Origin of the sequence: Pseudonocardia kongjuensis (genome assembly GCF_039526905.1) — a bacterium.
GTDB lineage: Bacteria > Actinomycetota > Actinomycetes > Mycobacteriales > Pseudonocardiaceae > Pseudonocardia > Pseudonocardia kongjuensis.
The window spans coordinates 15,712-128,598 of the sequence record NZ_BAAAJK010000030.1 but is presented as its reverse complement, the minus strand read 5'-3'; the positions used below and the strand labels follow the sequence as shown (position 1 = coordinate 128,598).

Annotated in this window: 101 protein-coding genes and 3 pseudogenes; 62 read left to right on the top strand and 42 right to left on the bottom strand. The window is 74.6% G+C overall.

What is annotated here, in order from left to right; all coding sequences use genetic code 11:
- Positions 1 to 829: MmpS family transport accessory protein (locus ABD160_RS23165; RefSeq protein ID WP_344025933.1), on the top strand; the 829-nt coding region annotated here is incomplete at its 5' end.
- Between the two features lie 22 nt (positions 830 to 851).
- Here the strand turns inward: ABD160_RS23165 and ABD160_RS23160 are convergent.
- Both ABD160_RS23160 and ABD160_RS23155 read right to left on the bottom strand, forming a co-directional pair.
- Positions 852 to 3,932, bottom strand: a complete 3,081-nt coding sequence (locus ABD160_RS23160) for a DUF3427 domain-containing protein (RefSeq protein ID WP_344025931.1) — start codon at positions 3,930 to 3,932, stop codon at positions 852 to 854.
- Positions 3,933 to 4,116: 184 nt separating this feature from the next.
- Entirely contained in the window at positions 4,117 to 4,893 is a 777-nt protein-coding gene (locus tag ABD160_RS23155; RefSeq protein ID WP_344025929.1) for an IclR family transcriptional regulator domain-containing protein, read from the bottom strand.
- A gap of 150 nt (positions 4,894 to 5,043) precedes the next feature.
- Between ABD160_RS23155 and ABD160_RS23150 the strand changes: the two genes are divergently transcribed.
- The 7 genes from ABD160_RS23150 (at position 5,044) to pcaD (ending at position 10,892) form a co-directional block, all read left to right on the top strand.
- Positions 5,044 to 5,601: a flavin reductase family protein gene (locus ABD160_RS23150; protein ID WP_344025927.1), complete on the top strand. Its 558-nt coding sequence runs from the start codon at positions 5,044 to 5,046 to the stop codon at positions 5,599 to 5,601.
- Positions 5,602 to 5,655: 54 nt separating this feature from the next.
- Positions 5,656 to 7,239 (top strand): 4-hydroxyphenylacetate 3-hydroxylase family protein, encoded by a 1,584-nt coding sequence (locus tag ABD160_RS23145; protein WP_344025925.1) that lies wholly within the window; start codon positions 5,656 to 5,658, stop codon positions 7,237 to 7,239.
- Positions 7,240 to 7,258: 19 nt separating this feature from the next.
- A complete protein-coding gene (gene catA, locus ABD160_RS23140) occupies positions 7,259 to 8,113 on the top strand; it encodes a catechol 1,2-dioxygenase (RefSeq protein WP_344025923.1) in 855 nt (284 codons plus the stop codon).
- Between the two features lie 85 nt (positions 8,114 to 8,198).
- A complete protein-coding gene (locus ABD160_RS23135; RefSeq protein ID WP_344025921.1) occupies positions 8,199 to 9,320 on the top strand; it encodes a muconate/chloromuconate family cycloisomerase in 1,122 nt (373 codons plus the stop codon).
- A gap of 2 nt (positions 9,321 to 9,322) precedes the next feature.
- Complete coding sequence (catC, locus tag ABD160_RS23130) at positions 9,323 to 9,610, top strand: muconolactone Delta-isomerase (protein WP_344025919.1); 288 nt, start codon at positions 9,323 to 9,325, stop codon at positions 9,608 to 9,610.
- Positions 9,607 to 10,104 (top strand): nuclear transport factor 2 family protein, encoded by a 498-nt coding sequence (locus ABD160_RS23125; protein ID WP_344025917.1) that lies wholly within the window; start codon positions 9,607 to 9,609, stop codon positions 10,102 to 10,104. The genes catC and ABD160_RS23125 overlap by 4 nt, the downstream gene beginning before the upstream one ends.
- Positions 10,101 to 10,892 (top strand): 3-oxoadipate enol-lactonase, encoded by a 792-nt coding sequence (pcaD, locus tag ABD160_RS23120; protein ID WP_344025915.1) that lies wholly within the window; start codon positions 10,101 to 10,103, stop codon positions 10,890 to 10,892. The genes ABD160_RS23125 and pcaD overlap by 4 nt, the downstream gene beginning before the upstream one ends.
- 126 nt (positions 10,893 to 11,018) lie before the next feature.
- Here pcaD and ABD160_RS23115 read toward each other — a convergent pair whose 3' ends face one another.
- On the bottom strand, positions 11,019 to 11,981 hold the full coding sequence (locus ABD160_RS23115) for a phosphotransferase family protein (protein WP_344025913.1): 963 nt from the start codon (positions 11,979 to 11,981) through the stop codon (positions 11,019 to 11,021).
- Positions 11,978 to 13,387 carry a helix-turn-helix domain-containing protein gene (locus ABD160_RS23110; protein WP_344025911.1) on the bottom strand — a complete coding sequence of 470 codons (1,410 nt, stop codon included), beginning with the start codon at positions 13,385 to 13,387 and terminating at the stop codon, positions 11,978 to 11,980. Before ABD160_RS23110 ends, ABD160_RS23115 begins: the two co-directional genes overlap by 4 nt.
- Positions 13,388 to 13,653: 266 nt before the next feature.
- Between ABD160_RS23110 and ABD160_RS23105 the strand changes: the two genes are divergently transcribed.
- From ABD160_RS23105 to ABD160_RS23090, 4 genes and pseudogenes are all read left to right on the top strand, one after another.
- On the top strand, positions 13,654 to 13,827 hold the full coding sequence (locus tag ABD160_RS23105; protein WP_344025909.1) for a hypothetical protein: 174 nt from the start codon (positions 13,654 to 13,656) through the stop codon (positions 13,825 to 13,827).
- Positions 13,824 to 14,570, top strand: coding sequence for a hypothetical protein (locus ABD160_RS23100; protein WP_344025907.1), 747 nt, complete (start codon positions 13,824 to 13,826; stop codon positions 14,568 to 14,570). The genes ABD160_RS23105 and ABD160_RS23100 overlap by 4 nt, the downstream gene beginning before the upstream one ends.
- Positions 14,571 to 14,652: 82 nt before the next feature.
- Positions 14,653 to 14,832, top strand: a pseudogene (locus tag ABD160_RS23095) (MmpS family transport accessory protein); the annotation flags it as partial.
- A gap of 273 nt (positions 14,833 to 15,105) precedes the next feature.
- On the top strand, positions 15,106 to 16,323 hold the full coding sequence (locus tag ABD160_RS23090) for a hypothetical protein (RefSeq protein WP_344025905.1): 1,218 nt from the start codon (positions 15,106 to 15,108) through the stop codon (positions 16,321 to 16,323).
- A gap of 60 nt (positions 16,324 to 16,383) precedes the next feature.
- Here the strand turns inward: ABD160_RS23090 and ABD160_RS23085 are convergent, their stop codons facing one another.
- On the bottom strand, positions 16,384 to 18,039 hold the full coding sequence (locus tag ABD160_RS23085) for a class I adenylate-forming enzyme family protein (protein WP_344025903.1): 1,656 nt from the start codon (positions 18,037 to 18,039) through the stop codon (positions 16,384 to 16,386).
- Between the two features lie 83 nt (positions 18,040 to 18,122).
- Here ABD160_RS23085 and ABD160_RS23080 point away from each other — a divergent pair, with 83 nt between their 5' ends.
- The 7 genes from ABD160_RS23080 to ABD160_RS23050 all read left to right on the top strand — a co-directional run bounded on the left by ABD160_RS23080 (position 18,123) and on the right by ABD160_RS23050 (position 24,702).
- Positions 18,123 to 19,007 carry a TetR-type transcription factor C-terminal domain-containing protein gene (locus ABD160_RS23080; protein WP_344025901.1) on the top strand — a complete coding sequence of 295 codons (885 nt, stop codon included), beginning with the start codon at positions 18,123 to 18,125 and terminating at the stop codon, positions 19,005 to 19,007.
- A gap of 175 nt (positions 19,008 to 19,182) precedes the next feature.
- Positions 19,183 to 20,148, top strand: coding sequence for a cyclase family protein (locus ABD160_RS23075; RefSeq protein WP_344025899.1), 966 nt, complete (start codon positions 19,183 to 19,185; stop codon positions 20,146 to 20,148).
- A 10-nt stretch (positions 20,149 to 20,158) separates the two neighbouring features.
- Positions 20,159 to 21,811 carry a class I adenylate-forming enzyme family protein gene (locus ABD160_RS23070; RefSeq protein WP_344025897.1) on the top strand — a complete coding sequence of 551 codons (1,653 nt, stop codon included), beginning with the start codon at positions 20,159 to 20,161 and terminating at the stop codon, positions 21,809 to 21,811.
- Between the two features lie 103 nt (positions 21,812 to 21,914).
- Positions 21,915 to 22,583 carry a SanA/YdcF family protein gene (locus tag ABD160_RS23065; RefSeq protein ID WP_344025895.1) on the top strand — a complete coding sequence of 223 codons (669 nt, stop codon included), beginning with the start codon at positions 21,915 to 21,917 and terminating at the stop codon, positions 22,581 to 22,583.
- Positions 22,584 to 22,647: 64 nt separating this feature from the next.
- On the top strand, positions 22,648 to 23,130 hold the full coding sequence (locus ABD160_RS23060; RefSeq protein ID WP_344025892.1) for a hypothetical protein: 483 nt from the start codon (positions 22,648 to 22,650) through the stop codon (positions 23,128 to 23,130).
- A complete protein-coding gene (locus tag ABD160_RS23055) occupies positions 23,130 to 24,389 on the top strand; it encodes a glutaminase (protein WP_344025890.1) in 1,260 nt (419 codons plus the stop codon). Before ABD160_RS23060 ends, ABD160_RS23055 begins: the two co-directional genes overlap by 1 nt.
- A gap of 7 nt (positions 24,390 to 24,396) precedes the next feature.
- Positions 24,397 to 24,702, top strand: coding sequence for a hypothetical protein (locus ABD160_RS23050; RefSeq protein WP_344025887.1), 306 nt, complete (start codon positions 24,397 to 24,399; stop codon positions 24,700 to 24,702).
- Positions 24,703 to 24,854: 152 nt separating this feature from the next.
- On the opposite strand, the gene ABD160_RS23045 is transcribed toward ABD160_RS23050, so the two are convergent.
- The gene (locus ABD160_RS23045) at positions 24,855 to 25,448 is read right to left on the bottom strand and encodes a TetR/AcrR family transcriptional regulator (protein WP_344025885.1); all 594 of its coding nucleotides are present in this window, start codon (positions 25,446 to 25,448) and stop codon (positions 24,855 to 24,857) included.
- A gap of 151 nt (positions 25,449 to 25,599) precedes the next feature.
- Here ABD160_RS23045 and ABD160_RS23040 point away from each other — a divergent pair, with 151 nt between their 5' ends.
- Positions 25,600 to 26,208, top strand: a complete 609-nt coding sequence (locus ABD160_RS23040; protein WP_344025883.1) for an NADPH-dependent F420 reductase — start codon at positions 25,600 to 25,602, stop codon at positions 26,206 to 26,208.
- A 49-nt stretch (positions 26,209 to 26,257) separates the two neighbouring features.
- Here the strand turns inward: ABD160_RS23040 and ABD160_RS23035 are convergent, their stop codons facing one another.
- The 4 genes from ABD160_RS23035 to ABD160_RS23020 are packed head-to-tail and all read right to left on the bottom strand — an operon-like array spanning position 26,258 to position 31,393.
- Positions 26,258 to 26,467 carry a formate dehydrogenase subunit delta gene (locus ABD160_RS23035; protein ID WP_344025881.1) on the bottom strand — a complete coding sequence of 70 codons (210 nt, stop codon included), beginning with the start codon at positions 26,465 to 26,467 and terminating at the stop codon, positions 26,258 to 26,260.
- Between the two features lie 2 nt (positions 26,468 to 26,469).
- Positions 26,470 to 29,289 carry a formate dehydrogenase subunit alpha gene (gene fdhF / locus ABD160_RS23030; RefSeq protein ID WP_344025879.1) on the bottom strand — a complete coding sequence of 940 codons (2,820 nt, stop codon included), beginning with the start codon at positions 29,287 to 29,289 and terminating at the stop codon, positions 26,470 to 26,472.
- Positions 29,290 to 29,291: 2 nt separating this feature from the next.
- Complete coding sequence (locus ABD160_RS23025; RefSeq protein ID WP_344025877.1) at positions 29,292 to 30,917, bottom strand: formate dehydrogenase beta subunit; 1,626 nt, start codon at positions 30,915 to 30,917, stop codon at positions 29,292 to 29,294.
- Positions 30,914 to 31,393: an NADH-quinone oxidoreductase subunit NuoE family protein gene (locus ABD160_RS23020; protein WP_344025875.1), complete on the bottom strand. Its 480-nt coding sequence runs from the start codon at positions 31,391 to 31,393 to the stop codon at positions 30,914 to 30,916. Before ABD160_RS23020 ends, ABD160_RS23025 begins: the two co-directional genes overlap by 4 nt.
- A gap of 128 nt (positions 31,394 to 31,521) precedes the next feature.
- Here ABD160_RS23020 and ABD160_RS23015 point away from each other — a divergent pair, with 128 nt between their 5' ends.
- Positions 31,522 to 32,499, top strand: coding sequence for a LysR family transcriptional regulator (locus tag ABD160_RS23015; protein ID WP_344025873.1), 978 nt, complete (start codon positions 31,522 to 31,524; stop codon positions 32,497 to 32,499).
- Positions 32,500 to 32,678: 179 nt separating this feature from the next.
- On the opposite strand, the gene ABD160_RS23010 is transcribed toward ABD160_RS23015, so the two are convergent.
- Together ABD160_RS23010 and ABD160_RS23005 are read right to left on the bottom strand one after the other, a co-directional pair.
- The gene (locus ABD160_RS23010; RefSeq protein ID WP_344025871.1) at positions 32,679 to 33,944 is read right to left on the bottom strand and encodes a DUF418 domain-containing protein; all 1,266 of its coding nucleotides are present in this window, start codon (positions 33,942 to 33,944) and stop codon (positions 32,679 to 32,681) included.
- A complete protein-coding gene (locus ABD160_RS23005; RefSeq protein ID WP_344025869.1) occupies positions 33,941 to 34,588 on the bottom strand; it encodes a TetR/AcrR family transcriptional regulator in 648 nt (215 codons plus the stop codon). The genes ABD160_RS23010 and ABD160_RS23005 overlap by 4 nt, the downstream gene beginning before the upstream one ends.
- A gap of 78 nt (positions 34,589 to 34,666) precedes the next feature.
- Here ABD160_RS23005 and ABD160_RS23000 point away from each other — a divergent pair, with 78 nt between their 5' ends.
- Positions 34,667 to 35,122 carry a GNAT family N-acetyltransferase gene (locus ABD160_RS23000; RefSeq protein ID WP_344025867.1) on the top strand — a complete coding sequence of 152 codons (456 nt, stop codon included), beginning with the start codon at positions 34,667 to 34,669 and terminating at the stop codon, positions 35,120 to 35,122.
- 190 nt (positions 35,123 to 35,312) lie between these two features.
- Here ABD160_RS23000 and ABD160_RS22995 read toward each other — a convergent pair whose 3' ends face one another.
- From ABD160_RS22995 to ABD160_RS22985, 3 genes are all read right to left on the bottom strand, one after another.
- Positions 35,313 to 36,278, bottom strand: a complete 966-nt coding sequence (locus ABD160_RS22995) for an SAM-dependent methyltransferase (RefSeq protein WP_344025865.1) — start codon at positions 36,276 to 36,278, stop codon at positions 35,313 to 35,315.
- Positions 36,279 to 36,513: 235 nt separating this feature from the next.
- Positions 36,514 to 39,099 carry a CDP-alcohol phosphatidyltransferase family protein gene (locus ABD160_RS22990; RefSeq protein WP_344025863.1) on the bottom strand — a complete coding sequence of 862 codons (2,586 nt, stop codon included), beginning with the start codon at positions 39,097 to 39,099 and terminating at the stop codon, positions 36,514 to 36,516.
- A gap of 29 nt (positions 39,100 to 39,128) precedes the next feature.
- A complete protein-coding gene (locus ABD160_RS22985; RefSeq protein WP_344025861.1) occupies positions 39,129 to 39,881 on the bottom strand; it encodes an FkbM family methyltransferase in 753 nt (250 codons plus the stop codon).
- Between the two features lie 221 nt (positions 39,882 to 40,102).
- On the opposite strand from ABD160_RS22985, the gene ABD160_RS22980 reads away from it, so the two are divergent.
- The 11 genes from ABD160_RS22980 to ABD160_RS22930 all read left to right on the top strand — a co-directional run bounded on the left by ABD160_RS22980 (position 40,103) and on the right by ABD160_RS22930 (position 54,769).
- Positions 40,103 to 41,410, top strand: a complete 1,308-nt coding sequence (locus ABD160_RS22980; protein ID WP_344025859.1) for an acyl-CoA dehydrogenase family protein — start codon at positions 40,103 to 40,105, stop codon at positions 41,408 to 41,410.
- 119 nt (positions 41,411 to 41,529) lie between these two features.
- On the top strand, positions 41,530 to 41,979 hold the full coding sequence (locus ABD160_RS22975) for an RrF2 family transcriptional regulator (protein ID WP_344025857.1): 450 nt from the start codon (positions 41,530 to 41,532) through the stop codon (positions 41,977 to 41,979).
- A gap of 66 nt (positions 41,980 to 42,045) precedes the next feature.
- Positions 42,046 to 43,350, top strand: a complete 1,305-nt coding sequence (locus ABD160_RS22970) for an acyl-CoA dehydrogenase family protein (RefSeq protein WP_344025854.1) — start codon at positions 42,046 to 42,048, stop codon at positions 43,348 to 43,350.
- A 259-nt stretch (positions 43,351 to 43,609) separates the two neighbouring features.
- Positions 43,610 to 44,461, top strand: coding sequence for an NADPH-dependent oxidoreductase (locus ABD160_RS22965; protein ID WP_344025852.1), 852 nt, complete (start codon positions 43,610 to 43,612; stop codon positions 44,459 to 44,461).
- A complete protein-coding gene (locus ABD160_RS22960; RefSeq protein ID WP_344025850.1) occupies positions 44,458 to 46,839 on the top strand; it encodes a molybdopterin-dependent oxidoreductase in 2,382 nt (793 codons plus the stop codon). Before ABD160_RS22965 ends, ABD160_RS22960 begins: the two co-directional genes overlap by 4 nt.
- A 317-nt stretch (positions 46,840 to 47,156) precedes the next feature.
- A complete protein-coding gene (locus ABD160_RS22955) occupies positions 47,157 to 48,287 on the top strand; it encodes an LLM class flavin-dependent oxidoreductase (RefSeq protein ID WP_344025848.1) in 1,131 nt (376 codons plus the stop codon).
- A 70-nt stretch (positions 48,288 to 48,357) separates the two neighbouring features.
- On the top strand, positions 48,358 to 49,980 hold the full coding sequence (locus tag ABD160_RS22950) for an ABC transporter substrate-binding protein (RefSeq protein WP_344025846.1): 1,623 nt from the start codon (positions 48,358 to 48,360) through the stop codon (positions 49,978 to 49,980).
- 5 nt (positions 49,981 to 49,985) lie between these two features.
- The gene (locus tag ABD160_RS22945) at positions 49,986 to 50,936 is read left to right on the top strand and encodes an ABC transporter permease (protein WP_344025844.1); all 951 of its coding nucleotides are present in this window, start codon (positions 49,986 to 49,988) and stop codon (positions 50,934 to 50,936) included.
- Between the two features lie 25 nt (positions 50,937 to 50,961).
- Entirely contained in the window at positions 50,962 to 51,906 is a 945-nt protein-coding gene (locus tag ABD160_RS22940; protein ID WP_344025842.1) for an ABC transporter permease, read from the top strand.
- On the top strand, positions 51,903 to 53,570 hold the full coding sequence (locus ABD160_RS22935; RefSeq protein ID WP_344025840.1) for a dipeptide ABC transporter ATP-binding protein: 1,668 nt from the start codon (positions 51,903 to 51,905) through the stop codon (positions 53,568 to 53,570). The genes ABD160_RS22940 and ABD160_RS22935 overlap by 4 nt, the downstream gene beginning before the upstream one ends.
- Positions 53,567 to 54,769 carry an acyl-CoA dehydrogenase family protein gene (locus tag ABD160_RS22930; protein WP_344025838.1) on the top strand — a complete coding sequence of 401 codons (1,203 nt, stop codon included), beginning with the start codon at positions 53,567 to 53,569 and terminating at the stop codon, positions 54,767 to 54,769. The genes ABD160_RS22935 and ABD160_RS22930 overlap by 4 nt, the downstream gene beginning before the upstream one ends.
- Here the strand turns inward: ABD160_RS22930 and ABD160_RS22925 are convergent.
- Positions 54,714 to 55,457: a helix-turn-helix domain-containing protein gene (locus ABD160_RS22925; protein ID WP_344025836.1), complete on the bottom strand. Its 744-nt coding sequence runs from the start codon at positions 55,455 to 55,457 to the stop codon at positions 54,714 to 54,716. The genes ABD160_RS22930 and ABD160_RS22925 overlap by 56 nt on opposite strands.
- A 281-nt stretch (positions 55,458 to 55,738) precedes the next feature.
- Here ABD160_RS22925 and ABD160_RS22920 point away from each other — a divergent pair, with 281 nt between their 5' ends.
- Positions 55,739 to 55,981 (top strand): MDR/zinc-dependent alcohol dehydrogenase-like family protein, encoded by a 243-nt coding sequence (locus ABD160_RS22920; RefSeq protein WP_344025834.1) that lies wholly within the window; start codon positions 55,739 to 55,741, stop codon positions 55,979 to 55,981.
- A 32-nt stretch (positions 55,982 to 56,013) separates the two neighbouring features.
- On the opposite strand, the gene ABD160_RS22915 is transcribed toward ABD160_RS22920, so the two are convergent.
- The 6 genes and pseudogenes from ABD160_RS22915 to ABD160_RS33375 form a co-directional block, all read right to left on the bottom strand.
- Positions 56,014 to 57,348 carry an LLM class flavin-dependent oxidoreductase gene (locus ABD160_RS22915; RefSeq protein WP_344025832.1) on the bottom strand — a complete coding sequence of 445 codons (1,335 nt, stop codon included), beginning with the start codon at positions 57,346 to 57,348 and terminating at the stop codon, positions 56,014 to 56,016.
- Between the two features lie 23 nt (positions 57,349 to 57,371).
- On the bottom strand, positions 57,372 to 58,964 hold the full coding sequence (locus ABD160_RS22910; protein ID WP_344025830.1) for an ABC transporter substrate-binding protein: 1,593 nt from the start codon (positions 58,962 to 58,964) through the stop codon (positions 57,372 to 57,374).
- Complete coding sequence (locus ABD160_RS22905; protein WP_344025828.1) at positions 58,961 to 60,667, bottom strand: dipeptide ABC transporter ATP-binding protein; 1,707 nt, start codon at positions 60,665 to 60,667, stop codon at positions 58,961 to 58,963. The genes ABD160_RS22910 and ABD160_RS22905 overlap by 4 nt, the downstream gene beginning before the upstream one ends.
- The gene (locus ABD160_RS22900; RefSeq protein ID WP_344025826.1) at positions 60,664 to 61,521 is read right to left on the bottom strand and encodes an ABC transporter permease; all 858 of its coding nucleotides are present in this window, start codon (positions 61,519 to 61,521) and stop codon (positions 60,664 to 60,666) included. Before ABD160_RS22900 ends, ABD160_RS22905 begins: the two co-directional genes overlap by 4 nt.
- On the bottom strand, positions 61,518 to 62,123 hold the full coding sequence (locus ABD160_RS22895) for an ABC transporter permease (protein ID WP_344025824.1): 606 nt from the start codon (positions 62,121 to 62,123) through the stop codon (positions 61,518 to 61,520). Before ABD160_RS22895 ends, ABD160_RS22900 begins: the two co-directional genes overlap by 4 nt.
- Positions 62,124 to 62,265: 142 nt before the next feature.
- Positions 62,266 to 62,523 (bottom strand): annotated as a pseudogene (locus ABD160_RS33375) (hypothetical protein); the annotation flags it as partial.
- A 950-nt stretch (positions 62,524 to 63,473) separates the two neighbouring features.
- Between ABD160_RS33375 and ABD160_RS22885 the strand changes: the two are divergent.
- The 6 genes from ABD160_RS22885 (at position 63,474) to ABD160_RS22860 (ending at position 68,622) form a co-directional block, all read left to right on the top strand.
- Positions 63,474 to 64,481, top strand: coding sequence for a ketopantoate reductase family protein (locus ABD160_RS22885; RefSeq protein WP_344025819.1), 1,008 nt, complete (start codon positions 63,474 to 63,476; stop codon positions 64,479 to 64,481).
- Positions 64,482 to 64,622: 141 nt separating this feature from the next.
- A complete protein-coding gene (locus ABD160_RS22880) occupies positions 64,623 to 65,381 on the top strand; it encodes a class II aldolase/adducin family protein (protein ID WP_344025817.1) in 759 nt (252 codons plus the stop codon).
- A 155-nt stretch (positions 65,382 to 65,536) separates the two neighbouring features.
- Complete coding sequence (locus tag ABD160_RS22875) at positions 65,537 to 66,445, top strand: HemK2/MTQ2 family protein methyltransferase (RefSeq protein WP_344025815.1); 909 nt, start codon at positions 65,537 to 65,539, stop codon at positions 66,443 to 66,445.
- A 10-nt stretch (positions 66,446 to 66,455) separates the two neighbouring features.
- Positions 66,456 to 66,638, top strand: a complete 183-nt coding sequence (locus ABD160_RS22870; protein WP_425563652.1) for a CDGSH iron-sulfur domain-containing protein — start codon at positions 66,456 to 66,458, stop codon at positions 66,636 to 66,638.
- Positions 66,635 to 67,663, top strand: a complete 1,029-nt coding sequence (locus ABD160_RS22865; RefSeq protein ID WP_344025811.1) for an iron-containing redox enzyme family protein — start codon at positions 66,635 to 66,637, stop codon at positions 67,661 to 67,663. The genes ABD160_RS22870 and ABD160_RS22865 overlap by 4 nt, the downstream gene beginning before the upstream one ends.
- Positions 67,660 to 68,622: an L-histidine N(alpha)-methyltransferase gene (locus tag ABD160_RS22860; RefSeq protein WP_344025809.1), complete on the top strand. Its 963-nt coding sequence runs from the start codon at positions 67,660 to 67,662 to the stop codon at positions 68,620 to 68,622. The genes ABD160_RS22865 and ABD160_RS22860 overlap by 4 nt, the downstream gene beginning before the upstream one ends.
- A gap of 15 nt (positions 68,623 to 68,637) precedes the next feature.
- On the opposite strand, the gene ABD160_RS22855 is transcribed toward ABD160_RS22860, so the two are convergent.
- The gene (locus ABD160_RS22855) at positions 68,638 to 69,588 is read right to left on the bottom strand and encodes an ANTAR domain-containing protein (protein WP_344025807.1); all 951 of its coding nucleotides are present in this window, start codon (positions 69,586 to 69,588) and stop codon (positions 68,638 to 68,640) included.
- 225 nt (positions 69,589 to 69,813) lie between these two features.
- On the opposite strand from ABD160_RS22855, the gene ABD160_RS22850 reads away from it, so the two are divergent.
- From ABD160_RS22850 to ABD160_RS22820, 7 genes are all read left to right on the top strand, one after another.
- Positions 69,814 to 70,200 carry a bifunctional 3-phenylpropionate/cinnamic acid dioxygenase ferredoxin subunit gene (locus tag ABD160_RS22850; RefSeq protein ID WP_344025935.1) on the top strand — a complete coding sequence of 129 codons (387 nt, stop codon included), beginning with the start codon at positions 69,814 to 69,816 and terminating at the stop codon, positions 70,198 to 70,200.
- Between the two features lie 20 nt (positions 70,201 to 70,220).
- Positions 70,221 to 71,387, top strand: a complete 1,167-nt coding sequence (locus tag ABD160_RS22845) for an NAD(P)/FAD-dependent oxidoreductase (protein WP_425563651.1) — start codon at positions 70,221 to 70,223, stop codon at positions 71,385 to 71,387.
- Positions 71,388 to 71,470: 83 nt separating this feature from the next.
- A complete protein-coding gene (locus ABD160_RS22840; RefSeq protein WP_344025802.1) occupies positions 71,471 to 72,700 on the top strand; it encodes a sarcosine oxidase subunit beta family protein in 1,230 nt (409 codons plus the stop codon).
- 29 nt (positions 72,701 to 72,729) lie between these two features.
- Positions 72,730 to 73,020: a sarcosine oxidase subunit delta gene (locus ABD160_RS22835; protein WP_344025800.1), complete on the top strand. Its 291-nt coding sequence runs from the start codon at positions 72,730 to 72,732 to the stop codon at positions 73,018 to 73,020.
- Positions 73,017 to 75,848: a 2Fe-2S iron-sulfur cluster-binding protein gene (locus ABD160_RS22830; protein WP_344025798.1), complete on the top strand. Its 2,832-nt coding sequence runs from the start codon at positions 73,017 to 73,019 to the stop codon at positions 75,846 to 75,848. The genes ABD160_RS22835 and ABD160_RS22830 overlap by 4 nt, the downstream gene beginning before the upstream one ends.
- On the top strand, positions 75,838 to 76,404 hold the full coding sequence (locus tag ABD160_RS22825; protein WP_344025796.1) for a sarcosine oxidase subunit gamma: 567 nt from the start codon (positions 75,838 to 75,840) through the stop codon (positions 76,402 to 76,404). The genes ABD160_RS22830 and ABD160_RS22825 overlap by 11 nt, the downstream gene beginning before the upstream one ends.
- Positions 76,401 to 78,863 (top strand): GcvT family protein, encoded by a 2,463-nt coding sequence (locus ABD160_RS22820; RefSeq protein ID WP_344025794.1) that lies wholly within the window; start codon positions 76,401 to 76,403, stop codon positions 78,861 to 78,863. Before ABD160_RS22825 ends, ABD160_RS22820 begins: the two co-directional genes overlap by 4 nt.
- Before the next feature lie 57 nt (positions 78,864 to 78,920).
- Here ABD160_RS22820 and ABD160_RS22815 read toward each other — a convergent pair whose 3' ends face one another.
- A complete protein-coding gene (locus ABD160_RS22815; RefSeq protein WP_425563650.1) occupies positions 78,921 to 79,622 on the bottom strand; it encodes a GntR family transcriptional regulator in 702 nt (233 codons plus the stop codon).
- Positions 79,623 to 79,661: 39 nt separating this feature from the next.
- Between ABD160_RS22815 and purU the strand changes: the two genes are divergently transcribed.
- Positions 79,662 to 80,510, top strand: coding sequence for a formyltetrahydrofolate deformylase (gene purU / locus ABD160_RS22810; RefSeq protein WP_344025790.1), 849 nt, complete (start codon positions 79,662 to 79,664; stop codon positions 80,508 to 80,510).
- A 47-nt stretch (positions 80,511 to 80,557) separates the two neighbouring features.
- On the opposite strand, the gene ABD160_RS22805 is transcribed toward purU, so the two are convergent.
- The 8 genes from ABD160_RS22805 to ABD160_RS22770 all read right to left on the bottom strand — a co-directional run bounded on the left by ABD160_RS22805 (position 80,558) and on the right by ABD160_RS22770 (position 89,321).
- Positions 80,558 to 81,706: an aromatic ring-hydroxylating oxygenase subunit alpha gene (locus ABD160_RS22805; protein ID WP_344025788.1), complete on the bottom strand. Its 1,149-nt coding sequence runs from the start codon at positions 81,704 to 81,706 to the stop codon at positions 80,558 to 80,560.
- Positions 81,707 to 81,886: 180 nt separating this feature from the next.
- On the bottom strand, positions 81,887 to 82,546 hold the full coding sequence (locus ABD160_RS22800; RefSeq protein WP_344025786.1) for an HAD family hydrolase: 660 nt from the start codon (positions 82,544 to 82,546) through the stop codon (positions 81,887 to 81,889).
- 43 nt (positions 82,547 to 82,589) lie between these two features.
- On the bottom strand, positions 82,590 to 83,324 hold the full coding sequence (locus tag ABD160_RS22795) for an ANTAR domain-containing protein (RefSeq protein ID WP_344025784.1): 735 nt from the start codon (positions 83,322 to 83,324) through the stop codon (positions 82,590 to 82,592).
- A gap of 286 nt (positions 83,325 to 83,610) precedes the next feature.
- Entirely contained in the window at positions 83,611 to 84,792 is a 1,182-nt protein-coding gene (locus ABD160_RS22790) for an NAD(P)/FAD-dependent oxidoreductase (protein ID WP_344025782.1), read from the bottom strand.
- Entirely contained in the window at positions 84,789 to 85,535 is a 747-nt protein-coding gene (locus tag ABD160_RS22785) for a glycosyltransferase family 2 protein (RefSeq protein ID WP_344025780.1), read from the bottom strand. The genes ABD160_RS22790 and ABD160_RS22785 overlap by 4 nt, the downstream gene beginning before the upstream one ends.
- Positions 85,532 to 86,818: a PIG-L family deacetylase gene (locus tag ABD160_RS22780; RefSeq protein ID WP_344025778.1), complete on the bottom strand. Its 1,287-nt coding sequence runs from the start codon at positions 86,816 to 86,818 to the stop codon at positions 85,532 to 85,534. The genes ABD160_RS22785 and ABD160_RS22780 overlap by 4 nt, the downstream gene beginning before the upstream one ends.
- On the bottom strand, positions 86,818 to 87,885 hold the full coding sequence (locus tag ABD160_RS22775) for an acyl-CoA dehydrogenase family protein (RefSeq protein WP_344025776.1): 1,068 nt from the start codon (positions 87,883 to 87,885) through the stop codon (positions 86,818 to 86,820). The genes ABD160_RS22780 and ABD160_RS22775 overlap by 1 nt, the downstream gene beginning before the upstream one ends.
- Before the next feature lie 20 nt (positions 87,886 to 87,905).
- Positions 87,906 to 89,321, bottom strand: a complete 1,416-nt coding sequence (locus ABD160_RS22770; RefSeq protein ID WP_344025774.1) for a cytochrome P450 — start codon at positions 89,319 to 89,321, stop codon at positions 87,906 to 87,908.
- A 111-nt stretch (positions 89,322 to 89,432) separates the two neighbouring features.
- Between ABD160_RS22770 and ABD160_RS22765 the strand changes: the two genes are divergently transcribed.
- The 3 genes from ABD160_RS22765 to ABD160_RS22755 all read left to right on the top strand — a co-directional run bounded on the left by ABD160_RS22765 (position 89,433) and on the right by ABD160_RS22755 (position 91,101).
- A complete protein-coding gene (locus ABD160_RS22765) occupies positions 89,433 to 90,149 on the top strand; it encodes a TetR/AcrR family transcriptional regulator (protein WP_344025772.1) in 717 nt (238 codons plus the stop codon).
- Positions 90,150 to 90,223: 74 nt separating this feature from the next.
- Positions 90,224 to 90,856, top strand: a complete 633-nt coding sequence (locus ABD160_RS22760) for a VOC family protein (RefSeq protein WP_344025770.1) — start codon at positions 90,224 to 90,226, stop codon at positions 90,854 to 90,856.
- Positions 90,853 to 91,101 carry a hypothetical protein gene (locus tag ABD160_RS22755; protein ID WP_344025768.1) on the top strand — a complete coding sequence of 83 codons (249 nt, stop codon included), beginning with the start codon at positions 90,853 to 90,855 and terminating at the stop codon, positions 91,099 to 91,101. Before ABD160_RS22760 ends, ABD160_RS22755 begins: the two co-directional genes overlap by 4 nt.
- A gap of 71 nt (positions 91,102 to 91,172) precedes the next feature.
- On the opposite strand, the gene ABD160_RS22750 is transcribed toward ABD160_RS22755, so the two are convergent.
- Together ABD160_RS22750 and ABD160_RS22745 are read right to left on the bottom strand one after the other, a co-directional pair.
- Positions 91,173 to 91,862: a DUF899 domain-containing protein gene (locus ABD160_RS22750; RefSeq protein ID WP_344025766.1), complete on the bottom strand. Its 690-nt coding sequence runs from the start codon at positions 91,860 to 91,862 to the stop codon at positions 91,173 to 91,175.
- A gap of 100 nt (positions 91,863 to 91,962) precedes the next feature.
- Positions 91,963 to 92,601, bottom strand: coding sequence for a hypothetical protein (locus ABD160_RS22745; protein WP_344025764.1), 639 nt, complete (start codon positions 92,599 to 92,601; stop codon positions 91,963 to 91,965).
- Positions 92,602 to 92,708: 107 nt separating this feature from the next.
- Here ABD160_RS22745 and ABD160_RS22740 point away from each other — a divergent pair, with 107 nt between their 5' ends.
- On the top strand, positions 92,709 to 93,935 hold the full coding sequence (locus tag ABD160_RS22740; protein ID WP_344025762.1) for a sensor histidine kinase: 1,227 nt from the start codon (positions 92,709 to 92,711) through the stop codon (positions 93,933 to 93,935).
- Positions 93,875 to 94,525: a LuxR C-terminal-related transcriptional regulator gene (locus tag ABD160_RS22735; RefSeq protein ID WP_344025760.1), complete on the top strand. Its 651-nt coding sequence runs from the start codon at positions 93,875 to 93,877 to the stop codon at positions 94,523 to 94,525. Before ABD160_RS22740 ends, ABD160_RS22735 begins: the two co-directional genes overlap by 61 nt.
- A gap of 10 nt (positions 94,526 to 94,535) precedes the next feature.
- Here the strand turns inward: ABD160_RS22735 and ABD160_RS22730 are convergent, their stop codons facing one another.
- Positions 94,536 to 94,928: a winged helix-turn-helix transcriptional regulator gene (locus tag ABD160_RS22730; protein WP_344025758.1), complete on the bottom strand. Its 393-nt coding sequence runs from the start codon at positions 94,926 to 94,928 to the stop codon at positions 94,536 to 94,538.
- A 125-nt stretch (positions 94,929 to 95,053) separates the two neighbouring features.
- Between ABD160_RS22730 and ABD160_RS22725 the strand changes: the two are divergent.
- A pseudogene (locus ABD160_RS22725) lies at positions 95,054 to 95,940 on the top strand (oxidoreductase).
- A gap of 19 nt (positions 95,941 to 95,959) precedes the next feature.
- Here ABD160_RS22725 and ABD160_RS22720 read toward each other — a convergent pair.
- Both ABD160_RS22720 and ABD160_RS22715 read right to left on the bottom strand, forming a co-directional pair.
- Positions 95,960 to 97,510, bottom strand: a complete 1,551-nt coding sequence (locus tag ABD160_RS22720) for a class I adenylate-forming enzyme family protein (protein ID WP_344025756.1) — start codon at positions 97,508 to 97,510, stop codon at positions 95,960 to 95,962.
- A 37-nt stretch (positions 97,511 to 97,547) separates the two neighbouring features.
- Positions 97,548 to 98,198 carry a nitroreductase family protein gene (locus ABD160_RS22715; protein WP_344025754.1) on the bottom strand — a complete coding sequence of 217 codons (651 nt, stop codon included), beginning with the start codon at positions 98,196 to 98,198 and terminating at the stop codon, positions 97,548 to 97,550.
- A gap of 164 nt (positions 98,199 to 98,362) precedes the next feature.
- Between ABD160_RS22715 and ABD160_RS22710 the strand changes: the two genes are divergently transcribed.
- The 4 genes from ABD160_RS22710 to ABD160_RS22695 all read left to right on the top strand — a co-directional run bounded on the left by ABD160_RS22710 (position 98,363) and on the right by ABD160_RS22695 (position 102,173).
- Positions 98,363 to 100,258 carry a flavin-containing monooxygenase gene (locus tag ABD160_RS22710; RefSeq protein WP_344025752.1) on the top strand — a complete coding sequence of 632 codons (1,896 nt, stop codon included), beginning with the start codon at positions 98,363 to 98,365 and terminating at the stop codon, positions 100,256 to 100,258.
- Positions 100,259 to 100,305: 47 nt separating this feature from the next.
- Positions 100,306 to 100,902: a TetR/AcrR family transcriptional regulator gene (locus ABD160_RS22705; RefSeq protein WP_344025750.1), complete on the top strand. Its 597-nt coding sequence runs from the start codon at positions 100,306 to 100,308 to the stop codon at positions 100,900 to 100,902.
- A 78-nt stretch (positions 100,903 to 100,980) separates the two neighbouring features.
- Positions 100,981 to 101,589 (top strand): ClpP family protease, encoded by a 609-nt coding sequence (locus ABD160_RS22700; RefSeq protein ID WP_344025748.1) that lies wholly within the window; start codon positions 100,981 to 100,983, stop codon positions 101,587 to 101,589.
- Complete coding sequence (locus tag ABD160_RS22695; protein WP_344025746.1) at positions 101,586 to 102,173, top strand: ClpP family protease; 588 nt, start codon at positions 101,586 to 101,588, stop codon at positions 102,171 to 102,173. The genes ABD160_RS22700 and ABD160_RS22695 overlap by 4 nt, the downstream gene beginning before the upstream one ends.
- A gap of 9 nt (positions 102,174 to 102,182) precedes the next feature.
- Here the strand turns inward: ABD160_RS22695 and ABD160_RS22690 are convergent, their stop codons facing one another.
- Positions 102,183 to 102,467: a helix-turn-helix domain-containing protein gene (locus tag ABD160_RS22690; protein ID WP_344025743.1), complete on the bottom strand. Its 285-nt coding sequence runs from the start codon at positions 102,465 to 102,467 to the stop codon at positions 102,183 to 102,185.
- A gap of 82 nt (positions 102,468 to 102,549) precedes the next feature.
- Positions 102,550 to 104,331, bottom strand: a complete 1,782-nt coding sequence (locus ABD160_RS22685; RefSeq protein ID WP_344025741.1) for a PucR family transcriptional regulator — start codon at positions 104,329 to 104,331, stop codon at positions 102,550 to 102,552.
- A 111-nt stretch (positions 104,332 to 104,442) separates the two neighbouring features.
- Here ABD160_RS22685 and ABD160_RS22680 point away from each other — a divergent pair, with 111 nt between their 5' ends.
- Positions 104,443 to 105,870: an aldehyde dehydrogenase family protein gene (locus ABD160_RS22680; RefSeq protein WP_344025738.1), complete on the top strand. Its 1,428-nt coding sequence runs from the start codon at positions 104,443 to 104,445 to the stop codon at positions 105,868 to 105,870.
- 15 nt (positions 105,871 to 105,885) lie between these two features.
- The gene (locus tag ABD160_RS22675; protein ID WP_344025736.1) at positions 105,886 to 106,338 is read left to right on the top strand and encodes a GlcG/HbpS family heme-binding protein; all 453 of its coding nucleotides are present in this window, start codon (positions 105,886 to 105,888) and stop codon (positions 106,336 to 106,338) included.
- A 251-nt stretch (positions 106,339 to 106,589) separates the two neighbouring features.
- On the opposite strand, the gene ABD160_RS22670 is transcribed toward ABD160_RS22675, so the two are convergent.
- Genes ABD160_RS22670 through ABD160_RS22660 form a run of 3 tightly spaced genes read right to left on the bottom strand, consistent with a single transcriptional unit; the run spans position 106,590 to position 110,027 of the window.
- Positions 106,590 to 107,981, bottom strand: coding sequence for an MFS transporter (locus tag ABD160_RS22670; protein ID WP_344025734.1), 1,392 nt, complete (start codon positions 107,979 to 107,981; stop codon positions 106,590 to 106,592).
- On the bottom strand, positions 107,978 to 108,406 hold the full coding sequence (locus tag ABD160_RS22665) for a RidA family protein (protein WP_344025732.1): 429 nt from the start codon (positions 108,404 to 108,406) through the stop codon (positions 107,978 to 107,980). The genes ABD160_RS22670 and ABD160_RS22665 overlap by 4 nt, the downstream gene beginning before the upstream one ends.
- A complete protein-coding gene (locus tag ABD160_RS22660; protein ID WP_344025730.1) occupies positions 108,399 to 110,027 on the bottom strand; it encodes a gamma-glutamyltransferase family protein in 1,629 nt (542 codons plus the stop codon). The genes ABD160_RS22665 and ABD160_RS22660 overlap by 8 nt, the downstream gene beginning before the upstream one ends.
- Before the next feature lie 213 nt (positions 110,028 to 110,240).
- Between ABD160_RS22660 and ABD160_RS22655 the strand changes: the two genes are divergently transcribed.
- Positions 110,241 to 111,890 carry a hypothetical protein gene (locus tag ABD160_RS22655; protein ID WP_344025728.1) on the top strand — a complete coding sequence of 550 codons (1,650 nt, stop codon included), beginning with the start codon at positions 110,241 to 110,243 and terminating at the stop codon, positions 111,888 to 111,890.
- A 258-nt stretch (positions 111,891 to 112,148) separates the two neighbouring features.
- The coding region (locus tag ABD160_RS22650; protein ID WP_344025726.1) for an iron-containing redox enzyme family protein at positions 112,149 to 112,887 on the top strand (739 nt) is incomplete at its 3' end.

Below are 112,887 nucleotides of genomic sequence, written 5' to 3'. Positions count from 1 at the left end.
TGCCGGCGCCGCCGCTGCCGGCGCCGCCGCTGCCGGCGCCGCCGCTGCCGGCGCCGCCGCTGCCGGCGCCGCCGCTGCCGGCGCCGCCGCTGCCGGCGCCGCCGCTGCCGGCGCCGCCGCTGCCGGCACCGCCGCCACCACCCGTACTACCGCCGGCACCGACGCCGCCACCCGTACCACCGCCGGCACCGCCGCCGCCGACCTCGCTGAGGCCGCCGACGCCGTCGACACGAGGGTCCATGCCTCCGTGCGCGCCCGGACCGCGGCATCCGACGGCACCGGAGGAGAACCGCCGACCCGCGGCACCCGGCGCCGGCCGGCCCGGGACGGCGGCGATGACGACGCCCCGGCGGGCCGCCGGCGATGGCCCTGGTTGGCTGCCGCCGCAGCGGTCGCGGCCGCGGTACCGATCGGGTTCGCCGTCCTCGGCGGCTCGGACGACGAGCCCCGGACCGCGCCGACCGAGGAGACGGTCGCGTCCGGGACACCGAGCGGCGACCAGGAAACCGGCGGCGGGGATCCCGGCGTCGAACCGGCCGTCGACGCCGTCACCGAACCCGCGGCGACCGAGGTGACCTTCGAGGTGAACGGATCGGGATCGGCGGTCACGATCACCGTCGGCCGGGGGACGGCGGTCTCCCAGGTCTCCGGCGCGGAGCTGCCCTGGGAGCGGACCTTGCCCGCCGAGCCAGAATCCACCGACTACTCGGTGAGCGCTGCCGGCGGGTCCGGTGAGATCTCCTGCCGGATCCTCGTCGATGGTGCGGTCATCTCCGAGGAGTCGGCGGAGGGTGATTTCTCGGCGGTGTCGTGCAGCGGGAACCGCTGACGGCGGAGTGTGCGGATCCGGCTCACGACGCGACGACGCTCGCTGCCCGGAACGTCTCGCCGGGCATTGCCCGGTGCAGCCGCCAGGTGATCGCGATCGGCTTGCTGCCCTGGTGGGACACGTACTCGCAGGCGCCGAGGCAGAGGAACGGCGCACCCTCGCCGATGTCGTCGGAGGGTGCGTCGCGGACGAAGAGGACGACGTGGCTGCCCTGTGCGCGGTGCCCGAGGTAGCGGCGCCCGGTCCCGCTCTGTGGTGACGTCGCGTTCTGCGACTCCCAGTGGAACAGCTCCGGGGTCACGGCGAAGTCCCGGTACATGGTGGTGGGGGAGAAGTCGCGCTCGCTCTTGTGCAGGTTGACCAGCAGCGCGTCCACCCGGGGTTCGTCCGCCCACACGACGCCGCTCGCGTGACCGGCCGCCTTGCGGCGCATCGAGGCCCAGTCCAGCCCGGCCAGGATCTCCTCGCGCCGGTAGTGGGCGTGGCTGCGCAGCGGGACGTGCTGCAGACCCTCGCCGAGCGGGCGCGGCAGGTGCCGTGCCCGGTCGAGGGTGTACGACGTCAGCTCGCCGATCTCCGCGCACACCGCCGGATGCCGGCGCAGGTGGTCGAGTCCGTCCTGGTAGTCGTCGAACCCGCCGCGGTCGGGCCACAGCTGGAAGAACAACATCCTGGCCAGCCGTCGGTCCCGGTCGGTCAGCTCGGCGTAGGCGGGTCCGTCCGGGTCGGCGATCCGGGCGTAGACCTCGGCCCGCTCCGGATCGTCGACGTGGGTGAGGGTCGCGAGCCGGCGCAGCAGGGTGGTCTCGTCCGGACCGGGGGCCGGGACGGTGAACCCGGCGTCGCGGCGCAGCGCGGCCCACGAACCCTTGCCGCGGTACACGTCGGAGAGCTCGCCGCCGGACTCGCGCAGGTAGCGGCCCAGCGCGGTCTCGCCGTGCGCGCGGACGTCGGCGACCAGCGCGCGCCGGGGGAGCCGGACCCGACTGCGGACGTTGTCGAGCACGATCTCGCGGGCGACCGCGTCGAGCACCATCGCCGAACCGGACGGCAGGAACGGGAAGCCCTCCTCGACGTCCCGCACGACGCCGGACCGGCTGCTCCCGGTCAGCGCCCGGTAGCGGAGGTCGAAACGGAACTCGCGGCGGTGCTGGCCGATGAAGTCGAGCACGGTCAGCACGGCCTTGCCCGGGGCCCGGCGCAGACCGCGGCCGAGCTGCTGCAGGAACACGGTCGCGCTCTGGGTGGGGCGCAGCAGCAGGACCGTGTCGACGCTCGGGACGTCGAGGCCCTCGTTGAACACGTCGACGGCGAACAGGCAGCTGAGCTCCCCGTCCCGCAGCCGGCGGAGCGCGCTGTCCCGGTCGTCCGCGGCGGTCCGCCCGGTGACGGCCGCGCTGGGGATCCCGGCCGCGGTGAACACCCGGGCCATGTACTCGGCGTGCGCGACCGAGACGCAGAACCCGAGCGCGCGCATCGCGGTCACGTCGGCGACCTTCGCCCGGGTCTCCCGGATGATCTTGGCGGCCCGGGCGTCGTTGCCGGTGTAGATGCCGTCCAGCGACGTCACGTCGTAGCTGCCGCGCTTCCACTCGACGCCGCGCAGGTCGACGTCGTCGGCGATACCGAAGTAGTGGAACGGCACCAGCAGGTCGGCGGCCAGCGCGTCCCACAGGCGCAGTTCGGCGGCGCTGCGGCCGTCGAAGAAGCGGTCCCGGACGTCGACGCCGTCGGACCGCTCCGGGGTCGCGGTGAGGCCGAGCAGCTCCGCGGGACGCAGGTGGTCGAGCAGCGCCCGGTAGGTCCGTGCCTGGGCGTGGTGGAACTCGTCGATGACGACGACGTCGAACCGGTCCGGCGGGATGTTGTGCACGCCGTACGCGGCCAGCGACTGGATGCTCGCGAACACGTGGTTCCAGCGCTGCGGCCGGGCCCCGCCGACGAACACCTCGCCGAACGCGCCGTCGGCCAGCACCGCCCGGTAGGTGCGCCGGGACTGCTCCAGGATCTCGGTGCGGTGCGCGACGAACAGCAGCCGGGGATGCCGCTCGCGCAGCCGCCGGTAGTCCAGCGCGGCGACGACGGTCTTGCCGGTCCCGGTCGCCGCGACGACGAGATTGCGGTGCCGGTCGTGCACCGTCCGCTCGGCGTCGAGCGCCTCGAGGATCTGCTCCTGGTGCGGATAGGGCCGCACCTCCAGGCCGGTCAGCGGGGTGCTGTCGGTGCGGTCCCGGCCCAGCGCGTCGGCGAGCCGGTGGGAGTCGGCGGGGATCGCCGGGTCGTAGGAGACGAAGTCCGCCGCGGACCAGTAGCTGTCGAACGTGGACGTGAACTTGCGGATCAGGTCCGGTGTGGCGACCGAGGACAACCGCACGTTCCACTCCAGGCCGTCGACCAGCGCCGACCGGGACAGGTTCGAGCTGCCGACGAACGCGGTGTCGAAACCGGTGTCCCGGCGGAACAGCCACGCCTTGGCGTGCAGCCGGGTGGTCGCGCTCGCGTAGCTGATCTTGAGCTGGGCGCCGTGCCGGCGGACGAGCTCGTCGACCGCGCGCTGCTCGGTCGCGCCCATGTACGTCGTCGTGATGACCCGGAACGGGACGCCCCGCTCGTGCAGCAGATCGAGCTCGCGCTCCAGCAGCCGGATGCCGTGCCAGCGGATGAACGCGCACAGCAGATCCACCCGGTCGACGCTGGACAGCTCCGACTGCAGTGCGGTGTGCAGCGTCGGCTCCCCGGCGGCGTTGGTGAACAACGCGGCCTCGGACAGCGGGGTGATCGGGGCCCGGACCTCCCAGTGCCCGACCGCCACCTCCCTGGTGAGCGCGATCAGCTGCTCGAGGTCCTCGTGGACGGTGTCCTCCGGCGCCCGTTCGGCGAGCTCGACCAGGCGGTTGACCAGCGCGACGCGCTGCTCCGGGGACCGGTCGGCGAGCGCCCGCTCGACCGCCGCGGCGACGTGCCGGGCCAGCACGCGGGGTTGCTCGGCGCTCCCGACCGGCGCCCAGCGGGGGTCGAGACCGGACCCGGAGGCATCGAGCGCCGCGTCCAGAGCCGTGGTGCGCAGGCTCTCGTGGGCTCCGGCGCGCAGGGGTTCGGTCACGGTCGTCCCGTCGGTCGTCGTTCACGATCACCGACCAGGATGCCGCCCGGGACCGACAATTCGGGCCTGCCGCAGCGCGTCGCCGGCGGGCCGGCGTGTCGTGGGGGCCGTACGAGAGCGACGGGCTGCGGGATCATCGGACGAAATGTGCGCCCGATCCCAGGACCATCGGCGAGGCGGGGGATCAGGCACCCAGCTCGGCGCTGATCTCCTTCGCGATCCGCGTCAGCACCGGCACGACATGTCGTTCGACGTGCTCCGGGCTCGTGCGGCCGGTCGAGCTGGACGACGACAGCGCTGCGACGACCTGGCCGGTGTGGTCCCGGATCGGCGCGGACACCGCGATGAGCCCGCGCTCGCGTTCCTCGGAGACGAGTGACCAGCCCTGCTCGCGCACCCGAGCGAGCTCCGCGCGGAACCGGCCGTGGTCGGTGATCGTGTGCGGGGTCAGCGGCGCCAGGCCCGGCTCGACGAGGTAGCGCTCGACGAAGTCGGACGGTGCTGCCGCGAGCAGCACCCGGCCCATGGAGGTCGCGTGTGCCGGTACCCGGGTCCCGGCGGTCGCGCTCACGTTCAGGACCCGCTTCGCGGGCACCCGGGCCAGGTAGACCACCTCGTCACCGTCCAGTGCGGACAGCGAGGCCGATTCCTGGGTCTCCTCGACCAGGCGGCTCATGTGTCGTTCGGACACCGCCACCACCGTGCTCGACGTGACGTAGTGCTGGCCGATGGTCAGCACCCGGGGCGTGAGCCGCCAGTGGCTGCCGGTCGTCGGCTCCACGTAACCGAGGTGCCGCAGGGTCAGCAGGATCCGGCGCACGGCCGGCCGGGACAGCCCGGTCGCGTGCGCGATCTCCATCAGGCTCGGAGTCCGGTGCTCGTCGTCGAAGGCCAGCAACACGGCGAAACCGCGTTCGATGCTCTGGATCCGGTCCCTGGGCCCGGCGTCGGCGTCGTCCACCTGCGCATCCTCCCGCATCGGCGCCTCGCCTCGATGTGCGGCACGGCGGGCGCCCGCGTCGAGGGTTGACGGATCGCCCGGAACCCGGCACCCTGCTCGACGTACGCACAGCGTGCAACATGCACGCAGAGCGTACATGGAGGTGAGTCAATGTCGATCGATCCTGCCGAGCTGCGCCGGTGCCTGGGACACTTCACCACCGGAGTCACGATCATCAGCTGTCACGCCCCCGACGGTGCCGCGCACGGGGCGACGGTCAACGCGTTCACGGCGGTGTCCCTCGATCCACCGCTGGTACTGGTGTCCCTGGACCGTCGCTCCCGGCTGTGCGGGGTGATCGAGTCGCGGCCGTTCACGGTCAACGTCCTCGAGTCCGCGCAGAAGGAACTCGCGCTGCATTTCGCCGGCCGCCCGAACCAGGAGGTTCGCTGGGCCGCGGACAGCGACTGCGGTGCGCCGCGGCTCGCCGGGACCCTCGCGCACATCTCCTGCACGCCGTGGCGGGCCTACGACGGCGGCGACCACGTCCTCTACCTGGGCGAGGTCCAGCAGTTCCACATCCATGGAGGACAGCCGCTGCTGTTCCACTCCGGGCAGTTCCATCACCTGGGTGGTGACCACAACCCGTTGCTCTGGGACGACTCGGCCGACGGGCCGGACGGGGGAGTCTCGTTCCTCGCGGCCCGGCCCACGGCGGGCCGGTCCTGATCGCCCACCCGGCCCGACCGTTCATCCACCTTCACTCAGACGACGGAGTCGACGATGACCCTGCAGCAGGACCACACCGCGGTACCGACCGGCACGAACGGCAGGAACGGCGCGGTCACCCGGCCGCTGACCGGTGACGAGTACATCGAGAGCCTGCGCGACGGCCGCGAGATCTACCTCCACGGCGAGAAGGTCGACGACGTCACCACCCACCCCGCGTTCCGCAACGCGGTCCGGATGACGGCCCGCCTCTACGACTCGTTGCACGATCCGGACAAGCGGGACGTGCTCACGGTCCCGACCGACACCGGCAGCGGCGGCGTCACACATCCCTACTTCCGGGCGCCGCGTTCGATCGAGGACATGCGGAAGGACCAGGCGGCGATCGCCGAGTGGGCCCGGATGACCTACGGCTTCATGGGGCGCAGCCCCGACTACAAGGCTGCGTTCCTCGGCACCCTCGGTGCCAACCCCGACTTCTGGGCACCGCACTCGGACAACGCCCAGCGTTGGTACCGCGAGTCCCAGGAGAAGGTCCTCTACTGGAACCACGCGATCGTCAACCCGCCGGTGGACCGGCACCGCGACCCGGACGACGTCTCCGACGTGTTCATGCACGTCGAGGAGGAGACCGACAACGGCCTGATCGTCTCCGGTGCCAAGGTCGTGGCCACCGGGTCGGCGATCACCCACTTCAACTTCCTGGCCCACTACGGCCTGCCGATCAAGAAGCGGGAGTACGCCCTGGTCTGCACCGTCCCGATGGGCGCGCCCGGCATGAAGCTGATCTGCCGCTCGTCGTACTCGCACACGGCAGCGGTGACGGGGAGCCCGTTCGATCACCCGCTGTCGAGCCGGCTGGACGAGAACGACACGATCTTCGTCCTCGACCGGGTCCTCATCCCGTGGGAGAACGTCTTCGTCTACGGCGACACGGAGAAGGCGTCGAGCTTCGTCCCCGCATCGGGCTTCCTGCACCGCTTCACCTTCCAGGGCGTCACCCGGCTGGCGGTGAAGCTCGACTTCATCGCGGGTCTGTTGATGAAGGGTCTCGAGGCCACCGGCACCCAGGACTTCCGCGGCATCCAGACCCGGGTCGGCGAGGTCATCGCCTGGCGCAACCTGTTCTGGGGCCTCTCGGACGGGATGATCGGCAACCCCGAGGAGTGGATCGACGGGACCCTGCTGCCCAGGCACGAGTACGGGATGGCCTACCGCTGGTTCATGACCGTCGGCTACCCGCGGGTCCGCGAGATCATCATGCAGGACCTGGGGTCCTCGCTGATCTACCTGCCCAGCCACGCCGCCGACTTCGCCTCCGCCCAGGTGCGGCCCTACCTGGACAAGTACGTGCGAGGCTCGAACGGCTACGACGCCGTCGACCGGGTCAAGCTGATGAAGCTGATCTGGGACTCGATCGGCTCGGAGTTCGGTGGCCGCCACGAGCTCTACGAACGCAACTACGCCGGCAACCACGAGGGCGTCCGCGCCGAGATGCTGATGGACGCCCAGATGTCCGGCGCAGCGGACGCGATGAAGGGCTTCGCCGACCAGTGTCTGGCCGAGTACGACCTCCAGGGCTGGACCGTCCCGGACCTGATCGGCAACGACGACGTGTCGATCTTCAGTCACCGCTGACAGCGGAGAGGAACCCACCATGACCACCACACAGTCCTCACCCACCGCCGCCGGCTCCGGCAGCTCGGCCACCGAGGCGTTCCGGGCCGGACGGGCCGCGACGCCCGGTGCGCCTGCGGTCCCGCCCGAGCGGGTCTCCGCTGTCGTGTCGTCCCTGCTCGCGGGGATCCACCGGACGATCCGCACGGAGTCGGTGACCTACGACGAGTTCCAGGCAGCCAAGCAGTACCTGATCGACGTCGGGGAGGGCGGCGAGTGGCCGCTGCTGCTCGACGTCTTCGTCGAGCACGTCGTCGAGGAGGTGGCCGCCGCCGACCAGGACGGGACCAAGGGTTCCATCCTCGGCCCGTACTACCTGCCCGGCCAGGCCCGGTCGACCTCACCGGCGACGCTCCCGCAGCGCGCGGACGAGCAGGGCACCAAGCTGGTGTTCAGCGGGCAGGTCCGCGGCACCGATGGCGAACCGCTACCGGGCGCCGAGATCGACATCTGGCAGGCCGACGACCAGGGCTACTACTCCGGCTTCGCCCCGCACCTGCCCGACGGGAACCTGCGCGGTGTCGTCGTGGCCGACGGACAGGGCCGTTTCGAGATCCACACCGTCGAGCCGGCGCCGTACCAGATCCCGACCGACGGCCCCACCGGCACGCTGATCGAAGCCGCGGGCTGGCACCCCTGGCGGCCCGCGCACCTGCACCTGCTCGTCCGCGCTCCCGGGTACCGGACCGTCACCACCCAGCTCTACTTCCGCGGCGGCGAGTGGCTCGACAGCGACGTCGCCTCGGCGACCAAGCCCGAGCTGGTCCTCGACCCGGTCGACGCCGGCGACGGGACCTGCACCGTCGAGTACGACTTCACGCTGGAACCGGCGTGACGGACCGGTACCGGGGACGGTCGACGTCCGGTCCCGGTACCGGCCCGGCTGCCGTGCCCGCCGTCGGTCAGAACGGAGAAGGTCCATGAGCGACATGCGGATCGACCAGGTCGAGACCGTGATCGTCGACATCCCGTTGCGTCGTGCCCATCGGTTCGCCCGGGCCGGCATGAACGCCCAGCCGGTGCTCTACGTGTTCGTCCGGACCGCCGGCGGCGTGACGGGCGTGGGGGAGGGCGTCGTCCCGGGCGGCCCGTGGTGGGGCGGTGAGTCCGTCGAGACCATGCAGCTGATCGTCGAGCGCTACCTCGGCCCGGTCCTGCTCGGTCGCGGGGTCGACGAGATCCCGATGATCCTGCGTGACATCGCGGACGTCGTGGCGGCGAACCTGTTCGCGAAGACGGCCGTCGAGGTGGCCCTGCACGACGCCTGGGCCCGGCACCTCGGCGTCCCGGTACACGTGCTGCTCGGTGGTGCCGCCCGCACCGCGGTGCCCGTCACCTGGGCGCTGGGGACCGAACCCGCTGACGCAGTCGTCGAGGAGGCCCTGGTCAAGCTCGACTCCGGGTTGCACAGCTCGTTCAAGCTCAAGATGGGCAAGCAGGACCCCGCCGACGACGTCACCCGGATCGTGAAGGTCGCCGAGAAGCTGGCCGGGGTGGCCGGCGTCCGGGTGGACATCAACGCCCGGTGGGATCGGCTGACCGCGCTGTCCCACCTGCCCGGACTGGCCGCGGCCGGCGTCGAGATGGTCGAGCAACCGCTCCCCGGCCACGACGTCGAGGGGATGGCGGCCGTCGCCGCCGCCCTGCCGATCCCGGTCATGGCCGACGAGAGCCTGCGCACCCCGGCCGACGCGATCCGGCTGGCGACGGCCGGTGCAGCCGGCATCTTCGCGGTCAAGACCACCAAGTCCGGCGGACTGCGGGCCGGGCGTGCGATCGCCGAGGTCGCGGCCGCGGCCGGGATCCCCTGCTACGCGGCGACCTCGATCGAGAGTCCGGTCGGTACGGCGGCGTCGCTGCACGCCGCCTGTGCGAGCCCCGCCACGCCCTGGGGAAGTGAGCTGTTCGGCCCGCTGCTGATGGCCGAGGAGATGCTCGTCGAACCCCTCGTCTACGACGCGGACGGACTGCACCTGCCCGACGGCCCCGGACTCGGTGTCGAGCTCGATCCCGCCCGGGTCCGCGCGTTCCGGAGGAAGTGACCATGCTGTTCCACGTCCGGATGGATGTCGCCATCCCGCACGACCTCGATCCCGAACTGCGTACCGAGATCGTCACGAAGGAGAAGGCCCGTGCGCTGGAGCTGCAGCGCTCCGGGGTGTGGCCGCACCTGTGGCGGGTGGTCGGTGAGTACTCGAACATCAGCATCTTCGACGTCGGGTCGGGCGACGAGCTGCACGACCTGCTGTCGTCGCTGCCGCTGTTCCCGTACATGACGATCAAGGTCACCCCGCTGGCCACCCATCCCTCCGACCTGCAGGTGCAGCGGTGACCGCGGCGGAGCTGGAGCAGCGGGTCGTCCGGTTGGAGGCGCTCGAGGCGATCCGGGATCTGGACGCCCGGTACTGCCGGGCTCTCGACGACGGTGACTGGGCGACCCTGGTCTCGCTGTTCACCGTCGACGGTGAGTTCGTCGGGCTGTCCCGCGCCCAGGGCCATGATCGGCTCCGCGCCTTCTTCGCGGGGCTCGCCGACTCCGGACTCACCGCGTTCTGGCACCACGTGACCAACCTCGAGATCGAACTCGAGGGTCCGGACGTCGCCCGGGCGCGGTCGTTCCTCTGGCAACCGTGCGTTCAGGACGGCGTTCCGCACATCGCGGCCGGTCGCTACACCGACCGGCTTCGCCGTGACGGCGGCGTCTGGCGATACCTGAGCAAGCAGGTCTCGTTCGACTACTTCGTCCCGCTCACCGACGGCTGGGACCACGGCCGGTTCACCGTCGCCGCGGCCGCCGCCACCTACCCGGGGAGACAGTTCGCATGACCACCGGCATCGCGCTGCACCACCGGATCGACGGCCCGTACGACGCGCCCGTGCTGGTGCTCGGCCCGTCGCTGGGCACCGACCTGCACCTGTTCGACGCCCAGGTCGCGGCGTTCGTCGACCGGTTCCGGATCGTCCGCTACGACCTGCCCGGCCACGGCGGGAGCGCCGCCCCGGACGGCCCGCGCACGATGGCCGATCTCGCGGACGCCGTCGTCGCGCTGCTGGACCGGCTCGGCATCGAGCGCGCTCACCATGTCGGTGTGTCCATCGGCGGTGCGATCGCACTGCAACTCGCCCTCGACCACCCCGGCCGGGCAACGGGCCTCACCGTGATCGCGTCGGCGGCCCGTTTCGCCGATCCGGACAGCTGGCCGCAGCGGGCCGCCACGGTCCGGAAGGAGGGGACCGGGGCCATGCTCGGCAGCCGCCCCGGTACCTGGTTCGTGCACTCGTTCGCCGGCACCGACGAGGCGGAACGGCTGCTGGGAATGCTGCGCGCGACCGGTGACGAGGGCTACGCCGCCTGCTGCGAGGCCATCGCCGGCTTCGATGTGCGAGGGCGGCTCCCCGAGATCGGCGTCCCCGTTCTCGCCGTCGCCGGAGCCGAGGACCCGGCGACTCCGCCGGAGATGGTCCGGGTGATCGCCGACGGCGTCCGGGACGGGCGTTTCGAGATCGTCGACGGCGCCGCGCACCTGCTCAACGTGGAGAAACCCGAGCAGTTCAACGCCCTGCTCGGCGCGCAGCTCGCGGCGTCCGGGGGTGTGTCAGGGAGGGTGAACTGACCCGACTCCTGCTCGGTCGACCGCGACCGACCCGGCATGGGGTGTGCGGTCGGGCCGGCTTCGGGATGCGGGGGCCGGGTGCCTCTCGCGCTGCGCGGTGAGCGGGGTGGCCGCCGGTCCGTCCCGTCAGGCGGTTCGCGCCCTGTCGACCAGCTGTCCGGCAAGGGCGAGCCGCGCGAGAGTTCCCGGGTCCCGGTCGGCCCACGGGAGCCCGCGCTCGTCCTTCCGGATCTCACGGACGCCCGCCTCGAAGAACATCTCGATCCCGAGCAGGCGCCTGGCCAGCGGCCGGTCCAGGCCCGGCTCACCCTCCAGCCAGCGTTCGAGGGCCCGGACCGCCATCTCCGGGCCACCGACCCTGGCGCACCAGCGGGCCGCGTCGAACTCGGCGGGCCCGGTGTAGCCGCAGGTGTCGAGGAACGCCAGGCGGCCCCGGTCGTCGCAAAGCAGGTTGGCCGGGGCGAGATCACCGTGCACGAAGGTGGGGGTGCCCTGCGCCATCCACTCCCGGGCGAGCTCCGGGACGTCCGGCCGGACCTGGTAACCGTGTGCGCGCGCGGAATCGAGGACGGTGCGCAGGTGGCTCTCGATCCCTTCGTAGAGGCCCCGGTACTCACCCACCCCGGGATCGTGCACCCGATGTGCGCGGCGCATGATTCGGGCCAACCGTTCGGTGAGCGACGGTCCGCGCTGCGCCGTCGGGGGGGTGCCGCCGACCAGCGGCATGACGAGCCAGCTCACCGGGTCCTCACCGGACTCGAGCACGTCGGTCGCTGCGGTGACACCGCGGCGCGCCCAGAGCCGCTGGACGGCGGCCTCGTTCGGGCGTCGGTGCCCGTACACCTTCAGCACCACCGGCCGGTCGGCCGGATCGCAGAAGACCAACAGGACCTGGGGTTTGCCGGTGCCCGGGTTCAGCGTGCGGACGAACCGGCGCAGGCCGAGCTGCCGGCAGAGTGGCCCGACGTGCGCGACGGCCGTCCGGATCCGCTCGCTGTCGTGCCGGTAGCCGCCGACGCCCCGCACCCGCTCGTCGACCTGGGTCACCTGTTCGCGGAGCAGCCGGCCGAGGTACCCGGGCACCGTCACCTGGCGGGCCTCCCGGCCGCGAGTGCGGCCCATATCCGTTCTGCGGCCGCCTCCTGGAAGGGCCACCGGTCGATCTCGGGCTGGCGGCGACCGCGGTCGACCAGCACGTCCGCCGGCATCTCGATCGCCGCCACGTGTGCGAACTCCTCCACGGCACATCCGGGCCGCGCGGTCGCGATGGCCCGGTCGTTGCGGACGCGGTAGTCAGCGGAGACGCCCGGCACGACCGCGTCCATCCGGTTCCCCCACACCCGGCTCCCGTACTCGACGAGGGTGTCGTTGGCACGGGCGTACACCACGGCCGTCCGACGCCTCGGCCGCCCGTTGCGGCCGGCGTCGGTGTCCGCCGCGCGCCGGATCAGTGAGTCGACCGTGGACCGGCTCCCGTGTGCGATCACCCGGTACCGGCCGTGGTCGCTCGACAGGTAGGCGTCGGCGATGTCCAGGCAGTGCTGGTCGTGCGCCGCCTGGTTGTCGGGGGCGCGCCCGAATGCGCGTTGCGCATCGAAGCTGGTCCCGACGTAGCCCCATCCCGCACGGTCCGCCAGATAGGCGCCGATGTGGCTGGCACCGGCGCCGTGGTCGCCGACGACCACGACCGTCTCCACTCCGCCGGGCAGCGGGGCCGGTGCCCGCGGCGGGCGGGAGGCCATCAGTTTCGGAACCCAGAACCAGGCGTCGGCGTCCGGCCAGAGCCGTTCGAGCGTCGCCAGGTTGTCGGGGCTGTCCTCGAGCAGCGCCGGGCCGAGCCGGATCGCGACCGCGAACGCGGCACGCAGTTCCCGCTCCAGTTCGTCGTCCGGCAGGCGCCCGGTACGGCGGTCGCCGGACGGGCGGTCAGCAACGGCCACGCCGACGTAGTCACGGTCACGGGTGTGTCCCGCAATCGGGGTGGGCAGCAGGGAGGAGTGGACGTGGGCACGGTAGCCACCCAGCTCGAGTGCGCGTTCCACCAGCAGCGCGGCGCCGCTGCGCGGAGCGAGCGCGGAGTCGTTCAGGAGTTCCACGGCATCCCGGGCGGCGGTGCCGGTGTCGGTCGCGGCCGCGCGCTCGGCAGCGACCCAGTTGTGCAGGCGGAACAGCTCGATCGCGTCGAGGTCGAGGATCTCGGCGATGGTGTTGAGTCGTTCCGGCGTCACCCCGATCGCACCACTGAACATCGCGCGGACCGTTCGCTCCTTGATGCCCAGTCGGTCGGCGAGACCCGCCTGGGTCAGTCCCCGCGCCTTCATGGCCTCCGTCACGACCGCGGTCCATCTGGCTGTGCCGTTCGGGGACTCCTGCTCTTCGACTCGCACGAGGCAAGTGTGCAGATCGTCCGACCGGCAGTCAAACTGCCGAACTCTGCGCCGGTCGATTGCTGAGGACTGGATCTTCTGCCTCGCTTCGTGCGAGCTATCCGGCATTAGTAATGCCGGATCCGTCCTTGCAGCGGGGTCATTCGTGGGCGAAACTTCTCTCGAACGGCAGTACGAGCACCGAGAAGACGGATACCGAGCCGGACGTCGATCCGGCCCGGTACGGCATGACGCACGCCGGTCGTCCCGGTATGACGGCGCACCGCTCCGCGGCAGGGAAAGGCGGGACCAGCCATGGCCACGAGGACAGGTACTACTCGGTCCGACCTCGACCGACCGAGCACTGCTCGGTCCGTACGCCCGGACGGTGTGTGATGAAGGTTCTCGCCGACTTCTCGACGCTGTTCCGGATCGCGGTGACCTGCTTGCTCCTGGGATTCGTCGCCGGCGCGGTCGTGGCGTGCAGCCTCGCCGCCGGTGCTGGCGGCGAGCCCTCGGGCACGGTCACCTCTGCAGGTGTGAACCCCGGGAAAGAGGCCGCGCCGTGACCGGTGGGGACTGGGCGACCCTGGTCGTCGGCGTCGCCGCACTGCTCGTCGCGCTCGCGGCCGTTCCATCGGATGCCCCGAACCGCCGGCGCCTCGTCGTGATGGCGTCGTGCCTGGTCGTGGTGGCGGTGGCCGTCGGCGTCGTCACCAACCAGGCGGCGTGGCCCGCCCGGCTGTCAGGTGTCGGGGAGGACGTGCCGGTGACCGCGGAACCAGCGGGTTCCGGGGAGCAGGACGGGGTCCGGGCCGGTCGGAAGGGCGGTGATGCCGGTACCTCCTCCGACCTCGGGACGGTCGCCGTCGCAACCCGGAACGGCGCCGGCGCCCGGTTGCACTTCGGCACGCTCGGCGCGCTGGTCTCCGGGCTGGCCGGGGAGGTGGTGTTCCGGGTCGATCCGGAACGGCTCGCGCGTGAGGCCGAGCGGTGTGCGGAGACCGTCGTGTTCTCCGGGGCGGCGGGGCAGCACGTGGTGGTGTACGCAGAGGGGCTGGGAACAGGATGGGGTGCGCTCGAGCACCCGCCCGGCACGACGCCGCAGGGCGCGGAGGACGTCGTCCACCAGCAGATCGTCACCCCGCCGGCCGACGCCGTCGCCGGGGAGAAGTGGTCGGCCGGGGCGTCGCTCGTCGCCGACGGCAGCACCGTCGACACGGCTGCGGGGACCGTGATCACGCTGGTCGATGCAGCGAACGGGCGCACGACCTGGGACGTCGCGGGTGAGCGGGTGTCCTGCGCGCGATGAGCGGTGCCGTGGGGCGCCGAGGCGGCGGCCGGCCCCGCTCCATCCGCTGTCGTGAGGCGCTCCACCGGTCTCCCAGGTCTCCGGCGCGGAGCTGCCCTGGGAGCGGACCTTGCCCGCCGAGCCAGGACCCACCGACTACTCGGTGAGCGCTGCCGGCGGGTCCGGTGAGATCTCCTGCCGGATCCTCGTCGATGGTGCGGTCATCTCCGAGGAGTCGGCGGAGGGTGATTTCTCGGCGGTGTCGTGCAGCGGGAACCGCTGACGCCCGGCGGCAACGGTGCACCGGGTCGCGGCCACGTCACTCGCGAGGCCGGCTCCGCACCGCTCGAGGCGATGCCCCCGGCCGCCTGCGTCGCTGCTTCCGCTGCCGATGCGATTCCCGGTCGGAAACCCGGTATCCCTGAGCGGGTGCCGGTCGTTTCACCAGGAACGCATCGCACACGGCAAGCGTGACCCGGGGCGGATCGGCAGGGGCGTGGCGCCCGCTGCACGGCCCGGCGCACGAACCGACATCAGTACGAGGAGACGATCGCCCGTGCCCGACATCGATGAGACGAGTGGGACACTCGTCGCCGCCGAGCACCCGTCCGGGACGCTGTTGATCGGCGACGAGTCCGCGGTGGCCGAGTTCGTGGCGCGCTGGGCGACCGAGAGCGGCGGCACGGTCCGCCCGGCCCAGCTGTCCGGATCGGACCGCGCATCGGCCATCGCCCACGCGGCGGCCGTCGGCGCCGGCGGTGCCACGACCGTTCAGTTCGTGAGCGCGCTCCGTGGCGTTCCGTCCGGTGGCTCCGCGACGCTCCGGCTGTGGATCACCAACAGCTCGGGACGGATCGTGTCGAACAAGGCCGTCGGCCCGGCGCCCGTCGTGCTCGGCGTGATCGCGCTGACCATGGCGGCACAGGCCGCCGACGAGCGGATCGGCGAGGCCGTCGAGCGTGTCGAGGGCAAGACCGACGAGCTGCTCCGGCTCGCCGGCGCCGAGCGGGCCGGGGACATCGTCGGCCACCACCGCCTGCTCCGGCGACGTGTCGATCGGCTGGACGACGGCGGTCGACTCGGTGACGTGGACTGGTCGACGGTCGCCCATCTCGGACCGGAACTCGAGGTCGGCGTCGAACGCCTCCGGGAGCATGCCCTCCGGCTGGCCCGCGAGCTGCCCGCGGACGTGACGGCGCCGGAGCGTGCCCGTCGGCTGGAACAGGTCGTCCGGCAGGGCAGGCTGGGGGAGTCGCTCCGGCTTCTCGTCGTCGCCGAGCAGTCGCTCTACCTGTGGCAGCGCCTGCGTATCGCCCGGATCGAGAGCGTGGAGCCGGACGGCCTCGAGGCCGCTGTCGCGGATGCACATGCTGTTCTCGCCGAGCATCTGGAGGCCGACGGTGCGCTGGTCGCCGAGCTCCGCACCGCGCTCGACGTCTACGGTGTCCTGAAGGTCTCCGAGTTCCACCGGGCGTTCAGCGGCCGGAAGCTCAAGTCGGCGGTGGAGATGCTCCGGCGCGATCTCGACTACTTCGTGACGGCCCGCGGGGTGCAGGTGGAGGGATGGGTCCCGCTGGTCTCGCCGACCGTCCGCGATGCCCTGCGCCACGTACGTGATGTCGCCGCCGGTTCCGGACGCTCGATCCGGGAGCTCGGTGGCACGATCGTGGACAGCGGTCTCGCGGGTGTCAGTCGTGCCGGTGGTGCCGTCCAGGCGAAGGCGGACAGGTGGCGCGCGGCCGAGCCCGTCGACCGGCCGGAGGACCGACCCTGATCGCGTCGCCCGCTCGGCACCCGATCACCGGACGGCAGGTCTCCCACCGCGCCGGCCGGCTCACCGCCCGCGCAGCGCGCGGCGCATCAGCTTGCCGGTGGCCGTCCGCGGCAGGGCCGTCACGATCTCGACCTCCCGCGGGTACTTGTAGGCGGCCATCTGCCGCCGGCAGTACTCGATCAGCTCGACCTCGGTCGCGCCGGTGCCCGGCTGCAGGGCCACGTAGGCGCGGGTGGACTGGCCCCGGTAGTCGTCGGCGATGGCGACGACGGCGGCCTCGCGGACCGCCGGATGCTGGGTGAGCACCTGCTCGACCTCGTGCGGCCACACCTTGTAGCCGGCGGCGTTGATCAGGTCGGTGCTGCGGTCGACGACGTAGAACCAGCCGTCGGGATCCATCAGGCCGACGTCGCCGGTCCGCATCCCGGCCGCGGTGAACACCTCGGCGGTCTCGGCGGGCCGCCGCCAGTAGCCGGGCGCGATCTGCGGCCCGGACGTCATCAGCTCGCCGATCTCGCCCACCGGCACCGGCCGCCCCTCGTCCAGCACGGTCACCGCGGTGTCGAAGACCGGCAGCCCGACCGACAGGACCCCGGTGTCCGGGTGGACCGGGGCGCGGAGCCCGGGCGGGACCATGTGCGTCGGCGACGACGACTCGGTCTGCCCGTAGACGTTGTGCAGGTAGCCGCCGAGCTCGGCCTCGATCCGGTCGGCGACCTCGGGCGGGAGCGGGGACCCGCCGCACAGGCGCAGGCGCAGCGAGGCGAGATCGGCGGGGCCGGTCCCCGGCTCGTCGGCGAGGGCGATGTAGGCGGTCACCGCGGCGACCGTGAAGGCCGGCCGGTGCGCGCGGACGGCGTCGAGCACGACGCCCGGGTGGAAGCGGTGGGTCAGCACCAGCGGCGAGCGGAGCACGAACGCCAGGAGCACCGCGCCGACCAGGCCGGTGACGTGGAACAGCGGCGCCGTCGCCAGGATCGGCTCGCCGGGGCGCAGGCCGGTCCAGTCCCGGTAGGTCTGCGCGTTGTGGGCGAGCGAGCCGTGGGTCAGCATGGCGGCCTTCGGGGCGCCGGTCGTGCCGGACGACGGGGCGAGCACCGCGACCTCGTCCGGCCGCGGCGGGACGAGGGCCGGCGGGGATCCGGCGTACGAGGCGACCAGCGCGCCGAGATCGAGGGTGTCACCGGGGCGGCGCGCGACGGCGCCGTCGAACAGCCGGCCGTCCGGCTGCGGCTGACCGTCCAGCGGGGAGGCGGTGATCACCGTGTGCACGGTGTTCCCGGGGCGGGCCAGCACGGCGCGGATCACCTCCTCGTAGAGGTCGTCGAGCGCCAGCAGCGCGGTCGGCGCGTAGTCCGCCACGGCGAACTCCAGCTCGCGCTGCTTGCTCATCGGGCTGACCAGCGCGGCCACCCCGCCGGCCTTCCACGCGCCGAGGAGCCCGATCACGAACGCCGGGTCGTTCTGCAGGCACAGCGCGAGGCGGTCGCCGGGGGCGAACCCGCGGGCGACGAGCAGCGCGGCCACGGCGTCGGAGGCGTGATCGAGCTCGGACCAGCTGAGGGTGGTGCCGAAGTAGCGGATCGCCGCGGCGCCTGGCGCGGCCCGCACCGCGGCGGCGAACGCGGCCGCCGGCGAGTCGTGCTCGCGGCGCAGCGTCCGCGCCAGCCCCGGCGGGTACCTGGCCAGCCAGGGACGCCGCTCGTAGACGCTCACCGTCCACGACCGGAGGGCGGATCGACCGGGCCGGGTCGCACGGCCCGCAGTGTACGACGGGGACCACCCGTATGCTGTTCAGCATGCCTGAACCGTCGGCGGGGGGCGGCTCGGTCCGAGCCGCCCGCCGGCGTGCCGGGATCACGCTCCGCCGGCTGGCCGCCGAGCTGGGCGTCAGCGTCGGGACCATGAGCGCGATCGAGAACGACAAGGTCGGGCTCACGATCGAACGCCTGCAGCAGATCGCCCGCTGCCTGGACGTGCCCGCGGCGCGGCTGCTCGAGGCACCGCCCCCCGACGACGGGACCGGCCGCGCCGCGCCACCGGAGACACCGGGCGCCGGGCAGTGGCGGGTCTTCGCCCCGCTCGAGCTCGATCCGGTGCTCAGCTCGGCGGTCGAGGTCCTCAACGAGACCGGGTACCACGGCGCCACCATGCGGGTGATCGCCACCGGCGCCGACATCAGCGTCCCCGGGCTGTACCACCACTACCCGAGCAAGCAGCGGCTGCTGGTGGCGCTGCTCGAGATCGCCCTGCAGGACCTCGAGTGGCGGGTCGCCGCCGCCGGCCGGGAGACCGCGGATCCGGCCGGGCGGTTCGCCGCCATGGTGGAGGCGCTCGCGCTGTTCCACTCCGAGCGCGCCGAGCTCGCCTCGCTCGTGCTGTCGGAGCTGCGCAGCGTCGAGGAGCCGAACCGCGAGCGGCTGGTGGCCCTGCAGCGCCGGGTGCCGGACCTGCTGGAGCAGGCGGCCTCGGTCGCGGTCCGGCTCGGCCGGTTCACCGCGGCCGACGTGCGGACCACGACCAGGGCGATCACGACGATGTGCCTGGCGCTGCCGTACTGGTTCCCGGGGTCCCCGGAGGCCGCGGCGACCGGGCCGGCCGAGCTCGCCCGCCGCTACGCCTCGCTCGCGCTGGACATGATGCGGCACGTCCCGCCGACCCCCTCCGAAGTTCAGTTAAGCTGAACCGGTCGTCCCGACCGGTTGCCGCGCAGGGCGCACCCTCCGGGCCCGTCCGGGCCATTCTGCCGCTGGTCGGGTGTCACTCTTGACGCCGCCTGCCGTGCTCTGCATGATCCTGAACATCCACCGACCGAGCGTTCTGGTTCTCGGTGATCACTTCAGCGTAGAAGGAGACGGTATGTCCGACGTGCCCACGATGCGGGAACTCCTCGGCGACGACGCCCTCAGCAACTGGGGCCGGTGGGGTCCCGACGACGAGGTGGGCGCCCTGAACTACCTCGACGCCGAACAGGTCCTGCGCGGGGTGCGGTACGTCCGGTCCGGCGAGGTCTTCCCGCTGCAGGCGCCGATGGGGCACCCGCACGGCGATCCGGTCTTCCCCGGCCGGGAGAGCATCAACCGCACCAACGTGCTCGACGAGTCGTCGTGGGACGAGGGCAAGGAGGGCGCCCCGGCGTTCCCCGGCGGCCTGCACTACGCCGACGACAAGGCGGAGATCTTCCTGCAGGGCTCCACGCAGTACGACGCGCTGGGGCACGTCTGGTACGACGGCAAGATCTGGAACGGCTACGACGCGCGCGACACCGTCGACGGCATGAAGAAGGCGTCCGTGCAGGCCATCGCCGAGCGCGGGGTGGCGGGCCGCGGGGTGCTGATCGACATGGCGCGCCACCGCGGCAAGCCGTGGCTCGACAAGGGCGAGACCTTCGACCACACCGATCTCGAGGCGGCCGCGAAGGCCCAGGGCGTGGAGATCGGGCAGCGCGACGTCCTGCTGATCCGCACCGGTTTCCTGGCCTACTTCTACTCGGTCCCGGCGGAGGAGTTCTACGCCGACTTCGTCGAGCCGGGCCTGACCTACTCGCGCGAGCTCGTCGAGTGGTTCCACCGCCGGGAGATCCCGAACCTGGTCACCGACACCATCGCCAACGAGGTCACCAAGGACCCGGTGTCGGGCGTGATGCTGCCGCTGCACTGCGCCCTGATGCGCAACCTCGGCATCGTGCTCACCGAGATCGTCCTGCTGGACAAGCTCGCCGAGGCCTGCGCGGCCGACGGCCGGTGGGACTTCCTCTACACCGCGGCCCCGCTGAACGTCGTCGAGGGCACCGGCGCCCCGGTCAATCCCGTCGTGATCCGGTGAGCCCGATCCGATGAGCGTGTACGACGACAAGCCCTGGCTGGCCCGGTACGACCCGGGCCAGCCGGCCGCGATCGAACCGGAGTACGACAACGCGCTGGAGATGTTCCGGGCGACCGCGGCCCGGACACCGGGCACCGACGCGATCCGCTACTTCGACGGCCGGATCACCTTCGCCGAGCTCGACCGGCTCACCGACTCCTTCGCGGCCGCACTGGCCGCGGAGGGGTTCGCCCCCGGCGAGCGGCTGGCCATCTTCGCGCAGAACGTCCCGCAGTTCGTCATCGCCCAGATCGGGACCTGGAAGGCCGGCGGCATCGCCGTGTCGATCAACCCGATGAACCGCGAACGCGAGCTCACCGAGCTGCTCACCGACTCCGGGGCGACCGTGCTGGTGGCGCTGCAGTCGCTGTACCGCGACGTGGCGGCCGCGGTGGTCGGCGGCACCGCGGTGCGCACCGTGATCACCACCTCGGAGCTGGAGTACCGGTCCGGCGACGAGCCCGCGGTGCTGGCCGGTGTACAGCGCATCGAGTGCCCGGGCACCCTCGACCTCGCCGGGCTGCTCGACCGCTACGCCGGCAGCGCGCCGCCCCGGGTCGAGCTCGGGCCGGACGACATCGCCTTCCTGACCTACACCTCGGGGACGACCGGCCCGCCGAAGGGCGCGATGACGACCCACCGCAACGTGGTGTTCAACGCCCGCACCTACCGGGACTGGATCGGCATCGGCCCGGACGACGTGGTGCTCGGCGTCGCCCCGCTGTTCCACATCACCGGGCTGGTCGGGCACATCGCGATCTCGCTGCTGACCGGGGCGCCGCTGGTGCTGATGTACCGGCTGGACCCGGCTCTGGCCGTCGACACCATCGCGGCGGAGCGGGCGACGTTCACCGTCGGCTCGATCACCGTCTTCATCGCACTGATGAACGTGCCGGACGTCGACCCGGCCAAGCTGGCGTCGTTCACCAAGATCTACTCGGGTGGCGCGCCGATCCCGCCGAGCACCGTGGAGGCCTTCCGGGCCACGTTCGGCCACTACATCCACAACATCTACGGGCTGACCGAGACGACGTCCCCCTCGCACGGGGTGCCCTTCCACGCCGAGGCCCCGGTCGATCCGGCGTCCGGGGCGCTGTCGGTGGGCGTGCCCACCTACAACACGATGGTCCGGGTCGTCGACGAGGACGGCCGGGAGCTGCCGGCCGGCGAGATCGGCGAGCTGGTCACCGAGGGGCCCCAGGTCGTCGCCGGCTACTGGAACAAGCCGGACGAGACCGCGACCGCGCTGCCCGGGGGCGTGCTGCACACCGGCGACGTCGGGTACATGGACGCCGACGGCTGGTTCTACATCGTCGACCGCAAGAAGGACCAGATCAACGCGGGCGGCTACAAGATCTGGCCGCGCGAGGTCGAGGACGTCCTCTACGAGCACCCCGGGGTGCGGGAGGCCGCCGTCGTCGGGGTGCCGGACGAGTACCGCGGGGAGACGGTCAAGGCGTTCGTCTCGCTGCGGGGCGGCGCCACGGTCACGCCCGAGGAGCTCGTCGCCTTCACCCGGGAGCGGATGGCCGCCTACAAGTACCCGCGGCAGGTGGAGATCCTCGACGAGATCCCGAAGACGGTCAGCGGGAAGGTCCTGCGCCGCGAGCTGCGGATCCGGTAGGCGCCGGCGCAGCACCCGCGCAGCGCGCGGCGGGGCGGCGGCCGGTCCCGCTAGCATCGGGGAACGTGACGATGCAGCGGCCGGCCCCGCTCCACCCTCCGTCGTGAGCCGATCCGTCCGGCGCCCGCGGTCCCGCACACCGCTCGCCGTCGGCGCCGCCGTCCTGCTCGGGGCGCTGGCCGTCGCGCTGGCGAACCTGGTCGTCCTCGGGCGCACCGCCGACGACGTGCTCCGCGACCCGGCGCAGCTGCGCCCGGCCCAGGTGGTGATCGTGCCCGGATCGCTGGTGGAGGACGACGGCACCCTCGGCACCATCGTGGGGGAGCGGGTCGGCGCGGCGGTCGAGCTGTACCGCAGCGGCACGGTGGACGCGCTGCTGATGTCCGGCGACAACAGCCGGATCTCCTACGACGAGCCGGGTGCGATGCGCGACGCCGCGCTCGCGCTCGGGGTGCCGCCGGAGGACGTCTTCACCGACTACGCGGGCTTCAGCACCTGGCAGACGATGCGCCGCGCGCACGAGATCTTCGGGGTCGGGACGGCCGTCGTGGTCACCCAGGAGCTGTACGCGCCGCGGGCGGTCGATCTCGCGCACGCCGCGGGCCTCGACGCCCAGGGCCTCGTGGTGGGCGACGGCGGCCGGGCCGGGCGCGAGGTGGCGGCCCGGGTCCGGGGCCTGGTGGAGACCGTCGTCCGGCCCGGGGTGACCGGCGGGCCGCCGATCCCGATCGACGGTGACGGGCGTGCCTCGTGGGCGCCGCCGCGTTCCTGAGCCGGGCGCGGGGGACGGCGCGCCCGCTGGTGCTCCGGCCGGCGCCGGTGGTTCGATACCGGACGTGCTGCGCGCCGAGAAGACCAGTCCGTGGCGCAGCGCCTATGCGTTCACCGTGGACGGCACGCCGGTCACCACGTTCAGCTCGCACTGGTGGCGATCCGGCGGCCGGATGACGGTCGACGGGCGCGAGTACCGGATCGGGACGCGGGCCTTCCGCAGCACCTACACCCTGACCGACGAGACCGGCGGCGCGGCCGGGCCGGGCGCGGTGGTCGCCACGGCCGAGCGGGTCGCCCGCAAGCGCTGGACGGTCACCGCCGACGGCCGGTCCTACGAGTTCCGGCGGGCCTCGATCTGGCGCTCCGAGCAGCTGCTCGTCGAGGGCGGGCGGACCCTCGGCTCGGTCCGCAGGCTGAGCTGGTGGCGCGGCGGCGCCGAGGCCGAGCTGCCCGGCCTGAGCCTGCCGGTGCAGCTGTTCGTGGTCGCCGTCGTGCTGTCCCTGTGGGAGCAGCAGAGCGCGGCCGCCGGATCGGGCGGCAGCTGATGCGCACGCCCGTCCCCGACTACCTGGCCGAGGTCCTCGACGGCGTCGCGGGCGACCGCTCCGGCGCGGTCGCCGACTACATCCCGGACCTGGCGCAGGCCGATCCGGAGGTGCTCGGCGTCGCCGTCACGACGGTCGCCGGGCGCACCTACGCGGCCGGCGACGCCGACGTCGAGTTCTCCATCCAGTCGATCTCCAAGCCGTTCGCCTACGCCGCCGCGCTCGCCGACCGCGGCACCGAGGTGGTGGACGCGACGGTCGGCGTCGAACCGTCCGGCGAGGCGTTCGACGAGCTGTCGCTGGAGGGCGGGACGCACCGCCCGAAGAACCCGATGATCAACGCCGGGGCGATCGCCGTGCACCACCTGCTGGTGGGGCCGGACGCCACCGGCGCCGCCCGCGTCGAGCGGATCCTGGACTTCTTCTCCGAGCTGGCCGGGCGGCGGCTGTCCGTCGACGAGTCGGTGTACCGGTCCGAGATGGACACCGCCGACCGCAACCTCGCGATCGCGCACATGCTGCGCAACTACCGGGTGCTCGGCGAGCCGGCCGCCGAGGTCGTCGACGGCTACACCCGCCAGTGCGCGGTGAACGTGACCGTCCGCGACCTGGCGGTGATGGGCGCGACGCTGGCCAACGCCGGCGTCCATCCGGTCACCGGACGACGGGTGGTGCCCGCCGACGTGGCCCGTCGCACGCTGTCGGTGATGGCCGGCTCGGGCATGTACGACGGCGCCGGGGACTGGCTGGTCCGGGTCGGCATCCCGGCCAAGAGCGGCGTCGCCGGCGGTCTGATCGGCGCGCTGCCCGGCCAGCTCGGGCTCGCCACCGTGTCCCCGCGGCTGGACGGGCACGGCAACAGCGTGCGCGGCGTCGCGATCTGCGAGCGGCTCTCCCGCGACATGGGCATGCACCTGATGCAGGCCGAGCCGTACGGCTCGACCGTGCTGCGCGGGATCCGGCCGGACGGCGACACGACGGTCGTCGCGCTGCAGGGCGTCGTGCAGTTCTCCGGGGCGGAGGCGGTGCTGCACCGGCTCGCCGAGATGCCGGTCGACGACTCCGAGATCGTGCTCGACCTGTCCCGGGTCGACCGGTTCTCCGACGTCGGGCGGCGGATGACGCTGGAGGGCCTGCGCCGGCTCGCGCTGGACGGGCACACCGTCGCCGTCGTCGACCCGGACGGCGTCCTCCCGGATCCGGACCTCGGCGACGGGACCCGGCCGCAGGTCCGGTCCCGGCCGGCCGGCGGCGGCTGATCCCGCGATGCGGGTCGTCGATCACGAGCCGCACCACTGGTTCCTGCTCGACGACGACGGCCGGCTGCTGCTCGACGTGCACTGCAACCACGGCCCGGTCGGCTACTCGGTGCTGCTGGCGCTGGACGGGACCGAGATCCGCGGCCTGCGCGGGCAGGGGCGCGAGTACCTGCACCGGCTCGCCGACGCGGTGCAGGACAGCGCGCCGATCGCCCGCGGCAGCCGGTCGCCGTACCGGGAGCGCGACCTGTCGGCGACGCACGGACGCCGGGTGAGCGACGCGGTCGCCGCGTGGCGGACCGGCTCCGGCTGACCGCCCACCTGCTCGGCGACCTCCCGCCGTCTGCCGCGGGCCCGAGTCGGTGCTGTCCGGGCCGGTGCTGTCCGGGTCGCTGCTGTCCGAGCCGGTGCCGGCGCGGATCGCCGGCCGGGGCCGGTCCGCCCGCGCCGGTGCACCCGTCGCGGCTACGGCGCGGCGGGCAGCAGCCGCGCCAGGGCGGATCGGGCCGTCGCGCCGAGTGTGCCGGGATCCATCCCGGTCCGCCCGAGCGCGACGATGCCGAGCTGGGTGGCGAGGACCGTGCCGGCGACCGTCCCGGCGTCGACGCCGGGATCGAGGTCGCCCTCGCGCTGCGCCCGCTCGAGCGCGGCGGCGAGCACGGCGGTGACCCCCTCGTAGGTGCGGCGGGCCTCGGCCGCCACGTCGGGGGTGCTGACGGCGAGCTCGGCGTTGGTGTTGGCGAGCAGGCAGCCCCGGCGTGCGGCCGCGCCGGTCGGGTCGCCGGCCGGGCCGAGCACGAACTCGCGCACGACGTCGATCCCGCGCTCCGCGGAGGCCAGGCGCTCGCGCAGCATCCGCAGGTTCGCGTCGTCGTAGTCGCGCAGCACCCGCAGGAACAGGCTGCGCTTGTCGCCGAACGCCCCGTACAGGCTGCCCTTGCCCAGCCCGCTCACCCGCAGCAGGTCGTCCATCGACGTCGCCGCGTAGCCCTTGTCCCAGAACTCGTCGCGGATGGCCAGGACGACCCGGTCCTCGTCGAACTCGCGGGGCCGGGGCACGCCGCCACGATACGAGTTCTGGACCGCACGGACCACCAGATGTGGGGTGTGCGGCACGACCCTTGCCGGATATGGACCGATCGGTCAATATCGATGGCGGCCGCCCGGAGCGAGGTGCTCCCGGTCCGGACCGTCGTGGGGAGAGATCACCGTGAACATCGGAATCATCGGCGCCGGCCAGGTCGCCACCACCGTCGCCGGACACGTGCTGCCGCGCGGGCACCGGGTCGTGCTCAGCAGCTCGCGCGACCCGGAGTCGCTGGCCCCGCTGGTCGCCGGGCTCGGACCGGGCGCCGCGGCGGGCACCCCGCAGCAGGCCGCCGAGCAGGACATCGTCGTGCTGGCGGTGGACTGGCCCAACGTGCAGAAGGCGCTGTCGGCGATCCCGAGCTGGGCCGATCGCGTGCTCGTCGACGCCACCAACCGCTTCACCGGCACCGCGCCGCTCGCGCTGGGCGACATCTCCGGGCGCACCTCCAGCGAGATCGTCGCCGATCTCGCGCCCGGGGCCAGGGTGGTCAAGGCGTTCAACTCGGCGCCGATGGCCTGGCTCGCCGATCCGCCCGCCGGGAAGGCCCGCACCGTGCTGTTCGTCTCCGGCGACCACGCCGGGCCGAAGGCCGTGGTCGCCGGACTGATCGAGGAGATCGGCTTCGCGGCCGTCGATCTCGGGACGCTGGCCGTCGGCGGGCGGCTCCAGCAGGTCGGCGGTCCGCTGGCCGGGATCCGGCTGCAGCTCACCGACCGGTTCACGCTGTGACGGGCCGGGCGGAACGACCGGCGCGACAGCGTCGGGCGCCGGACGTCGGTCACCGCAGCTCCGCGACGACCCCCGCCACCAGCGGGTCCAGGTCCGCGCCCCGGTCCGCCTCCTCGACCAGGTTGGCGATCATCGCCGGCGCCCAGAACTTGCGCAGGTGACCGGCGATCGTCCCGACCGCCTCGTCGTGCGGGCGGCCGGCGAACTGGCGGGCGATCTCGTGCGCCATCCGCAGTTCCGGGGTGGTGGTGCCGGACATCGTCAGTCACCCGCCACGGCGACGGCGGCGGTGTGCCCGGCGTCCTCGGTCCCGGCCTCGGCCGCCACCCGCAGCGCCACCTGCACCGCGGTGACCTTGTACTCCGGGCAGTTCGTCGCCCAGTCGGAGTTCTCCGTGGTCACCACGTTCGCCCCGGAGACCGGATGGTGGAACGTCGTGTAGACGACGCCGACCGGCATCCGGTCCGACAGCCGGGCGCGCAGCCGCGTCGAACCGACCCGGGAGCTGATCTCGACGAACTCGCCGCCGGAGATCCCGCGGTCCTCCGCGTCGTGCGGGTGGATCTCCAGCACGTCCTCGGCGTGCCAGGACGAGTTCGCGGTGCGCCGGGTCTGGGCGCCCACGTTGTACTGGCTGAGGATCCGGCCGGTGGTCAGGATCAGCGGGTAGCGCCGGGTGCTGCGCTCCAGCGTCGGCACGTAGGTGGTGGGCATGAGCTTGCCCTTGCCGCGGGCGAAGCCGTCGACGTGCATGATCGGCGTGCCCAGCGGGGCGGCGTCGTTGCACGGCCACTGCACCGAGCCGACCTCGTCGAGGTGCCGGTGGCTGACCCCGGCGAACGTCGGGGTGGTCGCGGCGATCTCGTCCATGATGTCCGACGAGCTCGCCCAGCCCATGTCGAAGCCCATCAGGCCGGCGATCTCGCTGACCACCTGCCACTCGTGCTTGCCGGTGCGCGGCGCCGTCGTCGGCCGCACCCGGTTGATCCGCCGCTCGGCGTTGGTGAAGGTGCCGTCCTTCTCCAGGAAGGACGTCCCGGGCAGGAAGACGTGCGCGAACCGGGCCGTCTCGTTGAGGAACAGGTCCTGCACGACCAGGCAGTCCAGCGCGGTGAGCGCCTCCTCCACGTGCCGGGTGTTCGGGTCGGACTGGGCGATGTCCTCGCCCTGCACGAACAGCCCGCGGAAGGTGCCGCGCACGGCGGCGTCGAACATGTTCGGGATCCGCAGCCCGGGGTGCGGGTCCAGGGTGGTGCCCCACAGCTGCTCGTAGATGTCGCGCACCGACTCGGTGCCGATGTGCCGGTAGCCGGGCAGCTCGTGCGGGAACGAGCCCATGTCGCAGGAGCCCTGCACGTTGTTCTGGCCGCGCAGCGGGTTCACCCCGACGCCCTCGCGGCCGATGTTGCCGGTCAGCATCGCCAGGTTGGCCATGCCCATCACCATCGTCGAGCCCTGCGAGTGCTCGGTGACGCCGAGGCCGTAGTAGATCGCGCCGTTGCCGCCGGTGGCGAACAGCCGGGCCGCCGCCCGGACCTCCTCGGCGGGGACGCCGATCACCTCCTCCAGGATCTCCGGCGAGTTCTCCGGCGAGGAGATGAACTCAAGGTACTCGTCGAGGCCCTCGCAGCGGGCGTCGAGGAACTCCCGGTCCGTCAGGTCCTCGGTCACCACCACGTGCGCCATCGCGTTGACCAGCGCCACGTTGGTGCCCGGCTGCAGCTGCAGGTGGTGCGCGGCCTCGATGTGCGGCGAGCGGACCAGGTCGATCCGGCGCGGATCGGCGACGATCAGCTGCGCGCCGGCCCGCAGCCTGCGCTTCATCCGGGACGCGAACACCGGGTGCGCGTCGGTCGGGTTGGCGCCGATCACCAGCAGCACGTCGCTGTGCTCGACCGAGGCGAACGTCTGGGTGCCGGCCGAGGTGCCGAAGGTCTGGTTCAGGCCGTAGCCGGTGGGGGAGTGGCAGACCCGGGCGCAGGTGTCGACGTTGTTGTTGCCGAACGCCCCGCGGACCATCTTCTGGACCGCGTAGACCTCCTCGTTCGTCGTCCGGGACGAGGTGATCCCGCCGATCGCGCCCTGGCCGACCTCGTCGCGGATCGCGGAGAACCGGCGGGCAACCTCGCCGAGCGCGGTGTCCCAGTCGACGACCCGCCACTCGTCGTCGATCGAGTCGCGGATCATCGGCGACAGCTGCCGGTCCGGATGGTCGGCGTAGCCGAACGCGAACCGCCCCTTGACGCAGCTGTGCCCCTCGTTGGCGCCGCCGTCCTTGTACGGCACCATCCGGACCAGCTGGTCGCCGCGCAGCTCGGCCTTGAACGAGCAGCCGACGCCGCAGTAGGCGCAGGTGGTGAGCACCGTCCGGTTCGGCATGCCGAGATCGACGACCGACTTCTCCTGCAGCGTCGACGTCGGGCAGGCCTGCACGCAGGCACCGCAGGAGACGCACTCCGAGGACAGGAAGTCCGGTGCGCCGCCGGGCACGATCCGGCTGTCGAAGCCGCGGCCCTCCATGGTGAGCGCCAGGGTCCCCTGCACCTCGTCGCAGGCGCGGACGCAGCGCGAGCAGGCGATGCACTTGCTGGGGTCGTAGTCGAAGTACGGGTTCGACGTGTCCTTGCCCTCGTCGAGGTGGTTCGCGCCCTCGTAGCCGTAGCGGACGTCGCGCAGCCCGACCACACCCGCCATGTCCTGCAGCTCGCAGTCGCCGTTGGCCGGGCAGGTCAGGCAGTCCAGCGGATGGTCGGAGATGTAGAGCTCCATCACGCCGCGGCGCAGCTCGGCCAGCTCCGGGGTCTGGGTGGACACCGTCATGCCGTCCGCGCACGGGGTGGTGCAGCTGGCCGGGGTGCCCTTGCCGCCCTCGATGTCGACCAGGCACAGCCGGCAGGAGCCGAACGGTTCGAGCGAGTCGGTCGCGCACAGCTTCGGGATGGTGATGCCGGCCTCGGCGGCCGCGCGCATCACCGAGGTGCCCGCCGGGACCTCGACGGTGTGGCCGTCGATCTCGACGGTGACCGTGGTGTCCGAGGTGCGGGCCGGGGTGCCGTGGTCGGTCTCCTTGAGCAGGGCCATCGCTACTCCTCCGTGCCCATCAGTGCCGCGTTGCGGGCGGCGGTGTCGGCGGCGAACTTGTCGGGAACCGGCAGTCCGGTGTGCACCGGCGGCCGGTCGAAGTCCTCGGCGAAGTCGGTGACGGCGCTGCGCACCGGCATCGGGGTGAGGCCGCCCATCGCGCACAGCGAGCCCTTGGTCATGGTGTCGCAGAGGCTGTCCAGCAGGAGCAGGTTCCGCTCCCGGTCGACCCCGCCGATGATCTTGTCGATGGTCTCGACGCCGCGCACCGCGCCGACCCGGCACGGCGTGCACTTGCCGCAGGACTCGATCGCGCAGAACTCCATCGCGAACCGGGCCTGGCGGGCCATGTCGACGGTGTCGTCGAACACCACCACGCCGCCGTGCCCGATCATCGCGTTCGCCGCGGCGAACCCCTCGTAGTCCATCGGCAGGTCGAACCGGGTGGTCGGCAGGTAGGCGCCCAGCGGGCCGCCGACCTGCACGGCGCGCACCGGCCGGCCGGACGCGCTGCCGCCGCCGTAGCCCTCGACCAGCTCGCCGAGCGTGATGCCGAACGCGGTCTCCACGATCCCGCCCCGGCGGATGTTGCCGGCCAGCTGGAACACCTGGGTGCCGCGGGACCGGTCGACGCCCAGCTCCTGGTAGGCGGCCGGGCCGTCGGCCATGATCATCGGGACGGAGCCCAGGGTCAGCACGTTGTTGACGACCGTCGGCCTGCCGAACAGCCCCTCCAGCGCGGGGATCGGTGGCTTCGCCCGGACCGTGCCGCGCCTGCCCTCGAGGCTCTCCAGCATCGAGGTCTCCTCACCGCAGATGTAGGCACCGGCGCCGACCCGGACGAACAGGTCGAACGACAGGTCGCTGCCGGCGATCCGCTCGCCCAGCCGGCCGCGGGAGTAGGCGATCTCGATGGCCTGGCGCATCACGCGGACCGCGTCCGGGTACTCCGAGCGCAGGTAGATGTAGCCCTCGGTGGCGCCCACCGCGTACGCGGCGATGGTCATGCCCTCGATCAGGGTGAACGGGTCACCCTCCATCAGCATCCGGTCGGCGAACGTGCCGGAGTCGCCCTCGTCGGCGTTCGCGCAGACGAACTTCAGCCCGGCCGGGGCGTCGTGCACGGTCTTCCACTTGATCCCGGCCGGGAAGCCCGCGCCGCCGCGGCCGCGCAGGCCGGACTCGGTGACGGTCTCGACGACCTCGGCCGGCGACATCTGCAGGGCCCGGTCGAGCCCGGCGAACCCGCCGTGCCGGAGGTAGTCCTCGATGTTCAGCGGATCGATCACGCCGACCCGGCGGAAGGTGACCCGCTGCTGGGAGGACAGCCAGTCGATGTCGTCGGTGCGGCCGTGGCAGAGCCGGGTGGCCGCGCCGTCGAGCATCCCGTCGTCGACCAGCCCGGCGACGTCGGCGGCGGTCACCGGCCCGTAGGCGATCCGGCCGCCGTCGGTGTCGATCTCGACCAGCGGCTCCAGCCAGAGCATGCCGCGGGAGCCGTTGCGGACGATCCGGATCTCCCGCCCGGCGCCGGCGGCGGCCGCGGTGAGCGCGTCGGCGACCTCGTCGGCGCCGACCGAGCGGGCCGCGGAGTCGGCCGGGACGTACACCGTCACCGGGGCGCTCATCGGGCCCGCTCCTGCAACAGCGCGTCGAACCGGTCGGGGGTGACCCGGCCGTGCAGCCGGCCGTCGACGGTGACGGCCGGGCCGAGCGCGCAGTTGCCGAGGCAGAAGATCTGCTCCAGCTCGTAGGTGCCGTCGTCGGTGCGGGCGTCCATCGCGATGCCGAGCGTGCCGGTGGCGTGCTCGACGAGCTCGTTCGCGCCGACCGCCTGGCAGGCCTCGGCGCGGCAGATCTGCACGACGCACTCCGCGGCGGGGGTGCGCCGGAAGTCCTTGTAGAACGTGGCGACGCCGTGCACCTCGGCCTCGGAGAGGTTGAGCACCTCGGCGATCACCGCCGTGTCGGCGTGCGTGATGTGGCCGATCTCCTCGACCACCCGGTGCAGGATCGGCATCAGGGCGCCGCGCTCGCCGGACAGGCCCGCGGCGATCTCCCGGACGGCGGCGGCCCGTCCGGTGTCCAGTGCCACGTCAGACATGTGCCTCCCCATCGCCAGTGATGCTCCTCACACGTTGTCAAGAGGGAGACGCATCGACAAGAGTCCTGTGAGTCGACCTGTCGATCCGTTGATAAGTAACGTCGATCACAGCTGGTTAGACTCGTGTGATGCCGCCCGACATCCTGATCCGCCAGCTGGAGTACGTGGTGGCGCTGGCCCGGGAGCAGCACTTCGGCCGGGCCGCAGCGGCCAGCCACGCCAGCCAACCCGCGCTGTCCGCGGCGATCCGGAAGCTGGAACGCGAGCTGGGCGTGACGATCGTGCAGCGCGGCCGCCGGTTCGCCGGGTTCACCGACGAGGGCCGCCGGGTCGTCGCGTGGGCGCACCGGATCCTCGCCGAACGCGACGGGCTCCGGAACGACCTGGACCGGATGCGCGACGAGCTGACCAGCACCCTGCGGATCGGCGCGATCCCGACCGCGGTGCCGCCGAGCCCGCTGGTGACCACGCCGTTCCGGGAGCGCCATCCGCAGGCCGGCGTGCGGATCGAGGCGCTGTCGTCGACCGAGATCCTCCGCAAGCTGGAGGAGTTCGAGATCGACGTCGGACTGACCTACCTCGACCCGCACACCCCGGAGGCCACCGCGGCCGTCCCGCTCTACCGCGAGCACTACCTGTTGCTCACCCCGGCCGACGGGCCGGCCGCCGGGCGGCCGACGGTGCGCTGGAGCGACATCGCGGCGCTGCCGCTGTGCATGCTCGACACCAGCATGCAGAACCGCCGGATCCTGGAGCACGCGGCCGCCGCGGCGGGCACCCGGCTGACCCCGGCCGTCGAGACGAACACCGTCGACGGCCTCTACGCGCACGCCGCGGGCGGGGCGTGCTCCAGCATCATCGCGCACACCTGGCTGCACGCGTTCGGCATCCCGGAGGGGATGACGACGATCCCGCTGGCCGAGCCGAGCCCGCAGCCCGCGGTGGGCATCGTGATCCCGGGCAGGCAGCCGAACTCGATCGCGGCGAACGCGCTGCTGGAGGTGGTCGGTGGGCTCGACGTCGCCGGCGAGCTGGACCGCTCGGTCGCGGCGGTGACCGGCTCGGTCGGGCCGTGGGGCGCCGTCCCGGCGCCGGACCTCCGGTAGCAGCCCGCCCGCGCCGCGCCGCGCCCCGCCCGCACCGTCCCCGCCCGCACCGTCCCCGCCGCGCCCCGCCCCGCCCGCGCCCCGCCGGCCGGGTCCGCACGGGACCGGTGTCCGCACGGGATCGGTGTGTCCGCACGGGATCCGATGCCGTGCGAACGGCGGGAACCCGTGCGGACCGATCAGGTGGTGGCCGGCGCCGGCGCCGGCGCCGGGGGACCGTAGGCCAGTCGCCGGAGCAGCGCCTCGGCCGGGCCGGGAGCGCCGCGCCGTTCCAGCGCGACCGCCCACAGCACCGTGAGCAGCCAGACCCCGATCGCGAACGCGGCCGTCGCCGCGCTGCCGAGGCTCCCGCCGAGACCCAGGCCCCAGGCCGCGAGCAGCGGGGCGCACAGCACCGACTGGGCCAGGTAGCAGCTCAGCGACCGCTTCCCGACCGCGGTCAGCGCGCCGCCGAGCGGCCCGGGCGGCCGGTCCGCGAACCGGCCGCCGACCAGCCCGAACACCGCGACGTAACCGAGGCCGCAGGCCAGTCCGGTGAGCATCTGCGGCATCGCGAACGACGACATCGCCGGAGACAGCGCGTCGAGCACCCCGATGTGGTTCAGCGCGAGCGGCAGCCCGCCGAGCCAGCCGATCGAGATGCCGCCGACGGCGGTGATCCACAGCAGCCGCCGGTGCTCCTGCGGGCGCTCCAGCACGCCGCGGCGGGCGGCCCAGAACCCGAGCAGGATCGACACCGGGACGACCATCCCGACGGGACCCTGGATCACCAGCACCTGCAGCGGCCACATCGTCATCCGTGCCAGCGCGGCGCCGAGGACGTCCGGGTCGGACACGCTCGCCCGCGCCAGCACGGTGACCACGGAACCCAGGTCGTTCGGCGGCTGCTCCCCGGCCAGCACGGCGAGCCCCTCCAGTGCCGACAGTGCCGCGAGCAGCGCGAGCAGCCCGGTGCCGACGCCGGCCCAGACCAGCAGCGTCCGGTCCGACCGGCGCAGGAACAGCCACACCAGCACCAGCCCGCACAGGCCGTAGGCACCCAGCACGTCGCCGCCCCACAGCAGCAGGGCGTGCATCGCGCCGAACGCGACCAGCAGCAGGTTGCGGCGACGCAGCAGCCGTCGTGCCTCGTCGTCGGAGAGCCCGGCGCGGCGCTGCCGTCGCAGGATCATCACCAGGCCGTAGCCGAACAGGAACGCGAACATCGGATAGACCCGCAGGTCCACCGTGGTGATCAGGACGGCCTGGACGATCCGGTCGGCGACCGATCCGTCGACCGGGTGCGCGCCCATCCCGCCGTGCGGTCGTCCGTAGAGGTAGTACGGGGTGTTCGCCAGGACGATCAGCAACAGCATGATCCCCCGGGCGAGGTCCGGCCCCGGTATCCGGCCGGTGGGCCCGGCCGTGCCGGGCGGTGCGGGCGACCGTGCGTGGTCGGTGGTCATGGTTCCCCCCTGTGCTGGTGCGGTGTGGCGCCGACGGCGTGCTCGAACAGGTCGGCCAGCTCGGTGGCGTGCGCGTCGACGTCGTGATCGGGATAGCTGTCGGCGTAGGCGACCATCGAGTCGATGGCGGCCTGGACGGTCACCGCCATCACCCGGGTGTCGAACCGGCGCAGCTCGCCGGACTCCTGGCCGGCCCGGAACATCTCCTCCATGCCGCGGTAGAGCGGCTCGTTGAACTCGTCGCCGTAGCGCAGCCGGCCCTGCGCGTCGCGGAGGTTGTTGAGGATCTCGGCCAGCGCGACCATCTCGGCCCGGTGCGCGCCGACGTAGCCGCCGACGGCGATGATCCGGGCGCGCAGCCGCCCGACCGCGGTCGTCTCGCGCTGGATGTGCGGCACGACGAACTCGGTGATCTCCCGGTACAGGTGCTCGACGAGCTGGTCGACCAGGTTGTCCCGGCCGGCGAAGTGGTACGCGATCACGCCCTTGCTGATGCCGGCGTGCTCGGCGATCCGGGCCAGTGAGGCGTTCGCGTAGCCGAGTTCGGCGATGGTCGCGACGGCGCTGTCGATGATCTGCGCGCGCCGGACGTCCTCGATGACCGAACGCCGCTTCTGACCGGTCGGGCTATTTTCTGACCGCATGGATTAGAATTAGCACGCTCGGTCAGTCCTGTGCAACGATCGGGGTCGGGAGCGGTCGTCGTACCGAGGGGGTGACCGATGGGAGAGGGTCCGCCGACGATCGAGCGGGTGCGCGATCCCGATCTGCTCGTCGCGAACGCGTTCCTGTTCGACCGGCCGGTGACAGCGCACGGCGCGGCCGACTTCCTGCGCCGCGAGGGGCACCTGCTGCTGCTCGCCCGGGCCGCCGACGGCACCGGCATCGGCTTCGTGTCCGGGATCGAGATGCGCCATCCGGACGATGATCCCGAGATGTTCGTCTACGAGCTGGGCGTCGAGGAGCCCTGGCGCCGCCGCGGGGTGGCAGCGGCGCTGCTGCGTGCGCTGGGGGAGGAGGCCGGTCGCCGGGGCTGCACGGGCATGTGGACCGGGACCGGGCGGGACAACGTCGCGGCGCTCGCCACCTACCGGTCGCTCGGGGCGGAGGTCGACGACCGCTCGGTCTTCGTGACCTGGGAGACCGGCCCCGGTCCGGACGACGCGCGGACGCGCTGACCCACGCGACCGGCCCGGGGCAGCGGGGCGCCGGCCGCGGTTCGCACGGGTTCGCTGCGTTCGCACGGGATCCGATCCCGTGCGGATGGGCCGATCCCGTGCGGACGCGATGGCGTGCTGGATCGCGCCGGGTGGGCCCGTGAACGGGGTGGGCCGGGTGGGCCGGGTGCGTCTGTCGGTGCGGTGCCGGTCAGGCGGGCAGTGCCAGCAGGTCCGCGTGGCCGACGGTCACCCGCAGCGTCCCCGCCGCCTGCTCGCGGTCCCGGCGGTCCCGGTAGGCCCCGGCCGGCCCGTTCAGCTCCGGGCGCTGCTCGCAGGCCGCGTCCAGCCAGCCGGCCAGCCACTCGCGCAGCAGGCCGGGGCGGTCCGGTCCGAGCTGCCACGGTGTCTCCGCGGTCCGGACCCGGGCGCCGCGGCGGGTGAACGCGTCGGTGGCGGCGGCGGCCGCGTCCGGGCCGAGCAGGCGCCGCCCGCCGGTCACACGTCGCTGGTGGTCGTCGAACGCGGCGGCGAGCTCGCGGTCCAGCGGATCGGCCGGATCGAACCGGACCCGGCCGGTGACCGACAGCGTCAGCAGGGCCGGGACCCCGGCGCCGGTGCACGCATCGGCCAGCGCCTCGATCTCGTCGGCGGTCAGCATGTCGAGCAGCGCCGACGCGGTGACCAGGGAGGTGCCGGCCAGCGCGGTGGCGTCCAGCGCGGTCAGGTCGCCGGGCGCGGCCTCGCCGGTGACCCCGGCGGGCAGATCGGCGACCGCGTGGCGGAGCAGCTCGGCGTCGCGGTCGTGCAGCATCCAGTGCTGGTCCGGCGGCGCGGGCTGGTCCGGCTGCGCGGGCTGGTCCGGCGGCGCGGGCAGGTCCGGCGGCGCGGGCCGGGTGGACCGGTGCGGGTGCGCGGGGTGGTCCGGCGGAGCCGGCCGGTCCGCCTGCGCGGGACGGTCGTCGCGGCGCCGGTGCAGCAGCGGCGCGAGCCAGCGGGACATCGAGCCGGTGCCGCAGCCGAGATCGCGCACCAGCAGCGGCCCGGGTGGCAGCGCGTCCCGCAGGGCGGCGGCGAGCGTCGCGGAGCGGGCGTCGGCGTCGGCGGGTTCGCGCAGTGCCAGCCAGTCCGGCGGGCAGCTCTGCGATCCGGCCGCACCCTGCAGCGGGGCGGTCACGCCAGGCCGCGCTCTCGGCCGACACCGGGGGGCCCGGCACTGGGGGCCGTGGCGATGCCGGCGCCGGTGCGGGTCCCGCTGGTACGAGTTCCGGCGGTGCGGGCCCCGGTGCGTCCCCCGCCGCTACGGGTCCCGGTGCTGCTGGTCCGGGTGCTGCCGATCACTGTGTCTCCTCCGGGTCGTCGCGCCGTCGTGGGGCCGCTACCGGTGTGAACGTGCGGGAGGCGCCGCACGTTCACCGTCCGGCCGGGATCGGCTGCCCGTAGGCGTCGAGGAAGCGGTCGCGGAAGGCGTCCATCGGCCAGACCGGCGCGGCGGGCGGCGGCCGCAGCCCGGCCGACCAGTCCCAGTCGTCGATCCGGTCGAGCACCTCCGGGTCCCGGGTGATGATCGAGACCGGGACGTCCCGGCTCGCCGCGGCGCCGGTGACCACCGAGGCGGGCTGGTGGTCCCCGAGCATGACGACGACGAGATCGTCGTCGCCGAACCGCTCGATCCAGCCGAGAGTGGCCTCCAGCGCGTACTCGGTGGAGCGCAGGTAGTCCTCGCGGATCGCGTCCGGGTCCCCGGCGAAGATCGACTCGAAGGTGCGCTGGTCATCGGCGTACGGGGCGTAGACCGAGCCGTCGCCGACCTCGTCCCACCCGAGCATCGGCGGCACCGGAGTCCACGGCGCGTGGCTGGAGGTGAGCGCGATCTCGGCCATCAGCGGCCCGCGGTCGGTGCGGTCGTGCTCGAGCCGGGAGAACGCCGACAGGGCGTACTGGTCCGGCATCGGGGACCAGCTGAACGGCGGCCCCTGGTAGTCCAGGCCGTCGAAGGCGTGCACCCGCTGGTGGCCGTAGAAGTCGGCCTCCGGCCAGGCCCGCGTCGTGCCGGGCATGACGGCGGTGGTCTCCCAGCCGGCGTCGCGGAACGCCCGGACCAGGGTCAGCCGGTCCGAGGTGACGAGCGCGTCGTGCCGGCGCTGGTCGTCGATCCGGAGCCCGGAGAACAGCGTCGCGTGCGCCAGCCAGCTGCCGCCGCCGCTGATCGGGGAGGTCAGGAACCCGCTGCGGGAGTCGAACCCGGCGTCGTCGAGGCGGCGGTCGGAGTCGTCCAGCAGCGCCGTGGTGCGCGGGGCCATCTCCGGGTCCTCCAGCGCGGTCCGCCCGTAGCTCTCGACGACGGCGAACACGACGTCCTTGCCGCGCAACGCGCCGAGCAGCTGGTCGCCGGGGACGTCGGCGTAGGCGTCCTCGGCGAGCTCGGAGGCGAAGGACCGCTGGTCGGCGATCGCGGCCGGGATGCCGACGGCCCGGTCGCGCAGCTGGGTGACGCCATCGGCGGCGGCGACCGGGACGCCGGGCACCAGCTGTGCCCCGACGACCGCCCACACGACCAGCCAGACCGTGCCGAGCGCGGCCGCGCCGGGCAGCGCGACCCGGCGGTGCCGGGCGGCCAGACCGGCGAGCCGGACGACCGCCAGCGCCGTCGCCACCAGCAGCCCGACGGCCAGCACCCCGGCCAGGACGGCGACCAGCACCGCGCCGGCCGGGCCGAGGGTGCCGCGCAGGAACTCCTGCGCGTTGCCGATCAGCACCCAGTCCGCGACCGGGTCGAACGGGCGGTCCAGGAAGATCACGAAGCCGAGGTCGAACAGCTTCAGCAGCCCGACGACGGCGAGCAGCAGCCCGGCCACCGCACCGGTGATCCGGCGGGCCCGGCCGGGCAGCAGCGCCAGGACGGCGACGCCGAGCACGATCTCGATCGGCAGCCGCAGGAACGCCGCCGGCACGATGTTCACCGGGTCGCCGGGCAGCACCAGGATGAGCGCGACCAGCGCCGCACAGACCGTGGTGAGCAGTGCGGCACCGGCCGCCCGCCAGCGGACCGGGTGCTCGTCGGCGGCCCGCCAGAGCCAGACCACCGACGTCCCGAACGACCAGAGCAGCGCCGCCAGCGCGACCGCGAGCACGGCGTGCCCGATCGTGCCGGGCAGCAGCCCGGCGGCGGCGGCGATCAGCACGACGCCCTGCAGCGCGGCGACCACCTTCGCCGAGCGGCGCACCGGCAGCGACCCCTGCAGCCACGGCAGCACCCGGGCCGCGCCGACGAAGGCGTAGCGCAGCAGGCCCAGCGCCGGCGCCCACCACAGGTGCGAGGCGATCGCGACGTGCACCGACAGCACCAGCAGCAGCAGCGCGTCGGTCTCCATGTCGAACCGGGCGCCCAGCTCGCTCGCGGTGCCGGTGCGGCGGGCGACGATCCCGTCCACCGCGTCGAGCCCGAACGCGACGAGTGCCAGCGCCACCAGCGCGACCTGCCCGGGGCCGTCCAGCCCGATCAGCGTCGCGACCGCGACCACCAGCACGCCGCGGGCCAGCGTGACGACGCCCGCGGGACCGAGCGTCACCGCACCGCCGGACACCGGTGCCGCGGCCGGGCCGGGCCGGGGTGCGGCTACGGGGTCCGCATCCGTGGCGCCGGCGGGATCGGCACCGGCGGGATCGGCGCCGGCGGGATCGGCGCCGGCGGGATCGGCGCCGGCGGGATCGGCGCCGGCGGGATCGGCGCCGGCGGGATCGGCGCCGGCGGGATCGGCGCCGGCGGGGTCAGTGCCGGTGGAGTCAGTGCCGGCGGGGTCCGGGGTCCGCCGGGCGGCCCGGGCGAGCACCGCCGCGGCCGCGGCGCCGAGGGCCGCGCCGAGCAGTGCGCGCACCAGTCCCACGTCGGTGAAGGCCGCGAGCAGGGTCAGCACGACGGCCAGCAGTGCGGCACCGGCCACGAGCTGCCGGGCGACCGGCGCGGTCGCGAGGGCCCGGGCGAGACGGGGAATCACGACCGTCAAGGATGCCCGAGCCCGGACGATCACGCCGGGGCGGCCCGGGCGTAGACGTCGCCGGAGCGGCCCAGCGGGCGGCGGCGGTCGAGCAGTGCCCGCAGCTCACCGGCGTCCAGCCAGTGCCCGCCGGCGCTGTCGTCCCACTGCATCGTCTCGACCGGGGAGTAGCGGTAGACGTAGCGCCCGAGGGCCTCGACCCGGGCCAGCGCGGCCAGCGCGGCGTCGTGCGCGGCGGGCAGGTACTCGAACGACAGGGCGGGCAGCGGCCGGGACAGCCCGGCGAGGACGTCCGCCTCGAAGCCCTCGACGTCGATCTTGCAGAAGGCGGGCGTCCCGTGCGTGGCGACGAGCTCGTCGAGGGTGGTGACCGGCACCGCGACCTGGTCCTCCCAGCGCACCCGGGCGAAGCCGGAGTCGTCGGCGACGGTGCTGCGCCAGTCCTCCGACATCGACGACACGGTCGGCGTGGCCCGGGAGATCCCGAGCCGGGCGGTGCCCGGGCGGGCCCCGAGCGCGGTGGGCAGCACGGTCACGCCGTCGTCGCGGCCGAAGAACAGCCGCAGCAGCCGGACGAAGTCGGGCTGGGGCTCGACGGCGACCACCCGCGCGCCGAGGGACCGCCAGGCGCGGACCCGGTTGCCGGCGTGCGCGCCGACGTCGAACGCGAGATCGCCCGGTCCGAGGAACGGCGCGTAGAACTCGCGCATCCGGCGCTGCCGCCCGGGGATCCCGTGGTACATCGCGAGGGAGCGGGCGATTCCGAAGGCACGGGTCAGCACGCGGGCCGAGGGTAGTCGGCGCGGGCCGGCGGGCGCGGGGCCGGGCGGTCACGTACGGCGGATTGTCGGGCATCGACGGTGTCGTTATGGTGCTGTAACTCACAAAACAAGTATCTGAAACACCGATTCTGGATGCTCTCCTCGCTGCTCGTGGAGCGGGCACCGGTCACCGGTCCGTGGGCGCATCCCGTCCCTGTCGTGCTCGTCCCGGAGAGGTCTTGATGATCAACTTCACGATGTCCGACCAGCAGAAGAAGCTGCAGTACGACGTCCGAGCATTCGCCGAGAACGTGCTGAAGCCGGTGGTCGCGGCCGCGGACGCGGAGCCGGACCCGCTGAAGGGCTTCCAGCTGACCAAGCCCGCCTACGTCGAGGCGTACCGCGCCGGGATCGCCATGTGCATGCTTCCCGCGGAGTACGGCGGGGGTGGGGTCTCCTGCGTCGACCTGGTGGTCGCGGCCGAGGAAATCTGCGTCGTGGATCCCGGTTTCGCCTGCACCGTCCTGTGCAACGGGCTCGGCCTGATGCCGGTCGCCTGGTACGGCTCCGAGGAGCAGAAGGAGCGGTTCCTCCGCGCGGCGACGTCCGACCCGAGCGGCGAGTACCTGGGCGGCTGGACCGCCAGCGAGCCCCCCGGCAACCCGTCCGGCACGGCGAACTTCGACATCCCGCTGCCGCGCCCGGCCGGCGTCGGGCTGACCGCGGTACGCGACGGCGACCACTTCGTCGTCAACGGGCGGAAGTACTGGCCGTCGTCGGCCGGGTGGGACGAGCGCGGCGTGAACGCGGGCACCCTGATCGTCCGCACCGACCCGGAGAAGGGCGGCACCGAGGGCCTGTCCGCGCTCGTCCTGGAGCGGGACACCCCCGGCGTCACCTACCGGCATCTCGACAAGATCGGGCACCGGCTGGCGTCCAACGCCGAGATCGTCTTCGACAACGCCCGGATCCCGGTGGCGAACCTGCTGCCCGGCGCCGAGGGCAACGGCGATCTGGTCATCAACCGGAACTTCGCCTGGTCCGGGCCGGTCGCGGCGATCGCGGCGGTCGGGATGGCCCGGGCCGCCTACGAGATGGCGCTGGACTTCGCCAAGGGCAACACCGCGGGCGCGCTGCGGCCGATCATCGGCTTCCAGAACGTCGGCTACGTGCTCGGCGACGTCGCGTCGAAGATCGAGATGGCCCGCGCCTTCTCCTGGCGGGCCGCGGACTACCTGGACAAGCACGACCAGCACGCGGAGCTGGTCGGCGCGATGAACAAGATCCAGGTCACCGAGCTGATGTTCGACTGCGTCTACAAGTGCATGCAGATCGTCGGCGTGAACAGCCTGGAGCTGCAGAACGGCTTCGGGAAGATCCTGCGGGAGGCGGCCGTCCTGCCGATCTACGACGGCGGCAACATGGGGATGCAGCGCCGTCGCGTGCACGGCATCCTCGCCGATCCGCTGTTCAACCCGCGGGCGATCATGGAGGACGAGTACGTGCGCTTCGGCAAGGAGCACGAGGGCATCGGGACGCTCGTCCCCTGATCCGCGCCCGGTCCGCGCCGCCACCGGTCCCGCGGGGCCGGTGGCGGTGTCGGCCGGGTTCCGCGGCGGGCAACAGGTACCGTTCGAGGCGCCAGTGCAGCGACGGGAGCGGCGCCACGATGAGGCACACCAGCCATGCGGACTACGCGCTGCGCGTCCTGCTCTACCTGCGGGTGGCGCCGGGACGGCGCGGCTCGGTCGGCGAGATCTCGGCCGCGCACCGGGTGTCGCGCAACCACCTGGACAAGGTCGTCCAGCGGCTCGCCGGCGCCGGGCTGGTGGAGACCAGCCGCGGCCGCGGCGGCGGGGTGCGCCTGGTGCGCGATCCGGCCACCATCACCGTCGGCGAGGTGATGCGCACGATGGAGAACGACTTCGCGGTCGTCGAGTGCCTGGGGCCGGCCCGCTACTGTCGGATCGCCGGTGTCTGCGGCGCGCGCAGCGTGTTCGCCCAGGCGCTGGACGCCTACTTCGAGGTGCTCGACGCCTCGACCATCGAGGACGTCGCCGTCAACGACCAGGGACTGCGCGGTGCCCTCGGCATGATCCAGGGCGCCACCGGCAGCTGAGCGCCGCCCGCCGGCGTCCGGCCCGGCCCTGTTCGGCTCTGTTCGGCTCGGCAGGAGGGCACACGGATGGCTGTCGACTTCGAGCTGACGCCCGAGCAGCGGACGCTCAAGTACGCGGCGCGCGAGTTCGCCCGCGAGGTGCTGCGCCCGGCGGCCGAGCGGGCCGACGCCCACCCGGACCCGCAGGAGGCGTTCCGCCTCATCAAGCCGGTCTACGAGCAGGCCGTCGCGTCCGGGCTGAGCACGATGTTCCTGCCCCGCGAGTACGGCGGCGGGGGCGCGTCCACGGTGGACTTCCTGCTCGTCGTCGAGGAGCTGTGCGCGGTCGATCCCGGCTTCCCGACCGTGCTGCTGGTCAACGGCCTCGCCCTGATGCCGATCCTGTGGTCGGGCACCGAGACCCAGCGCGACCGCTGGCTGCGCCGGGCGACCGACCGCGACAACGTCGACTTCCTCGCCGGGTTCGCGGTGAGCGAGCGCGGCGGGACGGCCAACTTCGACCATCCCAGCCCGCGCGGCGGCATCCAGGTGGTCGCCGACCACGACCGGGCCAACGGCGAGTACGTGCTGTACGGCGAGAAGCACTGGCCGTGCAACGCCGGCGGCTGGGACCTGCGCGGCGCCGACGTCACCCTGTGCGTCGTCCGGACCGACCGCGACGCGGGCGGCACCGGGGCGCTCAGCGCGATCCTGGTCGAGCGCGGCACCGACGGCGTCGAGCACGAGGTGATCGACACGATGGCGCACCGCACCTGCCAGAACGTCACGATGACCTTCCGCGGCGCCCGGGTCCCGGAGGAGAACGTGCTCGCCGTCGGCGAGGGCGACCTGCTCGTCAACCGGAACTTCACCTGGTCCGGCCCGATCGCGGCGATCGCCGCCGTCGGCCTGGCCCGCGGGGCCTACGAGTTCGCCCTGGACTGGGCCCGGACCTACACCGGCGGCGGCACCGTCCCGATCATCCGGCACCAGGCCGTCGGTCACCTGCTGGCCGACATCGCCGCCCGGATCGAGGCCGCCCGCTACTTCGCCTGGAAGGCCGCGCACTACCTGGACCGGCACCCCGGGCAGGGCCAGGCGCTCGGCGGGATGAACAAGACCTACTGCACCGAGTCGATGCAGGGCGTCGTCACCGACTGCATGCGGCTGGTCGGGGTGAACGCGCTCGACCGGAGGTTCCCGCTGGCCCGGTACTACCGGGAGGCGGCCGTGTTCTCCCTCTACGACGCCGGGAACCTGGGCATGCAGCGCCGGCGGGCGTGGGGCGTGATGACCGACCGGGGGTTCGGGCCGGACACCTTCGTCGACGACGAGGACCTCGCCTTCAGCCGGTCGATGCAGGGATGGGGGACGGGGGGTGGGCGGGGCTGAGCGGTGCCGGGGCGGCCCCGGCGCCGGCACCGATCACGTCTGCTGATCACCGTCGATGCGGACTTCGCATTGGACAGCACGGTGGGCGGTCGGCCTAGGGTCGACCCGTGCCGCACGAGAACCCCGCGAGCTGTCGGCTCCGCTGACCGACCCCCGTCCCGGGCCGGATCCTGCGCTCCTCCGGGTCGCACGCCGAGATCGGCAGACCTCCGCCCGGACGCGTCGCGGCGGCCCCCGCATGCCGAGAGGTTCCCGCACGATGCCCGACGAGACCCCATCCCCGGACACCGGTCCCGCGTCCCCGGCCGCCCGCCTGCGCGCCCGCTACGGCGGTGACACCCCGCTGCTCCCGCCGCCCGCCTGGTCCGCGGTGGTCGAGGCCCAGCTCAGGCACCGCTCGGTCCGCGCCTACCTGCCCGATCCGGTGCCCGACGACGTCCTGACCACCCTGGTCGCCGCCGCCCAGTCCGCGGCGACGTCGGGGAACCTGCAGCTCTGGAGCGTCGTCGCGGTGCGCGACGCAGACCGGCGGGCCAGGCTCGCCGCGCTCGCCGGCGGCCAGCGGCACATCGAGCAGGCGCCGCTGCTGCTGGTGTGGCTCGCCGACCTGGCCAGGGCCCGGACGATCGCCGCGGAGCGCACGGGGGAGACCGCGGGGGCGGACTACCTGGAGAGCACGATCGTCGCGTTCGTCGACGCCGCGCTGGCGGCGCAGAACGCCGCGCTGGCTGCGGAGTCGCTCGGGCTCGGCACCGTCTACATCGGTGCGTTGCGGAACCGGCCGGCCGAGGTCGCCGAGGAGCTCGGGCTGCCGCCGCACGTGGTGGCGGTGTTCGGGCTGGTCGTCGGCCGGCCGGACCCGGTGCACACCACGCCGGTCAAGCCGCGGCTGCCGCAGGAGGTCGTCCTGCACCGGGAGCGCTACTCGGCCGACGGCACGGCGGAACAGCTGACCGGCTACGACCGGCTGCTGACCGAGTTCTACGCCGACGAGGGGCTCGCCGGGAGCTGGGCGGAGCGGGTCGCGGCCCGGTTCGGGTCGGTCGAGGGACTGCACGGCAGGCACCTGCTGCGCGAGGCACTGCAGGAGCGGGGATTCCCGCTCCGATGAGCAGCGAGCCGACGGGCAGCGGGCCGACGGGCAGCGGGACGGACCGGTCGGACGGCGCGCACTGGCGACCGCACAGCACCCACTGGGGAGCGTTCCGGGCCCGTACCGAGGACGGCGCGTTGCGGGTGGTCCCGCGGCCCGGCGACCCCGATCCGTCCCCGATCCTCGGCAACGTCGCGTCGGCGGTCGGGCACCGCGCCCGCGTCCTGCGACCCGCGGTGCGCCGCGGCTGGTGGGAGGACGGCCCCGGGCCCGACGACCGCCGGGGGACCGACGACCACGTCGAGGTCGGCTGGGACGAGGTCCTGGACCGGCTGGCGGGCGAACTCGCCCGGGTGCGCGACGGCTTCGGGCCGGCTGCGATCTACGGCGGCAGCTACGGCTGGGCCAGCGCCGGGCGGTTCCACCACGCCCAGAGCCAGCTGCACCGCTTCCTCAACCTGGCCGTCGGCGGCTACACCCGCTCGGTCGGGTCCTACAGCGGTGCCGCCGCCGAGGTCGTGCTGCGGCACGTCCTCGGGCCGAGCGAGACCGTGTCGAAGGGCCCGGTGACCTGGGACCAGGTCGCCGCGCACACCGACACCGTCCTCGCGTTCGGTGGCATGGCACTGAAGAACAGCGCGGTCGGCGGCGGCGGGATCAGCACTCACGTCGAGCGGGACGCGATGCGCGCCGCAGCGGCCCGCGGTGCCCGGTTCGTGCTGGTCGGGCCGCTGCGCGACGATCTTCCGGCCGAGGCGTCCGCAGAGTGGATCGCGGTGCCACCCGGCTCGGACACCGCGCTCGTGCTGGGCATGCTGCACACCCTGGTGAGCGAGCGGCTGCACGACAGCGCCTTCCTGGACCGGTACTGCGTCGGCTGGGACCAGCTCGTCCGGTACCTGGACGGCTCCGCCGACGGGACGGTCCGGGACGCCGCCTGGGCCGCCGGCCGGACCGGGCTGGACCCGGCCACGATCACCGGGCTGGCCCGCAGCGCCGCCCGTGGCCGCACCCTGGTGACCGTCGCCCAGTCCCTGCAGCGGGCCGAGTTCGGCGAGCAGCCGGTGTGGGCGGCGATCGCGCTGGCCGCCGCGCTCGGCCGGATCGGGCTGCCCGGCAGCGGGTTCGTGTACGGCCTCGGTTCCATCGGCCACTACGGACGACGACGAGTGGCCGTCCCGATCGCCGCGCTGCCGCAGGGCACCAATCCGGTCCGCTCCGTCATCCCGGTCGCGCGGATCGCCGACATGCTGCTGCACCCGGGCGAGCAGTTCGACCACGACGGCAGGCGGCTGCGCTACCCGCACGTCCGGCTCGCCTACTGGGCCGGCGGGAACCCGTTCCACCACCATCAGGACCTCGGCCGGCTGCGCCGCGCGGTGCGCCGGCTGGACACCCTCGTCGTGCACGAGCCGGCCTGGACCGCGACCGCACGGCACGCCGACGTCGTCCTGCCCAGCACCTGGACGATCGAGCGCGAGGACATCGGGGCCGGCCCGTTCGACCCGGTGATGACGGCCATGCACCGGCTCGCCGATCCGCCCGGCGAGGCCCGGGACGACTACACGATCTTCAGCGCCCTCGCGGACCGGCTCGGCGCGGGCGCGGCGTTCACCGAGGGGCGGACCGCGCGGGAGTGGCTCGCCCATCTCTACGGGACGACCCGCGCGGCGCTCGCCGCGGCCGGGCTGCCGGCGCCGTCGTTCGACCGGTTCTGGGAAGACGGCGAGCTGGCGCTCCCGCAGCTCCCCGACGACGGCGGGATCCTGGCCGCGTTCCGGGCCGACCCGGAGTCCGCTCCGCTGCCGACCCCGTCCGGCCGGATCGAGATCGGCTCGGCGACCGTCGCCGGGTTCGGTCTCGCCGACGCCCCGGGGCATCCGGCCTGGTTCCCGCCGACCGACGTGCCGGACGCCCGGCACCCGCTGTGGCTGGTCGCCAACCAGCCGGCCACCCGGCTGCACTCGCAGCTGGACTTCGGCGCACACAGCGCGGCGCGGAAGGTCCGCGGCCGGGAGGTGCTCCGCATGCACCCCGCGGACGCCGCGGCGCGCGGCGTCGACGACGGCGATCTCGTCCGGGTGGCGAACGACCGCGGTGCCTGCCTGGCCGCGGTGGCGGTCACCGACCGGATCCTGCGCGGCGTGGTGCAGCTGCCGACCGGAGCCTGGTTCGATCCCGCCGATCCGGCCGCGCCGGTGCCGTTCTGCGTGCACGGGAACCCGAACGTGCTGACCCGGGACGTGGGCACGTCGTCACTGGCGCAGGGCTGCACCGGGCAGCACACCGCGGTCGAGGTCGCCCGCTGGGACGGACCGGTCCCGCCGGTCCGCGCCTACGAGCCGCCGGTGCCGGTCCGCCCGGCCCGATCGATCGTGGATCGGGATCGGTCGTGATGGCGATTCGTCGTTGGACGCCCGCACCCGGCGCGGGCGAGACTTCGACGGTGATCGGGACGACGACCTGCCGGGGCGCACGACGCCCGTCGGGTCCCGTCGCCGGCACCGGTCGTCCCGGCGGGAGCGCGCTGACCCGACGCCGGTTCATCGACCACGGAACTGTCCACTCGGCCGGCTGTCCCAGGCACTGACAGCCCGCCACCCACCACCGCCGCCGTGCGGTGCCACCGCGACCGGTGCCCGTCCACCGGTCCGGAGTACCCGCGCGGGACCGGTCGGCGGTCCGTGCAGTTCCCTCCGTGCCAGGAGACCAGGTGCCCGTCGAGTTCATCAGTGCCGCCTACGCCAACCCCAGTACCGAGCTCGACCCCGCCGCCGGGGCCGGTGTCGATCCCGCCTACCTGCGCCGCTACGTGCGGGCCCTCGAGGACGCCGGGTTCGACTACACGCTGCTGGCCTACAGCTCGACCTCGTTCGACCCGTTCACCGTCGGCGGCGCGATCAGCCAGGTGACCGAGCGGATCCGGCCGTTGATCGCGCTGCGCCCCAACACCGTCCATCCGACGGTGGCCGCCCGGAAGCTGGCCACCCTGGACCAGCTCTCGAACGGCCGGGCCGCGGTGCACATCATCTCCGGCGGCCAGACCGCGGAGCAGGCCCGCGAGGGGGACCGGCTCGACAAGCGGGCCCGGTACGCGCGGTCCGCCGAGTACATCGGGATCCTGCGCCGGGCGTGGACGGAGACCGAGCCGTTCGACCACGCCGGAGGGCACTACTCCTTCGAGGACTTCACCGCGGCCGACATCCGCCCGGTGCACGGCACGATCCCGGTCTCGGTCGGCGGCTCGTCACCGGACGCCTACCGGGTCGGCGGCGCGCTCGGCGACATCTTCGGGCTGTGGGGCGAGCCGCTCGCCGAGACCCGCGAGCAGATCGACGCCGTGTACGAGCAGGCCCGGCTGGCGGGCCGCACCGACCGGCCGCGGATCTGGGTCACCTTCCGCCCGATCATCGCCGCGACCGAGGAGCTGGCCTGGGAGAAGGCGCACCGGACGCTGGCCGCGCTCGGAGCCTTCCACGCCGCGCCGGGCCGCGGGCACGGCGCGCACTACCCCGCACCGGGGGTGGCGCGCCCGCAGAACGTCGGCTCGCAGCGCCAGCTCGACATCGCCGCCCGCGGCGACCTGCACGACCGGGCACTGTGGACGCCGACGGCGACCGCGACCAACGCGCGCGGTGCCGCGACCGCACTCGTCGGCACCCCGGAGACGGTCGCCGCGGCGATCCTCGACTACGTCGACCTGGGCGCCGAGCTGGTCTCCATCCGCGGCTACGACAACCTGTACGACGCGATCGACTACGGCCGCTACGTCCTCCCGCTGGTGCGCCAGGAGCTGGCCCACCGCAGCGCCACCGCCCGCGCCACGGCGGTCGCCGGCTCCTGAGCCGGCGGCCCGCCCTCCCCGAACCACCCCGGCCCCGGGGCACCTCCCTCTCCGAAAGGGCGACATCGCCATGTCCGGTCCACCCCTGCGCGCCCCCGCGCGCCTCGCGCTCGCACTGAGCGGCGCCCTGCTGCTGACCGGCTGTGCCGGCGGCGTGGCCGCGCCGGCCGCCGGCGACGCGGGCGCCCCACAACCCGGTGGCACCTACACCCACGCGCTGGAGAGCACGCCGTCGCCGCAGTGCTTCGACGCCGCCCAGCAGCGCAACCACGTGGCGCTCAACGCGATCCGGCCGCTCGTCGACTCGCTCGTCGACCAGGACCCGGAGACCGGCGAGATCACCCCCTGGCTGGCCAGCAGCTGGGAGACCACCGACGGTTCCAGCTACCGGTTCACGCTGGTCGAGAACGCGACCTTCAGCGACGGGCTGCCGGTGAACGCGGAGGCGGTCAAGGCCAACCTCGACCGGATCGCCGCGCTCGGCGCGACCGCGATCGGTGCCCAGCCGCTGTTCGAGGGCTACGCCGGGACCGACGTGGAGTCCGAGTTCGTCGCGACCGTGCGCTTCGACTTCCCGAACGCGCCGTTCCTGCAGGCCGCGGCCGGTGCCTGGTTCGGCCTCATCTCCCCGGCCGACACCGGCCGCACCGCCGAGGACCTGTGCAGCGGCGACTACGCCGGGTCCGGCCCGTTCGTCTACGAGGCCTTCGCCCGCGACCAGGAGTTCTCGGTCACCAAGCGGGCGGGGTACGACTGGGCGCCGCCGTCGGCCGGGCACACCGGCGAGGCGTACCTGGACCGGCTGGTCTTCAGCTTCGTGCCGGAGGGCAGCGTCCGGACCGGGCTGCTGCAGTCCGGCCAGGTGGAGTCGGTCTCCGAGATCCAGCCCCAGGACCTGCCCGCGATCGAGGGCGCCGGCCTGGAGGTCATCACGGTCGACGTCCCCGGGTACGGCCCGACCTACTTCGCGAACGCGCGCAGCGAGCTCGGCGGGGACGCCGCGGTGCGGGCGGCGGTGCAGCGCGGCATCGACCGCCAGGAGGTCGTCGACGCCATCTACGGTGTCCCCGGCTTCGAGCCCGCCCGCAGCGTGCTGACCCCCTCGGTGCCCTACTACGTGGACCTCGGTGACCGGCTCGTGCACGATCCGGACGGCGCCCGGGCGATCCTCGACGAGGCGGGCTGGGTGCCCGGCCCGGACGGCGTGCGGGTCAAGGACGGCAGGCGGCTGGAGATCAGCGTGCTCGGTTCCTCGGTCTTCCTGCGCACCCAGGAGCTGATCCAGCAGCAGCTCGCCGCGATCGGCATCTCCGCGCCGATCCGCCAGCTGGACGAGGCGAGCACCGCCTCCGCGCTGGCGGCCGGTGACTACGACTTCTACCAGTGGACGATGACCCGGGCCGATCCCGACGTGCTGCGCGCGGTGTTCTCCTCCGACCACACCGCCCAGGGGTACGCGCTGCTGCCGCCGTCCGAGCTGGACACCTACCTCGACGGCCAGCTGGCCGAGGTCGATCCGGCCCGCCGCGCCGAGCTCGTCCGCAGTGCCCAGGAGTACATCGTGGACAACGCCTGGGCGATCCCGATCAACAGCCGGGCCCGCACGTTCGGCCTGGCCGGGCACGCGCACGGCCTGCGCACCGACGCGGAGTCCAAGCTGAACTTCTACGACGCCTGGGTCGAGAGCAGCTGACGGTCGTGCTCCGCTACCTGGCCGGTCGGGTGGCCCAGGCGACGTTTGTCGTCTGGGCCGCCTTCACCGCGACGTTCGTGATCCTCTGGATGCTGCCCGCGGATCCGGTCCTGCTGATGCTCAACCAGGAGGGCGGGACCAGCCTCGATCCGGAGGTGGTGGCGGAGCTGCGCGCCCGGCACGGCCTGGACCGGCCGGTCGTCGTGCAGTACCTCGACCGGCTGACCTCGGCGCTGCGCGGCGATCTCGGCACGTCGTTGCACTCGGGGCGGCCGGTCGCCACCGAGATCGCCGAGGCGCTGCCCGAGACGCTGACGCTCGCCGCCGCCGCGTTCGTGCTGGCGGTCGGCGCGGGGACGGCGATCGCGCTCGTCGCGACCTACACCCGCCGCCGGTGGCTGAGCCAGCTGCTGCTGTCCCTGCCGCCGCTGGGCGTGGCGGTCCCGGGCTTCTGGCTGGGGATCCTGCTGCTGCAGGTGCTGTCGTTCCGCTGGGGGCTGCTCCCCGCCGGCGGCAACCGCGGCGTGGAGTCGCTGATCCTGCCCGCCGTGACGCTCGCGGTGCCGACCACCGCCACGGTCGCCCAGGTGCTGGCCAAGAGCCTGTCCGACACCTGGACCCAGGCGCACGTCGTCACCGCGCGGGCGAAGGGCGCGTCCCGGATCCGGGTCCATCTCGGGCACGCCTTCCGCAACGCGAGCCTGCCCGCCGTCACGATCGTCGGGATGGTGGTCGGCACGATGCTGTCCGGCGCGGTGGTCACCGAGACCATCTTCACCCGGGCCGGGATCGGCAGGCTGACCCAGAAGGCCGTCGAGACGCAGGACATCCCGATGGTCCAGGCGCTCGTCGTGCTCGCCGCCGTGATCTTCGTCGTGGTCAGTCTCGCCGTGGACCTGCTGTACCCGCTGCTGGATCCCCGGATCAGGCGCCGGACCGCCGCCCGGACGTCGTGACCCTCCCGTACCGAAAGGTCCTGCGATGACTGCGTTGCCAGGGGCTCCCGCCGCCGCGCCGGTGCCGGGGCCCGTCCCGCCGGAGCCGGTCCACCCCGACACCGACCCCGACCACGACACCGACCCCGGGTCGCCGCCACCGGAGTCACGGCTCCGGGCGCTGGCCCGGTTCGCCGGCCGCAACCCGGGATCGGCGCTGTCCGTCCTGGTCGTCCTGGTGGTGCTGGCCTGGGCGTTCGTGCCGGGGCCCTTCATGACCCACGACGCGTTCGCCACGGCGACCGCGGATCGGTTGCAGGGGCCGGGCCCGGCCCACTGGTTCGGGACCGACGACCTCGGCCGCGACATCTACTCGCGCACCGTGTACGCGGCCGGGCTGTCGCTGCGCGCCACGGCGCTGGCGGTCGCGATCGGGCTCGTGGTCGGGGCGGCGGTCGGCCTGCTGGGCGGCGTGGTCGGCGGCCTGCTCGACGACGTGCTCATGCGGGTCGTCGACGTCCTGCTGTCGGTGCCGGCGCTGCTGCTGGCGCTGTCGATCGTGACGGTGCTCGGCTTCGGGACGATGAACGTCGCGATCGCGGTCGGGATCTCGGCGATCGCGGCGTTCGCCCGGGTCACCCGCGCCGAGGTGCTGCGGGTGACGGCGGCGCCGTACGTGGAGGCCGCCGTCGGCAACGGGCTGCATCCGGTGACCGTGGTGCTGCGCCACGTGCTGCCGAACTCGGTCGGACCGGTGCTGGTGCTCGCGGCGCTCGAGTTCGGCGGCGCCGTGCTCGCGGTGTCGGCGCTGAGCTTCCTCGGGTTCGGGGCGGAGCCACCGGCCCCGGAGTGGGGATCGCTGGTCGCCGAGGGACGCAACTTCATCGCCACCGCGTGGTGGCTGACGACCTTCCCGGGGCTGGTGGTGGTCGCCGTCGTGCTGGCGGCCAACCGGCTCAGCCGGGCGGTCGCCGGGGAGGTGGAACGGTGAGCGCCGTCGATCCGGTGCCCGTGCTGCGGGTGCGTGAGCTCTCCGTCGCCTACCGGGTGCGCCGGCGCACCGTCCCCGCGGTCCGCGGGGTGTCGTTCGACGTGCACCGCGGCGAGGTGGTGGCGGTCGTCGGCGAGTCCGGCTCCGGGAAGACGACGACGGCGGGCGCGGTGACCGGGCTGCTGCCCGCCACCGCGTCGGTGTCCGCGGGCACCGTCGAGCTCGGCGGGCAGGACATCACCGGCTGGTCGGACACCCGGATGGAGACGGTCCGCGGGGCCCGCATCGGGCTGGTGCCGCAGGACCCGACGGTGTCGCTGAACCCGACGAAGCGGATCGGCGAGCAGATCGCCGAGGTGCTGCGCATCCACGGCCGCGCCGACCGGCGGGCGGCCGCCGCGGCCGCGGTGGAGATCCTGCGGCACTCGGGCTTCCGGGACCCGGAACGGCGGGCGGCGCAGTACCCGCACGAGCTCTCCGGCGGGATGCGCCAGCGGGTGCTGATCGGCATCGCGACCGCCTGCTCGCCGGAGCTGCTGATCGCCGACGAGCCCACCTCGGCGCTGGACGTGACGGTGCAGCGCACCGTGCTCGACCAGCTCGCGGCGACGGCCGCCCGGACCGGCTCGGCGACCCTGCTCGTGACGCACGATCTCGGCGTCGCCGGCGAACGCGCCGACCGGATCCTGGTGATGCGCGACGGCCGGATCGTCGAGCAGGGCCCGGTCGACGAGGTGCTGGGCGAGCCGCGCGATCCCTACACCCGGCAGCTGATCGCCGCCGCGCCGTCCACCCGGTCGCCGCGCCTGCGGGCCGCCGGGGCGGTCGCCACCGGCCCCGGCGCACCGGCCGGTCCGGTGCGGCCCGGGGAACCGCCGGCGGTGCGGATCGACCGGCTGACGAAGGACTACCCGGCGGGCGGGCGCCGGGCGGTGTTCCGGGCCGTCGACGACGTGAGCCTGACGATCGCGCCCGGCACCACGTTCGCGCTGGTCGGCGAGTCGGGCTCGGGCAAGAGCACGGTCGCGCGCTGCGTCGCGCGGCTGGTCGAGGCGAGCACCGGCTCGGTCGAGCTGTTCGGCCGGGACGTCACCCGGCTCGCCGGCGCGGAGCTGCGCCGGCTGCGGGCGCGCGTCCAGCTGGTGCACCAGAACCCGTTCGCGGCGCTGAACCCCCGGCTCGACGTGCAGCGGATCATCGCCGATCCGCTGCGCGCGTTCCGGACCGGCGACCGGCGCCACCGCGCGACGGCGGTCGCGGAGCTGCTCGACGACGTCGGCCTGCCGAGGTCGTTCGGCACCCGGCGCCCGGCCGAGCTGTCCGGCGGGCAGCGCCAGCGGGTGGCGATCGCCCGGGCCGTCGCGCTGCGGCCCGATCTGCTGGTGCTCGACGAGCCGGTGTCCGCGCTCGACGTGTCCGTGCAGGCCCAGGTGCTCCAGCTGCTGGTCGACCTGCAGGCCCGTCTCGGCCTGACCTACCTGCTGATCTCGCACGATCTCGGGGTCGTCGCGCAGGCGTCCGACACGGTGGGGGTGATGGCGGGCGGGCGGCTGGTCGAGACCGGGCCGACCGCCGAGGTGTACCGGAACCCGTCGTCCGAGCACACCCGGGCGCTGCTCGACGCGATCCCGGGTCGGCGCACCGCCGGAGGGAGCACCCGATGAGCCGGCCCGCAGCCGTCGAACGGCTGATCACGACGGCGGTCGAGGACCTCGCGACCGCGCTCGGCCACGACGACCCGGCCGGTACCACGTTCCCGCGCGCCGGATTCGACGCCGTCCGGTCCTCGGGCCTGACCGCGCTGACCGTCCCGGCGCACCTGGGCGGCCACGGCGCCGGGTTCGGGACGGTCGCGTCCGCCGTCACCCGGGTCGCCGCGATCGACGCGGCGGTCGGGCTGGTGCTGGCCATGCACCACCTGCACACCGTCGACCTGTTCGACGCGGAGCCGCTCGCGCCGTCGCTGGCCGCGCTCGCCGGGCGGCTGACCGGGCCGGGCGGGTTCGTCGGCGGCCTGGTCAGCGAGGCGCGCAGCAACGCGCCGCACCGCGGCACCCGGCTGGCCGGGCGGGCGTCCCGGCGGGCCGGTGGCTGGGTGCTCGACGGCCGCAAGACCTACGTCACCGGCAGCCTCGCGCTGCTCGCCGCCCGGGTCACGCTGACCGTGGACGGCAACGACGACGACCGGCGCGCGTTCCTGGTGCCGTTCGACGCGCCCGGGGTGACGATCATCCCGGCCTGGGACACGGTCGGACTGTGCGGTTCGGTCGGGCACGACCTGGTGCTGTCCGACGTGCGGCTCGGCGACGACCACGATCTCGGCCCGGAGACCCCGCCCGGCCCGGGCGCCCGGAAGGCGACCTGGTGGCCGATCCTGCTCGCCGCCGTCTCGCAGGGGATCGCCGCGCACGCCCTCGAGCTGGTGCGCGGCGGTGCGGGGGTGCCGTCGCTGCGCGAGCGCCCCGGCGACGACCCGGAACTGCGGCACGTGCTGCACGGCGGCGAGGCGCTGATGGCCTACCAGACCTGCCGGGCCGTGGTCGACTCCGCGGTCGCGCGGGCCGAGGCGGGGGAGGCGGGCCGGGGCGAGGCCGGCGCGGCGAAGGTGCTCGCGCACCGGGCCGCCACCGAGGTCGTCGACCACGTCGGCCGGCTGGTCGGGACGGCGTCGGTGTGGCGCGACCACGTGTGGCAGCGGCTCTACCGCGACCTGCGGACCGGTGTGCACCACTCACCCCCGGAGGACGTCGTCCTGGGTGAGCGGGCGGCGCACCTGCTGCGGCCGGGACGGTCAGCGCCCCCCGCGGTCAGTCCCGGTCGCCCGGGGGTTCCTCCCGCAGCAGCGTCCCGAGCCGCCCCATGACGTCGAGCTGGGCCGGGTTGTAGAGGTCGCGCATCGCGGCCCCCATGGTCCGCTGGGCGAATCCCTTCCCGCGCGGCGAGTCCTCGCGCATCGTCGCCAGCGACGGGTGCGCCGCGTGCATCTCGCGGACGTAGGGCAGCATCCGCTCGGCGAGCTCCTGGCGGGTCCGGTCGTCGGCGTCCTCTGGCAGGTTCTCGAAGGCGCCCGCGTTCGGGTCCGGCGGCAGGTCGCGCAGCAGCTCCGCGTACGCCTGCAGGCTCTGCGGGCCCAGCACCCGGGTCATCACGACGATCAGCGATCGGTCGGTGTCGGACAGCTCCGCCTGCGCGGTGGCCGGGGCGAAGTCGGACGGCAGGTCGGTCGGGGTGCCGTCGCGCATGATCACGCCGAGCTCGGCCCGGATCCGCTGCAGCCGCTCGATCGTCTCGGACAGCTCCGCGTCGAGGGTGCGCAGCGCCTCCTCGGGATGGTCGTCGGCGTCGCCCATCGCGGCGATCTGGGCGAGTGAGAAGCCGAGATCGGTGAGCCGCTTGATCCGCAGCACCCGCACCAGGTGGGCGACCCCGTACTGCTTGTAGCCGTTGGAGCGGCGCTCGGGCTCCGCCAGCAGGCCCACCTCGTGGTAGTGCCGCACCGCCCGCAGGCTGGTGCCGGCGAGCTCGGCGATCTCGCGCGTGCTCCAGGCCATGACCCCCACCTCTCCCGGGCTTCCGCGCCCTGCGGTTCCGCCCCGGGATGGTGCCGTTGCGGTACGGACCGGACAACCCCGGCCCGTCACCAGGTGTGAAGCCGTGCTGACCCGGGGCTGATTCCGTTGTGTGGTGCAGGTCGCGCCGGCCCGGGGTTGACCGTGCCGCGACGCCCGGGTGTGCGCCGGCCGGAGGCCGGGCGCACCTGCCCGGCCACGACGGGGTCGCCCTCGCCGCGGGCGCGGTCCCGGCCGGCTTCGGGCCCCCGCCGGAGGGGACGGTGCCGGGTTCGGACGCGGCCGGGACCGCGCAGCAGGCCGCCGCGGACGGCTCCGGCCCGCCGGTGGGCACACCGGTCGTCACCTTCGGGCCGGTCGGGGCGGTCGCCGAGCTGCGCGCGGTTCCGGCCGCGATGCTGGGCACCGTGCCGGCCCGGCGGGGCGGCCTGGACGACGCCGGGGAGGCGGTGGCGGCGCTGCTGGGCCGGACGCTGCACGGCAAGGCGGTCGTCGAGCTGGGCTGATCGCGGGCGCCGGAGCCGGCGCCCGCGACCGGTCAGGCCACCGGCCCGATCCCCAGGTTGCCGCGCAGCGTCCCGTGCGCGTACTCGGTCTGGAACGCCCCGCGCTCCTGCAGGATCGGCACCACCTCGTCGGTGAGCAGCGTGAACCCCTCCGGGACGTAGGACGGCAGCAGTACGAACCCGTCGGCCGCCCCCGCCTCGAACCGGCGCAGCAGCAGGTCCGCGATCTGCTCGGACGACCCGACCGGGACGTGGTGCCCGGCCGAGGCGACCTCCCACTGGATGAGCCTGCGCAGCGTCCAGCCGTCCTCGACGAGTGCCCGGTAGACCCCGAACCGGGACCGCCGCCCCTGCACCTCGGACTCCCGGGGCAGCCGCTCCAGCGGGACCGGCTCGTCGAGCTCCAGATCGTCGAGCTCGACGCCGGCCAGCTGGCGGGACAGCTTCGCCCGCCCGGAGACCAGGTCGATGAAGCCGTTGAGCTCCTTCTCGACGGCCTTCGCCTCGGCCTCGGTGTGCCCGATGATCGGCGAGACCCCGGGCAGGATCTTCACCGATCCGGGATCGCGGCCGGTGGCGGCCACCCGCTCCTTGAGCGACCGGTAGAACTGCACGCCGGCCTCGTCGGTGGTGCGGCCGGTGGTGAACACGACGTCGGCGAACCGGGCGGCGACGTCCTGCCCGATCTCCGACGACCCGGCCTGCGCGACGACCGGGCGGCCCTGCGGCGGGCGGGCCACGTTGAGCGGGCCGCGCACGTCGAAGTGCTTCCCGACGTGGTCGATCGTCCGGACCTTCGCCGGGTCGGCGTAGACCCCGGCGGCCCGGTCGAGGGTGATCGCGTCGGCGTCCCAGCTGTCGAACAGTGCGAACAGCACCTCGGCGAACTCGGCGCCCCGCTCGTAGCGTTCGTCGTGCGGGGGCAGCGCGCGCCCGTAGTTCTCCTCGCCCCAGGCCGAGGTCACCAGGTTCCAGCCGGCCCGGCCGTTCGAGATGTGGTCGAGCGAGGCCAGCTGGCGGGCGACGGTGTAGGGCTCGGAGAACGTCGTCGAGATGCTGCCGATCAGCCCGATCCGGCTGGTCACCGCGGCCAGCGCGCTGAGCAGGGTGACCGGTTCGAGCCCGGCGAAGGGCTGGCTGCGCAGGGTGTCGGTCTCCAGCCGCAGCCCGTCGGCGAGGAACACCGCGTGCAGCTTCGCGGCCTCGGCGCGGCCGACGAGATCGGCGAACAGCTGCAGGTCGTACTTCTCCTCGACCCGGCTGTTCGGCCGGCGCCAGGCGCCGGCGTGGTTCCCGACGCCGCCGATCAGGGTGGCGAGCACCAGCTGCTCGCCGCGTGCGACGCGATCGTCTCCGGGACTGGTCATGATGGCTCCGCCTCTCGCTCGGGTCAGGACCGGGACCGGAACTCCTGCGGCACGAGCCAGTGCTCGGGGCGCGGGGTCCACTCCAGGTCCTTGCGGACGACGTAGGTGAGCGGCTGCGGCCACAGGAAGACGGCGTGCGCCTGCTCCCGGTAGTGCGCGGTCGCCCGGTTCACCAGCTCCTGCTGCTGCTCGGGGGTGGTCGCCGCGGTCACCTGGGTGACCAGGTCGTCGTAGACGGCGTCGGGCTCGGCGTAGTGGCTCTGGCCGTTGCCCGAGGTGTAGATCCGCAGCCGCTCGGCGGGCGCGCGGTACCCGGCGGTGTAGCCGATGTAGTAGAGCGCCGGGGCGTCCTCCGCGCTGCGGGTGCGCTCCACCCAGTTCGGGAACGACTGGTTGGTGATCTCGACGGTGATCCCGACCTCGCCGAGCTGGCGGGCGATCGCCTGGGACACCGGGTCCTGGGCGACGTAGCTGCCGGTGGACAGGCCGAGCTCGATCGTCACGCCGTCGGCGTGCCCCGCCTCGGCGAGCAGCTGCCGGGCCCGCTCCGGGTCGTAGGGGTAGGCCGCCAGGTCGGGATTGATCCGGTCGTACGGCGCGGACAGCACCTGCCCGGCCAGCGGCTCGACGTCGGCACCGACGACGTCGCGGATCAGCGCCTCCTTGTCGATCGCGTAGTTGAGCGCCTGCCGGACCCGGACGTCGTCGAGCGGGGCGACGTTCTCGTTGATCCGCAGCGTGTTGTTCCAGCTGGACCACTGGTTGCCGGTGTCGTAGACGTCGCTGCCCGCGAACAGCTCCAGGCTGGCCGGCTCGTACTGGATCGCGACGTCGATCTCCTCGGCCTGGGCGGCCTGCACCCGGGCGGCCTCGGTCTCCAGCACCCGGTACTCGACGCGCTCCCACTCCGGTGCCTCACCGAAGTAGCCGGGATTGCGGGTCAGCACCGCACCGTTCTCCAGGTCGACCGACTCCAGCACGTAGGGCCCGGTGCCCAGGGCGACCAGCTCGTCCGGGTGCGCCTGCACGAAGTCCGGGTTGACCAGGAAGAAGTGCGCGAGCCGGTCCGGCAGGTCGATGAACGGACCGTTCGTCTCGATGACGACGGTGCCCTCGTCCGGCGCGGTGACCCCGCTGATGATCGCCCGGATCGCGGCGGCGTTGCCGAGTGTGGACTCCGGGTCGAGGAACCGCTGGAAGTTCCAGACGACCTGCTCGGCGGTGAACGGGCTGCCGTCGGACCAGGTGACGCCGTCGCGCAGGACGAACGTCCAGTGCGTGTCGTCGTCCTGGGTCCAGCTCTCGGCGAGCTCGCCGCGCAGCTCCAGCTCGGGATCGTAGTAGGTGAGACCGGAGTAGATCGCCCTGGCGAGGGTGGCGTCGCCGTCCAGCGACCCGCCCTGGGCCGGGTCGATCGAGGTGAGCTTGCGGGAGATCCCGATGACCAGCGACGAGTCCTCCTCGGCACCGGTCGACGTGCCGGAGGTGACCGCCCCGCAGGCGGTGAGTGCGAGCGAGGTCGCCGCGAGCACGGCGGCGGCGACGGTGCGGAACGTGCGGCGGGACCCGGGGGACCGGGGGGTCCGGGGAGATCGGGGGACGGGGCGGGGGATCACGGGTTGTCCTTCCGGGGGATGGCGGGGTGGAGCTCGGGCGGGGAGCCCTGCCGGGAGCGGCCGGGGACGGCGTCGAGCAGCCGGCGGGTGTAGCCGGCGGCCGGCGCCGTGAAGACGTCGTCGGTCGGGCCCTGCTCGATCTCGACGCCGTCGTGCAGCACGAGGACGTCGGTGCAGAGCCCGCGCACGACGGCGAGATCGTGCGAGATGACGAGATAGGTGAGATCGCGCTCGGCGCGCAGCCGGGCGAGCAGGTCGAGGATCCCGGCCTGCACCGACAGGTCCAGCGCGGAGACCGGTTCGTCGGCGATCAGCACGTCCGGTTCCAGGGCGAGTGCCCGGGCGATGACGACCCGCTGCCGCTGCCCGCCGGACAGCTCGTGCGGGCGGCGGCCGCCCAGGTCACGGGCCAGCTGCACGTCGTCGAGCAGTTCGGCGACCCGGCCGGGCACGCGATCGCGCTGGTCCCGGGTACCGGCCAGCTCGATCGGCTCGGCGATGCTCTCGGCGACCGTCTGGCGCGGGTCGAGCGCGGCGTAGGGATCCTGGAAGACGTACTGGACGCGGCGCAGCTGCCGCCGGCGCGCCGGGACCCGCCCGGTGACCGGCCCGCCGAACGCGGTCAGCGTGCCGCCGTGCCCGGGATCGATCCCGACCAGGATGCGGGCCAGCGTCGTCTTGCCCGATCCGGACTCGCCGACCACACCGAGCGCCTGGCCGGCCCGCAGCGTGATGTCGACGTGGTCGACGGCGCGCAACCGGGTGCCGCGCCGGCCGGCGACCGGGAAGTCGCGGACCAGGCCGCGGCCGGCCAGCAGCACCGGTGCGTCGGCGGGCGGACCGGCGGGCGACGGGACGTCGAGCCGCGGGACGGCGGCCAGCAGCCGCCGGGTGTAGCCGTCCTGCGGTCGGTCCAGCACGTCGCCGGTGCCGCCGCGTTCGACGACCGCGCCGTCCTGCATGACGACGACCTGCCCGGCCCGGTCGGCGATCACCCCGATGTCGTGGCTGACCAGCAGCACGCCGAGCCGCAGCTCGTCGCGCAGCCGGTCGAGCAGGTCCAGCACCTGCTGCTGGACGCTGACGTCGAGTGCGGTGGTGGCCTCGTCGGCGACCAGCACCCGCGGATCGCGGGCGATCGCGGTGGCGATCACCACCCGCTGGTTGAGGCCGCCGGACAGCTCGTGCGGGTAGGCCCGCAGCCGCTGCGCGGCGCGCGGGACACCGACGTGCTCGAGCAGCTCCAGCGAGCGGCGCCAGGCCCGTGCGCGGCTGCGCCGGTCGGCGTCGGGCAGCGCCTCGCGCAGCTGCCGGCCGATCGTCAGCCGCGGGTTCAGCGAGACCGCCGGGTTCTGGAAGACCACGCCGAAGGTGTCGCGCAGCAGCGCGCGGCGCTCGGCGGGGGAGCGGACGGTGACGTCGCGGCCGTCGACGGCGATCCGCCCGCCGGTGACGGTGACGCCGCGCGGCAGCAGGCCGGCCACGGCCATCGCGGTGAGCGTCTTCCCGGAGCCGGACTCGCCGACGATGCCGACGGTCGCGCCGGCGACGAGATCGAGATCGACGCCGTGCACCAGCGGGGTCCCGCCGGTGGTGGCGATCCGCAGCCCGCGCACCGAGACCAGCGGCGGGCCGGCGTCCGGATCGGGCCCGTGCCCGGGCGCGGTGCCGGGGCCGGCGGGAAGGGGACGGGAGAGGGTCATCGGGTGCCGTCCTGGGAGCCGGGGAGGGTGAGCAGGTCGGCGATCCGGTCGCCGACGATCTGGATGCTGACGACGGTCGCGACCAGGAACGCGCCGGGCACCAGCGAGATCCACCAGGCCCCGGCGAGCTGGGCCTGTCCGGAGGCGACGATCTGCCCCCAGTCCGGCCGCGGCGGCTGGATGCCGAGCCCGAGATAGCCCAGGCTCGACTCCAGGACCAGCGCGGTGGAGAAGTTCAGGGTCAGTGCGACGACGAGCAGCGGCGCGGCGGCCGGCAGCACGTGCCTGCGCAGCAGGGTGGGCCCCTGTGCCCCGGCCAGCCGGGCCGCCTCGATGTAGGGCAGCGCGACGACGGTCGCCAGCTGGGCGCGCAGGATCCGGAAGGTCAGCACCCAGCTGCCGACGGTCAGCACGCCGATCAGCGGGATCGTGCCGGAGCCGGAGAAGGACAGCACGACCAGCGCGATCAGGATGGTCGGGACGGCCAGCTGGACGTCGGCGACCCGGCCGATGAGCCCGTCCCACGGTCGTCCGCCGAGGGTGGCGCCGAGCGCGGCGGCGGTGCCCAGGACCGTCGCGAGGACGGCGGCGACGGCGGAGATGCCGAGCGCGGGCCGGCCGCCGTAGAGCACCCGGGCGAGCATGTCGCGGCCCAGCTCGTCGGTGCCCAGCGGCAGCGGGCCGAACCAGGTGGGCTCGGCGAACCGGCGGGTGAGGTCCTGCGCGTCGTAGCCGCCGGGGAACAGCACCCCGGCGAACACGACGGCCAGCACGACGGCGCCGAGGAAGACCCCGGCGACCAGCGATCCGGTGCGCCCGGCCCGGCGCCGGGGGGTCACGGCGAGGGTGCTCATCGACGGCCCCCGCGCGGGTCGAGGATCGCGGCCGCCAGGTCGACGAGCAGGTTGACCAGCACGAACCCGATGGCGATCAGGGCGACGCAGGCGAGCACGACCGGGAAGTCCCGGCTGTCGATGGCGCTGGTCGCGAGCTGGCCGACGCCCGGCCAGCCGAACACCGCCTCGGTGACGACGGCGCCGCCGAGCACCACGCCGGCCTGCACGCCGAGCACGTTGAGGACCGGGGCGAGCGCGTTGACCACGATGTGCCGCAGCACGACCCGGGTCCGCCCGATGCCCTTCGCCTCCGCGAGCCGGACGTGCTCGGCGCCGGTGCCCTCCTGCAGCGAGGTGCGGAACACCCGGGCGACCGGCGCGGCGAGCGCCAGCCCGATGACGACGGCGGGCAGGACCAGGTGCGCGGGCGTCCCGGCGCCGCGCAGCGGCAGCACCGACAGCACGATGCCGAACACGGCGATCAGCACGATGCCGAGGAAGAAGCTGGGCACCGCCTCCAGCGCGGTGAGCACGCTGACCGGCACCCGGCGCAGCCGCCGGTTGCGGCCGAACACCGCGACGGCGCCCGCGGCCAGCCCGAGCGACGCCCCGATGATCATGCCCCAGGTGCCGAGGAGCAGGGGGCAGCCGTTCGAGCACCAGCGCGACCGGGTCGCCGCCGTACCGGATCGAGTCGGGGAACTCGCCGGTGAGCACCTGTCCGAGGAAGCGCAGGTACTGCTCGGGGAGCGGATCGGCGAACCCGAGCGCCGCGGTGAGCCGGGCGATCTCCTCCTCGCTCGCGTCGATCGGCAGCAGCAGGCTCGCCGGGTTGCCGGTCAGGTGCATCGCGAAGAACACGATGGTCAGCACGGCCCACACGGCGAGCACGGCGTTGAGCAGCCTGCTGAGCACGTAGCGGGCGGACAGCGGCCAGCGCGGCCGGGCCGGCCGGACGGGATCGGGCGGGGCACCGGCCGGGGGGCCCGGTGGTCCGGAGGGGGACAGGACGGCGGTCATGGCGGTTCCTCGGGGTGGGCGCGCGACCGCTCGACGCTCGACCGGCCGCGGTCGGCGGCGGACCGCGGGCGTGCGGGCGGGCACGACCCGCGGCGGGGCGGAGCGTCGGGGGTGTCACGCGGACGTGCGGATCCGGCGACGGCGCGATCGCGGCGTCACGGGACCCGGGATGCCGGGCGTCGGTATCGGCGGGAGGCGGGACTCAGCGGCCGAGACAGCTGGCCGAGTTCACCGTGCCGTGGTCGATCACCCTGCGACGGGTGAGGACGCCGCGCTCGCCGGACCACGCCCCGCACTGGGGCGTCACTGATCCGGGTGATGTCGGCACGGGACCAGTGTGCTGAGCAGCGCGTTCGCTGTCCAACGACGGATCGGCATCATCATCGATCCGGATCGGTGATCGATCCCGATGGCGATTCGTCGTTGGACAGCGGCCGCCCGGATCGGCTTGGCTCGGTGCCATGCCGCGCATCCGCTCCGTCCGACCGGCCGGGCCCCGTCCCGTCGCCGTCGCGGAGCCTCGGCTCGTCCGCCGTCGGGTCGTCGACCACGGCACGGTGCACTCGGCGGCCTGTCCGGTCCGCTGACCGGCCCGCCGCCGTTCCGCCGTCCCCACGGCACCGTTCCAGCAGCGCCGTCCCCACGGCACCGTCCCAGCAGCGCCGTTCCAGCAGCGCCGTTCCAGCGGCGCCGCCCCAGCAGTGCCGTCCCAGCAGTGCCGCCCCAGCAGTGCCGTCCCGACGGCCGTCCCGACGGCCGTCCCGACGGCCGTCCCGACGGCCGTCCCGCCCGGCCCTCCCGCCCATCCCGTCGCCCCTGTGCTCGCGCCCGCGCTCCGCCGGTCCGTCCGCGGTCGCCCGGGAGCCGCCGCCGTCCCGGAAGGACCCTCTCCGCATGCACACCGAACCCGCACGTCCCGCCGCACCCGTCGCACACCGGCGGGCCGGCCGATGAGCCGCTACGTCGTGATCGGCGCGGGCGCCGTCGGGGCGACCCTGGCCGCCGAGCTGCACCTCGCCGGCGTCCCGGTGGTGCTGGTGGCGCGCGGCGAGCACGGCGCGATCCTGCGCCGGGACGGCCTGCGCTACGTCCGCCCGGACGGCGAGCTGCGGGTGCCGGTGCCGACGGTCGACGGCCCCGCCGGGATCGACCTCACCCCCGACGACGTGCTGGTGCTCGCCACCAAGACCCAGGACGCCGAGTCCGCGCTCGCCCAGTGGGCGTGGCGACCGGTCGGCGACCGGGCCGCCGCCGAGGTGCTGCCGGTGATCACCCTGCAGAACGGCCTGGACACCGAGCGGGCGGCGCTGCGCCGGTTCGCGACCGTGTGGGCTGCGGTCTCCTGGTCGCCGTCGGAGTTCGTGACGCCCGGCGAGATCGCGGTGCCCGCCGCCCCCGCCGTCGGGGTGCTGTGGATCGGCCGGTACCCGGCAGGCGGGGACCCGCGGCTGGCCGCGGTGGCCGACGAGCTGCGCTCCGCCCGCCATCTCGTCGAGCCGGTCCAGGACATCGCCCGCTGGAAGGCGGGCAAGCTGCTGCCGATCCTCGGCAACGCGCTCGACGCGCTCTACGCCCCCGGCCCGCTCCGGGACGCCGCGGCCGCCGCGCTGCGGGACGAGGCCCGCGAGGTCTACCGGGCCGCCGGCGTCGACCCGGCGGACCTGCGGGCCGAGACCACACTGGACCTGACCCGGTTCGCTCCCGCCCCGATCCCGGGCCGTCCCACCGGCGGCCGGTCGACCTGGCAGAGCCTCGCCCGCGGGGTGTCCCCGGAGACCGACTTCCTCAACGGCGAGATCACCCTGCTCGCCCGGCTGCACGGCGTCCCGGCGCCGCACAACGCCGCCGTGACCGCCCGCCTGCAACGGGCCGTCCGCGAGCGGACCCCGGCGGGCTCGCTGCCCGACGCCGACCTGCGCGCACTGCTGCCCGGGCTGGACGCCCCGGCCGCCGTCTGACACCCGGTGGCGGCCGGGGCCGCCACTGCCCGGCTGCCGCCACAGCCCGACTGCCATGGCCCGGCCGCCACTGGTCGGCCGCCGCCGCCTGACCGCTACCGCCCAGCCCACCCCGCCCGTCCGTCCACACCGGAGGAAACCGTGACCGCCGTACTCGAACCCACCACGTCCGCGTCCACGTCCGCGCTCGACCCGGTCGAGGCCGACCGCCGGGACCGCAAGGTCGCACTGGCCGCCACACTGCGGCTGTTCGCCCGGCTCGGCTACGAGTTCGGCTTCAACGGCCACCTCACCGTCCGCGATCCCGGCTCGGACGACCTGTTCTGGGCCAACCCGTGGCAGGTCCCGTTCGGCCGGGTCCGGGTCTCGGACCTGCTCCTGGTGGACGCGTCCGGGGCGATCGTCGCCGGCCCGCCCGGCGCCGTCGTCTCCGGGTTCGCGAGCCAGCGCGTGCTGCACTCCGCCCGCGCCGACGCGGTCGCCGTGGTGCACGTGCACTCGCCCGCCGGGTTCACCTGGTCGTCGTCGCCGCGGGTGCTCGAACCGCTGACCACCGACGCCGCCCTGCTGCACGGCCTGCAGGCGGTGCACGAGGACTTCGGCCGGACCGGGGAGGGCCGGGCGACCACCGCCGACTCGCTCGGCCCGACCGCGCGGGTGCTGATCCAGCGCGGGCACGGGTTCATCACGGTCGGCCGGTCACTGCCGGAGGCGGCGTTCTACTTCATCGCCGCCGAGCGGGCCGCCGCCGCGGCGCTGCAGCTCGCCGCGGCCGGGCACGGCGAGCCGATCGAGGCGTCGCTGCTCCCGAAGTGGACGCTGACGCCGGAGCTGGCCGAGCAGCACTTCGAGCCGCACCTGCGCCAGGTCCTGCACGACGAGCCCGACCTGCTCGGCTGAGCGGGCCCGCCCGGCCCGGCCCCGGTACCGGCCCGGTAGCGGCCGGTACCGGGCCGGCGTGGGTGTCGTCACACGGCGGATGAGTCACCGGTGGCCGGGTACGCCGCCCACCGGGCCGCGACCGGCGGACCCACCCGTCCGACGGAAGGCCGCCCGTGTCCGATATCGCCGCCGCCCCGGCGACCCCGATCCAGGCCGACCAGATCCGGGCCGACCAGATCCGGGCCGACCCGATCCCGGCCGACCAGATCCCGGCCGACCAGATCCCGGCCGACCCGGACCCTGCTGCCCCGATCCCGGCCGATCCGACTTCTGCCGACCCGATTGCTGCCCCGGTCCCTGCTGCCTCGGTCCCTGCTGCCCCGGTCCCTGCCGAACCGTTCCTGGTGAGCGCGCCCGGGGTCTACCGCCCGCAGTCCGACACCGGGGTGCTGGCCGGCGCGATCATCGGCCGCGCCGCGGCCCGCGGCCGGGACGTGCTCGATCTCGGGACCGGTACCGGTGCCGCGGCGCTCGCCGCGGCCGGCTCCGGTGCCCGGTCGGTGACCGCCGTCGACCTGTCCCGGCGTGCGGTCGGGGTCGCCCGGCTGAACGCCCGGCTGCACCGGGTGCGGCTGCACCGGGCCCGGCTGCACCCGGCGCGGGTGCGCGTGCACCACGGTGACCTGTTCGCGCCGGTCCGCGGGCGGCGGTTCGGCCTGATCACCGCGAACCCGCCGTACGTGCCCTCGGCGACCGACCGGCTCGCCCGGCACCGCAGCTCCCGCAGCTGGGACGGCGGCCGCGACGGCAGGCTGCTGGTCGACCGGATCTGCGACGGTGCCGCCGAGCACCTCGTCCCCGGCGGCCTGCTGCTGCTCGTGCACGGCGGGGCCTGCGGCGCGGACCGTACGCTGGAGCGGCTCGCCGGGCACGGGCTGACCGCCCGGGTCGTCGAGCGGGTCCGGATCCCGCTCGGCCCGGTGATGCGGGCCCGGGCCGCGCTGCACGAGGCGCGCGGGCTGGCCGAGCCGGGCGCCGTCGACGAGGAGCTGGTCGTGATCGAGGCGAGCCGTGCCTGCTGAGCCCACCCGGATGACCCTGACCGACGACGGCCCCGTCCTGGTGCACGGCCCGGTCGAGATCGAGACCGCCGACGGGCGCCGGATCCGGTCCGACCGCCCGGTGACGGCGGTCTGCACCTGCCGCCGCACCCGGCGGCCCCCGTTCTGCGACACCAGCCACCGCACCCGCGTCCGGGAGGGGGAGCGGACATGACGGTCCGGCATCCGGCCCCGCGCACCGGTCTCGCGCCGCTGCCGGCCGCCCGCGGCCCGCTGTCCGCGACGGTGCTGGAGCTGCTGCGCGGCGGGGACCCGGCGCCCGGCGGGGACCCGGCGACCGCCGACCCGTACGGCGACGACCTGCAGCTCGCCCTGCACTGCTGCTACGAGCTGCACTATCGCGGCTTCGCCGGCGTCGACGACGACCGGGAGTGGGACCCGCGGCTGCTGACCCTGCGGGTCGCGCTGGAGGACCGGTTCCTGGCCGCGCTGCGCGCCGACGTCCCGCCCGGCGACGACGTCGCCGGCACCGTCGAGGCGCTGCTCGTCGAGCCGGTCGGCCCGGCCGCGGAGACCGGGGTCTCGCACCACCTGCACCGCACCGGGGAGCTGTGGCAGCTGCGCGAGTACGTCGCGCACCGCTCGGTGTACCACCTCAAGGAGGCCGATCCGCAGGCCTGGGTGATCCCGCGGCTGCCGGACGCCGCCAAGGCCGGGCTGGTCACCGTCGAGCACGACGAGTACGGCGCGGGCGATCCGGCCCGCATGCACGCGGTCCTGTTCGCCGACATGATGCGCGAGCTCGGTCTGTCCGCCGAGTACGGCCACTACGTCGACGCGGTACCCGCGGAGACCCTCGCCGAGGTCAACTTCATGACGCTGTGCGGCCTGCGGCGCAGCCTGCGCGGCGCGCTCGTCGGCCAGTTCGCGCTGGTGGAGCTGACCTCGTCGCCCGGGTCCGAACGGCTGGTCCGCGGGATGCGCCGGCTCGGCTGCGGCGCGGCGGCGATCCGGTTCTACGACGAGCACGTGGAGGCCGACGCGGTGCACGAGCAGGTCGTCCGGCGCGGCGTCCTCGCCCCGCTGCTGGCCGCCGAGCCCGCGCTCGCCGCGGACGTGGTGTTCGGGATCCGGGCGGCCGGGTTCCTCGGCGACCGGCTCGGCGAGCTGCTGCTGCGGCACTGGTCGGCGGGCCGGACCAGCCTGCGCGCGGCGCTGCCGGACGGGGCGGCCCGGTGAGCGTCGTCGAGCTGGAGTCCGGCCCCGCGTTCTGGGACGACGTCGACGGGCTGCGGGCCTGCCTCACCGAGCCGGTCCCGCGGATCCCGCCCTGGTTCGGCTACGACGAGCGCGGCTCGGAGCTGTTCGAGCGGATCACCGAGCTGCCGACGTACTACCTGACCCGCGTCGAGTGGGACCTGCTGCGCCGGCACGGCGACGACATCGCGGCCCGGCTCGGCTGCGGCCGGGTCGCCGAGCTCGGGTCCGGCAGCGCGAAGAAGACCCGCCTGCTGCTGGCGGCGTGCGCCGCGCAGCGGCCGACCCACTACCTGCCCGTCGACGTCAGCCGGGAGATGCTCGAGCACAGCGCCGGGCGGCTGCGCGACGTGCCCGGCCTGACGGTGACCGGCCTGTGGGGCCGCTACGAGGCGGGCCTCGACCGGCTCCGCGACGACCCGGACGGCCCGCTGGCGGTGCTGTTCCTCGGCGCCAACATCGGCAACACCACCCCGGACGAGCGGTCGGCGCTGCTCGCCCGGATCGCCGCCGCGCTGCGCCCCGGCGACGCGTTCGCCGTCTCGGCCGACCTGCTCAAGCCCGGCCCGGTGTTCGAGACCTGCTACAACGACCCGCCCGGGCACACCGCGTTCGCCGAGTTCCGGCTCAACCATCTCGCGCATCTCGCCCGGCGCTTCGGCGGCCGGGTCGACCTGGCCGACTTCCACGCGCTCGCCCACTACGACCCGCACGACGAGGTCGTCGAGGGCCGGCTGTGGGCGCGCCGGGACCGGCGCGTCGCGCTGCCCGACCTGGGCCTGTCGCTGGACCTGCGCCGCGGCGAGGGGATCAACGTCGGGTTCTCCGCCAAGTTCGACCGCGACCGCTTCCGCCGGGACGTCGAGCGGCACGGCCTGCGCGCCGAGGCCGAGTGGACCGACGACGAGCAGGGCTACGGCATCTTCCTGTTCCGGCGCTGATCCCGGCCCCGCCGGTCAGACCGGCCGCTCGTCGTCCGGCTCGGTGCGCACCGGCCGCAGCCCGCGCCGCGGCGGCGCGTCGCGGCGGCCTGCCGCGGCCGGCTCGTCACCGGCGCCGGGACCGGGGTCGGGACCGGCGCCGGGGTCGGGACCGGTGCCGGTGTCGTCACCGGGGTCGGTGCCGGGGTCCGGGAAGCGGGCGGTGAGCGCCTCCAGGGTGTCCCGGATCGAGTCGCCGATCCGGGCGTGCGACCCGGCCTCGTCGACCAGGACGGCGGCGAACTCCGGCACCGTCATCCCGTCCTGCCCGGCGGCGCGGCGCAGCCACCGGGCGGCGTCGTCCTCGTCGAGCGTGTAGCGCTCCATCACGATCCCGGTGGCCCGCTCGACGCCCGCGGCGCCGGGCGGCCGGCCGGCCCCGGCGCGCGGCCCGGGAGCCGGTCCGGGCTCGTGCAGCAGCATCGCCGCCTGCAGCCCGAACAGCCCGGCGGCCAGCCGGGCCCCGGCCCCGAACACCCCGGGCGCCGGCGAGCAGAGGGCGAGCACCCCGCGCCGCCCGCGGTCCAGCGAGAGCCGGACCGACATCATCGAGCGGTACCCCGACCGCACCGCGGCCGGTGCGAAGCGCGGCCACCGGCGGGCGTCCCGGCCGCCGAGGTCGTCGGCGAGGACGATCCCGGTGGGCGGCGGATCGTCGGCGACGGTGAGCGAGGGCCCCTCGGCCAGGTCGGCCTGCAGCCGGTCGAGGCGGCGCACGTCGTCGCTGGTGGCGTGCGTGGTGCGCAGCACGCCGTCCGGTTCGATCCGGGCGATCCCGCCCGCGGTGGCCCCGGCGATCGTGCCGACCGCCGAGTCGAGGAGGCAGGCGAGCGAGGCGCGGCCGGTGCGGGTCCCGTCGGCGCCGGCGACGAAGCGGCTCGCGGTCCGCAGGGCCGCCACGATCTGGTCGTGGTCCGGCTGACGCATCCGACTCACCTCGGGCTGCGGACGGCGGTGCGTCCGGGGCGCGGACTCGAGGTATCACCGACCTTGTCGTTCACCGTACAACCCGTGCGCTGCCTGTCCATCCGGAGCGAGATCGGCCCGGTTCGGTGTGTGGCGAAATCCATCGTTGACGCGTGCCCGTCGCGCCCCCATCCTACGGTTGCGTAATACATAGCGGGTTCCGCGATGCGCAACGTGGAGGTAACAATGATCTTCGTGGGCGAGCTGTCCGACATCCCGGTCGGGGAGTCCGTTCGGATCCACGGCGAGGTCCCGATCGCCGTGTTCAACGTCGACGGGGAGCTGTTCGCGATCGACGACACCTGCACCCACCAGGACGCGTCGCTCTCCGACGGCTGGCTGGAGGGGTGCGCGGTCGAGTGCCCGCTGCACGCCGCCTGCTTCGACCTGCGGACCGGCCGGCCCAGCGGTCCGCCGGCCAAGACCCCGGTGCGCACGCACACGGTGCTGGTCGACGACGGCCGGGTCTACGTCCGCGAGTCCGCGCCGGTCGTGACCGCCCAGTCCGTCCGGCCCGCCGAGGCCGGCCACTACGCTGAGGCCGGCCACTACATCGACGAGGTCGCGAGCTGATGCCGGGCCCGGTCGGGCCGATCCGCTCGGTCACCGTGGTCGGCGCCTCGCTCGCCGGCCTGGCCGCGGTGCGGGCCCTGCGCGCGCAGGGCTTCGCGGGCCCGGTCACCGTCGTCGGGGCCGAGCGGCACGCCCCCTACGACCGCCCGCCGCTGTCCAAGGGCTACCTCGCGGGCACCGTGCCCGACGAGGACCTGGAGCTCACCGGCCCGGACGACGCCGCGCTCGGCGTGCAGTGGCGGCTCGGCTGCACCGCGGTCGGGTTCGACGGCCCGGGCCGGGTCGTCGCCCTCGACGACGGCACCGAGCTGGCCGCCGACGCGGTGGTGCTGGCCACCGGTGCCCGGGCCCGCCCGCTGCCCGGGCCGGTCCCGGGCGGTGTGCACACGCTGCGCACGCTCGACGACGCCCGCGCGCTGCGGGCCGACCTGGCGACCGCCCGGCGGCTGGTGGTGATCGGCGCCGGGTTCGTCGGCGCCGAGGTCGCCTCGACCGCGGCCGGGCTCGGGATCGGGGTCGACGTCGTCGAGCTGGCCGCGGTGCCGTTGCAGCGCGCGCTCGGCGCCGAGATGGGCGAGGTCTGCGGGCGCCTGCACGAGGCGAACGGGGTGCGTCTGCACCGGGGGGTGGGCGTCGAGCGGCTGCTCGGCTCGCCCCGGGTGACCGGCGTCCGGCTGGCCGACGGCCGCGAGCTGCCCGCGGACGTCGTGCTCGCCGGGATCGGCGCGGTGCCGAACACCGAGTGGCTGGCCGGTTCCGGGCTCACCCTCGACGACGGCGTCGTCACCGACGCGCGGGGGATGACCGGCCTGCCGGGGGTGGTCGCGGTCGGCGACTGCGCCAACTCGCACCGGGACTACACCGGCGGCCTGCTCCGGCTCGAGCACTGGACCAACGCGCTGCAGCAGCCCGCGGTCGCGGTGGCCGCGCTGCTCGGCACCGAGCACGCGCTGCCCGCGCACCACGTCGTGCCGTACTTCTGGTCCGACCAGTACGGCAGCCGGATCCAGTTCGCCGGGCACCGCGCGCCGGACGGCCGGGTCCGGCTGGTCGAGGGCGAGCCGGACGGCCCCGGCGGGTTCGTCGCCGTGTTCGACGACGCCGCGGGGGAGCCGGTCGGGGTGCTCGGGATCGACCGGCCGCGCCCGTTCGGCGGCTGGCGCAGGCGGCTGGCCGCGCGCGGGTAGCCCGTTGACCCCGGAACCCACGCCTGCCACGCTGCCGACAATTGATATATCAGTCTGCAAGATCAGATATCTGAGGTGACCGCATGAGCAGTCCCGAGCCGGTGGGGCTCCCCGAGCACCCCGACGTCCTCTGGCGCAACCCGGAACCGAAGCGGCACTACGACGTCGTGATCGTCGGCGGCGGCGGGCACGGCCTGGCCACCGCCCACTACCTGGTGCGCAACCACGGCATCACCAGCGTCGCCGTCCTGGAGCGGGGCTGGCTGGCGGGCGGGAACATGGCCCGCAACACCACGCTCATCCGGTCCAACTACCTCTGGGACGCCTCCGCCGCGATCTACGAGCACGCGCTGCAGCTCTGGGAGGGGCTGGAGGACGATCTCGGCTACCCGATCCTGTTCTCCCAGCGCGGCGTGCTGAACCTCGCGCACACCGAGCAGGACGTGCGCGACTCGGTGCGCCGGGTGGAGGCCAACCGGCTCAACGGGATCGACGCCGAGTGGCTCGAACCGGACGACGTCGCCAAGCTCTGCCCGATCCTCAACGTCTCCGGCGACATCCGGTACCCGGTGCTCGGCGCGACCCACCAGCCGCGCGCCGGCATCGCCAAGCACGACTACGTCGCGTGGGGGTTCGCCCGGCGGATCGACGAGGCGGGCGTCGACCTGATCCAGGACTGCGAGGTCACCGGCTTCGACACCGACGGCGACACCGTCACCGGGATCCGCACCACCCGCGGCGACATCGGCTGCGGCCGGGTCGCGCTGTGCGCCGCCGGGCACACCTCGACGCTGCTCGACCGGCTCGGGATCCGCGCCCCGTTGCAGTCGCACCCGCTGCAGGCGCTGGTCTCGGAGCTGCTGGAGCCGGTGCACCCGACGGTCGTCATGTCCAACGCGGTGCACGTCTACGTGTCCCAGGCGCACAAGGGCGAGCTGGTGATGGGCGCCGGGATCGACTCCTACACCGGGTACGGGCAGCGCGGCGCGTTCCACGTCATCGAACGCCAGATGGCCGCCGCGGTCGAGCTGTTCCCGGTGTTCGCGCGGGCGCACCTGCTGCGCACCTGGGCCGGGATCGTCGACACCACGCCGGACGCGTCGCCGATCGTCGGCCGCACCCCGTTCACGAACCTCTACCTCAACTGCGGCTGGGGGACCGGTGGGTTCAAGGCGACCCCCGGCCTGGGCTGGTGCCTGGCGCACCTGATCGCGCACGACGAGCCGCACCCCTACATCGCCCCGTTCGGCCTGGACCGGTTCGTGACCGGCGCGCTGGTCGACGAGCACGGCGCCGCCGCCGTGGCGCACTGAGCACCGCACCGGAGACAAGGAGTCCGATCGTGCAACTCATCGACTGCCCCTGGTGCGGCCCCCGCGAAGAGGTCGAGTTCCACCACGGCGGCCCGGCGCACGTCGCCTACCCGGCCGACCCGTCCGCGCTCACCGACGAGCAGTGGGCGCACTTCGTGTTCTTCCGGGACAACCCGAAGGGCCCGGTCGCCGAGCGCTGGAACCACACCGCGGGCTGCCGCCGCTGGTTCAACGCGGTCCGCGACACCGTCACCTACCGCTTCCTCGCCGTGTACCCGGCGGGCGCACCGCGCCCCGAGCTGCCCGGGGCCCGGACATGACCCGGGTGCCCGGCCACGGCCGGATCGACCGCAGCCGCACGCTCAGCTTCACCGTCGACGGCGTCACCCGCACCGGGCACCCCGGCGACACCCTCGCCTCGGCGCTGCTCGCCCACGGCGTCCGGGTGCTCGGTTCCAGCGTGAACCTCGGCCGGCCGCGCGGCATCGTCACCGCCTGGACCGACGACCCGGCGGGGCTCGTCCAGATCGAGGAGCCGTTCCCGGAGCCGATGCTGCAGGCCGCCGCCGTCGAGCTCTACGACGGGCTGGTCGCCCGCAGCCTGCGCGGCCGCGGCCGGCTCGCCGCCGTCCCCGACACCCACCGCTACGACCACCGGCACGCGCACTGCGACACGCTCGTCGTCGGCGCCGGCCCGGCCGGGCTGCTCGCCGCGCGGACCGCCGCCCGCCGCGGCGACCGGGTGGCGCTGGTCGACGACCGCCCCGCCGCGGGCGGCTCGCTGACCCCGGCCGACCGGATCGACGGGCGGCCCGCGCCGGAGTTCGTCGACGCGGTGCTCGCCGAGCTCGCTGCGCACCCCGAGGTGCTGCACCTGCAGCGGACCACCGCCTTCGGCCACTACGACGACGGCTTCGTGCTGGCCTGCGAGCGCCGGACCGACCATCTCGGCCCGGACGCCCCGCGGCACCGGTCACGGCAGCGGGTGCACCGCATCCGGGCCGGCCGGGTGGTGATCGCGACCGGTGCGCACGAGCGCCCCGTGGTGTTCGCGAACAACGACCGGCCGGGCGTCATGCTGGCCGCCGCCGCCCGGGAGTACCTGCACCGCTACGGCGTGCTCGCCGGCCGGGAGATCGTCGTGTTCACCACCGACGACGCCGCCTACGCCGCGGCCACCGATCTCGCCGCGGCCGGGGCCCGGGTCACCCTGCTCGACGCCCGGCCGGACCTCCCGGAGCGGGCCGCGGGGTGCCGGGCCGCCGGGGTGACGGTGCGCACCGGGACGGTCGTCGTCGACACCGCGGCCGGCCCGGACGGCTCGGTCGCCGCCGCCCGGGTGCGGCCGGCCGGCGAGGCGGACGGCCCCGGCAGCTCCGGCTCCGGGACCGAGGACCTGCCGTGCGACCTGCTGCTGGTCTCCGGCGGCTGGACACCGGCGACCCAGCTGGTCGGCCAGGTGCGCACCCCGCCCGCCTTCGATCCGGCGCTCGGCGCGTTCCGGCCCGCGCAGCCGCCCGCCGGGACCGAGGTGATCGGCGCCGCGAACGGCGTCCCGGACCTGGCCGGCTGCCTGGCCGACGGCGCCGCGGCGGCCGGGGGAGACCCGGCGGCCGCGCCCCGCGCCGATCCCGGACCGCCCCGCACCCCGCCACTGCTGCTCTGGCGCACCCCGGGCGACCCGGCCCGGCAGTTCGCCGATCTCGCCCGGGACGCGACGGTCGCCGACATCGCACGCGCGGTCGGCGCCGGGCTGCGCTCGATCGAGCACGTCAAGCGGTACACGACCATCGGCACCGGGCACGACCAGGGCCGCACCTCCGGCACGGTCGCCGCCGGGATCACCGCGGAGCTGCTCGGCCGTCCGGTCGCGGAGCTCGGCGTCACCGGCTCCCGGCCGCCGTACACACCGGTCGCGTTCGCCGCGCTCGCCGGCCGGGAACGCGGCGAGCTCTACGACCCGGTCCGCACCACCCCGGTGCACCCCTGGCACGTCGCGCACGGCGCGGTGTTCGAGGACGTCGGGCAGTGGCGGCGGCCCCGCCACTATCCGCGGCCCGGCGAGGACATGGAGGCGGCCGTGCTGCGCGAGTGCGCCGCCGTCCGCTCCGGTGTCGGCATCATGGACGGCTCCACGCTGGGCACGATCGACGTGCAGGGCCCGGACGCCGGGGTGCTGCTGGACCGCGTCTACACGAACATGATGTCCACGCTGCGGATCGGCCGGGTGCGCTACGGCGTGATGTGCGGCGACGACGGCATGGTGGTCGACGACGGCACGGTCGCCCGGCTCGACGAGCACCGGTTCCTGCTCACCACCACCACCGGCAACGCCGCGCCGGTGCTGGCCGGCCTGGAGGACCGGCTGCAGACCGACTGGCCGGAGCTGCGGGTGTGGCTGACCTCGGTCACCGACCACTGGGCGGTGTTCCCGGTCGCCGGGCCGCGCTCGGCGGACCTGATGGCGGACGTGTTCGGCTGCTGCGACGTCGCGCCGGCCGCGTTCGGGTTCATGACCTGGCGGGACACCGCGCTCGACGGGGTGCCGGTCCGGCTGGCCCGGATCTCGTTCTCCGGCGAGCTGGCCTACGAGGTGAACGTCGACGCCCGGCACGCGCTCGCGGTGTGGGAGCGCCTGGTCGCCGCCGGCGCCCGGTACGGGATCACCCCGTACGGCACCGAGACGATGCACGTGCTGCGCGCCGAGAAGGGCTACCCGATCATCGGCCAGGACACCGACGGCACCGTCTCGCCGCACGATCTCGGGCTCGGCTGGGCGGTGTCGGCGACGAAGGCCGACTTCGTCGGGAAGCGCTCCTTCAGCCGGGCCGCCAACCTCGATCCGCTGCGCAGGCAGCTGGTCGGGCTGCTGCCGACCGACGCGGCGACCCGGCTGCCGGAGGGCTCGCAGATCGTCGAGTTCCGGGCCGACGGCGTGCTGCCCCCGCCGCCGGTGCCGATGCTCGGGCACGTCACCTCCAGCTACCGCAGCGCCGAGCTGGGCCGGCCGTTCGCGCTGGCGCTGCTCGCCGGCGGGCGGGACCGGATCGGCGACGTCGTGCACGTGCCGTGCGGCGGCTCGCTCGTCCCGGCCCGGATCACCGCTCCCGTCCTCGTCGATCCCGAAGGAGCCCGCCGTGACGGCTGACCCGGCAACCGGCCACCCGGTTCTGACCGCGGGAGGAGACGGTGCGCTCACCGTCACCGCCGCACCCCCCGGGCGCCTCACGAACCTGCGCCTGGACCCGCTCGGCCCGGCCGCGGACGCCGTCGCCGCGCTGCTCGGCGCCGCCCCACCGGCCCGGCCGAACACCTGGACCGCCACCGCCGACGGCCGGATCGTCTGGCTCGGCCCGGACGAATGGCTGATCAGCGGCGGCCCCGCGGAGGCCGCACTGCGCGCGGCGCTCGGCCCGCACGGCGCCGCGACCGACGTGTCCGGGCAGTGGACCGCGCTGCGGGTGCGCGGCCCGCTCACCCGCGAGCTGCTGGCGCTGGGCTGCGCACTGGACACCCATCCCTCGGTGTTCGGCGCCGGGCGGTGCGCGCAGACCACGATCGCGCACGCCCCGGTGCTGCTCGTCGTGCTCCGGCCCGGCGACGACCTGCTCGTGCACGTCCGCCCGTCGTTCGCCGGGCACCTCACCGCCTGGCTGCTCGACGCGGCCCAGGAGTTCCGGACCGACCAGGAGAGCACCCCATGAACCCTCGTGTCGTCATCATCGGAGCCGGGATCGTCGGAGCGAACCTGGCCGACGAGCTGACCCTGCGCGGCTGGACCGACGTCACCGTCGTCGACCGCGGCCCGCTGCCGCTGACCGGCGGCTCCACCTCGCACGCGCCCGGGCTGGTCTTCCAGACCAACGCCTCGCGCACCATGACCGCCTTCGCCACCTACACCGTCGAGAAGCTCGCCGGGCTGGACGCACCGGAGGGCCGGTGCTTCAACCAGGTCGGCGGCCTGGAGGTCGCCACCACCCCGCAGCGGCTCGCCGACCTGCACCGCAGGCACGGCTGGGCGACCGCACGCGGGGTGCCCGCCGCCGTCGTCGATCCGGCGGAGTGCGCCCGGCTGCACCCGCTGCTCGATCCCGGGCAGCTGCTCGGCGGCCTGCACACCCCCACCGACGGGCTGGCGAGCGCCACCCGCGCCGTCGTCGCGCTGACCGCCCGGGCCCGGGCCCGCGGCGCGGTGTTCCACGGCTCCACCCGGGTCACCGGGATCGCGCAGGCCGGCGGCCGGGTCACCGGCGTGCGGACCGACCGGGGCGACATCCCGGCCGACGTCGTCGTCTGCTGCGCCGGGTTCTGGGGCCGCGAGCTCGGGCGGCTCGCCGGGATGCGGGTGCCGCTGCTGCCGCTGGCCCACCAGTACGCCCGCACCGGCCGGGTCGAGGAGCTGGTGGGGCGCAACGGCCCGGAGACCGAGGCCCGGCTGCCGATCCTGCGCCACCAGGACGCCGATCTCTACTTCCGCGAGCACGACGACCGGATCGGGATCGGCTCCTACGCGCACCGCCCGATGCCGGTGTCGCTGTCCGAGCTGCCGGAGACCGGCGGCACCACCTCGGAGAGCGTGCAGCCCTCGATGCTGCCCTTCACCGAGGAGGACTTCGCCGGGCCGTGGGAGGACAGCCGCGAGCTGCTGCCCGCGCTGCGCTCGACGAAGGTCGAGTCCGGGTTCAACGGCGTCTTCTCCTTCACCCCCGACGGCGGCCCGCTGATCGGCGAGTCGGCCGACGTCGCCGGGTTCTGGATCGCCGAGGCGGTGTGGGTGACGCACTCGGCAGGCGTCGCCAGGGCGGTCGCGCAGCTGCTCGTCGACGGGCGCAGCGAGCTGGACCTGCACGGCTGCGACGTGCACCGGTTCGACGAGGTGGAGACGACCGACCCGTTCGTCGAGGAGACCGCGCAGCGCAACTTCGTCGAGATCTACGACGTACTGCACCCGCTGGAGCCCCGGACGTCGCCGCGGGACCTGCGGACCAGCCCGTTCCACGACCGGCAGCGCGAGCTGGGCGCGTTCTTCCTGCCGGCGCACGGCTGGGAGCGCCCGCACTGGTACGAGGCGAACGCCGCGCTGCTGCCGGAGCTGCCGCCCGACTGGCGGGCCCCGGAGCGGGACGCCTGGTCGGGCATGTTCCACTCGCCGGTCGTCGCGGTGGAGGCGTGGCGCACCCGCACCGCGGCCGGGCTGTACGACATGACGCCGCTGACCCGGATCGAGGTCGCCGGGCCGGGTGCCTGCGCGTTCCTGGACCGGCTCACCACCGGCCCGATGGACCGCTCCGTCGGCTCGGTCACCTACACCCTGATGCTCGACGACGCCGGCGGCATCCGCAGCGACCTCACCGTCGCCCGGCTCGGCGACGAGCTCTTCCAGGTCGGCGCGAACGGCAATCTCGACGTCGACCGGCTGCGCCGGGCCGCGGCCGGGGAGCCCGGGGTGAGCGTCCGCGACATCACCGGCGGCACCTGCTGCATCGGGGTCTGGGGGCCGCTGGCCCGCGACCTGGTGCAGCCGCTGACCGGCGACGACCTCTCGCACGACGGCCTGAAGTTCTTCCGGGCGCGGTCCGCGCACATCGCCGGGATCCCGGTGACCGTGATGCGGCTGTCCTACGTCGGCGAGCTCGGCTGGGAGATCTACACCGGCGCCGAGTACGGGCGGAAGCTGTGGGACGTGCTGTTCGACGCCGGCCGCCCGCTCGGCGCCGTCGCCGCCGGGCGGGCCGCGTTCAACTCGCTGCGGCTGGAGAAGGGCTACCGGTCCTGGGGCACCGACATGACCAGCGAGCACGACCCGTACCAGGCCGGGCTCGGGTTCGCCGTGCGCAGCAAGGAGACCGCCTTCGTCGGCCGGGACGCGCTGGCCGGCGTCGGCGACGACACCGTCACCCGCCGGCTGACCTGCCTGACCGTCGACGACGGGTGCAGCGTCGTGCTCGGCCAGGAGCCGGTGCTCGTCGACGGCGAACCGGCCGGGTACGTCACCTCGGCGGCGTTCGCGCACACCCTCGGCTTCCCGGTCGCCTACGCCTGGCTGCCCGCCGGGCTGCCGGTCGGGAGCCCGGTCGGGATCCGCTGGTTCGACCGGACGATCGCGGCGACGGTGGCGGCGGAGCCGCTGCTCGACCCGGGGATGACCCGGATCCGGCGGTGAGGACGCTGCTCACACGGGGACTCACACGGGGGCTCACACCGGGGCTCACACCGGGGCTCACACCACGGCCCGCACCGCCTGCTCGAAGCCCACGACGTGCTCGCGCGCCAGCCGCTCCGCCTCGTCGGCATGACCCCCGGCGACCGCCCGCAGCAGCGCCACGTGCTCGCCGACGTGCCGGTCGAAGTGCGTCATCCGGTCCAGGAACAGGCAGAAGATCCGGGTCGCCAGGTTGTCGTACCGGATCAGGGTGTCCTCCAGGTGCGGGTTCCCCGCGGCCCGGTACACCAGCCGGTGCACGTGCAGGTCCCAGCGCATCAGCGCGTCCCGGTCCAGCGACCGGACGTCGATCCGCTCCAGCCGCTCGGCGGTCTCCCGCAGCCCGTCGAGCACCGCGGGCCCGGCGTACCCGGCGGCCCGCCGCGCGGCCAGCGGTTCGAGCTGCACCCGGATCTCGGAGATGTAGGCGAGATCGGTGATGTCGACGCCGGTCGCGAACGTCCCGCGGCGCGGGTAGGAGTGCACCAGGCGGTCGGTCTCCAGCCGCTTGAGCGCCTCCCGCACCGGGGTGCGCCCGACCTGCAGGGACCGGGCGAGCGCGCTGTCGTCGATCGGGGCCAGCGGCGGGATGTCCAGCATGATCAGCCGGTCGCGGATCACGGCGTAGGCGCGGTCGGCCAGCGAGGCGTACTCCGGCTCGTCGACGTCGGGCAGCACGGTCACGCACCGGATCGTAGACCCACCACCCCCATGGCACATCACTCGTACATCAGCTGTATATCCAGGCGGGAGCCCACCGTGACCAGCTCGTTCGTCCTCACCCTCAGCTGCCCGAACCGGACCGGGATCGTGCGCGCGGTCAGCGCGTTCCTCTACGAGCACGGCGGCGACATCGGCGAGTACCAGCAGTTCGACGATCCGGTCTCGGGCCGGCTGTTCCTGCGCACCCGGGTGGCCGCCCCGGCCGGCGTGGACCTGGCCGCGGTGTCGGCCGCGTTCGAGCCGGTCGCCACCGGCTTCGGGATGGACTTCGCGTTCTCCGACGCCGCACCGGCCCGGATCCTGGTCATGGTGTCCCGGCTCGGGCACTGTCTCAACGACCTGGTGTACCGCTGGCGGGCCGGGGCGCTGGGCGCCGAGATCGTCGCCGTGGTGTCCAACCACCAGGACCTGCGGCCGATGGCCGAGTCGGCCGGGCTGCCGTTCCTGCACATCCCGGTCACGCCGGAGACGAAGCCGGAGGCCGAGGCGCGGCTGCTGCGCGCCGTCGAGTCCTACGACGCCGAGCTGGTCGTGCTCGCCCGGTACATGCAGGTGCTCTCGGACGGGACGTGCAAGGCGCTGCACGGGCGGGCGATCAACATCCACCACTCGTTCCTGCCCGGTTTCAAGGGCGCGCGCCCCTACCACCAGGCGTACCGGCGCGGGGTGAAGCTGGTCGGCGCGACCGCGCACTACGTCACGCCGGACCTCGACGAGGGCCCGATCATCGAGCAGGAGGTGATCCGGATCGACCACACGCACGATCCGGCCGCGCTGCAGACGATCGGCCGGGACGCCGAGGCGCTCGCGCTGTCCCGCGCGGTGCGCTGGCACTGCGACCGCCGGGTGCTGCTCTCCGGCGGCAGCACGGTGGTCTTCCGCTGAGCGGGCCGGGCACGGCCGGGCGGCCCGCGGGCCGCCCGGCCGCCGGATCAGCCGACGTGGCCGCGGACCCAGTCGTGGAACTCGCCGATGTGGTGCTCGCCGGGCACCAGCACCCCGCCCTTCTGGTACGCCCACGAGTCCATCGCGACCTGGCAGCGCTCGCAGGCGTCGAAGTCCTGCAGGTTGACCCGGTGGAACAGCTCGACCGAGCGCTCGATGTCGGCGCCGGAGGCGACGACGCCGGGCAGGTAGAGCCAGTCGCAGACGACCAGCGTCCGGGCCGGGGTGAGCGGGAACATCCGGTGGAACACGACGTGATCGGGCACCAGGTTGAGGAACACCTGCGGCCGGATCGTGACGGCGTAGTAGCGGCGGTCCTGCTCGGGGGTGACGCCCGGGATGCGCTCCAGACCGGCCGAGCCGTCCACGGTGAACCCCTCGACGCCCTCGCCGAACGCGGCGCCGTGCCCGACGAAGTACTGGGCGGCGAGTCCGTCGGCGAACTCGGGGAGCACCTCGGTCAGCTCGGGATGGATCGTCGCGCAGTGGTAGCACTCCATGAAGTTCTCGACGATCTGCTTCCAGTTCGCCGCGACGTCGTAGGAGATCCGGCGCCCCAGCCGCAGGTTCGCCACGTCGTAGCCGACGATCGCGTCCGGCGAGCCGAGCCGGTTCGTCACGTCGGCGATCACGGTCTCGTCGAACGACGGCGGGGTCTCGGCCAGGCACAGCCACACGTAGCCCAGCCACTCGCGCACGTGCACCCCGTGCAGGCCCCAGTCGGACTTGTCGACGTCCGGCATCGAGGACAGGTTCGGGGCGGCGACCAGCTTCCCGTCCAGGCCGTAGGTCCAGGCGTGGTACGGGCACTGGAACGAGCGCCGCACCTCGCCGCGCTCCTCGGTGCACAGCCGGGCGCCGCGGTGCCGGCACACGTTGAGGTGGGCGGCGATCCGGCCGTCCCGGCACCGGGTGACGATCACGCTCTCCCGTCCGATCTGGACGGTCTCGTACTGCCCGGGCCGCTCCAGGTCGGCGGCGAGCATCGCGCAGAACCATCCGGTGTGGAAGATCCGGTCCTGCTCGGCGCGGAAGATCTGCGGATCGGTGTAGTAGTGGCCGGCCAGGGTCTCCCGCAGGCTCGGCGGGAGAGCGCGCTCCTGCTCGACGGGGGTCGGCAGCTCACCGGTCGTCATGGCGGTGCTCCTCGGACAGGAGGGGGATGCCGGCTCCGGGCCTCGCCGCCCGTCCCGGGGGGATGTTGCGAAGTGCGCAACTCGATGTGCACTGCGCACCAAAATGGGACCGCGGCGGGCCCGGCGCTGTCAAGAGATGCGTTGCGTGACGTCATCGCCGCCCGCCCGGCGCGCCCCCGGTCAGCCGCGCAGGATCCGGGGGAGCGCGCCGCGCAGCTCGTCGAGCGAGTCGAACACGTCCTGCGCGCCGGCCCCGCGCAGCTCGTCGTCGCCGTAGCCGCCGGTCCGCACGGCGTAGGCCGGGCAGCGGGCGCCGACCGCGGCGCGCACGTCCCACACCGAGTCCCCGACGACGAACCCGGCCGATCCGGCGACCCGGCGCAGCGCGACCCGGACCAGCTCCGGATCGGGCTTGGTCCGGGTCACGTCGTCCCGGGTCAGGCACTCGCGGGCGAGCGAGCGGCCGTCGAACAGCTCCAGGTAGGCGTGCACGTGCTCGGGCGCGCCCGAGCTCGCCAGCACCACGCTCAGGCCGTACCCGCCGGACAGGTCGGCGAGCAGCTCGCGGGCCCCCGGCAGCGCCGCCACCTCGGGCAGCAGCGGCTCGAACTCCTCCTTCCAGGCGGCGCGGGCGTCGTCGCCGTGCTCGGCCTCGAAGCGGTCCCCGGCGACGGCCGGGACGAGCTGGTCGCCGCCCATCCCGACGGCGCGGTGCAGCTGCCACAGCGGCACCGTGCGGCCGAACCGGCGCAACGCCCGGGACCAGGCGATCGCGTGCTGGTAGTTGGTGTCGACGAGGGTCCCGTCGACGTCGATCACCGCGGTGTCCGGCGTGGTCATCCGCCCCGCGTACCCGGTCCGGGCCGGTCCACTCCGCCGGTTCTCAGCCCGCGCCGCTCCCGATCGACTCGTCGATCACCGTCCGGGCCACCTGCCACAGCTTGTTGTTCGTCACCTGGGAGAGCTCGCGCAGCAGCGCGAACGCCTCGTCCGGGCCGCAGCCACGGGTGGCCATCAGCACGCCCTTCGCCTGCTCGATCACGACGTGCCGGTCGAACCGGTGCCGCAGCCTGCGGTTCTCCGCGGCGACCTCCCTGGCCAGCGCGGTCGCGCTGATCGGGTCCGCGGCGGGCCCGTCCGCCGGCCCGTCCGCGGGCCCGGGCTCCGGGAGCGGCCCGCCGCGCCGCCGGGCCCACAGCTCGGTGACGTCCTCGACGTGCACCAGGACCCCGATCGTCCGGTCCGCCGCGTCGCGCACCGGCGAGTTCACCGCCACCCACAGCTTCCGCAGGTGCCCCGATCCGGCCCGGGGCGCCGGGATGTCGTAGCGCTGCAGACCCATGTGGTCCCGCTCGCCGCTGCGCAGCACCCGCAGCAGCGACGCGGTCAGCCGGGCGACGCCGTCCGAGCCGGGCCGCTGCGGATCGTCGGGCAGCACGTCGAACAGCAGCCGGCCGTCGAGCTCGCCGGGCTCGCGCTGGGTCACCGCGTGGTAGGCCGGGTTCGCCGCGTGCACCCGCAGCTCCCGGTCCAGGATCAGGTACGGGGACCGGGTCGCGTGGAACAGCGGGCCGTCGTGGACGGCGCGCAACGCCCGTGCCTCGGCTCCGGATCGCATCTGACCTCCGCGGGGCCGCCGGCGGCGCCACGGCGGTCCCGGCGGACGACGCGTCGTCGGGACCCGGGACCGGGCGCGTGACCGGCAGCGCCCTGGTGCGCTGTCGGACTCCCCGGCCCGGCCGTCGCGGGCGGGCCCGGGAAGCGGGCCGGTCGATCCGGCCTCGGGGCGACGCCCCCGGGGCCGCTGGGCCCCGGGTGCTCGGGGCGAATCTAGGACAGTCGACGGCCCCCCGGCAACGCGGTGCCCCGGCCGGACCACGGCCGGGCGACTCCGCTGCGGACGGTCACCGGCCGTCCGGCCGTCCGGTCGACGTCGCCCCGCGCCGGACGAGTTCGGTGCCCCGCTCGTGGTCGCCGTCGGCGAGATGGGTGGCCACCCCGCAGACGACGCCGCCGGACCGGTACCAGGCGGTGAACCCGCCGCCGTCGTGCGACTCGAGCGCGACCTCGTCGAACCCGTCGCCCCAGGCGGTGTACTTGAGCGTGCGGTCGCCGATCACGGTCCAGAACCCGGGCGGGGAGTCCCAGCGGGCGTCGCCGCCTGCGGCGGTCGTCCCGGCGACCGTACCCATCGCCTCGGCCTCCCCCCAGTGCTCGACGGCCAGGTGCCTGCCGGCGGCGGCGTTGTACGCCAGCGCGACGTCCCCGGCGGCGAACACGCCGGGGGCGGAGCTGCGCATCCGCTCGTCGACGACCACCCGGCCGGACCGCACCGCGATCCCGGCGTCCGCGGCGAGCCCGGCCCGCGGGGTCGCCCCGGCCGCGACCAGCACCACGTCGGCGAGCTCGGGCTCGGCGTCGCGCAGCTGCACCACCCGGCCGGACGCGGTCGTCCCGATCCCGGTGACCTCGGCGCCGCCGCGCAGCGTGACGCCCTCCTCGGCCAGCCAGCCGGCGAGCCGGTCGCCGACCGCGTCGCCGAGCCGGGCCGCCTGCGGCACCCGCTCGTCGCTGCACACGGTGACCCGCAGCCCGCGCCGGGCCAGCGAGGCGGCCGCCTCGCAGCCGATGAACCCGGAGCCGACGACGATCGCCGATCCGGCGTACCCGATCCGCTCGTCCAGGGTCCGGGCGTCGGCGAGGGTGCGCAGGTACAGCGCGGTGTCCGCGCCGGGGACCGGCAGCGCGGCGGCCGCCGATCCGGTGGCGAGCAGGCACTGCCGGAAGGCGACGGTGCCGCCGTCGTCGAGCCGGGCCAGCCGGTCCGCGACGGACAGCGACTCGACGCGGCGCCCGGTGCGGACCTCGGCCCCGGTCCGGCCGGGGAGCAGCAGGTCCGGCCCGTCGGTCCCGCCGCGCAGCAGCTCCTTGGACAACGGGGGCCGGAAGTAGGGCGGGGTGTCGTCGTCGGAGACCAGCAGGACCGGGCCGGGGCCGCCGTGCTCGCGGTAGGCGATCGCCGCGTGGTGTGCGGCGGGGCCGCCGCCGACGATCAGCAGCCCGGCCGTCGTGACGGGCGCGTTCATGCCACCGGGCTACCCGCGGCCCGGGGTTCGACACCTGCGTGCCGGGCCAGCAGGTCGGCGAGCCCGCCGCGGGCCCGCCCGGTGGTCCGGGCGCTGGTCCGGACGTCGCCGACCGGGCCGGGGAGCACCCGGTACCCGCCGGCCCGCAACCGGGCGACGATCCCGTGGTCCTCCCCGCAGTCGATCTCGGGGAAGCCGCCCACGCCGGTGTACGCGGTCGCCCGCACCCCGAGGTTCGCCGCGTACACCGGTCGGTCCGGTGGCGGCGGCTCGCCGGGCGGCACCGGGTAACCGGGCAGGTCGAGCACCACCCCGCCGATCACCGCGTCCGCGCCGGCGTCGGCGCGCAGCAGATGGCCGCGCACCCAGCCGGGCCGCACGGTGCAGTCGGCGTCGGTGCTGAGCAGCCAGGTCCGGCCGGGCCCGGTGCCGGACGGCCCGAGCAGCCCGAGCACCGCGTCCGCGGCCCGGCCCCGGGTCGCGCCCACCGGGGCGGCCGGCTCGCCCGGCCGGGTCTCCAGCACGGCGTGCCGCACCCGGGCGCCGGCCGGGTGCCGGGCGATCGCGTCCCGGGCCCGGTCCGCGGTGCCGTCCGAGCACCGGTCGGCGAGCACGCACAGCGCGCGCACCCGCAGCCCGGGGACGGCGTCCAGCGCGGTGAGCACGGACCGGACGCAGGCGCCGACGGTCGCCGCCTCGTCGTGCGCGGGAACCAGCACGCCGACGGCCTCGACCGGCCTCACCGGTGGCGCACCACGTGCAGCAGGAAGTCCTCGTCGAGGTGCTCGACGAGCGGGGTGAACCGGTCGTCGCCGACGATCCGCCGGTGCACGGCGGCACCGTCGGCCGGCGCCTCGGCGGGCCACTGCCGCCAGTGCGCCACCACCAGGTCGCCGTCCCGGCGCAGCGCCGCGGCGGCCCGGTCGAGCACCGCGTCGATCCGCTCCGGCGGCAGGTAGTAGAGCAGCTCGGAGAGCACGATCAGGTCGGCGCCGTCCGGCAGCGCCCGCGGGTCGTCCACGTCGGACCGGGACACCCGGGCCGACGGCAGGCCGGCGACCCGCGCCGCGGCGGCCGCCACCGCCTCCTCGACGGCGTCGGTGGCGACCAGCCGGTCGCAGCGCCCGGCGAGTGCGTGGGTCAGCTCGCCCAGCCCGCAGCCGGGCTCGGCGGCCAGCCGGTAGCGTTCCCGGGGCAGCGCGGCGAGCAGCACGTCCCGCTTGCGGCGCTCGTACCAGGAGGTCCGCACCTGCCACGGGTCCGCGCCGTCGCGGTAGAGGCCGGCGAACAGCTCGATCGGCGCGCCGTCCGCGGACGGTTCCCGGAAGTAGATCTCGCGGTGGCCCAGGAAGTGCGTGAGCGTCGCCGCGGAGAGCACCGGGCGGTGCCCGCCGGGCGGGACCGTGCGCTGCGAGACGTGCGCGTCGAGCGCGCGGCGCTTCGCCGCCCGGTCGGCCTCGGAGAGCCGCAGCCGGTAGCCGCGGTCCCAGGGGACGACCGGATCGGTCGGGTCGAACCGGGTGCGCGCCCAGATCGGGAAGCCGAACCCGCGCGCGGACACCGGCGCGGCCGCGACGCAGGCCCGGCCGACGGCGGCGTGATCGGGATGCGGGTCCTCCCGCCACGGCGAGATCCAGGCGTCGGCGCCGGCCAGCAGCGGGCCCAGCGCCGCGGTCAGCTCGTCGGTGCGCAGGCCGGAGTCGGGCATCCCGAGCCGGTGCACGGTGGCCGGGACCTCCAGCGCGGCGAGCGCGTCGGCCAGCTCGCGCAGCCGGGTGCGGGCCAGCGCGGCCCGGTCGGTGCCGGTGACCTCGGGCAGCGCGGCCTCGCCGTCGCTGGCCAGCACCAGCTCCACGGTGCCGCCCGCGGCCGCGACCGCGCGGAGCAGCCCGGCGGCGCCCAGGGTCTCGTCGTCGGGGTGCGCGCTGACCACGACCAGCCTGCGGAAGCCGGACGGGTCCAGCTCGCGGTGCGCGAGGGTCTCGGCGGCGTCCTCCCAGACGTCCGCGGTGTGCCGCGGCTCCATCACGCGGCCCCGCCCAGCAGGAGCCTGCCCAGCTCGGCCCGGTCCCGGTCGCCGTGGTGCTGGCGCAGGTAGACCTGCAGGTCGGCGAGCCGGGCGGTGAGCCCGGCGGACCCGGCGAGGGTGCTCACCCCGGCGCACTCCGGGGCGGCGTCGAGCACCGTGCGGCAGGCCCGTTCGACGGCGGCCCGCACGGTCGCGACCGCGCCGTGCTGCGGATCGTCCGGCTCCGCGTCGATCCGCGCGGCGGTGGCGTGCAGCAGCGCGTCGGCGGCGGCGACGGCGGCGTGCATCCCGCCGAGCGCGGCGAGCCGGTGCGGGTCGCCGGATCCCGGCCCGCCGGTCCCGGGCCGCAGCGCGGCGGCGATCTCGTCGACGATCCCGGCGGCGCCGCCGAGCCAGACCGCGGCCACCCCGGCGCCGCCGTGCGCGAAACCGGGCCGGTCGGTGTAGGCGTCCGGGCCGCCGAGCACGGCGCCCGGCGGGACCGGCACGTCGTGCAGCACGACGTCGTGGGTGTCGGCGGCCGCCATCCCGGGCGCCCGCCAGCTGCCGGCGCGCCGCTCGACGCGCGGGTCGTGCAGGTCGAGCTCCACCAGCCGGGTGCTCCCGTCGTCCGCGCCGGCGACGAGAAGTGCCCGGTCCAGCACGTGGGTGCCGGAGCAGAACCGGAGGGTGCCGGTCAGCCGCGGCCCGCCGGTGCCGGTGCCGGGGTCGGGGCCGATCCGGGCACCGCCGCCGGCCCGGGACGCCCACACCCCGAGCCGGGCGCCCGGGCGGGCGGTCCGGCCGAACCCGGCGAGGATCGCGACCGCGTCGGTGTGCCCCTCGGCGAGCCGGGCCACCGACAGGTCGCGGCGGCCGAGCCCGGCCAGCCGGGCCCAGCGCTGGGCCGTCGCGCCGGACCCGGGCAGCGGGAGGTCGAGCTCGCCGGCGTCGACCAGTGCGGCGAGCACGGTCGCCGCGGTCACCGGGAACGGCTCGGGCGCACCGTCCGGGGCGGGAACCGGATCGAGGATCCGGCCGGTTCCGGCGACACCGGCCGGGGCGGGTTCTGAGGTGGAACGCACCCTCCCCGGATGACCGGAGATCAGCGTTCCAAACCCGTCCCGGCCGCGGCGCGGGCGAGGCCGAACCGCAGCGCGTACGGGTTGAGCCCGCGCGGCAGCGGCTGCCCGGCGTCGAACGACTCCGGCGGCAGCAGCACCGCGTGATGGTCCTCCAGCAGCGTCGCGAGCACCGTCGAGGCGACGAACAGCACCAGCTCCTGGCCCGGGCAGGCGGCGTGCCCGCCGCTGAACGGGGTCAGCATCCAGTCGTCGCGGGCGCTGCCGTCGAGCCACTGCTGCACGTCGAGCCGGTCGGCGTCGTCGCGGCGGCGGTCGTCGCGGTGCAGGAACCAGGTCGGCACCAGCAGCGACGTGCCGGCCGGCAGCGTGCCGCCGGGCCAGTCGGTGTCCGCGGTGGACTCCCGGATCAGCAGCGGGGTGGTCGGCCAGAGCCGGGTCGACTCCAGCACCGCCGAGCGCAGCACGGACAGCTCCCGCGGCCGGTCGGCGGGTCCCTCGGCCGCCATCTCGGCGCGGGCCCGCCCGCGCACCTCGGGATGGGTGGCGAGCAGCGCCAGCGCGCGCAGCGTCACCGCGGCACCCGGGTCCCAGGCGAACAGCCAGTGCCCGATCTGGTCCTCGGGGGTGGTGCCGTCGTCCGGGTCGGGTGCGGTCTGCGCGATCCGGGCGGCGAGGCTGCCCTCCTCGGCCCGCCGCAGGTGGCTGCGCACCCCGGAGGCGAAGCGTTCCCGCAGCTGCTCGCTGCGCGGCGCCAGGTGCGACCAGTTGCCGCGGCGGCGCAGCCGGGTCAGCGTGTCGGTGAGCCCGTGGTCCTCGCGGGCGCCGTCGCCGAGCACGATCCGGCGCACGATCCGCCACCAGGCGACGACGAAGGCGTCCCAGTCGAACGCCCCGGTGCGGACCGCGTCGTCGCGCAGCTGCCCGGTCTCCTGGCGGACGACGGCGGCGATGTCACCGGCCTGCGCGTGCAGCGGGGACCCGGTGTCGAGCACGGCCTCGTTGAACCGGCGGCGCTCGGCGCGGGCGGCGCCCTGCGAGATGAGCACGCCGTGCGGCTGGAAGTGGCCGAGCGCGCCGCGCTTCTCCCAGGACGCCGGGGTGAACGGCTCCGGCCCGTCCTCCAGGACCCGGCGCACCCCGGCGGCGTCGAGCACCAGCGCGCTGGGCCTGCCGGGGGCAGGGACCCGCACCGGGCCGTCGCCGTAGCGGTCGCGCAGCCGCTGCAGCAGCCGCACCGACCGGTCGTCGGTGCCGAGCCGGCCCGCGGCCGCGACGACCTTCGGCCGGCGGGCGATCACCCCCTGCGCGACGATCGGGCCGAGCGCGGTGCCCAGCAGGCGGGCGGTGTCGGCGCGGGAGAGCACCGGCAGGTCTGTGCCGGTGGGTCGGGACGGGCCGGTGGTGGTCTCGGTCCGGTTCTGCGTCGGAGCGGGCATGGTGCCCCGCTACCCGCTGTGCGCGCGCCGAATCCGGGCCCGGTGCGCCCGGTGCCCGGCCGGCCCGTCGGCCCGGTGCCCGGGCGGGGCCCACCTCTACGATCGGGCCCCATGAGTGCCAGTGCTCCCCGCAGGTCAGGTGGCGCCCGGGCGAACACCGCGCGCCGCGAGCTCGTGGAGAACGAGATCTACGAGCACGCCACCCGGCTGTTCGCCGAGCGCGGGTTCGCCGGCACCAGCCTGCAGGACATCGCCGACGCGCTCGGGATCACCCGCCCGGCCCTCTACTACTACGTCCGCAGCAAGGACGAGCTGCTCGCCAAGCTGGTCTCCGAGGTCACCGAGGGTCCGCTGGCCGATCTCGCGGAGGTCGTCGAGCGGACCGACCCGGATCCGGTCCGCAAGCTGCGCGGGGTGGTGTCGGTGCTGGTGGCGCGGCAGACCCGGCAGCCGGAGCGGTTCCGGCTGCTGATCCGCTCGGAGGCCGAGCTGCCCGCCGAGCTCACCGCGGCCTACACCGCGAGCCGCCGCTCGGTGCTCGCGGTGGTGTCCGGGGTGGTCGACGAGGGGGTGCGGGCCGGCCGGTTCCGCCCGGTCGATCCGCGGCTGGCGGCGCTCGGCGTGCTGGGCATGTGCAACTGGGTGGCCTGGTGGTTCCATCCGGGCGGCCGCGACGATCCGGCGGTGGTCGCCGAGGGGCTGGCCGACATGGCGGTCGGCGCGCTGCAGCGGGCCGACGACCGGGTCCCGGACGGCGACGGCCCGGCGGCGGCGCTGAAGCTGCTCCGCCAGGACCTGGACCACCTGGAGCGACTTCTCGACGAGTAGGTCGAACTGTTGACTCGGTCGTTTAACACTCGTACCGTCGGCCGCACCGGAACGCGGCACGACGGAGGCAGGACATGACCGAGCTGGACCACCGGGTGCGGGGCGTCGACCACGTCGCGTTCCCGACCTTCGACCCGGCGGGGACCGTGCGCTTCTACCGGGACGTCCTCGGCTTCCCGGTGGTGCACTCGATCTGCGCGGCGGGCTGGGGTCCCGAGGAGCACCCGGACTTCGTCCACTTCTTCTTCGACATCGGCAACGACGACCGGATCGCGTTCTTCTACTACTTCGGCACCGATCCCTCGGTCGGCGGCGCGCCGGGCGCCCGGGGCGACGCGTACGCCCGCTTCGGCGCCGACGTCCCGGAGTTCTTCGTGCGCTCCCGGCACCTGGCGATCCACGTGGAGAGCGAGCAGGACCTGCTGGAGTACCGGCGCCGGCTCGACGACAGCGAGTGGCCGGTGCAGATGCAGATCCGGCACGAGACCATCGAGTCGATCTACACCCACGACCCCAACGGCTACTTCTTCGAGATCACCCGGGCGATGCGGCCGGTCACGCCGCAGGAGGACCTGGACGCGAACCTGACCATCGACGCGCTGCTCGACGTCGTCGGCGCCCCGGAGCCGAGCTTCGGCAAGCTGCTCGCGCGCAAGGCCGAGCTGATCGTCGAGCGGGCCGCGGACTGGGCGGCGGCGCCGCGATGACCGTCCTCTACGTGCTCGACGTCCCGGAGAACACCGCGGTGGCGACGGTCGCCGCGGGCGCCCCGGAGACCGTCGTCGACCGGATCGGGCCGTACTTCGCGATCCGGTCCGCCGACGAGGTCGTGATCGACCGCCGGGCCACCGGCTGCCGGCACGCCGTCTGGTACTCCTGCGTCGCCGGGGTGTCCCCGGGCAGCCGGATCGTCCAGCACGACAAGGACGCGCTGCGGGTGGCCCCGGACTGACCGGCCGGCCCGGCCCGGCCGGCGTCGCGGGACGCCCGCGCTGAGCCGGCACCGGCGGCGCCCGGACGACCTCACGTCCGGGCGCCGCCGTAGGCCGCGGCGATGTCCGGCGAGTCCGGCCACCAGTGGTAGGTCGGCGACTGCGGCCACCCGTCCGGCGAGTCCTGCCACACCTCCTGCCGGCCGTAGGGGAGCAGATCGACCAGCGGGAACGTGTAGGACAGCTGCTCGGTGCCGCGCCCGTCGGTGTGCCAGGTCCGGTACACGGTGTCCCCGTCGCGCAGGAACACGTTCACCGCGAACCCGCCGTCCGGCGGGGCGCCGACGTCGGCGCCGAACGGGCTGTTCGCGGTGGAGTACCAGGTCATCGTGTTCCCGACCCGGTCGGCGTAGGCGAGTGCCTCGTCGATCGGCCCCTGGGTGACGATCACGAACCGGGCGTCGATGTTCGCGAGGAACTCCAGCCGGGTGAACTGCGAGGTGAAGCCGGTGCAGCCGCCGCACTGCCACTGCGCGCCGGGATGCCACATGTGGTTGTAGACGATCAGCTGGGACCGGCCGTCGAACACGTCGGCGAGCCGGACCGGGCCGTCCGCGCCGTCGAGCAGGTAGTCGGGCATCCGCACCATCGGCAGCCGGCGGCGCTGCGCGGCGATCGCGTCGAGCTCGCGGGTGGCGGCCTTCTCCCGCACCCGCAGCGCGGCGAGCTCGCGCTGCCAGGTCTCGGCGTCGACGACGGGTGGCTGGGCGTACGTGGTCATGGCGGGTCCCCTCGGTCGTGGGCTGTTCACCGGGTGGACCGCCGCCGCGTCCCGAACTCATCGGTCGGCGCCGCCGCGCGCCCGTCCCGCCGCCCGGCGGTCATCCCGCCCGCTGTCCGGCCCGCCGTGCGGCCGCCAGCACGGCGACCACGGCGACCACGGCGAGAGCCGGCAGCCCGAGTGCGAGCGCGACGCCGTCCCGGGCGGCCTCCCCGGCATGGTGCCCGAGCGTGGTCAGCGCGGCCGCCCAGGTGGTCGCCGACACCGAGTGGACGACGGTGAACGCGTGCGGCGCGGCCGCCCCCGCCCAGCCGGTGGTCCGGGGCACCACGATCCGGCCGTAGGACAGCCACTGCCCGGCGGCGACCGCGACCAGCGGCCGGTGCCGCAGCGCCGCGGCGGCCCGCTCCCACAGCCCGAACGGGAGCCGCCCGGTCCCGGCGAACGGCGCCGGGCGCCCGGCCCGCCGCCTGCCGATCCGGTACCCGAGCTGTCCGCCCGCCACCGCGCCGGTCGCGGCGGCCACGCAGACCAGCGGCAGCGGCAGCCCCACCGGTACGGCGAGCGCGCCCGCCCCGAGCGCCAGCGCCGTCCCGGGCACGAGCACCCCGGCGAGCAGCCCGGACTCCACGGTGAGCGCGGTCGCCAGCACCACCAGCAGCAGCGGGCCGGGCAGCGCCTCCAGCGGGGTCGTGAGCCGGCTGGTCAGCTGGTTCGTCAGATGGATCGTCACCGCCATGGTCCGATCCTCGGCACCGGACCAGGGCCGCGGGAGGATGCTGCGACCACCCCGGGGGTGGAGTTTCCTCCACCCCGCCGGGGGCGATTCCGGGACACAATGGACGGGTGTTGCGGAACATCGGGATCGGGGTGCGGATCGGACTGGCCGGGATCGGCAGGCTGGTCCTGGCCGGGTTCGCCGCCGCGCCGATCCTGCTGGTCCTGGTCGTCGCCGGAATGCTGCTGCTGCCGGTACTGGGCCTAGGGGTCCCGGTGCTGCTGGGGGCGCACGCGCTGGTCCGCAGGCTCGCCGGCGCCGAACGCCGGTGGGCGGGCCGGCTGCTGGGCGTCCGGATCGACGAGCCGCCGGACGCCGATCCCGCGGTGGCCGGGCCGCTGCTGCGCCGCCGCTTCCTGCGGATGCTGCGCAGCCGCACGTTCCGGCGTCAGCTGGGCTGGCTGCTCTGGGAGACGGTGGCCGCGGCCACCGTCGTGCTGCTGCTCGGTGCGCCGCTGGTGATCGCGACCCGGATGATCGACAGCGGCGCCCCGCTGCTCCTCCTGCCGGGGTACGCGCTGCTGCTCGCACCGCTGCTGATGCTGCACCCGATCTGCCGGGCGCTCGCCCGGGTGTCGGGCCGGCTGCTCGGTGCCCGGCCCGACGAGCTGCTCGCGCACCGGGTGGCCGAGCTCGCCCGGTCGCGCACCGAGACCGTCGAGGCGCAGGACCAGCTGATCCGCCGGGTCGAGCGGGACCTGCACGACGGCACCCAGGCGCACGTCGTCGCCACCGGGATGACGATCGGCCTGGCCCGCTCGGTGCTGCGGGCCGATCCGGACCAGGCCGACGCGCTGCTCGCCGAGGCCGAGCAGACGGTCGCCCAGACCCTGCAGGAGCTGCGGGCCACCGTCCGCGGGATCCGGCCGCCGGTGCTCGCCGAACGCGGCCTCGCCGATGCGGTCCGTGCGCTCTGCCTGCGCTCCCGGGTCCCGGTCGAGCAGCACGTCGACGTGCCCGCGCTCGCGCCGACCGTCGAGACCGCGGTGTACTTCGCGCTCGCCGAGGCACTCACCAACGTCAACCGGCACTCCGGGGCCGACCGCGCCCGGCTGACCCTTCGCCACTGCGACGGCGCCGTGCACGCCCGCCTCGTCGACGACGGCACCGGCGGCGCCGCGCCCACCCCGGGCAGCGGCCTGGACGGCATCCGCACCCGGCTCGGCGCGCTCGACGGCCGGATCGGGATCAGCAGCCCCGGCGGGGGACCGACCGAGATCCGGATGGAGGTGCCGTGCGAGCCGTCGTCGCCGAGGATCTCGCCCTCCTCCGGGACGGGATCGTCCGTCTCCTGACCGCCCACGGCGCCGAGGTGGTGGACGCCGTGGGCACCGGCCCGCTGCTGGTCGACGCCCTGGCCCGGCACGCGTTCGACGTGGCCGTGGTCGACGTGCGGCTGCCGCCCTCGTTCACCGACGAGGGCCTGCGCGCGGCGATCGCGGCCCGTGCCCGCACCCCCGGCCTGCCGGTACTGGTGCTCTCCCAGCACGTCGAGCCGCTCTACGCGCGCGACCTGCTCGCCGACGGCGGCGGCGGGGTCGGCTACCTGCTGAAGGACCGGGTGATGGACGTCGGCCGGTTCGTCGAGGCGGTCCGTACGGTCGCCGCAGGCGGCACCGCGATCGATCCGGAGGTGATCGCGCAGCTGCTCGCGCCGCGGACCCGCGACGACCCGCTGCACCGGCTCACCGCCCGGGAGTCGGAGGTGCTGGCGCTGATGGCAGAGGGCCGGACGAACGCCGGGATCGCCGCCCGGATGGCGGTCGGCCAGAAGGCCGTCAGCAAGCACAGCGCGAGCATCTTCGACAAGCTCGGGCTGGCCCCCGGAGAGGACGACAACCGGCGGGTGCTCGCCGTGCTCGCCTATCTGGAGCACCGGACCTGAACCGGCGGGTTCAGCCGTCGTGGGCGGCCCGGTGCGCGAGCACGTCGTCCATGTGCGTCTCGGCCCACGCCTTGAGTCCGCGGATCGCCCCGTGCAGGGACCGGCCCAGGTCGGTGAGCTCGTAGCTGACGGTCACCGGCACGGTCGCCGTCGCGGTGCGGGTGAGCAGGCCGTCGCGCTCCAGCGAGCGCAGGGTCTGGGTGAGCATCTTCTGGCTGACCCCGGCCAGCTGCCGGGACAGCTCGGAGAACCGCAGCGGCCCATCGCCGAGTCCGCAGAGGACCAGCGTCACCCACTTGTCGGAGATCCGGTCGAGCAGCTGCCTGCTCGGGCACACCGCCAGGAAGGCGTCGTACTCCACCCTGGCCCGTGCCCGCCGCTCCGCCGCCGTCGTCGTCGCCATCCCCACCTGCTTCCCCCCGGGTGCCCTACGCACTTCCAGGTGCCTGCTTCCCATCGGAGAGCTGCCCGACCATCGTGAAGCAGGGCGCCGGCCGGCGCCACCCCCGCACGACGAGAGGCAGCCCGATGAGCACGCTCTCCACCGCCCTCCCCGGTGGCACCTGGGAACTGGGCGACGACCTGACCGTCACCCGGTTCGGCTACGGCGCGATGCAGCTCGCCGGCCCGTGGGTGATGGGCCCGCCCGCCGACCGCGACGGAGCGCTGGCCGTGCTGCGCGCGGCCGTCGAGCTCGGCATCACCCACATCGACACCGCCGACGCCTACGGGCCGCGCGTCACCAACGAGCTGATCCGCGAGGCGCTGCACCCCTACCCCGGGCAGCTACGGATCGCGACCAAGGTCGGCGCCACCCGCGACGCGCAGGGCGGCTGGCCGCCCGCCCGCGATCCGCAGGCGCTGCGCGAGGCCGTCACCGCGAACCTGCGTGGTCTCGGCGTCGACACCCTCGACCTGGTGAACCTCCGGCTCGGCGACGCCGATGGTCCCCGGCCCGGCCCGGCTCGCTCGCCGAGGCGTTCGGCACGCTCGCCGAGCTGCAGCGCGACGGCCTGATCCGCCGGCTCGGCGTCAGCAACGCCACCCCCGAGCAGGTCGCCGAGGCGCGGACCATCGCACCGGTGGCCTGCGTGCAGAACCTCTACAACCTGGCCCACCGCACCGACGACGACCTGATCGACGAGCTCGCCGCCGCCGGCATCGCCTACGTGCCGTTCTTCCCGCTGGGCGGGTTCACCCCGCTGCAGTCCTCGCTGCTCGCCGGCGTGGCGGCCCGCCGGGGCGTCGGCCCGATGGCGGTCGCGCTGGCCTGGCTGCTGCAGCGCTCGCCGAACATCCTGCTGATCCCCGGCACGTCGTCGGTGGCGCACCTGCGGGAGAACGCCGCCGGTGCCGCGACCGTGCTGACCGGGCAGGACCTGGCCGAGCTGGACCGGATCGGCACCGGGCCGTGACCGCCCGGCCCGGCCCGGCTCAGGCGGGTGCGCCGTCCCGGAGCCGGCGCTTGAGGATCTTGCCCTGCGGATCGACCGGCAGCTCCTCGACCAGGTGCACCGCCTTGGGCACCTTGAAGACGGCCAGCCGCTCCCGGCAGTGCGCGATCAGCTCGTCGGGCTCCAGCTCCCGGCCGGGCTGCACGACGACGAACGCGGTCACCGCCTCCGACCAGTACGGGTCCGGCATCCCGACGACCGCCGCCCTGGCGACCGCCGGGTGTTCGTGGACCACCCGCTCGACCTCCTGGCTGGACACGTTCATCCCACCCGACTTGATCATGTCCTTGAGCCGGTCGTGGAAGAACAGGTTCCCCTCGGCGTCGATCCGGACCATGTCCCCGGTGCGCACCCAGCCGTCCCGGAACACCTCGGCGGTGCGTTCCGGATCGTCGAGGTAGCCGAGCATCGCCGAGGGGGTCCGGCAGATCAGCTCGCCGACCTCGGCGTCCCGGTCCTCGGCGTCGACCACCCGGATCTCCAGGTGGGTGACCGGCTTCCCGATCCAGGTCGGGTCACCGTCGGGCACGTCGTCGAGCGTGCGGAAGAAGCCGACCGTGCCCAGCTGGGAGAGCTCGGACTGGCCCCAGTAGGTGCCCCACAGCACCTCCGGCGCCGCGGCGGACCAGGCCTCGATGACGTGCGGCGGGATCTGCCCGCCGTAGGTCATGCAGCGGCGGACCTGCCCGACCGACTCCGGGCCGAACCCGTCCTGCCCGGCCAGCGCGATGTAGAAGGTCGGCGTCTGGGCGATCACGGTGACCCGTTCCCGGCCGATGATGCCGACCGCGGTCGCCGGTTCCGCCGTGGCGGGCAGCACCAGGGTGGCGCCCATCAGGGTGAGGCTGGTCATCGAGCCGAGACCGGCGATCGTGTGGAAGGGCATCACGAACAGCCAGGTGTCGTCGGGCCCGGTCGCCAGCCCCCAGCCCCACGCCGGGGCGGTGGACGCGAGGTAGTTGCGGTGCGGGATGAGCACGCCCTTCGGCGCGGCCTCGGTGCCGGAGGTGTAGACGACCAGCGCGACGTCGTTCTCGTCGAGATCGGCCACCGGCTCGTCGGTGGGCCGGGCGGCGAGCAGCCGGTCGAGCTCCGGCCCGTAGCCGAGCTGCCCGGCGCCGTCGGGGAGCACGGCGGCGACCGGCCCGGCGAACGCCTCGTCGGTGAGCACCAGCCGGGCCCGGCTGTGCCGCAGCTGATGGCCGATCTCGGCCTCCCGGTACAGCGGGTTGACGCCGGTGAACGCCGCGCCGATCTTCAGTGCGCCGTAGTAGGCCGCGACGACCTCCACGCTGTTGCGCGCCATCGACGCGATCCGGTCGCCGTGCCCGATGCCGCGCGAGGTGAACAGGTGCGCGTACCGGTTGGCGCGCTCGTCGAGCTGCGCGTAGGTCGTCTCGGTGCGGGTGCCGTCGACCGCGTAGGCGACGAACGCGACCTTGTCCGGCCGGGTCCTGGCGTGCCGGCGCAGCTGGTCGCCGATGGTCGCGCGACCCAGCAGGGTGCGGTGGTGCGGGGCGAGATCGGCCACGGGGGAGTCCTTCGGGCTGGTGCGGTCGGGCGGGCGGTCAGACGGCCGAGGCCGCGAAGAGCGGCCTGCCGTAGGTCTCGGCCGAGACGGTGTCCTCCACCGCGGACCGGGTCAGCCTGCTCGGGAAGCCCTTGGCCGGGTAGCCGATCGCGACGTGCGCGGCGGTGAGCACCCCGTCCGGGACCTCCAGCAGTTCGCGCACCTTCTCCTCGTGGTGGCAGAGCAGCGTGGTGACGGCCGAGCCGACACCCTGGTCGCGCAGCGCCAGGCAGAGGTTCTGCACCGTCGGGTAGATCGAGGCGCCGCCGACCACGGAGAGCCGGTCGAGCTCCAGGTCGGTCGGGTGCAGGCCGTCGATCTCGGCGCAGACGACGACGATCGCCGGCACCCTCGCCAGGTTCTCCGCGAAGTGGTCGGCGTCCCGCACGGTCTTCGGCAGCGCGCCGACGTTGACCGTGCCGTCCCCGATGGCACCGAGATAGGCCTTCCACATCGGCAGGTACAGGTCCGCGAGCGCCTGCTTGCGCGCGGCGTCGCGCACCACCACCCAGCGCACCGGCTGGCGGTTGCCGCCCTGCGGGCCGAACCGCGCGACCTCGAACGCCCGGTGCAGCACGTCGTCCGGAACCGGCTGGTCGGTGAAGTACCGGCAGGTACCCACGGTCCGCATGGCCTCGGTCAGCTCCATCGCCAACTCCTACCTATCCACAGTTAGGTTTCTGGCGGCGATACTGCTGCGACTCCCCGGGGGGTGTCAAGAGCCCAGATGACGGCACGACCGGGCACTGGACGCCGGAGGCGGGGCGACCTAACCTATCCACTGTTAGATTGAAGTTGACCGTAGGGGAGCGCATGTCCGCGACCACCGGCGCCGAGCTCGCCCGCGCGCTCGAGCACGCCAACCTGCCCTCGCTGCTTCCGGTGCTCGTGCAGCTCACCGGGGACCGCCGGTGGCTGGCCGAGCCCTACCGGCCCACCCGCAGCCGGGGGATGGACGACAACGACTCCGGCGGCTTCGCCCCCGAGGTGGCCGCCGAGATCCGGCAGGCGGTGCTCGACGCCGTCCTCGCGCACGAGCAGGGCGCCCCGGTCGCGATCCCGGCCCCCACCGGCGAGCTGATGCGGGAGCTGCTGAGCCTGGCCAACGGGGAGCCGGCGACACCCGACTACGCCGAGATGCTCGCCGAGGACCTCGGCTTCACTCGGCCCCCCGCCGTCCCGATCGGGCCGACCGGCATCACCGCGGTGATCATCGGGGCCGGCGTGTCCGGCATGCTGGCCGCGATCCGGCTGCGCGAGGCGGGCGTCGAGCACGTCGTGCTGGAGAAGAACACCGAGGTCGGCGGCGGCTGGTGGGAGAACACCTATCCCGGCGCGGGCGTCGACACTCCCAGCCACCTCTACTCCTACTCCTTCGCGCCGCGGGACTGGAGCACCCACTTCGGCAAGCGCGACGAGGTCGAGGAGTACCTGCGCGGGATCGCCGACGCCTACGACCTGCGCCGGGTGATCCGGTTCGGCACTGAGGTCGTCGCCGCCGACTACGACGAACAGGACGCGACCTGGACGGTCCGCACCGCCGACGGCGACACCGTCACCGCGTCCGTGCTGATCAGTGCCACCGGGGCGCTGAACCGGCCCCGGGTGCCGGAGATCCCCGGCCTGGACACCTTCACCGGGCCGATCTTCCACACCGCCCGGTGGCCGTCCGGCCTGGACCTGACCGGCCGCCGGGTCGCCGTCGTCGGGGCCGGTGCCAGCGCCATGCAGGTCGTCCCGGCGATCGCGGACACGGCCGGAGCGCTGACCGTCTACCAGCGCTCGCCGCAGTGGATCGCGCCCAGCGACGTCTACTTCGAGCGCATCGACGAGGCCGTGCACCTGCTGATGAACCGGGTCCCGTACTACCGGGGCTGGTACCGGGCCCGGCTGGCGTGGAACTTCAACGACCGGGTCCACCCGAGCCTGCAGGTCGACCCGGACTGGGAGCACCCGGACCGCTCGGTCAACGCCGTCAACGACGCGCACCGCCGCGTCTTCACCCGCTACCTGGAGTCCGAGCTGGCCGGCCGGCCGGACCTGGTGGCGAAGTCGCTGCCCGGCTACCCGCCGTTCGGCAAGCGGATGCTGCTGGACAACGGCTGGTACCGCACGCTGCGCCGGGACGACGTGGAGCTGGTCGCCGAGGGGGTCGCCGAGATCACCCCGACCGGCCTGGTCGGCGACGGCGGCACGGTGACCGGGGCCGACGTGATCGTCCTGGCCACCGGCTTCCACACGCACCGCTTCCTGTGGCCGATCGAGATCCGGGGCCGGGCCGGGGTGCGGCTGGCCGACGTCTGGGGACCGCAGGATGCGCACGCGCACCTCGGGATCACCGTGCCCGGCTTCCCCAACCTGTTCCTCACCTGCGGCCCGGGCACCGCACTCGGCCACGGCGGCAGCTTCATCACCGTCGCCGAGTGCCAGGTCCGCTACATCGTCGACCTGCTGCGCCGGATGGTCCGCGACGACCTGCGGGCCGTCGAGGTGCGGGCCGAGGTGGAGCGCGAGTACACCCGCCGGCACGACGAGGCGCACGCCCGCATGCTGTGGACCCATCCCGGGATGACCAACTGGTACCGCAACGCCGACGGCCGGATCGTCTCGACGATGCCCTGGCAGGTCGTCGACTACTGGCGGATGACGCACGAGGCCGATCTCGCGGACTTCCACGTCGAGCGCACCGCGCCGGCCGTCGCCCGATGACCGGCCTTCCGGCGCCGTCGCCGCGGCCGCCCGCCACACTGGGACCCGTGCAGGAACCGGCCGGCCGCAGGAAGCCCACCGCCCAGCGGCGGACCGAGATCGTCAGCGCCGCGGCCCGGATCTTCGCCGACCAGGGCTACGCCGCCGTCGGGATGCGCGACATCGCCACCACCATCGGGATCCGCAGCGCCAGCCTGTACCACCACTTCTCCTCCAAGGAGGAGATCCTCTACGCGATCTGCCTGACGGTGACCCGGGAACCGGTCGAGCAGAACCTGCCGCTGCTCGACGCCGCCGGGACCCCCACCGAGCGGCTGACCGCGCTCGTCCGGGCGCACGTCCGGCACCTGCTGCACCGGCACGTCGAGTACCTGGTCGGGCTGCACGAGCGGCCGGCGCTCACCGCCGAGCACCGCGCGGACATCGACGGCTACCTGCACTACTACCACCGCCGGGTGCGCGACGTGCTCGCCGCCGGGATGCGCAGCGGCGAGTTCCGGGAGCTCAACCCCACCCTGGCCGCGCTGGGCATCCTCGACATGCTCAACGGCGTCAGCGGCTGGATCAGGGGCAGCGCCGACGAGGACACCGACGACGTCGTCGCCACCTACACCACCCTGCTGTTCGCCGGGCTGCATCCCTGACCCGCGGTTACGCCCTGGGCGAAGCTGCCGTCGGCAGAACCGCGACCATCGGGCGACCGCGCCCGGCACGGTGGGTCCATGACCGACACCCCACTGTTCGACGAGCGGGCCCGCCGTGACCTGTTCGACCAGCGCGTCCTCGTGCTCGACGGCCCGCTGGACGACGACAACGGCACCCTGCTCGCCACCCAGCTGATCACGCTCGCCGCGACCGGCCCGGACAGCGACGTCGCGCTGTGGATCCACTCGCCGGGCGGTTCGGTCCCGGCGATGCTGGCGCTGCGCGACGTCATCCGGCTGGTCCCGTGCGACGTGTCCACGCTGGTCCTCGGGATCGCCTACAGCGCCGGGCAGTTCCTGCTGTCCTCGGGCACCCCCGGCAAGCGGCGCGCGCTGCCGCACTCCCGGGTCCTGATGCACCAGGGCTCGGCCGGGATCGGCGGCACCGCGGTGGACATCGAGCTGCAGGCCGACGACCTGCGGCACACCCGGGACACCGTGCTCGGGCTGATCGCCCGGGACACCGGCCAGCCGATCGAGCGGATCTTCACCGACTCGCTGCACGACCGCTGGTACTCCGCCACCGAGGCGCTCGAGTACGGCTTCGTCGACGCCGTGGTCTCCCGGTTCGACGAGATCGCGCCGCGCCGCAGCTCGCTGCCCGCCGGTTTCGGGGCCGTCCGGTGAGCAGCTACACCATCCCGAACGTGATCGCCCAGAACCCGCGCGGCGAGCGGATCATGGACGTCTACTCGCACCTGCTCACCGAGCGGGTGGTCTACCTGGGCACCGGCATCGACTCCGGGGTGGCGAACGCGCTGATCGCCCAGCTGCTCTACCTGGAGGCCGACGACCCGGAGCGGGACATCCAGCTCTACGTCAACTGCGACAGCGGCGACCCGAGCGCGATGCTCGCGATCTACGACACCATGCGGCACATCCGCCCGGCGGTCGCCACCACCTGCGTCGGGCAGGCGGTCGCGGTCGGCGCGGTGCTGCTCGCCGCGGGCGCGGAGGGCAAGCGCGCCGCGCTGCCGCACGCGCGGGTGATCCTGCACCAGCCCGCCGCGCAGGGCCGCGGCACGATCCCGGACCTGATCCTGCAGGCCGACGAGCTCGTCCGGATCCGGGCCGACATCGAGTCGATCCTGTCGCGGCACACCGGGCAGAGCGTCGCGACGCTGCGTGCCGACACCGATCACGACCGGATCTTCACCGCGGCCGCGGCGCGCGAGTACGGCCTGCTCGACACCGTCCTGGCGGACCGGTGAGCCCGGCCCTCACGCCGCCAGTGCGTACGCCGCCCGGCAGGTCGGCCCGCGCAGCGTCCCGGCGACCGCGCGGGTCAGCTCGGCCAGCGTCAGCTCCAGCGCCCCGGCCACCGCCGCGATCATCTCGCTGGAGGGCTCCTTGCGCCCGCGCTCGATCTCGGAGAGGTACTGCGGCGAGATCCCGGCCCGCCGCGCGGTCTCCTCCAGCGTGTCGCCGCGCCGGCGGCGCGCCGCCCGGAGCTGGTCGCCGAGCAGGTGCCGCCACAGCGGTTCGGGGGTCGGCCGGGGTTCCACGGGTCGGAGCCTAGGTGCGGCCGGGCGGAGTGTCGCGGCCGTTCCGCTCAGAGCGGACGGGCGCTCGCGGGACGGTGGGGGATCACCCGGTGAGGTCCTCCGACGGCGGCGGCGCCAGCTCCGCGTCCAGGTCGTCGGTGACCCGGGTCAGGGTGTCGACGTGGTGGGCCAGCCACACCATGAACTGGGTGTCGGCCGACCGGACGTCCATGCCCATCGCCCGGGACACCCGGTCCAGCTTGTACAGCGTGGTGTTCCGGTGCAGCCCGAGCCGCCGGGCCGCCGCGTTCAGGTTCCCGGACTCGGCGATGTAGGCGAGCACGACGTTCTCCAGGCTGCGCTGGTGCCCGTCGGCGCGGCGCAGCGGGGCGAGCACCTCCTCGGCGAACCGGCGGCCGTTCGCCGAGTCGGCCAGCTCCCGCAGCGCGACGAAGATCCGCAGGTCCTCGTAGCCGACGACCGGGGGCACGTCGACCCGGCGGCTCAGCGACAGCGCGGTGCGCGCCTCCCGGTAGCTGACCGCGGTCCCGCCGGCCCCGGCCCCCTCCGAGCCGAACGCGACCCGCACCGTCCCGCCGAGCCGGTCCTGGACCAGCCGGGCCACCGCACCGGCGAGCTCGCGGATGTCGTCGGATCCGGTGCCGGCCGGCGCGACGACCACCAGGTTCCCGCCGAGCTGGGTGGCCAGCGTGCGCGCGTCGCCGGGACGGCCGAGCCGTTCCACGGCCCGGGCGGCGGCCTGGAAGCGGCGCACCGCGCGGGCGTCGTCGGCGACCGGCGGATCGGGCTCGGCGACCAGCACCGCGTAGGTCCGGTCCGGCAGGAAGCCGTGGTGCCGGGACCGGGCCACCAGCTGCTGGCCGTCGGCGAACCGGCCGTGCACCAGGTCGACGACGAAGTCGCCGCGGGTCCGCTCCTCGGCCTCGGTCATCGAGCGGAGGCGGAGCATCTCGGCGCCGATCAGCACCGCACCCTCCTGGGCGACGATCCGGCGCTGCGCCCGGTCGTGGGCCTGCGCGCCGACCGGTTCCAGCACCGCGACCAGGCCGCACGGCTCCCCGCCGATCGTGATCGGCACGGCCAGCGGGACGACAGCGCCGTCCCCGTCACCGGCCGTCCCCAGGTCGACGGCGACGGACTCCACCGGGCCCGGCCCCCAGCCGTCGGCGAGCCGGCGCAGCACGGCGACGACCGGCTCCGGCGGGGGCTTGGGGCGGCCGCCCGCCGACTCGTGGGCGAGCACCGCGCCGTCCGGGTCGACCACGATCACCGGGGCGCCCGCCATCCGGGACATGCCGTGCGCCAGCGACCCGACCCCGGAGCCGCGGGCCAGGATCTCGCCGAGCGAGCGGTGCACCCGGTCGCTGTACTGCAGCACGTGCGTGGACTGGGCCAGCACCTTCGTCGCGACCAGATGGCTGACGGCCCGGAACCCGGCGGTCGGCGGCAGCAGCGCCAGCGGCAGCCCGATCCGGTCGGCCGCCGCCCGCGCCTGCGGCAGGTACTCCTGCAGCTCGGCGGGGGGTGCGGCGTCGCCGGGATCGAGGCGCACCAGCAGCGCGACCGCGCCCGCCGCGGCGATCCGGTGCACGACGGCCTCGCCGGCGGGGCCGCGCAGCCGCTCCGCGGCGGCGTGCACGACCAGACCGGCCTCGGGCTCCGGCCCGCCGTCGGCCGGGTCGTCGAGCTCGGACAGCGGGACGCACCAGCGGGCGATCCCGGACGTGCCGTCCCGGCCGGCGACGAGCGTGTTGCGCAGCAACGGCTCGGCCAGGAGATCGGCCACCGTCACGGTGTCCGGCGGGTCGACGGCGGCGGTGGGCGCGCCCCGGCCGGGCCGGTCGGGCTGCTCGGTCTGTGCCATCTGCCTATATCCGATCCGTGGGCGGCTGCACTTCGTCCAGTGCAGGCCATGCTGGCCCGCACCCACAATCACCGGTAGCCGTCATACTCCACAATCCGCCGGAGGTTCTTCGTGCACCCCGCACCAACTCTTCCCGGCTCCGGTGCCGCGTCCGCGGACCACCGGACGACCGACCCGGCCGCCCCGGACCGGGTGGTGACCCGGTTCCGGCCGGCCACCGCCGCGGACGCCCGGGACGCCGTCGACCGGGCGTCCGGCTCGGGCTGGGCCCGCGAGACCCCCGCCCGGCGGGCCGCCGTGCTCGGCGCGGTCGCCGACCGGCTCGACGCCGCCCGCGACGAGCTCGCCGCGCTGGTGACCGCCGAGGAGGGCAAGCCGGTCGCCGCCGCCCGCGGCGAGATCGGCAAGGCCGCCGAGCAGTTCCGGCTCGCCGCCCAGCTCGCGTTCCAGGTGGAGGGGACGACCTTCCCGAGCGAGACGCCGGGCACCGTCGCCTACACGCTGCGCGGCCCGCTCGGCGTCGTCCTCGCCGTCACACCGTGGAACTTCCCGGTCTCGCTGGCCGCCCGCAAGATCGCCCCGGCGCTGGCCGCCGGGAACACCGTGGTGTTCAAGCCGTCCCCGGTGACCGCCGGGGTCGGCGAGCGGCTGGCCGGGATCGTGCACGAGGCCGGGCTGCCCGCGGACGCGCTGCCGGTGCTGCACGGCCACGATCCGGACGCGATGGCCTGGCTGCTCGCCGACCCGCGGATCCGGGCGGTCAGCTTCACCGGCTCGGACGCGGTCGGCGCGCTGATGAGGGAGCAGGCGCACGGCCAGGCCCGGCTGCAGCTGGAGCTCGGCGGCCGCAACTGCGCCGTCGTGTGCGCGGACGCCGATCTCGACCGGGCCGCCGCCGACATCGCGACCGGCGCGTTCGGTCTCACCGGGCAGGCGTGCACGTCGACCGACCGGGTGCTGGTGGCCCGGCCGGTGGCCGCCGACCTGATGGCGCGGCTCGCCGAGCGGGTCCGCGCGCTGCGGGTCGGGCCGGGCGACGACCCGGCGACGACGACCGGCCCGGTCGCGACCGCCGCCCAGTTCGCCCGGCTCACCGCGCTGCACGACCGCGCCGTCGCCGACGGCGCCCGGGTGGTCGCCACCGCGGGCACGGTGCCGGACCGCGATCCTGGCGGCCACTGGGTGGCGCCCAGCCTGTTCACCGACGTGCCGGACGGGCACCCGCTGGTCACCGGCGAGGTGTTCGGCCCGTTCTGCACGGTGTCGCCGATCGCCGGGATCGACGAGGCGCTCACCATCCTCAACGCCTCGACGCACGGTCTGGCGACCGCCGTCCACACCACCGACCTGGCGGTCGCCCAGCGGTTCGCCGCCGAGGCGCAGTACGGCCTGGTCAAGATCAACGGACCGACCACCGGGAACGGCGTCGCACCGCCGTTCGGCGGCTGGAAGGCGTCCTCCGGCGGTGCGTTCCCGGAGGGCGGCCGGCAGGCGCTCGACTTCGTCACCGACACCAAGACCGTCTACCTCACCCCCTGAGAACCGGAGGCATCCGTGCAGACCATCCACCGCCTGACCCTCGACGACGCGCTCGTCGTGCTGCGAGCGGCCGAGGCCGAGGCCGAGCGCATCGGCGTCCGCCAGACCATCTGCGTCGCCGACGACGGCGCGCACCCGATCGCCCTGCACCGGATGACCGGCGCCCGGCTGACCGGGGTCGAGATCGCGATCGCCAAGGCGTTCACCGCGGCCGGTCACCAGCGCGCCACCCACCTGTTCAACGAGGCGCCGGACGGGCCGGCGCTGCCCGGCAACGAGGCGTTCGGCATCCAGCACATGCACACCGGCCGGTTCACCGTGTTCGTCGGCGGCTTCCCGCTGGTGCACGACGGCCAGGTGGTCGGCGCGGTCGGGATCAGCGGCGGCAACGGCGAGCAGGACAAGGCGGTCGGCGCCGCCGCGCTCGCCGCCTTCGAGCAGCACGTGGCCGGGGCCGTCCCGGCCTGACCGGTACCCCGGCGGCCCCGCACCCCGTCCGGGTGCGGGGCCGCCGTGCGTGCAGGCCGGCCCGCCGTGCCCGCCGCACGCCCGTGAGACCCGCCCGTCAGGCCCGCCCGTCAGGCCCGGCCGTCCCCGTCCCGGCCGTGCAGGCCGGCCCGCCGTGCCCGCCGCACCGCCCGTCAGACCAGGCCGTCAGACCCGGCCGTCAGACCCGGCCGTCAGACCCGGCCGTCAGACCCGCTCGTCAGACCCGGCCGTCAGGCCCGGCCGTCCCCGTCCCGGATCCGCCCGGCGAAGCTCGCGGCCAGCGCGCACACCGCCGCCGACGCGCAGACCAGCGCGACCGCGGCGGCCGGGCCGCGCCCGGCCGGGGCGTCACCGACGGCGAGCGCGACCGTCACGCCGCCGAGCGCCGCCCCGACGAAGCGCAGCGCGTTGAACACCCCGAGCCCGGAGCCGGACCCGGCCTCCTGCGCCGACCGCGCCGCCCCGGCGGCGGCGGGCGTCTGGGTCAGCGCCATCCCGGCACCGACGACCGCGCAGGCGGCGCCCAGCAGCGGCGCGCCGGCGCCGCCCGCGAGCAGCCCGGCGAGCGCGAGCTGCGCGGCCACGAGCAGGAACAGTCCGCTGCGCAGCGCCCACCGCGGGCTCCGGCGCTCGGTCAGCCGCCCCGCGACCGGCGCGAGCAGGGTCATCGCCAGCGGCAGCGTCACCACCAGCAGCCCGGCATCCCGGACGGACATGCCGGCCCCGGACACCAGGTACAGCGGGACGGTCAGCAGGGTCGCGGTGAGCGCGAGCATCTGGGCCAGCGCCGCCACGGCGGACCGGGCGAACCGGGCGTCGGCGAGCAGCGCGAGCGGGACGAACGGCTGCCGGCCCCGCCGCTGCACCCGGCGTTCGACGACGAGGAACGCCACCAGCGACAGCAGCCCGGCGCCGGCCGCCACCCACACCACCGGGGAGCCGGGACCGACCGCACCCGCCGCGGCGGCCGCGGTCAGCACACCGACGACGGCGACGGTCAGCGTCAGCGCGCCACCGGCCTCCAGCGGCACCGGGCGCCCGGCGGCCCGCGGCAGCGTGCACCACGCACCGACCAGCGCGACCAGCGCGAACGGCACGATCACCACGAACACCGACCGCCAGCCCGCGAGATCGGTCAGCACCCCGCCGACCGCCGGGCCCGCCGCCTGGCCCGCCCCGTTGGCCGCGGCCCACCAGGACACCGCGCGCCCGCGCCGCTCCGGCCCGACGGCCGAGGTGAGCAGAGCAAGGACGGTCGGCAGCACCAGCGCCCCGGACGCCCCCTGGACCATCCGGAACGCGACGAGCACGGCCAGCGACGGTGCGAGCGCCGCACCGGTCGCCCCGGCCGCGACGCCGACCATCGAGATCAGGAACACCCGGCGGCGGCCCAGCCGGTCGCCGAGCCAGCCGCCCAGCGGCAGCGCCGCGGCACAGGTCAGGTTGAACGCGACGACGACGAGCGTGCCCGCGGACAGCGGCGCGCCCAGGTCCGTGGTCATCGTCGCGAGCGGGACCGCGACCAGGGTGTTCGCGATCGTGCTGGCGAACGTCCCGATCACCAGGAAGACGGCCGGTGCGCGGTGCCCGGCGCGGACCCGCTCCGGCGCCCCGGTCGTCACGGGCGCAGCGACAGGGTCAGCTCGACCTCGACCGGGGCGTCCCCGGGCAGCGCCGCGACGCCGACCGCGGCGCGCACCGGCAGCCGGTCCGCGCCGAACCGCTCGGCCAGCACGTCCGACGCGCCGTCGGCGATCGCGGACAGCCCGGCGTGCGGTCCGGCGCAGGCGATCCACACGGTCATCCGCACCGGGCGGTCGATCCGGTCGGCGCCGCCGGCCGCGATCTCGCAGGCGGTCAGCGCGTTCCCGGCGGCCAGCCCGGCGGCGGCCGTCGCGGTGCCCGGGTCCACGCCGTCCCCGATCCGGCCGGTGACGACCAGCCGCCCGTCCCGGCGCGGCGTCATCCCCGCGCTGTGCACCAGCCCGCCGGCGACCAGCGCCGGCAGGTAGCGCCCCTGCGGCGCGGGCCCCCGCTGCTCAGACACCGAGCGCCACCCCCTCCTGGCGGGAGTCCGCTCCGGCGACCAGGCAGCCGTTGTCGTGGTCGACCGACACGACCTGCGCGCTCCCGCCGGCACCCCGGGCGCCGACCGGCACCACCCGGTGCCCGCGGGCCGCCAGCCCGGCCAGCACCTCCGGTCCGAGCCGGTCCTCGCAGCGCAGCTCGGCGGGCGCGCCGAGATCGCCCGCGTCGCTGCCCGGGAAGACCGAGAAGCGGGGTGCGTCCACCGCGTCCTGCGGGCCGGCGCCGTGATCGAGCAGGTGCGACACCAGCTGAGTGTTCCACTGCACCTGGCCGTCCCCGCCGGGGGTGTTGCCGACGTGCCGCAACCGGCCGTCGTCGTCGGTGACCAGCCACGAGTTCAGGGTGTGCAGCGGGCGGCGGCGCGGGCGGAGCTCGTTGGGGTGCCCGGGGATCAGGTAGGCGCCGCGGCCGAGCCGGTTGTTGAGCACGATGCCGGTGCCGGGCACGGTGACCCCGGCGCCGAAGGTGAACGCCAGCGAGCCGATCAGTCCGACGGCGCGGCCCTCGGCGTCGACGGCCACCATCGACGTCGTGTCGCCGTCCGGGCGGGCCCCGGCGGGGGCGGGCAAGTCACCGGCCCGGATCCGGTCCCTGGCCTGCGCGACGGCGGCCGGGTCACCGCCGCGGTCCGGGCCGGTGCGGTCCGGTCCGGCGGTGCGGAACCGGTCGGCGAACGCGATCGTGGCCGCCCCGGCGAGCCAGTGCACCGCCTCGGCGGACAGCGGGGCCGCGGCCTCTCCGCCGTCGCGCAGCATCCCGTCGCAGACGGCGAGCTGGTCGAGCACCATCCAGCCGGGCGTCGGGAGCGGTGTCTGGTGCACCCACGAGTCCCGGTAGCGCCGTCGCAGCGCCGGCTCCGGGACGACCCGGCCGGACGCCGCCCACTCGTCCCCGGAGAACCGGGCCCCGTCCGCCACCAGGGCGGCGACCGCGCGGTCCGCGAGCCCGCCGGTGTAGAAGCCGGCCGGATCGGCGGCCACCGCGGCGATCGAGCGGGCCAGCTCCGGATGGGCGAGCCGGGCCCCCACGGCGGGCACCCCGCCGCCGGGCAGCAGCGCCGCGGCCGTGCCCGGATCGGCGGCGAGCCGCTCCCGGTGCCGTTCGATGTCGCCGCGGGTGCGGGCGGTGCAGGGCAGCCCGGCCGCCGCGGCGCGGGCCGCCGGTGCCCACAGCTCGGTCAGCGGCCGGGTCGCCCCGGAGGCGTGCAGCGCGGCGAGCGCGCCGACCGCGCCGGGGACCGCCACGGACAGCGCGCCGTGCCGGGGCAGCACCGGTCCGGGGAAGCGGTCCGGGGTGGCGCCGTCCGGTCCGAAACCGCTCCCGCAGAACGCCCAGACCTGCCCGTCCGGCTCGCGGACCAGCGCGAACGTGTCCCCGCCCAGCCCGTTCTGGCCGGGCAGCGCGATCCAGGCGAGCGCGGCCATCGCGAGCGCGGCGTCCACCGCGTTGCCGCCGGAGGCGAGCACCTCGGCGCCGATCCGGCTGATCGCCGGGTGGCTGGCGGACACCATGCCGTCGGCGCCGAGTGCCGGGACGCGGTCGGACGCGGGGAACGGGCGGGCGGGCGCGAGCACGGTCATGCGGGCACGATCCACCGCCCGGACCCCGCCGACTACGTGAAACCTGCACAGTCCGGGCGGCCCGGCCAGTGCACTGTGCCGTAACGGCAACGTGCACAAACGGAAATCAACGGGCTGTGCACTGTGGGCCTGGATGAGCGATCGCCCTGCTGTGAGTGTGTCCGGTCACACCACCACACATCACCGCCGGTGACCGGCGGGAAGGAGGCCGCGGTGGCTCTCTCCGCTGCACACTGGGTCTATCTGGGCGGGGTTCTGCTGATCCTCGGCGTGATGATCGCGCGGAGGAACGTCCTGGTCCCCGCCCTGCTCGCGACGGTCGGGACCGCATGGACGATGACCGGCGATCCGATCGTCGCCGTCCAGTCGATCTTCAACGCGACGCTGACGGCGGCCGCGGAACTGTTCAACATCTTCCTCATCATCGCGACGGTGACGGCGCTGCTGGGTGCGCTCCGCGCGATGCACGCCGATCAGCGCATGGTCACCCCGTTCCAGCAGGTGATGCGCGGCGGCTGGTCGTCGTGGGGGGTGCTGATCGTCGTCACCTTCGCGATCAGCCTGTTCTTCTGGCCGACGCCCGCGGTGCCGCTGATCGGGGCGATCCTGGTCCCGGCCGCGATCCGGGCCGGTCTCCCGGCGATGGGGGCGGCGATGGCGATCGCCGTCGCCGGCCAGGGCATGGCGCTGTCCAGCGACTACGTCATCGGGGTGGCGCCCGGGCTGTCCGCCGCGGCGGCGGGCACCGATCCGGACCGGGTCGCCGACGTCGCGTTCGTCCTGTCCCTGGTCACCGGGATCACCGCGCTGGTGATCATGTCCGTGCTGCTCGCCCGGCACATGCGGGCACCGTCGGACGCGAACCTCGAGGAGTGGGAGTCCGGGGTGGTCGCCGGGGCGCGGCCGTCGACCGGGCTGCTCCGGCGGCTGCGGCGGCGGATCACCGGCGCAGCGCCGGACGCCGAGCCGCTGGTGCCCGCCGAGGCCGAGCAGCGGATCGCCGTCGGCTCGACGGTCGGCGGCCCGGCGGGCGGTGCCGACGTGCCGCCGCCTGGTGGCCCCGGCGGTACGGGCGGCCCCGGTGGCGCAGTGAGCACGGACGGCCCCGGCGGGCCGGTGCCCGGCGATGGGCCGGCCCCGCTCGACGCCCGCACCGAGCGGCTGTCCCGGTTCTTCGCGGCGGCGGTGCCGATCGCGTTCGGCCTGATGATCGTCTACCTGGTGCTGGGCGAGCTCGGGGTGGTCCCGCCGGTGCAGGGCGGATCGGGTGCGGCCCTGGTCGGCGGCCTCGCGGTCGTCCTCGTGGTGCTGGTCTGCGTCACGCTCGACGGTCCGCGCGGCGCGCTGACCTCGGTCGGCGAGCACATGACCGACGGTCTCGTCTTCGCGTTCCGGGCGATGGGTGTCGTGCTGCCGATCGCCGGGTTCTTCTTCCTGGGCAGCGCCGACTTCGCACCGTCGATCCTCGGGCTGCCCGAGGAGGCGACCGCACCCGATCTGCTGGTCGACCTGGTGGTGGCCGGGCAGGGGCTCATCCCCACCAGCCCGCTGATCGTCGGTTTCGGGGTGCTCGCCGTCGGTCTGCTCAGCGGGCTCGACGGATCCGGCTTCTCCGGTCTGCCGCTCACCGGTTCGCTGGCCGGTGCGCTGGCGCCGGCGGCCGGTGTGGACCCGGCGACGCTCGCCGCGATCGGCCAGATGGGATCGATCTGGTCCGGCGGCGGCGTGCTGATCGCCTGGTCGTCGCTGCTCGTGGTGGCCGGGGTGACCCGGGTCCCGGCGATCGAGCTGGCCCGCCGCTGCTTCCTGCCGGTGATGGCCGGGCTGGTGCTCTCCACCGTGGTCGCGGTGCTCCTGTTCTGACCCGGTGACCGGCCGGCCCCGGTGCCGCAGGGCGACCCCTGCGGCACCGGGGCCGTCGTCGTGCCGGGGGGCGACCGCGCAGGGTGCCCGCAGGGTGCACAGTGCTGCAAGGTTCCCGGCCTTCTTGTGCCCTCTGACCAGGGAACCGGGACACCGGCCCGCATACCGTCGGTGCTACCGAGGACGGACGGCGACCGTGACGGCCCGCCGCAGGACCCGCCCGGTTCCCACCCCACCCGATCATCTGGAGGGTTCGTCATGACCCTGACCGCCGACCAGGCCACGGCCGACGCCACCCCGGCCCTGCTCTCCCGGGAGGACTTCCGCGCCGCGCTGGAGGACGCCATCACCGGCCGCGAGGCGAAGAACGCCTCGTTCAGCGCCGCCTGGGCCGAGGGCAGCCTGACCCGCGAGCACTTCGCGCGCTGGGCCGAGAACCACTACCACTACGTCGGCCCGTTCGCCGACTACCTCGGCTACATCTACGGCAACACCCCGGACCACTGCACCGACGCCAAGGACTTCACCCTCCAGAACATGTACGAGGAGGAGCTGGCCGACATCCGGCACACCGACCTGCTCATCCGGTTCGGCGAGGCGTGCGGCACCAGCAAGGAGCGCATCGAGAACCCGGACAACATGAACGCGGTCACCCGCGGCCTGCAGGCGTGGTGCTACGCGGTCGCGATGCGCGAGCACTTCGTGGTCGCGACGGCCGCGCTCGTCGTCGGGCTGGAGTCCCAGGTCCCCGGCATCTACCGCAGGCAGATCGTGCCGCTGCGCGAGACCTACGGGTTCACCGAGGACGAGATCGAGTTCTTCGACCTGCACATCACCTCCGACGAGGTGCACGGCGAGCGCGGGTTCCAGATCGTGCTCGACCACGCCGACACCCCGCAGCTGCAGCAGCGCTGCCTGCGGTTCGTCCGGTGGGGCGCGGAGATGCGCTTCTCCTACACCCGGGCCCTCTACGACACCTACGTCGCGCCGGGCCGCT

What these genes read in the sequence shown, in the direction of transcription:
- ABD160_RS22710 (WP_344025752.1), top strand. Translation starts at nt 98,363, where the DNA reads ATGTCCGCGACCACCGGCGCCGAGCTCGCCCGCGCGCTCGAGCACGCC.
- ABD160_RS22760 (WP_344025770.1), top strand. Translation starts at nt 90,224, where the DNA reads ATGACCGAGCTGGACCACCGGGTGCGGGGCGTCGACCACGTCGCGTTC.
- ABD160_RS22730 (WP_344025758.1), bottom strand. Translation starts at nt 94,928, where the DNA reads ATGGCGACGACGACGGCGGCGGAGCGGCGGGCACGGGCCAGGGTGGAG.
- ABD160_RS23035 (WP_344025881.1), bottom strand. Translation starts at nt 26,467, where the DNA reads ATGTCCGGCACCACCACCCCGGAACTGCGGATGGCGCACGAGATCGCC.
- ABD160_RS22800 (WP_344025786.1), bottom strand. Translation starts at nt 82,546, where the DNA reads ATGACCACGCCGGACACCGCGGTGATCGACGTCGACGGGACCCTCGTC.
- ABD160_RS23010 (WP_344025871.1), bottom strand. Translation starts at nt 33,944, where the DNA reads ATGACCACCGACCACGCACGGTCGCCCGCACCGCCCGGCACGGCCGGG.
- ABD160_RS22685 (WP_344025741.1), bottom strand. Translation starts at nt 104,331, where the DNA reads ATGGCACAGACCGAGCAGCCCGACCGGCCCGGCCGGGGCGCGCCCACC.
- ABD160_RS23015 (WP_344025873.1), top strand. Translation starts at nt 31,522, where the DNA reads ATGCCGCCCGACATCCTGATCCGCCAGCTGGAGTACGTGGTGGCGCTG.
- ABD160_RS23080 (WP_344025901.1), top strand. Translation starts at nt 18,123, where the DNA reads ATGCCTGAACCGTCGGCGGGGGGCGGCTCGGTCCGAGCCGCCCGCCGG.
- ABD160_RS22770 (WP_344025774.1), bottom strand. Translation starts at nt 89,321, where the DNA reads ATGCCCGCTCCGACGCAGAACCGGACCGAGACCACCACCGGCCCGTCC.
- ABD160_RS22960 (WP_344025850.1), top strand. Translation starts at nt 44,458, where the DNA reads ATGAGCAGCGAGCCGACGGGCAGCGGGCCGACGGGCAGCGGGACGGAC.
- ABD160_RS22820 (WP_344025794.1), top strand. Translation starts at nt 76,401, where the DNA reads ATGAACCCTCGTGTCGTCATCATCGGAGCCGGGATCGTCGGAGCGAAC.
- ABD160_RS23110 (WP_344025911.1), bottom strand. Translation starts at nt 13,387, where the DNA reads ATGCCGGATAGCTCGCACGAAGCGAGGCAGAAGATCCAGTCCTCAGCA.
- ABD160_RS22790 (WP_344025782.1), bottom strand. Translation starts at nt 84,792, where the DNA reads ATGAACGCGCCCGTCACGACGGCCGGGCTGCTGATCGTCGGCGGCGGC.
- ABD160_RS22815 (WP_425563650.1), bottom strand. Translation starts at nt 79,622, where the DNA reads ATGTGCCATGGGGGTGGTGGGTCTACGATCCGGTGCGTGACCGTGCTG.
- ABD160_RS22975 (WP_344025857.1), top strand. Translation starts at nt 41,530, where the DNA reads ATGAGGCACACCAGCCATGCGGACTACGCGCTGCGCGTCCTGCTCTAC.
- ABD160_RS23135 (WP_344025921.1), top strand. Translation starts at nt 8,199, where the DNA reads ATGAGCGACATGCGGATCGACCAGGTCGAGACCGTGATCGTCGACATC.
- ABD160_RS22805 (WP_344025788.1), bottom strand. Translation starts at nt 81,706, where the DNA reads ATGACGACCGGTGAGCTGCCGACCCCCGTCGAGCAGGAGCGCGCTCTC.
- ABD160_RS22865 (WP_344025811.1), top strand. Translation starts at nt 66,635, where the DNA reads ATGACGGTCCGGCATCCGGCCCCGCGCACCGGTCTCGCGCCGCTGCCG.
- ABD160_RS22915 (WP_344025832.1), bottom strand. Translation starts at nt 57,348, where the DNA reads ATGACCAGTCCCGGAGACGATCGCGTCGCACGCGGCGAGCAGCTGGTG.
- ABD160_RS22905 (WP_344025828.1), bottom strand. Translation starts at nt 60,667, where the DNA reads ATGACCCTCTCCCGTCCCCTTCCCGCCGGCCCCGGCACCGCGCCCGGG.
- ABD160_RS23025 (WP_344025877.1), bottom strand. Translation starts at nt 30,917, where the DNA reads ATGAGCGCCCCGGTGACGGTGTACGTCCCGGCCGACTCCGCGGCCCGC.
- ABD160_RS23145 (WP_344025925.1), top strand. Translation starts at nt 5,656, where the DNA reads ATGACCCTGCAGCAGGACCACACCGCGGTACCGACCGGCACGAACGGC.
- ABD160_RS22850 (WP_344025935.1), top strand. Translation starts at nt 69,814, where the DNA reads ATGATCTTCGTGGGCGAGCTGTCCGACATCCCGGTCGGGGAGTCCGTT.
- ABD160_RS22750 (WP_344025766.1), bottom strand. Translation starts at nt 91,862, where the DNA reads ATGACCACGTACGCCCAGCCACCCGTCGTCGACGCCGAGACCTGGCAG.
- ABD160_RS23150 (WP_344025927.1), top strand. Translation starts at nt 5,044, where the DNA reads ATGTCGATCGATCCTGCCGAGCTGCGCCGGTGCCTGGGACACTTCACC.
- catC (WP_344025919.1), top strand. Translation starts at nt 9,323, where the DNA reads ATGCTGTTCCACGTCCGGATGGATGTCGCCATCCCGCACGACCTCGAT.
- ABD160_RS22660 (WP_344025730.1), bottom strand. Translation starts at nt 110,027, where the DNA reads ATGACCGTGCTCGCGCCCGCCCGCCCGTTCCCCGCGTCCGACCGCGTC.
- ABD160_RS23075 (WP_344025899.1), top strand. Translation starts at nt 19,183, where the DNA reads ATGTCCGACGTGCCCACGATGCGGGAACTCCTCGGCGACGACGCCCTC.
- ABD160_RS23000 (WP_344025867.1), top strand. Translation starts at nt 34,667, where the DNA reads ATGGGAGAGGGTCCGCCGACGATCGAGCGGGTGCGCGATCCCGATCTG.
- ABD160_RS22855 (WP_344025807.1), bottom strand. Translation starts at nt 69,588, where the DNA reads ATGCGTCAGCCGGACCACGACCAGATCGTGGCGGCCCTGCGGACCGCG.
- ABD160_RS22700 (WP_344025748.1), top strand. Translation starts at nt 100,981, where the DNA reads ATGACCGACACCCCACTGTTCGACGAGCGGGCCCGCCGTGACCTGTTC.
- ABD160_RS22780 (WP_344025778.1), bottom strand. Translation starts at nt 86,818, where the DNA reads ATGGAGCCGCGGCACACCGCGGACGTCTGGGAGGACGCCGCCGAGACC.
- ABD160_RS22980 (WP_344025859.1), top strand. Translation starts at nt 40,103, where the DNA reads ATGATCAACTTCACGATGTCCGACCAGCAGAAGAAGCTGCAGTACGAC.
- fdhF (WP_344025879.1), bottom strand. Translation starts at nt 29,289, where the DNA reads ATGGCCCTGCTCAAGGAGACCGACCACGGCACCCCGGCCCGCACCTCG.
- ABD160_RS22950 (WP_344025846.1), top strand. Translation starts at nt 48,358, where the DNA reads ATGTCCGGTCCACCCCTGCGCGCCCCCGCGCGCCTCGCGCTCGCACTG.
- ABD160_RS22755 (WP_344025768.1), top strand. Translation starts at nt 90,853, where the DNA reads ATGACCGTCCTCTACGTGCTCGACGTCCCGGAGAACACCGCGGTGGCG.
- ABD160_RS23005 (WP_344025869.1), bottom strand. Translation starts at nt 34,588, where the DNA reads ATGCGGTCAGAAAATAGCCCGACCGGTCAGAAGCGGCGTTCGGTCATC.
- ABD160_RS22885 (WP_344025819.1), top strand. Translation starts at nt 63,474, where the DNA reads ATGAGCCGCTACGTCGTGATCGGCGCGGGCGCCGTCGGGGCGACCCTG.
- ABD160_RS22715 (WP_344025754.1), bottom strand. Translation starts at nt 98,198, where the DNA reads ATGGAGCTGACCGAGGCCATGCGGACCGTGGGTACCTGCCGGTACTTC.
- pcaD (WP_344025915.1), top strand. Translation starts at nt 10,101, where the DNA reads ATGACCACCGGCATCGCGCTGCACCACCGGATCGACGGCCCGTACGAC.
- ABD160_RS22965 (WP_344025852.1), top strand. Translation starts at nt 43,610, where the DNA reads ATGCCCGACGAGACCCCATCCCCGGACACCGGTCCCGCGTCCCCGGCC.
- ABD160_RS22795 (WP_344025784.1), bottom strand. Translation starts at nt 83,324, where the DNA reads ATGCGATCCGGAGCCGAGGCACGGGCGTTGCGCGCCGTCCACGACGGC.
- ABD160_RS23020 (WP_344025875.1), bottom strand. Translation starts at nt 31,393, where the DNA reads ATGTCTGACGTGGCACTGGACACCGGACGGGCCGCCGCCGTCCGGGAG.
- ABD160_RS23105 (WP_344025909.1), top strand. Translation starts at nt 13,654, where the DNA reads ATGAAGGTTCTCGCCGACTTCTCGACGCTGTTCCGGATCGCGGTGACC.
- ABD160_RS22930 (WP_344025838.1), top strand. Translation starts at nt 53,567, where the DNA reads ATGAGCCGGCCCGCAGCCGTCGAACGGCTGATCACGACGGCGGTCGAG.
- ABD160_RS22870 (WP_425563652.1), top strand. Translation starts at nt 66,456, where the DNA reads ATGACCCTGACCGACGACGGCCCCGTCCTGGTGCACGGCCCGGTCGAG.
- ABD160_RS22925 (WP_344025836.1), bottom strand. Translation starts at nt 55,457, where the DNA reads ATGGCCTGGAGCACGCGCGAGATCGCCGAGCTCGCCGGCACCAGCCTG.
- ABD160_RS23050 (WP_344025887.1), top strand. Translation starts at nt 24,397, where the DNA reads ATGCGGGTCGTCGATCACGAGCCGCACCACTGGTTCCTGCTCGACGAC.
- ABD160_RS22765 (WP_344025772.1), top strand. Translation starts at nt 89,433, where the DNA reads ATGAGTGCCAGTGCTCCCCGCAGGTCAGGTGGCGCCCGGGCGAACACC.
- ABD160_RS22940 (WP_344025842.1), top strand. Translation starts at nt 50,962, where the DNA reads ATGACTGCGTTGCCAGGGGCTCCCGCCGCCGCGCCGGTGCCGGGGCCC.
- ABD160_RS22840 (WP_344025802.1), top strand. Translation starts at nt 71,471, where the DNA reads ATGAGCAGTCCCGAGCCGGTGGGGCTCCCCGAGCACCCCGACGTCCTC.
- ABD160_RS22830 (WP_344025798.1), top strand. Translation starts at nt 73,017, where the DNA reads ATGACCCGGGTGCCCGGCCACGGCCGGATCGACCGCAGCCGCACGCTC.
- ABD160_RS22900 (WP_344025826.1), bottom strand. Translation starts at nt 61,521, where the DNA reads ATGAGCACCCTCGCCGTGACCCCCCGGCGCCGGGCCGGGCGCACCGGA.
- ABD160_RS23055 (WP_344025890.1), top strand. Translation starts at nt 23,130, where the DNA reads ATGCGCACGCCCGTCCCCGACTACCTGGCCGAGGTCCTCGACGGCGTC.
- ABD160_RS23070 (WP_344025897.1), top strand. Translation starts at nt 20,159, where the DNA reads ATGAGCGTGTACGACGACAAGCCCTGGCTGGCCCGGTACGACCCGGGC.
- catA (WP_344025923.1), top strand. Translation starts at nt 7,259, where the DNA reads ATGACCACCACACAGTCCTCACCCACCGCCGCCGGCTCCGGCAGCTCG.
- ABD160_RS22895 (WP_344025824.1), bottom strand. Translation starts at nt 62,123, where the DNA reads ATGATCATCGGGGCGTCGCTCGGGCTGGCCGCGGGCGCCGTCGCGGTG.
- ABD160_RS22970 (WP_344025854.1), top strand. Translation starts at nt 42,046, where the DNA reads ATGGCTGTCGACTTCGAGCTGACGCCCGAGCAGCGGACGCTCAAGTAC.
- ABD160_RS22745 (WP_344025764.1), bottom strand. Translation starts at nt 92,601, where the DNA reads ATGGCGGTGACGATCCATCTGACGAACCAGCTGACCAGCCGGCTCACG.